At 71.5% G+C, this 113,911-nt stretch carries 104 protein-coding genes and 3 pseudogenes (2 of these 107 running past the window's edge); 52 read left to right on the plus strand and 55 right to left on the minus strand.

What is annotated here, in order from left to right; genetic code table 11:
- Positions 1-29: the 3' end of a hypothetical protein gene (locus tag ACFWYW_RS11150; protein WP_379621984.1), read on the plus strand. The gene continues 1,159 nt to the left of window position 1, outside the view; only the last 29 of its 1,188 coding nucleotides appear in the window; its start codon lies off the left edge, out of view; the stop codon is at positions 27-29.
- A gap of 16 nt (positions 30-45) precedes the next feature.
- Here the strand turns inward: ACFWYW_RS11150 and ACFWYW_RS11155 are convergent, their stop codons facing one another.
- Positions 46-444, minus strand: a complete 399-nt coding sequence (locus tag ACFWYW_RS11155; RefSeq protein WP_379621982.1) for a VOC family protein — start codon at positions 442-444, stop codon at positions 46-48.
- A gap of 91 nt (positions 445-535) precedes the next feature.
- Here ACFWYW_RS11155 and ACFWYW_RS11160 point away from each other — a divergent pair, with 91 nt between their 5' ends.
- Positions 536-1,525: a helix-turn-helix transcriptional regulator gene (locus tag ACFWYW_RS11160; RefSeq protein WP_379621980.1), complete on the plus strand. Its 990-nt coding sequence runs from the start codon at positions 536-538 to the stop codon at positions 1,523-1,525.
- Positions 1,526-1,528: 3 nt separating this feature from the next.
- Here the strand turns inward: ACFWYW_RS11160 and ACFWYW_RS11165 are convergent, their stop codons facing one another.
- Entirely contained in the window at positions 1,529-1,987 is a 459-nt protein-coding gene (locus tag ACFWYW_RS11165) for a MarR family winged helix-turn-helix transcriptional regulator (RefSeq protein ID WP_379621978.1), read from the minus strand.
- Positions 1,988-2,052: 65 nt separating this feature from the next.
- Between ACFWYW_RS11165 and ACFWYW_RS11170 the strand changes: the two genes are divergently transcribed.
- Both ACFWYW_RS11170 and ACFWYW_RS11175 read left to right on the plus strand, forming a co-directional pair.
- The gene (locus ACFWYW_RS11170) at positions 2,053-2,421 is read left to right on the plus strand and encodes a VOC family protein (RefSeq protein WP_379621976.1); all 369 of its coding nucleotides are present in this window, start codon (positions 2,053-2,055) and stop codon (positions 2,419-2,421) included.
- 169 nt (positions 2,422-2,590) lie between these two features.
- Positions 2,591-3,265: a phosphotransferase gene (locus ACFWYW_RS11175; RefSeq protein ID WP_379621974.1), complete on the plus strand. Its 675-nt coding sequence runs from the start codon at positions 2,591-2,593 to the stop codon at positions 3,263-3,265.
- A 133-nt stretch (positions 3,266-3,398) separates the two neighbouring features.
- On the opposite strand, the gene ACFWYW_RS11180 is transcribed toward ACFWYW_RS11175, so the two are convergent.
- From ACFWYW_RS11180 to ACFWYW_RS11215, 8 genes are all read right to left on the minus strand, one after another.
- Positions 3,399-3,728, minus strand: a complete 330-nt coding sequence (locus ACFWYW_RS11180; RefSeq protein WP_379621972.1) for a DUF397 domain-containing protein — start codon at positions 3,726-3,728, stop codon at positions 3,399-3,401.
- A gap of 163 nt (positions 3,729-3,891) precedes the next feature.
- Entirely contained in the window at positions 3,892-4,488 is a 597-nt protein-coding gene (locus ACFWYW_RS11185; protein ID WP_379621970.1) for an SMI1/KNR4 family protein, read from the minus strand.
- Positions 4,489-5,363: 875 nt separating this feature from the next.
- Positions 5,364-5,738, minus strand: a complete 375-nt coding sequence (locus ACFWYW_RS11190; protein WP_379621968.1) for a Fur family transcriptional regulator — start codon at positions 5,736-5,738, stop codon at positions 5,364-5,366.
- A complete protein-coding gene (locus ACFWYW_RS11195; RefSeq protein ID WP_379621966.1) occupies positions 5,735-6,568 on the minus strand; it encodes a metal ABC transporter permease in 834 nt (277 codons plus the stop codon). The genes ACFWYW_RS11190 and ACFWYW_RS11195 overlap by 4 nt, the downstream gene beginning before the upstream one ends.
- 33 nt (positions 6,569-6,601) lie before the next feature.
- The gene (locus ACFWYW_RS11200) at positions 6,602-7,357 is read right to left on the minus strand and encodes a metal ABC transporter ATP-binding protein (RefSeq protein WP_379622116.1); all 756 of its coding nucleotides are present in this window, start codon (positions 7,355-7,357) and stop codon (positions 6,602-6,604) included.
- Between the two features lie 14 nt (positions 7,358-7,371).
- Positions 7,372-8,298 (minus strand): metal ABC transporter substrate-binding protein, encoded by a 927-nt coding sequence (locus ACFWYW_RS11205; protein WP_379640964.1) that lies wholly within the window; start codon positions 8,296-8,298, stop codon positions 7,372-7,374.
- A 39-nt stretch (positions 8,299-8,337) separates the two neighbouring features.
- Entirely contained in the window at positions 8,338-11,991 is a 3,654-nt protein-coding gene (locus ACFWYW_RS11210; protein ID WP_379640966.1) for a helix-turn-helix domain-containing protein, read from the minus strand.
- Between the two features lie 51 nt (positions 11,992-12,042).
- Positions 12,043-12,603, minus strand: a complete 561-nt coding sequence (locus ACFWYW_RS11215; protein ID WP_379616733.1) for a DinB family protein — start codon at positions 12,601-12,603, stop codon at positions 12,043-12,045.
- Between the two features lie 48 nt (positions 12,604-12,651).
- Here ACFWYW_RS11215 and ACFWYW_RS11220 point away from each other — a divergent pair, with 48 nt between their 5' ends.
- Complete coding sequence (locus ACFWYW_RS11220) at positions 12,652-14,967, plus strand: GH1 family beta-glucosidase (RefSeq protein ID WP_379616731.1); 2,316 nt, start codon at positions 12,652-12,654, stop codon at positions 14,965-14,967.
- Here ACFWYW_RS11220 and ACFWYW_RS11225 read toward each other — a convergent pair.
- Positions 14,951-16,111 carry a hypothetical protein gene (locus ACFWYW_RS11225; RefSeq protein WP_379616729.1) on the minus strand — a complete coding sequence of 387 codons (1,161 nt, stop codon included), beginning with the start codon at positions 16,109-16,111 and terminating at the stop codon, positions 14,951-14,953. The genes ACFWYW_RS11220 and ACFWYW_RS11225 overlap by 17 nt on opposite strands.
- A gap of 57 nt (positions 16,112-16,168) precedes the next feature.
- Between ACFWYW_RS11225 and ACFWYW_RS11230 the strand changes: the two genes are divergently transcribed.
- On the plus strand, positions 16,169-17,116 hold the full coding sequence (locus ACFWYW_RS11230; RefSeq protein WP_379616727.1) for an isopenicillin N synthase family dioxygenase: 948 nt from the start codon (positions 16,169-16,171) through the stop codon (positions 17,114-17,116).
- On the opposite strand, the gene ACFWYW_RS11235 is transcribed toward ACFWYW_RS11230, so the two are convergent.
- On the minus strand, positions 17,113-17,817 hold the full coding sequence (locus ACFWYW_RS11235) for a hypothetical protein (RefSeq protein WP_379616725.1): 705 nt from the start codon (positions 17,815-17,817) through the stop codon (positions 17,113-17,115). The two genes, ACFWYW_RS11230 and ACFWYW_RS11235, sit on opposite strands and share 4 nt — an antisense overlap.
- On the minus strand, positions 17,814-18,581 hold the full coding sequence (locus tag ACFWYW_RS11240; RefSeq protein ID WP_379616723.1) for a hypothetical protein: 768 nt from the start codon (positions 18,579-18,581) through the stop codon (positions 17,814-17,816). Before ACFWYW_RS11240 ends, ACFWYW_RS11235 begins: the two co-directional genes overlap by 4 nt.
- Before the next feature lie 180 nt (positions 18,582-18,761).
- Here ACFWYW_RS11240 and ACFWYW_RS11245 point away from each other — a divergent pair, with 180 nt between their 5' ends.
- From ACFWYW_RS11245 to rocD, 3 genes are all read left to right on the plus strand, one after another.
- Positions 18,762-19,235 (plus strand): Lrp/AsnC family transcriptional regulator, encoded by a 474-nt coding sequence (locus ACFWYW_RS11245; RefSeq protein WP_184966517.1) that lies wholly within the window; start codon positions 18,762-18,764, stop codon positions 19,233-19,235.
- Between the two features lie 138 nt (positions 19,236-19,373).
- A complete protein-coding gene (gene ddaH, locus ACFWYW_RS11250) occupies positions 19,374-20,165 on the plus strand; it encodes a dimethylargininase (protein ID WP_379616720.1) in 792 nt (263 codons plus the stop codon).
- 38 nt (positions 20,166-20,203) lie between these two features.
- A complete protein-coding gene (rocD, locus tag ACFWYW_RS11255; protein ID WP_379616718.1) occupies positions 20,204-21,415 on the plus strand; it encodes an ornithine--oxo-acid transaminase in 1,212 nt (403 codons plus the stop codon).
- A 233-nt stretch (positions 21,416-21,648) separates the two neighbouring features.
- Here the strand turns inward: rocD and ACFWYW_RS11260 are convergent, their stop codons facing one another.
- From ACFWYW_RS11260 to ACFWYW_RS11275, 4 genes are all read right to left on the minus strand, one after another.
- Positions 21,649-22,755 carry a hypothetical protein gene (locus tag ACFWYW_RS11260; protein ID WP_379616716.1) on the minus strand — a complete coding sequence of 369 codons (1,107 nt, stop codon included), beginning with the start codon at positions 22,753-22,755 and terminating at the stop codon, positions 21,649-21,651.
- Positions 22,748-23,335 (minus strand): RNA polymerase sigma factor, encoded by a 588-nt coding sequence (locus ACFWYW_RS11265; protein ID WP_379616714.1) that lies wholly within the window; start codon positions 23,333-23,335, stop codon positions 22,748-22,750. The genes ACFWYW_RS11260 and ACFWYW_RS11265 overlap by 8 nt, the downstream gene beginning before the upstream one ends.
- Before the next feature lie 239 nt (positions 23,336-23,574).
- Complete coding sequence (locus ACFWYW_RS11270; protein WP_379616712.1) at positions 23,575-24,288, minus strand: methyltransferase domain-containing protein; 714 nt, start codon at positions 24,286-24,288, stop codon at positions 23,575-23,577.
- A 22-nt stretch (positions 24,289-24,310) separates the two neighbouring features.
- The gene (locus ACFWYW_RS11275) at positions 24,311-25,852 is read right to left on the minus strand and encodes an alkaline phosphatase D family protein (protein ID WP_379616710.1); all 1,542 of its coding nucleotides are present in this window, start codon (positions 25,850-25,852) and stop codon (positions 24,311-24,313) included.
- A gap of 243 nt (positions 25,853-26,095) precedes the next feature.
- Between ACFWYW_RS11275 and ACFWYW_RS11280 the strand changes: the two genes are divergently transcribed.
- The 3 genes from ACFWYW_RS11280 to ACFWYW_RS11290 all read left to right on the plus strand — a co-directional run bounded on the left by ACFWYW_RS11280 (position 26,096) and on the right by ACFWYW_RS11290 (position 28,133).
- Positions 26,096-27,373 carry a Glu/Leu/Phe/Val dehydrogenase gene (locus ACFWYW_RS11280; RefSeq protein WP_379616708.1) on the plus strand — a complete coding sequence of 426 codons (1,278 nt, stop codon included), beginning with the start codon at positions 26,096-26,098 and terminating at the stop codon, positions 27,371-27,373.
- A gap of 75 nt (positions 27,374-27,448) precedes the next feature.
- Positions 27,449-27,637, plus strand: coding sequence for a hypothetical protein (locus tag ACFWYW_RS11285; RefSeq protein WP_379616706.1), 189 nt, complete (start codon positions 27,449-27,451; stop codon positions 27,635-27,637).
- A 16-nt stretch (positions 27,638-27,653) separates the two neighbouring features.
- Positions 27,654-28,133, plus strand: a complete 480-nt coding sequence (locus tag ACFWYW_RS11290; RefSeq protein WP_379616704.1) for a cupin domain-containing protein — start codon at positions 27,654-27,656, stop codon at positions 28,131-28,133.
- Positions 28,134-28,136: 3 nt separating this feature from the next.
- On the opposite strand, the gene ACFWYW_RS11295 is transcribed toward ACFWYW_RS11290, so the two are convergent.
- Positions 28,137-28,508, minus strand: a complete 372-nt coding sequence (locus ACFWYW_RS11295; RefSeq protein ID WP_379616702.1) for a VOC family protein — start codon at positions 28,506-28,508, stop codon at positions 28,137-28,139.
- Between the two features lie 170 nt (positions 28,509-28,678).
- On the opposite strand from ACFWYW_RS11295, the gene ACFWYW_RS11300 reads away from it, so the two are divergent.
- Genes ACFWYW_RS11300 through ACFWYW_RS11310 form a run of 3 tightly spaced genes read left to right on the plus strand, consistent with a single transcriptional unit; the run spans position 28,679 to position 31,907 of the window.
- On the plus strand, positions 28,679-30,058 hold the full coding sequence (locus tag ACFWYW_RS11300) for an APC family permease (RefSeq protein WP_379616700.1): 1,380 nt from the start codon (positions 28,679-28,681) through the stop codon (positions 30,056-30,058).
- Entirely contained in the window at positions 30,055-31,065 is a 1,011-nt protein-coding gene (locus ACFWYW_RS11305; RefSeq protein ID WP_379616698.1) for an acetamidase/formamidase family protein, read from the plus strand. The genes ACFWYW_RS11300 and ACFWYW_RS11305 overlap by 4 nt, the downstream gene beginning before the upstream one ends.
- A 53-nt stretch (positions 31,066-31,118) precedes the next feature.
- Positions 31,119-31,907 carry a trypsin-like serine peptidase gene (locus ACFWYW_RS11310; protein ID WP_379616696.1) on the plus strand — a complete coding sequence of 263 codons (789 nt, stop codon included), beginning with the start codon at positions 31,119-31,121 and terminating at the stop codon, positions 31,905-31,907.
- On the opposite strand, the gene ACFWYW_RS11315 is transcribed toward ACFWYW_RS11310, so the two are convergent.
- The 3 genes from ACFWYW_RS11315 to ACFWYW_RS11325 are packed head-to-tail and all read right to left on the minus strand — an operon-like array spanning position 31,891 to position 34,018.
- Entirely contained in the window at positions 31,891-32,781 is an 891-nt protein-coding gene (locus tag ACFWYW_RS11315; protein WP_379616694.1) for a Gfo/Idh/MocA family protein, read from the minus strand. The genes ACFWYW_RS11310 and ACFWYW_RS11315 overlap by 17 nt on opposite strands.
- The gene (locus ACFWYW_RS11320; RefSeq protein WP_379616692.1) at positions 32,778-33,689 is read right to left on the minus strand and encodes an NAD-dependent epimerase/dehydratase family protein; all 912 of its coding nucleotides are present in this window, start codon (positions 33,687-33,689) and stop codon (positions 32,778-32,780) included. The genes ACFWYW_RS11315 and ACFWYW_RS11320 overlap by 4 nt, the downstream gene beginning before the upstream one ends.
- 2 nt (positions 33,690-33,691) lie before the next feature.
- On the minus strand, positions 33,692-34,018 hold the full coding sequence (locus tag ACFWYW_RS11325) for a YrdB family protein (RefSeq protein ID WP_379616690.1): 327 nt from the start codon (positions 34,016-34,018) through the stop codon (positions 33,692-33,694).
- A 139-nt stretch (positions 34,019-34,157) separates the two neighbouring features.
- On the opposite strand from ACFWYW_RS11325, the gene ACFWYW_RS11330 reads away from it, so the two are divergent.
- Complete coding sequence (locus ACFWYW_RS11330) at positions 34,158-34,871, plus strand: TetR/AcrR family transcriptional regulator (RefSeq protein WP_379616688.1); 714 nt, start codon at positions 34,158-34,160, stop codon at positions 34,869-34,871.
- Here the strand turns inward: ACFWYW_RS11330 and ACFWYW_RS11335 are convergent.
- The 5 genes from ACFWYW_RS11335 to ddaH (ACFWYW_RS11355) form a co-directional block, all read right to left on the minus strand.
- Entirely contained in the window at positions 34,837-35,433 is a 597-nt protein-coding gene (locus ACFWYW_RS11335; RefSeq protein ID WP_379616686.1) for a TetR/AcrR family transcriptional regulator, read from the minus strand. The genes ACFWYW_RS11330 and ACFWYW_RS11335 overlap by 35 nt on opposite strands.
- A gap of 9 nt (positions 35,434-35,442) precedes the next feature.
- Positions 35,443-37,716, minus strand: coding sequence for a PEP/pyruvate-binding domain-containing protein (locus tag ACFWYW_RS11340; protein WP_379616684.1), 2,274 nt, complete (start codon positions 37,714-37,716; stop codon positions 35,443-35,445).
- Positions 37,713-39,065 carry an MFS transporter gene (locus ACFWYW_RS11345; protein WP_379616682.1) on the minus strand — a complete coding sequence of 451 codons (1,353 nt, stop codon included), beginning with the start codon at positions 39,063-39,065 and terminating at the stop codon, positions 37,713-37,715. Before ACFWYW_RS11345 ends, ACFWYW_RS11340 begins: the two co-directional genes overlap by 4 nt.
- 136 nt (positions 39,066-39,201) lie before the next feature.
- The gene (leuA, locus tag ACFWYW_RS11350; protein ID WP_379616680.1) at positions 39,202-40,908 is read right to left on the minus strand and encodes a 2-isopropylmalate synthase; all 1,707 of its coding nucleotides are present in this window, start codon (positions 40,906-40,908) and stop codon (positions 39,202-39,204) included.
- A gap of 162 nt (positions 40,909-41,070) precedes the next feature.
- The gene (gene ddaH, locus ACFWYW_RS11355) at positions 41,071-41,814 is read right to left on the minus strand and encodes a dimethylargininase (RefSeq protein ID WP_379616678.1); all 744 of its coding nucleotides are present in this window, start codon (positions 41,812-41,814) and stop codon (positions 41,071-41,073) included.
- Between the two features lie 38 nt (positions 41,815-41,852).
- On the opposite strand from ddaH (ACFWYW_RS11355), the gene ACFWYW_RS11360 reads away from it, so the two are divergent.
- The 5 genes from ACFWYW_RS11360 to ACFWYW_RS11380 all read left to right on the plus strand — a co-directional run bounded on the left by ACFWYW_RS11360 (position 41,853) and on the right by ACFWYW_RS11380 (position 46,551).
- Positions 41,853-42,098 (plus strand): DUF2630 family protein, encoded by a 246-nt coding sequence (locus ACFWYW_RS11360; protein WP_379616676.1) that lies wholly within the window; start codon positions 41,853-41,855, stop codon positions 42,096-42,098.
- Between the two features lie 24 nt (positions 42,099-42,122).
- The gene (locus tag ACFWYW_RS11365) at positions 42,123-43,106 is read left to right on the plus strand and encodes a GNAT family N-acetyltransferase (protein ID WP_379616674.1); all 984 of its coding nucleotides are present in this window, start codon (positions 42,123-42,125) and stop codon (positions 43,104-43,106) included.
- Between the two features lie 109 nt (positions 43,107-43,215).
- Positions 43,216-44,532 carry an MFS transporter gene (locus ACFWYW_RS11370; protein ID WP_379616672.1) on the plus strand — a complete coding sequence of 439 codons (1,317 nt, stop codon included), beginning with the start codon at positions 43,216-43,218 and terminating at the stop codon, positions 44,530-44,532.
- 10 nt (positions 44,533-44,542) lie between these two features.
- Positions 44,543-45,208, plus strand: coding sequence for a response regulator transcription factor (locus tag ACFWYW_RS11375; protein WP_379616670.1), 666 nt, complete (start codon positions 44,543-44,545; stop codon positions 45,206-45,208).
- Positions 45,205-46,551, plus strand: coding sequence for a sensor histidine kinase (locus tag ACFWYW_RS11380; RefSeq protein ID WP_379616668.1), 1,347 nt, complete (start codon positions 45,205-45,207; stop codon positions 46,549-46,551). Before ACFWYW_RS11375 ends, ACFWYW_RS11380 begins: the two co-directional genes overlap by 4 nt.
- Here the strand turns inward: ACFWYW_RS11380 and ACFWYW_RS11385 are convergent.
- Complete coding sequence (locus tag ACFWYW_RS11385) at positions 46,530-48,071, minus strand: carboxylesterase/lipase family protein (protein WP_379616666.1); 1,542 nt, start codon at positions 48,069-48,071, stop codon at positions 46,530-46,532. The two genes, ACFWYW_RS11380 and ACFWYW_RS11385, sit on opposite strands and share 22 nt — an antisense overlap.
- Positions 48,068-48,277, minus strand: coding sequence for a hypothetical protein (locus tag ACFWYW_RS11390; RefSeq protein ID WP_379616664.1), 210 nt, complete (start codon positions 48,275-48,277; stop codon positions 48,068-48,070). The genes ACFWYW_RS11385 and ACFWYW_RS11390 overlap by 4 nt, the downstream gene beginning before the upstream one ends.
- A gap of 102 nt (positions 48,278-48,379) precedes the next feature.
- Between ACFWYW_RS11390 and ACFWYW_RS11395 the strand changes: the two genes are divergently transcribed.
- A complete protein-coding gene (locus ACFWYW_RS11395) occupies positions 48,380-48,976 on the plus strand; it encodes a TetR/AcrR family transcriptional regulator (protein WP_379616662.1) in 597 nt (198 codons plus the stop codon).
- Here ACFWYW_RS11395 and ACFWYW_RS11400 read toward each other — a convergent pair.
- A complete protein-coding gene (locus ACFWYW_RS11400; RefSeq protein WP_379616660.1) occupies positions 48,973-49,878 on the minus strand; it encodes a TAXI family TRAP transporter solute-binding subunit in 906 nt (301 codons plus the stop codon). The genes ACFWYW_RS11395 and ACFWYW_RS11400 overlap by 4 nt on opposite strands.
- Positions 49,879-49,904: 26 nt before the next feature.
- Here ACFWYW_RS11400 and ACFWYW_RS11405 point away from each other — a divergent pair, with 26 nt between their 5' ends.
- Positions 49,905-50,699, plus strand: coding sequence for a Mut7-C RNAse domain-containing protein (locus ACFWYW_RS11405; RefSeq protein WP_379616658.1), 795 nt, complete (start codon positions 49,905-49,907; stop codon positions 50,697-50,699).
- Here ACFWYW_RS11405 and ACFWYW_RS11410 read toward each other — a convergent pair.
- Positions 50,655-54,170: a protein kinase gene (locus ACFWYW_RS11410; RefSeq protein WP_379616656.1), complete on the minus strand. Its 3,516-nt coding sequence runs from the start codon at positions 54,168-54,170 to the stop codon at positions 50,655-50,657. The two genes, ACFWYW_RS11405 and ACFWYW_RS11410, sit on opposite strands and share 45 nt — an antisense overlap.
- Positions 54,171-54,228: 58 nt before the next feature.
- Here ACFWYW_RS11410 and ACFWYW_RS11415 point away from each other — a divergent pair, with 58 nt between their 5' ends.
- Entirely contained in the window at positions 54,229-56,778 is a 2,550-nt protein-coding gene (locus ACFWYW_RS11415; RefSeq protein ID WP_379616654.1) for a BTAD domain-containing putative transcriptional regulator, read from the plus strand.
- 89 nt (positions 56,779-56,867) lie between these two features.
- Positions 56,868-58,412 carry an endonuclease/exonuclease/phosphatase family protein gene (locus tag ACFWYW_RS11420; RefSeq protein ID WP_379616652.1) on the plus strand — a complete coding sequence of 515 codons (1,545 nt, stop codon included), beginning with the start codon at positions 56,868-56,870 and terminating at the stop codon, positions 58,410-58,412.
- A gap of 40 nt (positions 58,413-58,452) precedes the next feature.
- On the opposite strand, the gene ACFWYW_RS11425 is transcribed toward ACFWYW_RS11420, so the two are convergent.
- The 11 genes and pseudogenes from ACFWYW_RS11425 to ACFWYW_RS11475 form a co-directional block, all read right to left on the minus strand.
- A complete protein-coding gene (locus ACFWYW_RS11425) occupies positions 58,453-58,938 on the minus strand; it encodes a hypothetical protein (protein ID WP_379616650.1) in 486 nt (161 codons plus the stop codon).
- A gap of 51 nt (positions 58,939-58,989) precedes the next feature.
- Entirely contained in the window at positions 58,990-59,898 is a 909-nt protein-coding gene (gene era / locus ACFWYW_RS11430; RefSeq protein WP_379616648.1) for a GTPase Era, read from the minus strand.
- An 18-nt stretch (positions 59,899-59,916) separates the two neighbouring features.
- The gene (locus ACFWYW_RS11435) at positions 59,917-60,396 is read right to left on the minus strand and encodes an NUDIX domain-containing protein (protein WP_379616646.1); all 480 of its coding nucleotides are present in this window, start codon (positions 60,394-60,396) and stop codon (positions 59,917-59,919) included.
- 1 nt (position 60,397) lies between these two features.
- On the minus strand, positions 60,398-60,715 hold the full coding sequence (locus tag ACFWYW_RS11440) for a cytidine deaminase (protein ID WP_379616644.1): 318 nt from the start codon (positions 60,713-60,715) through the stop codon (positions 60,398-60,400).
- A gap of 11 nt (positions 60,716-60,726) precedes the next feature.
- A complete protein-coding gene (locus tag ACFWYW_RS11445) occupies positions 60,727-61,359 on the minus strand; it encodes a hypothetical protein (RefSeq protein WP_379616642.1) in 633 nt (210 codons plus the stop codon).
- Between the two features lie 586 nt (positions 61,360-61,945).
- A complete protein-coding gene (locus ACFWYW_RS11450) occupies positions 61,946-63,235 on the minus strand; it encodes a hemolysin family protein (protein ID WP_379616640.1) in 1,290 nt (429 codons plus the stop codon).
- Complete coding sequence (gene ybeY / locus ACFWYW_RS11455; protein ID WP_379616637.1) at positions 63,232-63,708, minus strand: rRNA maturation RNase YbeY; 477 nt, start codon at positions 63,706-63,708, stop codon at positions 63,232-63,234. The genes ACFWYW_RS11450 and ybeY overlap by 4 nt, the downstream gene beginning before the upstream one ends.
- 46 nt (positions 63,709-63,754) lie before the next feature.
- Positions 63,755-64,090 (minus strand): annotated as a pseudogene (locus ACFWYW_RS11460) (PhoH family protein); the annotation flags it as partial.
- A gap of 261 nt (positions 64,091-64,351) precedes the next feature.
- A pseudogene (locus ACFWYW_RS11465) lies at positions 64,352-65,179 on the minus strand (LAGLIDADG family homing endonuclease); the annotation flags it as partial.
- Positions 65,168-65,872, minus strand: a pseudogene (locus ACFWYW_RS11470) (PhoH family protein); the annotation flags it as partial. The pseudogenes ACFWYW_RS11465 and ACFWYW_RS11470, both read right to left, overlap by 12 nt.
- A 97-nt stretch (positions 65,873-65,969) precedes the next feature.
- The gene (locus tag ACFWYW_RS11475; RefSeq protein ID WP_379616635.1) at positions 65,970-66,314 is read right to left on the minus strand and encodes a histidine triad nucleotide-binding protein; all 345 of its coding nucleotides are present in this window, start codon (positions 66,312-66,314) and stop codon (positions 65,970-65,972) included.
- A gap of 230 nt (positions 66,315-66,544) precedes the next feature.
- On the opposite strand from ACFWYW_RS11475, the gene ACFWYW_RS11480 reads away from it, so the two are divergent.
- Positions 66,545-67,090: a SigE family RNA polymerase sigma factor gene (locus ACFWYW_RS11480; RefSeq protein ID WP_184967323.1), complete on the plus strand. Its 546-nt coding sequence runs from the start codon at positions 66,545-66,547 to the stop codon at positions 67,088-67,090.
- Positions 67,087-67,731 carry a hypothetical protein gene (locus ACFWYW_RS11485; RefSeq protein ID WP_379616633.1) on the plus strand — a complete coding sequence of 215 codons (645 nt, stop codon included), beginning with the start codon at positions 67,087-67,089 and terminating at the stop codon, positions 67,729-67,731. The genes ACFWYW_RS11480 and ACFWYW_RS11485 overlap by 4 nt, the downstream gene beginning before the upstream one ends.
- Before the next feature lie 4 nt (positions 67,732-67,735).
- Here the strand turns inward: ACFWYW_RS11485 and ACFWYW_RS11490 are convergent, their stop codons facing one another.
- From ACFWYW_RS11490 to hrcA, 3 genes are read right to left on the minus strand one after another with little or no spacing between them, the layout of a single operon-like run.
- Positions 67,736-68,467: a 16S rRNA (uracil(1498)-N(3))-methyltransferase gene (locus ACFWYW_RS11490; protein ID WP_379616631.1), complete on the minus strand. Its 732-nt coding sequence runs from the start codon at positions 68,465-68,467 to the stop codon at positions 67,736-67,738.
- Between the two features lie 28 nt (positions 68,468-68,495).
- Entirely contained in the window at positions 68,496-69,635 is a 1,140-nt protein-coding gene (gene dnaJ, locus ACFWYW_RS11495) for a molecular chaperone DnaJ (RefSeq protein WP_379616629.1), read from the minus strand.
- Positions 69,636-69,646: 11 nt separating this feature from the next.
- The gene (hrcA, locus tag ACFWYW_RS11500; protein ID WP_379616627.1) at positions 69,647-70,660 is read right to left on the minus strand and encodes a heat-inducible transcriptional repressor HrcA; all 1,014 of its coding nucleotides are present in this window, start codon (positions 70,658-70,660) and stop codon (positions 69,647-69,649) included.
- A gap of 143 nt (positions 70,661-70,803) precedes the next feature.
- Between hrcA and ACFWYW_RS11505 the strand changes: the two genes are divergently transcribed.
- The 5 genes from ACFWYW_RS11505 to ACFWYW_RS11525 all read left to right on the plus strand — a co-directional run bounded on the left by ACFWYW_RS11505 (position 70,804) and on the right by ACFWYW_RS11525 (position 75,325).
- Positions 70,804-71,724 carry a hypothetical protein gene (locus ACFWYW_RS11505; protein WP_379616625.1) on the plus strand — a complete coding sequence of 307 codons (921 nt, stop codon included), beginning with the start codon at positions 70,804-70,806 and terminating at the stop codon, positions 71,722-71,724.
- Positions 71,725-71,741: 17 nt separating this feature from the next.
- Positions 71,742-72,566 (plus strand): DUF3097 domain-containing protein, encoded by an 825-nt coding sequence (locus ACFWYW_RS11510; protein ID WP_379616623.1) that lies wholly within the window; start codon positions 71,742-71,744, stop codon positions 72,564-72,566.
- Entirely contained in the window at positions 72,563-73,255 is a 693-nt protein-coding gene (locus ACFWYW_RS11515; RefSeq protein WP_379616621.1) for a DUF4870 domain-containing protein, read from the plus strand. Before ACFWYW_RS11510 ends, ACFWYW_RS11515 begins: the two co-directional genes overlap by 4 nt.
- Positions 73,256-73,337: 82 nt before the next feature.
- A complete protein-coding gene (locus ACFWYW_RS11520; RefSeq protein ID WP_379616619.1) occupies positions 73,338-74,945 on the plus strand; it encodes a hypothetical protein in 1,608 nt (535 codons plus the stop codon).
- Positions 74,942-75,325 (plus strand): hypothetical protein, encoded by a 384-nt coding sequence (locus ACFWYW_RS11525; protein ID WP_379616617.1) that lies wholly within the window; start codon positions 74,942-74,944, stop codon positions 75,323-75,325. The genes ACFWYW_RS11520 and ACFWYW_RS11525 overlap by 4 nt, the downstream gene beginning before the upstream one ends.
- A gap of 21 nt (positions 75,326-75,346) precedes the next feature.
- Here ACFWYW_RS11525 and hemW read toward each other — a convergent pair whose 3' ends face one another.
- The gene (gene hemW / locus ACFWYW_RS11530; protein WP_379616615.1) at positions 75,347-76,567 is read right to left on the minus strand and encodes a radical SAM family heme chaperone HemW; all 1,221 of its coding nucleotides are present in this window, start codon (positions 76,565-76,567) and stop codon (positions 75,347-75,349) included.
- Between the two features lie 97 nt (positions 76,568-76,664).
- Here hemW and ACFWYW_RS11535 point away from each other — a divergent pair, with 97 nt between their 5' ends.
- Positions 76,665-77,921, plus strand: a complete 1,257-nt coding sequence (locus ACFWYW_RS11535; RefSeq protein WP_379616613.1) for a glycoside hydrolase family 18 protein — start codon at positions 76,665-76,667, stop codon at positions 77,919-77,921.
- Between the two features lie 67 nt (positions 77,922-77,988).
- Here the strand turns inward: ACFWYW_RS11535 and ACFWYW_RS11540 are convergent, their stop codons facing one another.
- Positions 77,989-78,612, minus strand: a complete 624-nt coding sequence (locus ACFWYW_RS11540; protein ID WP_379616611.1) for an MOSC domain-containing protein — start codon at positions 78,610-78,612, stop codon at positions 77,989-77,991.
- A 43-nt stretch (positions 78,613-78,655) separates the two neighbouring features.
- On the minus strand, positions 78,656-78,928 hold the full coding sequence (locus ACFWYW_RS11545) for a hypothetical protein (RefSeq protein ID WP_379616609.1): 273 nt from the start codon (positions 78,926-78,928) through the stop codon (positions 78,656-78,658).
- A 102-nt stretch (positions 78,929-79,030) separates the two neighbouring features.
- Here ACFWYW_RS11545 and ccmA point away from each other — a divergent pair, with 102 nt between their 5' ends.
- Genes ccmA through ACFWYW_RS11565 form a run of 4 tightly spaced genes read left to right on the plus strand, consistent with a single transcriptional unit; the run spans position 79,031 to position 81,812 of the window.
- Entirely contained in the window at positions 79,031-79,645 is a 615-nt protein-coding gene (ccmA, locus tag ACFWYW_RS11550) for a heme ABC exporter ATP-binding protein CcmA (protein WP_379616607.1), read from the plus strand.
- Positions 79,642-81,069 carry a DUF6297 family protein gene (locus ACFWYW_RS11555; protein WP_379616605.1) on the plus strand — a complete coding sequence of 476 codons (1,428 nt, stop codon included), beginning with the start codon at positions 79,642-79,644 and terminating at the stop codon, positions 81,067-81,069. Before ccmA ends, ACFWYW_RS11555 begins: the two co-directional genes overlap by 4 nt.
- 33 nt (positions 81,070-81,102) lie before the next feature.
- Positions 81,103-81,399, plus strand: coding sequence for a hypothetical protein (locus tag ACFWYW_RS11560; protein WP_379616603.1), 297 nt, complete (start codon positions 81,103-81,105; stop codon positions 81,397-81,399).
- Positions 81,396-81,812 carry an acyl-CoA thioesterase gene (locus ACFWYW_RS11565; protein WP_379616601.1) on the plus strand — a complete coding sequence of 139 codons (417 nt, stop codon included), beginning with the start codon at positions 81,396-81,398 and terminating at the stop codon, positions 81,810-81,812. The genes ACFWYW_RS11560 and ACFWYW_RS11565 overlap by 4 nt, the downstream gene beginning before the upstream one ends.
- A 6-nt stretch (positions 81,813-81,818) precedes the next feature.
- Here the strand turns inward: ACFWYW_RS11565 and lepA are convergent, their stop codons facing one another.
- Positions 81,819-83,651: a translation elongation factor 4 gene (gene lepA, locus ACFWYW_RS11570; RefSeq protein ID WP_379616599.1), complete on the minus strand. Its 1,833-nt coding sequence runs from the start codon at positions 83,649-83,651 to the stop codon at positions 81,819-81,821.
- Positions 83,652-83,706: 55 nt separating this feature from the next.
- Between lepA and ACFWYW_RS11575 the strand changes: the two genes are divergently transcribed.
- Together ACFWYW_RS11575 and rpsT are read left to right on the plus strand one after the other, a co-directional pair.
- A complete protein-coding gene (locus tag ACFWYW_RS11575) occupies positions 83,707-84,711 on the plus strand; it encodes a hypothetical protein (protein WP_379616596.1) in 1,005 nt (334 codons plus the stop codon).
- A gap of 102 nt (positions 84,712-84,813) precedes the next feature.
- Positions 84,814-85,083 (plus strand): 30S ribosomal protein S20, encoded by a 270-nt coding sequence (gene rpsT / locus ACFWYW_RS11580; RefSeq protein ID WP_184966628.1) that lies wholly within the window; start codon positions 84,814-84,816, stop codon positions 85,081-85,083.
- A gap of 342 nt (positions 85,084-85,425) precedes the next feature.
- On the opposite strand, the gene ACFWYW_RS11585 is transcribed toward rpsT, so the two are convergent.
- Both ACFWYW_RS11585 and ACFWYW_RS11590 read right to left on the minus strand, forming a co-directional pair.
- Positions 85,426-85,917: an NUDIX domain-containing protein gene (locus tag ACFWYW_RS11585; RefSeq protein WP_379616594.1), complete on the minus strand. Its 492-nt coding sequence runs from the start codon at positions 85,915-85,917 to the stop codon at positions 85,426-85,428.
- Complete coding sequence (locus ACFWYW_RS11590) at positions 85,914-86,678, minus strand: XRE family transcriptional regulator (protein ID WP_379616592.1); 765 nt, start codon at positions 86,676-86,678, stop codon at positions 85,914-85,916. The genes ACFWYW_RS11585 and ACFWYW_RS11590 overlap by 4 nt, the downstream gene beginning before the upstream one ends.
- 255 nt (positions 86,679-86,933) lie before the next feature.
- On the opposite strand from ACFWYW_RS11590, the gene ACFWYW_RS11595 reads away from it, so the two are divergent.
- Complete coding sequence (locus ACFWYW_RS11595; RefSeq protein WP_379616590.1) at positions 86,934-87,854, plus strand: radical SAM/SPASM domain-containing protein; 921 nt, start codon at positions 86,934-86,936, stop codon at positions 87,852-87,854.
- A 9-nt stretch (positions 87,855-87,863) separates the two neighbouring features.
- Entirely contained in the window at positions 87,864-89,066 is a 1,203-nt protein-coding gene (locus tag ACFWYW_RS11600) for a methyltransferase domain-containing protein (RefSeq protein ID WP_379616588.1), read from the plus strand.
- A gap of 133 nt (positions 89,067-89,199) precedes the next feature.
- On the opposite strand, the gene ACFWYW_RS11605 is transcribed toward ACFWYW_RS11600, so the two are convergent.
- Positions 89,200-90,564, minus strand: coding sequence for an ankyrin repeat domain-containing protein (locus ACFWYW_RS11605; protein ID WP_379616586.1), 1,365 nt, complete (start codon positions 90,562-90,564; stop codon positions 89,200-89,202).
- 272 nt (positions 90,565-90,836) lie between these two features.
- Here ACFWYW_RS11605 and ACFWYW_RS11610 point away from each other — a divergent pair, with 272 nt between their 5' ends.
- Entirely contained in the window at positions 90,837-91,397 is a 561-nt protein-coding gene (locus ACFWYW_RS11610) for a GNAT family N-acetyltransferase (protein ID WP_379616584.1), read from the plus strand.
- Here the strand turns inward: ACFWYW_RS11610 and ACFWYW_RS11615 are convergent.
- Positions 91,364-91,987, minus strand: coding sequence for a hypothetical protein (locus tag ACFWYW_RS11615; protein WP_379616582.1), 624 nt, complete (start codon positions 91,985-91,987; stop codon positions 91,364-91,366). The genes ACFWYW_RS11610 and ACFWYW_RS11615 overlap by 34 nt on opposite strands.
- 145 nt (positions 91,988-92,132) lie before the next feature.
- On the opposite strand from ACFWYW_RS11615, the gene ACFWYW_RS11620 reads away from it, so the two are divergent.
- The 6 genes from ACFWYW_RS11620 to ACFWYW_RS11645 all read left to right on the plus strand — a co-directional run bounded on the left by ACFWYW_RS11620 (position 92,133) and on the right by ACFWYW_RS11645 (position 105,431).
- Positions 92,133-95,288 (plus strand): FtsX-like permease family protein, encoded by a 3,156-nt coding sequence (locus ACFWYW_RS11620; RefSeq protein WP_379616580.1) that lies wholly within the window; start codon positions 92,133-92,135, stop codon positions 95,286-95,288.
- Positions 95,285-97,852 carry an FtsX-like permease family protein gene (locus ACFWYW_RS11625; protein WP_379616578.1) on the plus strand — a complete coding sequence of 856 codons (2,568 nt, stop codon included), beginning with the start codon at positions 95,285-95,287 and terminating at the stop codon, positions 97,850-97,852. The genes ACFWYW_RS11620 and ACFWYW_RS11625 overlap by 4 nt, the downstream gene beginning before the upstream one ends.
- A 149-nt stretch (positions 97,853-98,001) precedes the next feature.
- Positions 98,002-101,178, plus strand: coding sequence for an ABC transporter permease (locus tag ACFWYW_RS11630; protein WP_379616576.1), 3,177 nt, complete (start codon positions 98,002-98,004; stop codon positions 101,176-101,178).
- Positions 101,175-103,817: a hypothetical protein gene (locus ACFWYW_RS11635; RefSeq protein ID WP_379616574.1), complete on the plus strand. Its 2,643-nt coding sequence runs from the start codon at positions 101,175-101,177 to the stop codon at positions 103,815-103,817. The genes ACFWYW_RS11630 and ACFWYW_RS11635 overlap by 4 nt, the downstream gene beginning before the upstream one ends.
- Before the next feature lie 2 nt (positions 103,818-103,819).
- Complete coding sequence (locus ACFWYW_RS11640) at positions 103,820-104,740, plus strand: ABC transporter ATP-binding protein (RefSeq protein WP_379616572.1); 921 nt, start codon at positions 103,820-103,822, stop codon at positions 104,738-104,740.
- Positions 104,733-105,431, plus strand: a complete 699-nt coding sequence (locus ACFWYW_RS11645) for an ABC transporter ATP-binding protein (protein WP_379616570.1) — start codon at positions 104,733-104,735, stop codon at positions 105,429-105,431. The genes ACFWYW_RS11640 and ACFWYW_RS11645 overlap by 8 nt, the downstream gene beginning before the upstream one ends.
- Here ACFWYW_RS11645 and ACFWYW_RS11650 read toward each other — a convergent pair.
- Positions 105,385-106,566 (minus strand): MFS transporter, encoded by a 1,182-nt coding sequence (locus ACFWYW_RS11650; RefSeq protein ID WP_379616568.1) that lies wholly within the window; start codon positions 106,564-106,566, stop codon positions 105,385-105,387. The two genes, ACFWYW_RS11645 and ACFWYW_RS11650, sit on opposite strands and share 47 nt — an antisense overlap.
- 67 nt (positions 106,567-106,633) lie before the next feature.
- Between ACFWYW_RS11650 and ACFWYW_RS11655 the strand changes: the two genes are divergently transcribed.
- From ACFWYW_RS11655 to holA, 4 genes are all read left to right on the plus strand, one after another.
- Positions 106,634-107,119 carry a MarR family winged helix-turn-helix transcriptional regulator gene (locus tag ACFWYW_RS11655; RefSeq protein WP_379616566.1) on the plus strand — a complete coding sequence of 162 codons (486 nt, stop codon included), beginning with the start codon at positions 106,634-106,636 and terminating at the stop codon, positions 107,117-107,119.
- A 445-nt stretch (positions 107,120-107,564) separates the two neighbouring features.
- Positions 107,565-108,257, plus strand: coding sequence for a helix-hairpin-helix domain-containing protein (locus ACFWYW_RS11660; RefSeq protein WP_379616564.1), 693 nt, complete (start codon positions 107,565-107,567; stop codon positions 108,255-108,257).
- Entirely contained in the window at positions 108,226-110,919 is a 2,694-nt protein-coding gene (locus tag ACFWYW_RS11665; RefSeq protein ID WP_379616561.1) for a ComEC/Rec2 family competence protein, read from the plus strand. The genes ACFWYW_RS11660 and ACFWYW_RS11665 overlap by 32 nt, the downstream gene beginning before the upstream one ends.
- A 383-nt stretch (positions 110,920-111,302) precedes the next feature.
- Positions 111,303-112,286: a DNA polymerase III subunit delta gene (gene holA, locus ACFWYW_RS11670; RefSeq protein WP_379616559.1), complete on the plus strand. Its 984-nt coding sequence runs from the start codon at positions 111,303-111,305 to the stop codon at positions 112,284-112,286.
- A 450-nt stretch (positions 112,287-112,736) separates the two neighbouring features.
- On the opposite strand, the gene ACFWYW_RS11675 is transcribed toward holA, so the two are convergent.
- On the minus strand, positions 112,737-113,543 hold the full coding sequence (locus ACFWYW_RS11675) for a DegV family protein (RefSeq protein WP_379616557.1): 807 nt from the start codon (positions 113,541-113,543) through the stop codon (positions 112,737-112,739).
- Positions 113,544-113,556: 13 nt separating this feature from the next.
- A protein-coding gene (hutI, locus tag ACFWYW_RS11680) for an imidazolonepropionase (RefSeq protein WP_379616555.1) crosses the window boundary here: on the minus strand, positions 113,557-113,911 show its final stretch. The gene runs 854 nt beyond the window's last position; the window shows 355 of its 1,209 coding nt (coding positions 855-1,209); its start codon lies beyond the right edge, outside the window; the stop codon is at positions 113,557-113,559.

Raw genomic sequence — 113,911 nt, forward strand, 5'->3', positions numbered from 1 at the left:
CGCCGTCCTCCGCGGCGGACCCCATGTGAGCCGCTGTGCGTGGCGTCAGCGTGCGAACTTCTCGATGGCCGCCGTGGTGACGGGGGTGAAGAAGTTGACGAGGTTGCCGTCGGGGTCACGGAACAGCAGGGACCGGTTGCCCCAGGGCATCGTGGTGGGCTCGGTGACGAAGTCGGTGACGAACCCGGTCAGGTTCCGGTGGACACGGTCCACGTCGTCGACGAGGAACTCGGTGATCACGCTGTGGTTGTCGGCCGGGCGGGCCGAACCGGGTGCGAACAGCGGGACGGTGCGGGTGCCGGCGATCGCGAGGGTGGCGGACGCGGTCCTGAGTTCGGCGAAGTCCTCGGTGGCCCACGTCGCCCGTACTCCTGTGGCTCGCTCGTAGAACTCGACGAGGCGGGCGACGTCGCCGGTGATGATGCGGATCGAGACGAATTCCATGGTGATCTCCTTGGCTGTGCAGGACGTGCGCCTCGCAGGCTAGGAGCAATAGTGGACAGAATCGGTCCAGTATTCGGGCTAGGCTGCGAACATGTCTCGCCCCACCGGCCGCGTGCTGACGCTCCTGGAACTGCTGCAGTCGGGCGGCACCCGGACGGTGGCCGAACTCGCCGACCGGCTCGGCGTCGAGGGGCGCACCGTGCGGCGGTACGTGGACCATCTGATCGACCTGGACGTGCCCGTGGAATCGGTGCGCGGCCGCTACGGCGGGTACCGGCTCGCCCCCGGCTACCGCCTGCCTCCGCTCATGCTCAGCGACGACGAGGCGCTGGCCGTGCTGCTCGGCCTGGTCGCCGGCCGCCGGGCAGGGCTGACGACGACGCAGCACACGGCAGGTGAGACGGCATCGGCGAAGATCCGGCGGGTACTGCCCAAGCACCTCGCCCGCCGGCTGGACACGCTCCTGGAAGCTCTCGCCTTCACCGATCAGCCCGGCGAGTTCGCCGCCCCGGACGCCGGGGTCCTGCTCACCATCGCCGACGCGGTGCGCCACCGCCGGCCGTTCTCGATCCGCTACACCGACCGCGACGGACGGCACAGCGAACGCACGCTGCACGCCTACGGCATCGTCGCCCATGCGGGCCGGTGGTACGTCACGGGCAAGGACCCCGCCATCGGCGAGGACCGCACCTTCCGGCTCGACCGCGTCGCGGACGCGAGAGCCCTGCCCGGCTCCTTCGAGGCGCCCGTGGGTCCCGATCCGGCGCGGCGCCTGTTGTCAGGGTTCGCCACGGCCGAGTACCGGCACGAGGTGACCTTGCGGATCCACGGGACGGTTGACCAGATCCGCGCCCACCTTCCCGCCGGCGTCGCGAACCTGGAGGAGTACGCGCCCACGCCAGACCGGGACCGGGCGGCCGAGCGCTGGCTGCGCGTCGAACTACGGGCGGAGCGGCTCGACTGGTTGCCTCCGGTACTCGCCGCACTCGACCGGCCGTTCGTCATCGAGCGCCCCGGCGAACTACGCGACCTCGTCACCGCGCTCGCCGATCGCCTCGCGTCCCACGCCCGCCAAGCCTGACACCTATACACCGTCGTTGCCCTCGCGGAGGGCATGGATCATGCTCTTCAGGGTCCGGAACGCGGCTGACTGCTCGGTCTCGGTCATGCCAGCCAGCATTCTGACCTCGACGGACCGGACCGCCACGGTCGCCTTCTCCAGGCTCCGCCGGCCGCGAGGCGTGAGCCGCGTGGGAAGGACCTTCCCGACGGGCGCCGCCGCGGGCCTGGTCACGTAGCCCTCTCGTTCCAGGTTCTGGAGCAGTACGTTCATCGTCTGCCGTGTCACGAACGCGCCCCGCGCGAGCTCGGAGTTCGACAGGCCCGGTCGTTGAGCCAGCAGTTCGAGGCAGGAGTAGTGCGTCACGCTCATCCCGAGCGGCCGCAGCACCTCCTCCATGGCCGCGCGCAGCGCGCTCGACGCCTCTTTCAGCAGGTAGCCCAGTGACGTCTCCAGGTCGACGCCGACACCGTGTTGACTCATGTCAGTATTCTGACATAGATTGGCTCGTGTCAGAAAACTGACATGCATTCAGGAGGAGCATCATCATGCCCGTCACCGGCCCCGACTTCATCTCGCTCCAGGCGCGCGACCTCGGCGCTTCGCAGGCGTTCTACAAGCAGTACCTCGGCCTCGTCCGCTCGCCGGCCGGACCTCCGCACGCCGTCGTCTTCGAGACCAAGCCGATCGCGTTCGCACTCCGCGACATCGTTCCCGGCACCGACCTCGCGTCCGTCGCCCAGCCCGGCATCGGTGCCGCGATCTGGCTCCACGCCACAGACGTCCAGGCCATCCACGACGCTCTCGCCGCCGACGGTCACACCATCGTCTCCGCACCGATCGACGGCCCCTTCGGCCGGACCTTCACCTTCGCCGACCCCGACGGCTACCAGATCACCCTCCACGACCGCACCTGACACGCCAGACCGAGGCCGACACGGCGCTGATGCGATCGGCCGGCTGGGCAGCCACACTGGAGCGGTGCGGCGCGACGAAGAACAGTCATTGACCGGCGGGAATGTGCACGACGGCGTCGTCCGGGTGGGAGACACAGTCCGTCGCCCCACAGGACCGTGGACTCCCGCGGTGCACGCACTCCTCACCCACCTGCACGAAGTGGGGTTTCACGCGGCTCCACGCCCCCTGGGCATCGACGATCAAGGCCGAGAGGTATTGACCTTCGCCCCCGGCAAGGTCGTCTGGCCCGACTCGTTCACCCTGGTCGAGCCACCACGGAAACTGGCCCACGTGGCGCGGCTCATCCGAGACTTCCACGACGCCGTGGAAAGCTTCACCCCTCCGGCCGACGCCCAGTGGCAGACGCTGATCCCGGCAGATGAAGACGACATCATCGCCCATCACGACCTGGCACCGTGGAACCTCGTGATCGACGACGCGGGCGAATGCGTCTTCATCGACTGGGATACGGCCGGGCCAGGCTCCCGGCTGTGGGACGTCGCCTACGCCATCCACGGCTTCGTCCCCATGTCCGCGCACCCGGACTGGCAGAACCGCGACATGGCCGCCCGCCTGCGGACCTTCGCCGACGCCTACGGCCTGCGGGAGACCGATCGTCGCCGGCTGGTCCCGCTGCTGAGCCGCCGCACCCGCTCCATGCACGACTTCCTCCGCGAGCAGTCCACGCTCGGAACACAGCCCTGGGCGACGTTGTGGGCCGAAGGCCACGGCGCCGCCTGGCTGAACGATGCCGCGTACATCGAACAACGCGAAGACCAGTGGGCACGCGCCTTGCTCACCTAACCAAAGGTCCGCACGCAGCTTTGACCTTCGGCGACAACGGCCGGTGGCGGCGAAAAGCTTGCGGACATGCCCTAGATGCCCGCGCCATCCATCAGACTGCCCGTCACGACCTTCAACACGATGAACGCCTGTTTCAGAGGTCGAACTCGTGCTTGGCGACGCCGTCCCGGAATGCCGCCCACTCGCCGTCGGTGAAGGTCAGCGCGGAGCCGTCAGGGGTTCCGCTCTTGCGCAGGGAGACGATGCCGGCGAGGTCGGTGGCGACGCTCATGCCCGGCCCCTCGCCGTCGAGGAACCCCGCCCACTCCTCGTCAGTGAAGATCAGCGCGGGGCCTTCGGGGTCCTTGCTATCGCGGACTGCGACGATGCCAGGGAGATTGGTGGCGACTTCCACGCACTGCCCGTTGTCGCCGCTGGCGGTGGCCTTTGTCCATGCGGCGTTGTCGAGGTTCACCCGGTCCATTTTCTGATCGCATCCTCTATTGCCTCATGAGTGACGCTTTTCGGTTGCGCGTCGGCTCTGATGCTGTCATGTCTCTGTTTGATGCGGGCCACGGCATCGTGCAGGGCAGGTCCACGTATCCCTGCTCTTTATGAGCACGCGTGGGCCATGGTGACGCGCTGCACTAAAATCCCCTGCTCCGGAAGGAGTGCTCTATCATGTGCCAGAACGACCGGAAGCGGATGGCATCGAGCCCGTACAAGGAGTCAAGATACCACGCTTCCCATTCATTGCCCGATGTGACAATGTACGGGTTGAGCAGATAAACACTGCCCTCGACGTTCTCGGAGATGCACAACGTGTGCGGCAGATAGTCTCCGACCTCAAAGAAATCCCGATCCTGAGGCGCGTCGTAGTCGAAGAAGTAGTCGTCGGGCAATTCCGGAATCGGGGAGTCGGCCGGAGGACCCCATGTGGCCGCGAGGTGTGGATCCACGTCACGTGTCCAGCCAACCTCGGCGATGGGGAGAAGGTGAACACTGGTGAAGGAGTTCACGTCCCACCCGTTGCTTACCCGGAGGAACTCTCGGTAGCTCGGTGGCAAGCGGTGGCCGAGACGCTCTTCATGGCGGAGGAGCTCGACTTCACCAACGGGAGCTGCGCCCAGCCACTCGGTTGGGTACAACGAAGACTCGTTGCCACTGTGGAGATCGTGTTCTGTGCCGCTCACGTCCTGGAGGCGTTCAGCCCATGCGTAGCGGGGAGTGTCCGGGCCGTTCATGGGGCGCATTCTACGGCAAGTTGTGATCTAGATACCGGCGCAAGCCGCGGAATGGTGAGGGCTGGATCGAAACCCAGAGTTCGTTGCCACCGCCGACTAGAAGAATCGCAACACATGGCCTTGGTCGAGATTCTGCTGTGATTTTCGGCGCGAACCGAGAAGCGCCCCTTGGCGTGCAATGCCGCTGGATGCTACAAACCAACGAATTATTGAGCCCTTGAGGCGACTCGACTCCCTTGAGCCAGACCTGGGAGGCTAAGGTTCCGGAGTCCGGATGCAGGTCGCTAGAATACTTCCGGCACTTTCGAAGACGGCAGACGGCGTGTCTCGGGAAATGACGGGTCGTAACTCGGATAAGTCGGTGATTTCCGGCAGCGACCACGGCGGTTCAGCTCCTGCAAGAGGCACCCGAGGTGAGCCAATGGCGAAGCGCGACGCTACAGCGTGGCGCCCAGCCTCTGACCCTTGGCCAGATGGCTGATGCCTTCCCTGAGTGGGACATCCTGGACTCTGCCGGTGGCGGTTGGTGCGCGATCCGGGCGGAGGCTGATACCCCCTCGGAGCGGACTGTCGAACGTCCGATGCGGTGCGACCCTGGAAGAGCTCGAAAGCCACCTGGAGTCCGAGGCCCGCGTTCACGCGATTCCACGGCCGCTGAAGCCAACCGGGCAAACCTGGGCGTCAGCCCCCTATGAGGAAAACGCGCGGAGCGAAGCGGAGCACCTTTTTGGCCAGGGCGGGATCCAACCGCTCAACCACTTATCTGGGCAACGGGCGGGCCTCAAGAGGGCGGTCCGAGCGCAGCGAGGCCCCACAGGGGTCGGGGCTCGCACCGACTGGAAGAACGCGCGGAGCGAAGCGAAGCACCTTGCTTTTCAGGTCGAGCACACAGCACAGGTCCCGAACACCTCGACGGTGTGGGTGATCTCTGTGAAGCCGTGCTCGCTGCCCACCGCCTCCGCCCACCGCTCCACCGCGGGCCCTGCCACCTCGACCGTCCGCCCGCATCGCCGGCACACCAGGTGGTGGTGATGGTCGTCGGTCGCGCAGGCCCGGTATACGGACTCCCCGTCGTCCGTACGCAGCACATCGACCTTGCCCCCATCGGCCAAGGCCTGAAGCGCGCGGTAAACAGTAGTGAGGCCGATCTTGGCCCCATCCTGCCGCATCTCGGCGTAGACGTCCTGCGCGCTGCGGAACCCCTCGCTGCGCCGCAGCGTGTCGTGGACGGCATCGCGTCTGGTCGTCATGTGATCTCCTGTGGTCGGCCTCGCCGTACGAACTTACCGACCCCGAGGGCCAGCACGAAGCCGGCGAGCGCGAGTAGGACGATCGAGGCTCCCGGCGGCACCTTCGGCGAGACGGTGGACACGAGCAGACCGCCGACCGCCGCCACCATCCCGAACACCGTCGCCAGCCCCATCGTCGCCTTGAACCCCCTGGTCAGCTGCTGGCTCGTGGCGACCGGGATCACCATGAGCGCGCTGACGAGCAGCAGCCCCACCACCCGCATGGCGATGACCACGGTCAGTGCCGCGGTCACGGCGATCAGCAGGCTGAGGAAGCGCACCGGCAGCCCGCTCGCCTTCGCCACCTCCTCATCCTGGCAGAGCACGAACAACTCTCTCCCGAAGAACCCCACGACCGCCAGCACCGCGACCGCGAGCCCGCCGATGATCCAGATGTCCTGGCGGGTGACGCTGGCGATGGCGCCGAACAGGAAGGAGTTGAGTTTGGCGTTGCTGCCGCCGGGCGCGATGGCCATGAGCATGACGCCGCCGGCGATGCCGCCGTAGAACAGCAGGGCGAGGGCGACGTCTCCGCTGGTACGCCCGCGCGCCCGTACCAGCTCGATGGCGATGGCGCCGGCGACGGAGACGAGCACGGCGGTGAGCACCGGCGCCGTGTCGGTCAGGAACCCGAGGGCGACGCCGGTCAGCGCCACGTGGCCGATGCCGTCGCCGAGCAGGGCGAGGCGGCGCTGCACGATGAACGTGCCGACGGCGGGCGCGCACAGGCCCACCAGCAGGGCGGCGATGAGGGCGAGCTGGAAGAACTCCCTCTGGAGAAGGTCGCTCACGGGTGCACTTGCCAATCGGTCGGGGGTGGGCGGCTACGGTTTGACGCGGAGGTCGGTCAGCGGGCCGGTGACGGGTTCCTCGGCGTGCGGGTGGACGTGCTCGTGTCCGGGTTTGGCGCATTCTCCTTCCGGCTGCGGCGGCCGTCCGTCGTGCTCGATGAGCCCGGCGCGGACCACGACGCCGCGTGAGATGACGGGTTCGAGCGGGCCGAGCTCGTGGGCGACGAGCACGACGGTGCGTCCTTCGCGGACGAGCGTGGCGAGCGTCCCGGCCAGCAGTTGCTGGCTGTCGGCGTCGACGCCGGCGGTGGGCTCGTCCATGACGAACGTGTCCGGCTCGCCGGCCAGCGCCCGCGCGATGAGCACGCGCTGTTGCTGCCCGCCGGACAACGACTGCACGGGGTCGCCGGCCCGCTCGGACAGGTCGACCGCCGCGAGCGCGCGCGCCACCGCCGCGTGGTCTTCCTTGCTGGTACGGCGGAGCCTGCTCTGCCTGGCGATGCGCCCGGAGGCGACGATCTCCCTGACGGTCGCGGGCACGCCGCCGCCGACGGCCAGGCGCTGGGGAACGTAGCCGATGCGCCGCCAGTCGCGGAATCTGCCGGGCGGCACGCCGTACAGGAGAGTCTGCCCGCCCGACAGCGGCGTGAGGCCGAGCAGGGCGCGCACGAGCGTGGACTTGCCGGAGCCGTTGGCGCCCATGATGGCGACGACCTCGCCGGGGCAGACGGTGAGGTCGACGCCGCGCAGGATCGGGCGGCGGTCGAGGGTGACCTGGCCGCCGGTCATCTGGAAGACGGTGTTCACGCGCAGCCCAGGGCGGTCTGGAGTGTTTTGAGGTTCTGCCGCATCTGGGAAAGGTAGTCGCCGTTGGCCGGCTTGCCCTCCAGCGGGTCGAGTACCGCGGTCTTGGCGTGGACCTCCTGGGCCAGTACTTCGGCGACCTTCGGGCTGACCAGGGCCTCGGTGAAGATGGTGGTCACCTTCTCGGCGTTGGCGAGCTTGGCGACCTCGGCGATGCGGGCGGGCGACGGCTCGGTCTCGGGGTCGAGGGTGATGCCGATCTGCTTGAGCTTGTAGCGGTCGGCGAGGTAGCCGAACGCCTCGTGGCTGGTCACCATGGTCTTGCTGGTGCAGTTGGTCAGGCCCTTGGCCATCTCCTGGTCGAGCGCGGTGAGGTCGGCGGCCGTCCTGGCGGCGCGGTCCTGGTACGCCTGCGCGTGCGCCGGATCGGCCTGGGCCATGCGCTCGCCCAGTTTCCCGGCGACGGTGGCGAGCCTGGACGGGTCGAGCCACAGGTGCGGGTCGTAGGAGACCTCGTGTTCGTGCGCCTCTTCTTCTTCGCCGGCGTGTGCGGGGGCGGGCAGCGTCTTCACGGCGGTCGCCGCGTCGAAGGCCCGCTCGCCCCGCGGCGCGAGCGCGTCGTCCACGGCCGGCTGGACGCCCTTGATGTAGACGGACAGGGTGGCGTCCTCCAGGTCGGCGATCTGCTGGGCGCCCAGTTCGAGGTCGTGCGGCTCGACGCCGGGGGCGGTGAGCACGGACACGTCGATGTCAGCGCCGCCGACGCGCTCGGCCAGCCACTGCAGCGGGTAGAAGGCCGTGACCACGCGGGGCTTGTCACCGGCGGTGGCGGTCTCGGCGGCGCCCGAACCGCAGGCGGCGGTGGCGAGGAGTCCGGCACCCGCGAGCAAACCCACAGCGCGCACCCGGAAATGTCCTGACATCATGGGAGTCATTATGCGGCAAAATGAAAATGGTTGTCAAAATCAGGCGTGATCTCCGCAGGGCGGCTCGAAGGCCAGACCGGGGAAGTGGCGCTGCCACTCGGCGGCGGTGATCCGCGGCGTCGCCAGCGCGCAGAGCCGCCGCGCCACACGTTCCGGGTCCATGTCCCACAACCTGGCCGTGCTGTCGCTGCTGCCCGTGACCAGGGTCGCGCCGCCGGGGCCGAACGCGACGGAGTTCACCCGGTCGGTGTGGCCCACCAGCGGCACCGGCGGGCCGGGGCTGCGGGGGCGCGTGATGTCCCAGACGCGGGCCGTACCGTCGAAGCCCGCCGTGACGAGCGTGCGGCCGTCGGGGCCGAAGGCGAGCCCGTTGACGCTGTTGCTGTGTCCCGCCAGGACCGACAGCGGCCGCGGGCCGCGCGGGTCGGACAGGTCCCAGAGGCGGGCGGTGTGGTCGTAGCCCGCGCTGGCCAGCACGTCGCCGGAGGGGGCGAACGCGACGGCGGCCACGCTGTTGGCGTGCGCGCTGATCGTCGACAGCGCGGCCGGGCGCCGCGGATCGGACAGCTCCCACAACCGCACCGTGCGGTCGGCGCCCGCGCTGGCCAGCACCCGCCCGTCCGGCCTGAAGGCCAGGCCCAGCACCCGATCGGTGTGCGCGCGCAGGACGCGGGTCTCGACGGGCCTGCGCGGGTCGGACAGGTCCCACACGCGCACGACGCCGCCGTCCTCGCCCACCGCCAGCACCCGGGCGTCGGGGCGCAGCGCCAGCGTGAACGTGTTGGCCGGCGCGCTCACCATGCCCAGCCGCACCGGGCGGAGGGGGTCGCGCACGTCCCACAGGCGGGCGGTGCGGTCGAGGGAGACGGTGACCAGCCGGCCGCCGTCGGGGGTGAAGGCGGCGGCCAGGACGTTGTCGGTGTGTTCCTTCAGCGTCGCCAGCGCCGCGGGCCGGCCAGGGTCGGACAGGTCCCACAGGTGCGCGCGCCGGTAGCTGTTGGCCACGAGCAGCCGCCCGCCCGCGCCGGGCACCGCGGAGTGGATCGGGCCGCTGTGGCCGTACAGGACCGGGCCCTTGACCTCCCACAGCCGGGCCGTGGTGTCGCGACCGCCGCTGGCCAGGGTGCGGCCGTCGGGGCTGAAGGCGACCGCGTAGACGGTGTCGGTGTGCCCGGTCAGCGTGAGGGGGACGGCGGCGAAGCGTGGCTCGGCGATGTCCCACAGGCGCACGGTCAGGTCGTAGCTGCCCGTCGCGACGGTACGCCCGTCGGGGCTGAAGGCCACCGCGACGATGCCGTTGACGTGCCCGTCGAGGGCCGCCAGCGCGACCGGCCGCGCGGGGTCGCGCACGTCCCACAGCCGCAGCGTGTTGTCGAAGCCCCCGGTCGCCAGCGTGCGGCCGTCCGGGCTGTAGGCGGCGGCCAGGACCCGGTCGGTGTGCCGGACCTTGGCCACCTGCCGCGGTTCGCGCGGGTCGGCGACGTCCCACAGGCGCACGGTCGCGTCCCCGCTGGTGGTGGCGAGCGTACGCCCACCGGGGGCGAACACCGCCGCCGAGACGCCGTCGCCGTGCCCGCCCAGCACCGACAACTGCCTGGCCTGGGCCGGCGTCGTGACGTCCCAGAGCCGGACGGTGCGGTCGGCGCCGGCCGAGGCCAGCGTCCGCCCGTCGGGGCTGAACGCCACCCTCCGGATCTCGCCCGCGTGCCCCATGAGCGTGGCCGCGGCGGCCGGGCGGGCGGGGTCGGCGAGATCCCACAGCCGCGCGGCGCCGTCCTGCCCCGCGGTGGCCAGCAGCCGCCCGTCGCCGCGGATCGCCGCCCCGAGCAGGCCGCCCGAGCCCGGCAGCACGGCCAGCGGCCGTGGCGCGTGCCGCGCGCCGACGTCCCACAACCGGACCGTGCCGTCCGTGCCGGTGGTGACGAGCCGCCGCCCGTCCGGGGTGAACTCGGCCGCGTAGACCGCCCCGGTGTGCCCGGTGATCCGCGTCGAGTACGGCGTCGCGAACGTGCTGAGCAATGCCCCTCTGGCCTCCGCCGTCGGCGCCAGCCGGTAGGCGGCCAGGCCGATCTGCGCGGCCAGCGCCGGGTTGGTGCCGCGCAGGGCGACCGCCTCGTTGGCCGCCTTGCCGGACAACGCCTGGTTGCGCTGGTCGCTGACGGCCTCCAGGCTGCGTACGCTGACCACGGTCGCCACCACGGTGAGCAGCAGCATCCCCGCCAGTCCCGCGACGAGCTGGTAGAGCCGCCGGGTCCGGCGGCGGGCGGCGGCCAGCTCACCGGCCTCGCGGGCGAGCGAGGCGTCCAGGAACGCGCGGTCGGCCGGCTGGGTCGTGGCCAGCTCGCGGGCGGCGGCCAGCCGGGCGCCCCGGTAGAGCAGCGCGGGGTCGCGGTGTTCACGTTCCCAGGCGGCCGCCGCGTCGGCGAGCTGCCGGCGGATCACCAGCCCGGCCCGGTCCTCCTCCAGCCACTGCCGCAGCAGCGGCCAGGCCGTCAGCAGCGCCTCGTGGCTGATCTCCACCGAGTCGGTGTCGGCGGTGATCAGCCGTTGCGCCACGAACCGGTCGAGTACCTCCTCGGGCAACCGCTCGGTCGCGACCCGCCGCCGGGTGTCTGCGGTGTCGGCGGCCACGTGCACCAGATCGACGAACAGCCGCCTGGCCTGCTCCCGCTGCGGCCCGCTGAGCGAGGTGTAGACCTGGGTGGCGCTGGCCGCGACCGCGCCCTCGATGCCGCCCACCGCCCGGTAGTCGGCGATGGTCAGGCGCCGTCCGCCGCCCTGCCGCCAGGTGGCGTACAGGGCGTGCGACAGCAGCGGCAGCACCCCCGCCTCGTGGGCGCCCGCGCGCGGGGCGACCTCGCGCAGCAGGAGGTCGACCAGCCCCTCCCCCAGTTCGACGCGGGCCTTGCGCGCCGGTTCGACGATGGCCTCGCGCAGTTCCGACTCGCTCATCGGGCCCACCGCGAACTGGCCGTCCCTGGCCGCGGCCAGCAGCGACGGGTGGCGCAGGGCGTGGGCGTAGAAGTCGGCGCGCAGGCCCAGGACCACCGTCGCGCCGTCGTTCGCCGCCTCGGCCAGCTCCGCGATGAGCGCCTCGCCGGGCGAGCTGGTGGTGAAGACCTCCTCGAACTGGTCCACGACCACGAGCCCGGACAGCTCGCCGGGCGGGCGCGTGCTCGGCGTGAACAGCAGCGCGGGCCGCTCGCCCAGCGCGGGGATGAGCCCGGCGCGCAGCAGCGAGGACTTGCCCGAGCCCGACGCCCCGACCACCAGGTGCGGGCCGCGGCCGCGGGTGACGCGCTCCACCAGCTCCTCGGTCAGCGCCCGGCGGCCGAAGAACCACTCGGCGTCCTCGACCTGGAATCCGGCCAGTCCGCGGTACGGTTCCGGTCCGGCCGGCCTGGGGCCGGGGGCGCGGCGTACCCGCCGCCAGGCTTCCACCCACCGCTCCAGCTCGGCGGGGTCGTCGACCCCGCACGCCCGCAGGACGCGGTCGAGCAGGTCGCGCGAGCCCGTCGCGGGCAGCCCGCGGCCGGCGAACCAGTCGCCGACCGTGCTGTGCGCGCCGCGCACCCCCGTCGCCGCGGCGACCTGGCGGACGGTGAGGCCGGCGCGCTCGCGCGACGCGGTCAGCTCGCGGGCGAAGTCCTGGCGGGTGTGGATCAGGTCGATCGCGTGCGAGCTGCCGGACATTCGAGTCTCGATTCGACACGTGGCGACGGCGGGTCACCGCGATCGTACGTGTCAGCCCGACTTCGGCCGCCAGCCGGGCGGGGGATCCTCGCCGACCCGCCCGTCGATGGACTCGCGCAGCAGGTCGGCGTGCCCGGTGTGCCTGCCGTACTCCTCGATGAGGTCGCAGACCAGCCTGCGCAGGCTGGCGTGGTTGCCGTCGGGGTCGCTGATGTGCGCGAGCTGGTCGAGGCCGCCGTCGGCCAGGGCCGCCCCGAGCCGCGCGCGGGAGCGTTCCACCGCGCCGTCCCACAGGGCGTAGAGCTGCTCGGGGGTGTGACCGGTGGTGGCGAACTGCCATTCGCCGCCGCTCCGGTCGATGGTGTCCCACGGCGGGCCGACGGGCTCGCCCCGCATCTTGGCCGTGAACATGTGGTCCTCCACGAGGGCCAGATGCTTGAGCAGACCGCCGATGGTCAGGTCGGAGGCGCCGATCCGGGTCCGCAGCTGCCCCGCGTCGAGGTCGTCGGCCTTCCACCGGAACGTCGCGCGCAGCCGGTCGAGCGCGCCGATCAGGTGCTCGGTCTCGGTGCCGGCGAGGGGTGGCTCCCAAGGGGTGTCGCTGTCGCTCATGGCCGACACCGTAGCCGCCGCCTCCGACAGTCTCGGCACAATGAGGGCATGCGATTTCCCGATGGCTTCGTGTGGGGCGTCTCCTCCTCGGCCTATCAGATCGAGGGCGCGGCGGCCGAGGACGGCAGGGGGCCGTCGATCTGGGACACCTTCTCCCACGCTCCCGGCCGGATCGCCGACGGGAGCACCGGCGACGAGGCGTGCGACCACTACCACCGCCACGCCGAGGACGTCGGGCTGATGAAGGGGCTCGGGCTGCGCGCGTACCGGTTCTCGGTGAGCTGGTCCAGGGTGCTGCCGGACGGGGCGGGAAAGGTCAACGCGGCCGGGCTCGACTTCTACGAACGGCTGACCGACGACCTGCTCGGCCAGGGAATCGCCCCGTACGCCACCCTCTACCACTGGGACCTGCCCCAGGCGCTGGAGGACCGGGGCGGCTGGCCGAGCCGCGACACCGCCGAGCGGTTCGCCGGCTACGCGGCGGCCGTACACGAGAGGCTGGGTGACCGGGTCGACACCTGGTTCACGATCAACGAGCCGTGGGTGGCGTCCTTCCTCGGCTACGCGGCCGGCACGCACGCGCCGGGGCGGCGCTCGGCGGCCGAGGCGTTCAGGAGCGCGCACCACATGCTGCTGGCCCACGGGCTGGCCGCCGGGGTGCTGCGGGAGGCGGGTGCGCGGCGGATCGGCGTGGCGCTCAACCTGTCGCCCGTGCTCACGCCTGGCCAGCTCGGCGACCAGGACCAGGAGCTGACGCCCGAGGACGCCGGGGCGGTGTCCAGGATCGACGCGCTGCTCAACCGCCAGTTCCTGGACCCGATGCTGCGCGGCTCCTACCCGCCGGAACTGCTGGAGGTGGTGGAGCGGCACGCCGGGCTCGATCACGTGCGCGACGGCGACCTCGATCTCATCGCGCGGCCGATCGACGTGCTCGGCGTCAACTACTACGCGCCGCACGTCGTCCAGGCGCAGCCCAGCCGGCCGGGCGAGCCCGCCTTCCCCGGCAGCGAGGGCGTGCTGTTCGCCGCCACGCCGGGCCCGGCCACGGCGATGGGCTGGCCGATCGTGCCGAGCGGGCTGACCGTCCTGCTGCGCAGGCTGGCCGCCGACCATCCCGGGCTCGACCTCATGGTCACCGAGAACGGCGCCGACTTCGGCGACGGGTCGCGCGACGCCGACCGGGTCGCGTTCATCGAGGCGCACGTGCGCGCCGCCCACGCCGCGATCTCCGACGGGGTACGGCTGCGCGGCTTCCTCGCCTGGACGCTCATGGACAACTTCGAGTGGGCCGACGGCTACCGGCGCAAGTTCGGCCTGGTCCACGTCGACTTCGCCACCCAGCGGCGCACGGAGAGGGACAGCGCGCGCTGGTTCCGCGAGGTGATCGCGCGCAACGGCCTGCCCGCCGCGCCCCGGCCGACGCTGGAGACCGTGGCGGCGCGCGCCGGGGTCTCCAGGGCGACGGTCTCGCGCGTGGTGAACGGCGAGGCGTCCGTCCGCCCGGAGGTCAGGGCCAGGGTCCAGGCGGCGGTCGAGGAGCTCGGCTACGTGCCGAACCAGGCGGCCCGCAGCCTGGTCACGCGGCGCACCGGCACGGTGGCGCTGGTGCTGTCCGGGCCGCGCCACGACAACGCCGCCCTGGTCTCTGCGGTCGTCCAGTACGTGACCAGCGTCCTGGAGGCGAGCGGCCGCCAGGTGCGGCTCATGCTGGCCGACTCCGAGCGGAGCCACCGCCGCGTCCTGGCGCAGGCGGAGGGACGGCACGTGGACGGCATGATCCTGCTGCCGCCCGACCATCCGGACCCGCTGGCGGAGCGATTGGCCGCGACGGACGTGCCACTGGTGCTGCTCGGCGGCCCCGTGGTGGCCGTCGACGAGGCGGGGGGTGGCGCGGCGGTGGGCCGCCACCTGCGCGAGCTCGGCCGTGCCCGCCCCGCTGTCCTGACCGGTCCCGGCGCGGCGGCCGGGGAGCGGGTGCGCGGCTTCCTGGAGGTGTTCCCAGAGGCGGAGGTCTCCGGCGACGCCGGGCGGCTGCTGGCCGGACGCCTCAACCCGATGCGCCTCAACCCGATGCGCCCCGACGCGGTCTTCGCCGTGACCGACGCGCTGGCGCTGGAGGTGCTCGGGATCGCGCGGGAGGTGGGCCTGCGGGTTCCCGAGGACCTCGCGGTGGCCGGGTTCGGGGACGGCGAGGCCGGGCGGCACACGCTGCCCGCGCTCACCACGGTCGCCGTCCCGGTGACCGACCTGGCGCTGGCCCTCGCCAGGTCGCTGCTGTCCGCGCTGGACGGGCAACCCGTGGCGCCGAGCGTCCTGCCCGTCCGTCTGGAGGTCAGGGGGAGCACGGTCAGCGGCGGGCGATGATGCGCTCGGCCCAGCTGGCCGCCTCCGGGTCCTTCAGGCCCTCCACCACGCCGCCCAGGTAGGCCGTGGCCAGGCTGTGGAAGCCGTTGTCGAGCTGGCGGACGCGTCCGGCCCGCCGCCGGTCGGCGCCCTGGAGGTGCTGGCCGATGCTCTCGGCGTACCCGGCGTCGTGCTGGTAGGCGGCCTGGGCCCGCGCGCAGGCGGCGGCGTCGTGGTCGCGCTTGGCACGCAGTTCGCGCAGCCGCCGGTCGTTCGGGTTGTGCATGCGGCGGCCGAGGTCGGCGGCGATGAGCGCGGTGGCGATCAGGAGCGCGAGCAAAAGCACCATCGTGGGCAGTTCGCCGACGCCCTGGGAGGTGGGGCCGATCTCCTGGCCGTCCACGACCAGCGGCTTGACCAGGGCGTCGCGGCGCAGGACGGCCACGGCGACGATCAGGCCGAGCCACACCAGCGCCACGGCGGCCAGCAGCCAGCGTCCGCGGGCCGGGCTGCCGTTCTCCTGCCAGGCGCGGAACGCCCTGCCGTACATGTGCGGCGCGACCAGCATGATCAACGCGGCGCCGGTGGCGAGCAGGGCGGTCATGGCGACGCTGTCACCCCAGTTCAGGATGACCTGGTAGAGGATGGGCACCTCGACGATCAGCAGGAGCAGCAGCAGGAGCGCGCCGGGCAGCCAGCGCCGGATCGCCGGCCAGCGGCTGCCGGACAGCGCGATCGAGCTGGGCCGCCCGTCGCCGGGGCGCCTGCTGGGCTGCTCCAGCTCGGCGACGTGGCGCTGGGAGTCGTCGAGCGTCTTGCGCAGGTCGGAGAAGGTGCGCTGCGACTCGGCCAGCCTGATCTTCTGCGCCTCGAACTCGGCCCTGGCCTGCTGCGCCTCGCGCTCGGCGCACTCCTCGACGCGGGCCAGCTCGGCCAGCCGTTCGTCCTCCAGCTCGTGGAAGCGCGGGACGCTGCCGGTCTCCAGCGTGAGCGTGTCGATCTGCCCTTCGGCGGCGTGGCCGCGGCCCAGCTCGCGTTCCTCGGCGCGGCGGCGGCGCCAGTCGGGCAGGTGGTACAGGTCCCCGTCATAGGCGATCGCGGGGGTGATCCGTGCGACCTGCGCGGGCTCGTCGGGAAGGTCCTTGTGCCGTTTGCGTAAACGCATCGCCCCTCCAGCTTCTGCTTCGATGCTAATCGCCGAAATTCACGGAGAATGGCTGTCGTGAGCGAATTGCCGGTTATCGATATCGCGCCCCTCCTCTCCGGTACGGCCGGCGACGTCCCCGACCAGATCGGGGCGGCCTGCCGTACCAGCGGCTTCTTCTACGTCACGGGGCACGGCGTGCCACCCGCGCTGATCGAGCGGCTGGACGCGGCGGCGCGCGCGTTCTTCGAGCTGCCGGACGAGGCCAAGAACGAGATCTCCATGGAGCGCGGCGGGCGGGCCTGGCGCGGCTTCTTCCCGGTCGGCGGCGAGCTCACCTCGGGCCGCCCCGACCTCAAGGAGGGCATCTACTTCGGCGCCGAGCGCCCGCCCGGCGGCACGCCCCTGCACGGGCCGAACCTGTTCCCCGCACAGGTCCCGGAGCTGCGCGCGGCGGTGCTCGCCTACATCGAGGCGATGACCGGGCTCGGCCAGGCCGTCATGCGCGGCATCGCGCTCAGCCTGGGCCTGCCCGGCGACTACTTCAGCGCCGGGTACACCGCCGACCCGACCGTCCTGTTCCGCGTCTTCCACTATCCGCCGTCGGAGCCGGACGCGGACGGATGGGGCGTCGGCGAGCACACCGACTACGGGCTGCTCACGCTGCTGCTCCAGGACGCCAACGGCGGGCTCCAGGTCCACACGCCCGGCGGCTGGATCTCCGCGCCGCCGGTCCCGGGCACGTTCGTGTGCAACATCGGGGACATGCTCGACAAGCTCACCGGCGGCCTGTACCGCTCGACGCCGCACCGGGTGCGCAACCTGAGCGGGAACGAGCGGCTCAGCTTCCCCTTCTTCTTCGATCCCGGGTGGGACAGCGAGGTGCCGCCGCTGCCGTACACCGAGGGCGGGCGGGCCCGGTGGGACGGGCAGGATCTGCGGGCCTTCACCGGGACCTACGGCGAGTACCTGCTCGGCAAGGTCTCCAAGGTCTTCCCCCAGTTGCGCGCGGACGTCCTGGACTAGAGCAGGTCGGAGGAGACGGCGCCGGAGGCCTCGAACGCCTCCCGCCAGAAGGTCTCCAGCAGCGGGAAGCGGTCAGGGTTCGAGGTCTTGGCGCGCAGGAAGCCGTGCACCACCACCTCATACCCGGTCAGGTCCGGCAGCAGGCGGGCCTGGCGCAGCTCCTCGATCTTGCGTTTCCTGCCGGCGTCGCTCAGGTCGAGCTTGTTGACGTCGAGGTCGCCGCGGTTGTTGATGAGGTCGCTGAAGACGGCGATCCGGTGCGCGCTGTCCGGCCGGCGCTGGGCGTTCATCTGCTTGACCAGGTAGCGCAGCGCGCCGATCACGTCCGAGCCCTTGCCCTCCGCCGGGCAGTCGAACAGTTTGAGCGCCTTCGGCAGCACCTGGCCCAGGCGGTGCTTCCTGATGCGCTCGTCGACCACCGGGTTGTCGTTCGGGTTCTCCCGCGGCGACGCGGCGATCTTGACCGGGGTCTCGCGGCACGTGCTGCTCTCCGAGGCGCCGGTGACGGCGGCGAAGCCCATCCAGTCGCAGCCGCCGGTGAACTCCGGCAGCTTGGCCGACACATCGCTCCTGGACGTGGCCGGCTCGGCGTACGAGGTGGAGTCCACGATCGTCCCGCACAGGGCGCGCGCGTCCGTCCCGCACCCGCTCACACCCGCGCCGGCCAGCACGACGACCATGACCCCCGCCAGCCGCCTCACGCGTCCCCCTTCTCGTCAGGTGCGGCCTCTTCGAGTTGCGGGGGCTGGGAGGTGGTCAGCTCGCGCCGCCCGTTCACCTCGGCCTGCCAGAGCTCGACCCGCCGCTCCACCTCCTCCAGCAGCCCGCCCATCTCCTCGCTCCCGGCGACCGGGGCGGCGGTGTCCATGGCGATCACCTCGCCCTTCCACAGCGGCGGGATCTCCTCACGCCGTGGATGGGCCCGCATCACCCCGCTCCGGTAGGCCGCGATCATCCGCTGGGCCCACGCGTGCACCTGCTCCACGTCGTGGTTGCGCCGCAGCACCGCGCCGTCCCACTCGCGCGCCAGCCGTTCCACCTGGGCCCGCGCGCCGAACACCCGCTCGGCGGAGTCCCTGGCCTCGGCCGCCCGCCGCCGTTCCTCCCGCCGCCGCCTGGCCTCGGCGATGGAGATGAACTCGTCCTCCCCCCGGCCGTTGGCGGCGTGCGTCCCGTTCGGCGACGCGGGCCGGGCGAAGTCGACCGTCATCCGCAGTACGGCCTGCCGCGCCTCGCCCGCCTCCCGTAACAGGGCGGTCCTGACCTCGGCCAGTTCGCGGTCCAGCCGGGCGATCCGCTCGCGCGCCATGGCCCGTACCTCGCCCAGGTAGGCGGGCCGGCAGTCGGGGTCGGTGAACTCGTGCAGCGCGTGCCGGCGGGCGTCGCGTACACCTTGCTGGTGAGCGTCCTCCCGCTCCTGGTCCAGCCCTGTGCTCCGCTTGAACAGCCGCGCCAAGAACGCCATCCGCGTCTCCCGAGTGTCCCTGGAATCTCCACACTAATCGCCCAACCCATCCCGAAAGCGCCTTCTCCCCCGAAACGACTTCGTGATCACGAGGGTCGTGGAAGAAAGGAGGTGGGAGCGTTCCTGGAATGCGGGGGTGCGGGCGGGTCCGGGCGGGTGGCGAGGCTGTATACAGGTCGCGTGGAACTGGATCGGCTGGACCGCGACATCATCGGGGCGCTCATGGAGGACGCTCGGGCGACATACGCGGAAATAGGCCAGCAAGTGGGTCTGTCGGCGTCGGCGGTGAAGCGGCGCGTGGATCGGTTGCGTGAGGCGGGGACGATCACGGGGTTCAGCGCCGTGGTGGCCCCGCAGGCCCTGGGGTGGACGACCGAGGCGTACGTGGAGCTCTTCTGCCAGGGCAAGACGAAACCCTCCGACATCGCGCTGGCGGTGGCGCGGTTTCCCGAGGTGGTGGCGGCGGCGACGATCACCGGCGAGGCCGACGCCCTCCTGCACATCCGGGCGACCGACGTGGGCCATGTGGAGCGGGTCATCGAGCGCATCGCGGCCATGCCGTTCGTGGTGCGGACCAAGAGTTCGATCGTGCTGTCGAGGCTGGTCGACACCGCCGTGCCGACCGCACGCAACGGATCGCCCATCACCGGGTAAGACTCGCAACAGACCCGCGCCAACGCGCAATATCAGCCGCTTGGCCTGCATAATCATGCATTCCTAGGCTGTCTCCGTCCCCCGAGATACCCCTGATGGCCCGGAGGGGATCCCCCGACGACGATGACGGAGACCCGTATGCCCAAGCACTTCCTGATGTGCCGCCCCGAGCACTTCACGGTGGAGTACGCGATCAACCCCTGGATGGACCCCGAGGCGGGCGCCGATCGCGAAGTCGCCGTACGGCAGTGGGAAGGGCTGAAGGCCGCCTATGAGAGCCTCGGCCACCAGGTCAGCCTGATCGACCCGATCGAGGGCCTGCCGGACATGGTGTTCGCCGCCAACGGCGCCACGGTGGTCGGCGGTCGCGTGTACGGCGCGCGGTTCGCCTTCCCCGAGCGCGGCCCGGAGGGCCCGGCCTACCTGCGCTGGTTCGAGGAGCGCGGCTACCAGGTGAAGAACCCCGAGCACGTGAACGAGGGCGAGGGCGACTTCCTGACGCTCGACGAGTTCGTCCTCGCGGGCACCGGCTTTCGCACCGACGTACGGGCGCACCAGGAGGCCCAGGAGTTCCTCGGCCGCCCGGTGATCTCGTTGTCGCTGGTCGACCCGCGTTTCTACCACCTCGACACGGCGCTATTCTCACTCGACGGACGCAATGTCGCCTACTACCCCGGCGCCTTCTCCGAGGGCAGCCAGGAGGTGCTGAAGCGGCTGTTTCCCGAAGCGGTCCTGGCCACGGCGGCCGATGCCGAGGTTCTCGGTCTCAACGCGGTCAGCGACGGCGAGCACATCGTCATCAACTCCGAGGCGGGCGAGCTCCAGCTGGAGCTCAAGCGGCGCGGCTACGAAGTGATCCCCGTCGAGCTGGCCGAACTGCGTAAGGCCGGTGGCGGGCCGAAGTGCTGCACGCTCGAAATCCGGGCATAACAGAAAATCCCGGACATAACATGTAATAGGGGGAGATAATGACCAGCACCACACAAGAGCTGATTGAGATCAGCGAGCGGCGCAGCGCGCACAACTACCACCCGCTTCCCATCGTGATCCACGAGGCGCACGGCGCCTGGGTGACCGATGTCGAGGGCAAGCGCTACCTGGACTTCCTGGCCGGATACTCCAGCCTGAACTTCGGCCACGGCAACCCGAAGATCATCGAGGCGGCTCAGGCCCAGCTGCAGAACCTCACGCTCACCAGCCGCGCCTTCTACCACGACCAGTTCGCCGCGTTCTGCACCGGACTGGGCGACCTGACCGGCAAGGACATGATCCTTCCGATGAACACCGGCGCCGAGGCGGTCGAGACCGCGATCAAGGTCTCCCGCAAGTGGGGCTACGAGGTCAAGGGCGTCGCACCGGAGCAGGCCAACATCATCGTGATGGAGGACAACTTCCACGGGCGTACCACCACGATCATCAGCTTCTCCACCGACCCCGACGCGCGCGAGAACTTCGGCCCGTACACACCCGGCTTCAAGATCGTGAAGTACGGCTCCGCCGAGGCCGTCCGCGAGGCCATCGACGCCAACACCGTCGCGGTCCTGGTCGAGCCCATCCAGGGCGAGGCCGGAGTCCTGGTGCCGCCGGACGGCTACCTCACCCACATCCGCGAGATCTGCACCGAGAACAACGTTCTCATGATCGCCGACGAGATCCAGTCCGGCCTCGGCCGTACCGGCAGGACGTTCGCCTGCGACCACGAAGGCGTCGTGCCCGACATCTACATCATGGGCAAGGCCCTCGGCGGCGGCGTCGTCCCGGTCAGCGCCATCGCGGCCGACGAGGACGTGCTCGGCGTCATCAAGCCGGGCCAGCACGGCTCCACGTTCGGCGGCAACCCGCTGGCCTGCGCCGTCGGCAACGCCGTCATCGAGATCCTCAACACCGGCGAGTACCAGGCCAGGGCCACCCAGCTCGGCGAGGTCCTCCACGCCCGCCTGAACGAACTGATCGGCAAGGGCGTCGTCACGGTACGCGGACGCGGGCTGTGGGCAGGCGTGGACATCGACCCGTCGCTGGCCACGGGCCGCGAGGTCTCCAAGGCCCTGATGGCCCGCGGCGTCCTGGCCAAGGACACGCACGGGTCGACGATCCGGCTGGCTCCGCCGATCGTCATCTCCGAGGAGGACCTCCTCTGGGCCGTCGACCAGCTCGCCGACGCCATCGCCTCCTTCCAGTAACCCCGATACGGGCCTCCCGGACGACCACCGCGCGTCCGTCCGGGAGATCGGCCCTGCCCGCAGGCGGCGCTCACCGGAGGGGGTGCGCCCGCCGAGGGCGGCCGGGGAGGTCAGACCTGCCCGGACGGCCCTGTGGGGCGCCCCTCATCAGAGGCGCCCCGGTTTCGGGAGGCGGCTCGCCAGGAGTGATCCTCCGGGTGAGCCGCCTTCCGCGCGTCCGGGGGCGGCGGCGATCAGTTTTCCTCCGGGATCGGAGTCGGCTCCCGGCTCGCCTGTTCGGCGGACGTGGGGGTGGGCGTGGCGACCGGTGGGGTGGCATCGACCGGCGGCGGGGCGGAGGTGGCCACGTTCGCGGGCGTGGCATCGGCCGGCGGGGTCGGGCTAGCCGAAGCCGTGGGCTTGTCCTGTGGGCAGGGCGTGATCTCCCGGCCGTCCACCTCGGGCAACGAGTCGACCACCCGCATGCCGAGCTGAGCCGTCAGCGCCAGGACGCTGCCCTCGGGCGCCTGCGCCTCCTTCGCGTCCACGACCGTGCTGCGCAGGCCCATGTACTGGCTGGTCACGGGGTCGAAGATGAGCTGATTGAGGGCTCCGCCGTACACGAGCCCGATCCCGATCCCCGTGCGGCCGGTCTCGTCCGCGACCCCGTCGGCCACGCGCACGCCGGGGATCGCCTTCAGCTCCGCGATCAGCGTGTCCAGCTGCTCCTTGGTCAGGTACCGCTCGACGATCATCTCCCGTGCCCGGTCGAACGCGGCGGCGGCCGGGTCCCGGTTCGAGGCGCCGTCCGGGTTGGCGAGCTGTGCCCGCACCGCCGCCGGGTCGGGGGCCACGATGGGCAGCCACTCGGGGCACTCGGCCAGCCGCAGCCATCTGGTGCGCGGCATCGCGGGCGCGGGCGTCGCCTGCCCCGGCGAGGACGGGGACGGCGGCGTCTCGATGCGGACGTACACCGCCTCGGTCCCCGACGACGTCAGCCACACCTGCCGTTTGGCCTGCCTCATGACGCGTCCCTCCGGGCCGAACCAGGCCTGCACCAGGCCGCCCTCGGTCCCCTGCGTCTCGATCACGATGTACTGGCCGGGCTGAGGATCGAGCCCGCCCGGCGAGGCCACCATCCCCGTCTCCTCGCGGGCCAGCGCCCCCGCCACTCCCCCGACCAGCAACACGGTCACCCCGAACGCCGCCACCGACTGCCAGCCCAGCCGCGGGAGCCTGAACCCGCCCCGCCCCCCGCGCGCCGCACGTACCAGCTCCTCCCGCGCCCGCGATCGAGCCTCTTCCGGGTACGGCGGAGCCGCCGGCCGGCCTTCTGCGAAGATCCTGATCTCGTCATCCACGGTGGGCCTCCTCGGCAGCGAACGGATCGGCACCGCCGAGAGCCCTGCGCACCTTCACCCGCAGCCGATGCAGCCGCGAACGCACGGTGCCGACCGGGACGCCCAGTGCCAGGGCCGCGTCCTCGTAGGTGAGGTCGGCCCAGGCGACCAGGAGCAGCAGGTCGCGTTCGGCCGCGGTCAGCTTGGTGAGCGCCCGCGCCAGCCTGGGCTGGAGCAGTTCGGCGCTGACCCGGTCGGCGCTGCGCTCGTCGAAGCCGTCCGGGCGCTCGGCGCTCACCTTGGCCATGGCCTGGTTGCGGCGGCGTTCCGCCCTGCGGTGCTGGGCCACGACGTTGGTGGCGATGCCGTACAGCCAGGGTCTGGCGTCGGGGCGGGCCAGGTCGTAGCGGGCGCGGGCACGGAAGGCGACGAGGAACACCTCGCCGGTCACGTCCTCGGCGAGCTCGGCGCCCAGCCTGCGGGCGGCGTAGCGGTGGATCTCCTCGGCGTGCCGGTCGAACAGCGCGGCGAAGCTCTCGGGGTCGCCCAGTGAGCGCCCGATCAGCGCCGCGTCGTCCAGCCGTTCTTGAACACCCACCACGTTCCGGTCCTCTCGTGTGCGGTCACCCTGTTGTTGACCGCACCCGGAACCCCGGTTCCACCTTTCTTCTCCCACCCTCGTGGGGACCGGACGCGAACACCAGAACAGAACCCCCGAAAGCCCTACCGGGGAGCCGCGGAGGCCAAGCCCGAAGAGCCGCGGAGCCCGAGCCCGGGATGTCACCGGTGGTGGGAAGGGAACGGGACGGGAATCCGCGAGGCGGGGCCCCGAAGGGGTGGTTAGGGGTGGTGCCAGGTGAGGAGGCCGGCGGGGGCGGTGCCGGGGGTGAAGCCGGCCGCCGTGAGCTCGGCGGTCAGCTCCTCCAGGGAGGGCCGGTAGCCGTCGCTCTCCACGGTGTCCTCGCTGATGACGACCCCCCGCTGCAGTACCCGGTAGGAGAAGCGCGAGGTGGCCATCTCGGGCGTCGCCGACACGACCTGCCCGAGGATCTCGTAGGTGTGCCGCCCCACCCGGTACGACCCCATGACCTCCGGCGGCCCGGGCACGCCCACGGGCCGCTGCCGCCAGTTGAAGATCAGGCGGCCTCCGGGCCGGAGCTGCCTGGCCAGCGTCTCCCACAGTTTCGGGCGCTCCGGGGGCGCGAAGCCGTACAGGACGGAGATCATCACGGCGGCCTCGACGGGTTCGTCGAGGTCGGCGTCGAGCGCGCCGCAGGGCAGGACGGTCACCCGCGCGCGCAGGGAGGGCCGGTCGGACAGGCGGGAGAGCAGGATGGCGCGCATGCCGAGCGACGGTTCGACCGCGAAGATCTCGCCGGGCACGGTGTCGCCGATGACCTGGGTGATGAGGCCGGTTCCGGCGCCGATCTCCAGGACGCCGCCGGTGACGCCGTCGAGGAGGGGCGGCAGGAGCTTCCTGATCTCGGGGACGTGGCCGTCCTCGTGCCACAGGTCGTAGAAGGGTGCGGTGCGGGTGTAGGCGTCCAGAGTCACAAGACTCGAACGATAATGGTTTTCATGTTAGATGTACAGTGTCGATGGGTTTGACCGTGTTGTCGGTGGCCTCGTACCAGGTGACCGCGTTCGGAAAGGTCAGTACGGCCAGCGCGTTCTGGAACCACGGCCCGTGCGTCACCCGCCACCGGATCGGCGGGCGCGGGATTCGGGCGAGCTTGGCCAGCGTCCCCCCGATCAACGTGGCGATGCCGAACTGCGTGAACACGTTGGCCAGCCGCAGCAGCCTGCTGAGCGGGTTGCGGATGGGCGAGCAGACCAACTGGGTGATGTTGCGGGACTTGGCGACGTAGGAGTAGTGGACGTCACCGGACAGGATCATCACCGGCACGCCCGTCTTCAGCAGGAGCGTGGCCAGCGAGTCGAACGACCGCCGGAACGCCGCCCAATGCTCCAGGTCGAACGCCTGCCGGAACATCTCCGAGAGCCGCGCGACCGGCTTGCCCCACTTGCCGTCGCACAGCGCCTCGTTCCAGTTCTGCACCGAATGCACGCCCTCGGGCAGCATGAACGGGATCGACGAGCCGATGATCAGCCGCTCGGCCGGCAGCGCGACCTGCTCCTCCAGCCAGGCCCACTCGACCGCGTCGAGCATGCGCCGGTCGCCCGGCGTGAGCTGGCGGGCGCAGCGGGTGTCGACGACGAGCAGCCTCGTGTGGCCGAGGTCGCGGGCGTAGCTCCACCGGTTGCTGCTCGGCTCGGCGTCGGCCTGCTCGGCGAAGGCGTCGAGGCGCTCGGAGCCCCCGCCCTTCAGGAGGTCCTGCAGCAGCGGATCGGAGGCCCGCTCGGCCGGCGAGAGGTTGCCCAGGTGCTGGTAGACCCAGTACGCGCCGAGCCCGGAGATCACCCGGTGCTTCCACCAGGGCACGCGGGCCATGGTCTCGCGCCAGGTCTGGGAGGTGTTCCAGTCGTCGCGGACGTCGTGGTCATCGAAGATCATGGCGGTCGGCACGGTGGACAGCAGCCAGCGCAGCTCCGGTTCGGTCCAGGCCAGCCGGTAGAGCTCGGCGTACTCCTCGAAGTCGGCGATCTCGTCCTGCGGCTCGGAGGCGCGCCGGGCGTGGATGAAGTCGAGCATCTCGGGCGAGGGGTTGTCGGCGTAGACCTGGTCGCCGAGCAGCAGCAGCAGGTCGGGCCAGTCGGGGTCGTCGGCGGTCTCGAGGTGGTCGCCGTAGGCGCGCAGCACGTCGGGGCCGTGCGTGCGCACGTGCGCCGCGTCATGGGGCACGCTGGTACGGCAGGAGCCGAACGCCAGCCGGCGCGGCCCCTCGGGCGGGATCAACCGGATCCGGCTGGGCGCGCGGCCCTCCAGCGGCCAGACGGAGGTTCCGTCCAGCTCGACCCGGTACTCCGGCACGTCCCGTGTCAGCTCGGTGAGATCGACGATGGCGTAGTGGTGGCCGTGCACGGTGAACGTCGGCGAGGAGTGCTCCCCGTCGCGTGTCGAGACCGTGACCTGGCATGGCTCGTCGGTTTCCACCCATATGGACGCGCTGGTCTCATCGACGTAGCGCAGCATGGGACCGATCACCAACCCGGGCATCCCACCCCCTCATGTGACAGTTCGGCGAAGAGCTTCTACCCAGCCTGCCAGTGTGGCACGTTCCCTGAGTGACGATCACGCGCTTGGATTTGTCTACAACGGATCGGCTGCGAATCTGGACAGAATCCCTACACAATTCGAAACCACTCGATATAGGCTGATCACGACAAGAACGTCCAAATGGATCGAGCAACGGCGCTTAATCCACTGATTTGGGCGTACATAACAGGAGGATTTTCTCCCATGAGCATCATGGTGCCGTCAAAGACGCCGGCCCTGATCACCCCTGGACAACAGGCCCTCGACTCCGCTCTCCACCAGCTCGGCCACGCGGCCGAGCACCTCGGTCTCGACGACGGGCTGCGCACGATGCTGGCCACGCCACGCCGTTCGCTGACCGTCTCCGTGCCGGTCCGCCGCGAGGACGGCCGCATGGACGTGGTCCAGGGCTTCCGTGTCCAGCACAACGTATCGCGCGGCCCCGCCAAGGGCGGCATCCGCTTTCATCCCAGCACCGACATCCACGAGGTCACCGCGCTGGCGATGTGGATGACGTGGAAGTGCGCGCTGGTCGGCATCCCCTACGGCGGCGCCAAGGGCGGCGTCTCCGTGGACCCGGCCGCGCTGACCACCCGCGAACTGGAGCGGCTCACCCGCCGCTACGTCAACGAGATTTTGCCGCTCATCGGCCCGGAGAAGGACATCCCCGCCCCCGACGTCGGCACCGACGAGCAGACCATGGCGTGGATCATGGACACCTACAGCGTCAACGCCGGCTACTCGGTGCCCGGCGTCGTCACCGGCAAGCCGATGACGCTCGGCGGCTCCCTGGGCCGTGCCGGGGCGACCTCGCGCGGCGTGCAGATCGCGGCCCTGGCCGCGCTCGGCCGCTCACCCGATGGCGTGACCGTGGCCGTGCAGGGCTTCGGCAAGGTGGGCGCACTGGCCGCGCAGTACCTCGCCGACGTGGGCTGCAAGGTCGTGGCCGTCTCCGACGTACGCGGCGCGATCTACTCGCCGACCGGCCTGGACATCGCCGACCTGCGCGCCCACAGCGCCGAGACCGGCGGCGTGTACGGCTACCGCCACGCCGACGCCATGAGCCACGCCGACCTGTTCGAGCTGGACGTGGACCTGCTGGTCCCGGCGGCGCTGGAAGGCGTGATCACCGAGGAGAACGCTCCGAGGGTCCGCGCCCGCCTCATCGTCGAGGGCGCCAACGGCCCGACCACCCCGGAGGCCGACGAGATCCTCGCCGCCTCCGGCACCACCGTCGTGCCGGACATCCTGGCCAACGCGGGCGGCGTGATCGTGTCGTACCTGGAGTGGGTGCAGAACATGCAGGCCTTCTCCTGGAGCGCCGCCGAGGTCGAGATGAAGCTGCGCGACCTGATGCAGAGCGCGTACGGCGAGGTGAAGTCGCTGGCCGCGGAGAAGGGCCTGACGCTGCGCCAGGCCGCCCACGTCATCGGCGTGGGCCGGGTGGCCGAGGCGCACCAGATGCGCGGCCTCTACCCGTGAGCGCGACTTAAGTAGGTGGCGCGACCGCCCTGGGACCGATGTTCCGGTCCCGGGGCGGCTGCGAGGCTGAGCCCCATGAGAGCAATCGTGGGGGTCATCCTCCTCATCCAAGGGGTGGCCGGCTTCGTCGGCCTCACGTTCTTCGACTCCAAGTGGGGCCTGCTGCACCGCGTCGCCGAGGTCCCGAACTGGGGCTACCTGGGCATCGCGCTGGTGGGGGCCGGTCTGGTCATGTGGGGCGAGTCGGCCAAGAAGAAGACCTAGCCCGTACGCTCTGACCATGACCTATCCCGATCCGATCTACCACGGCGACCAGGGCGAGAAGAGCGCCTTGCACCGGCCGGCGGGCCACGCGCCCGAACTCGTCTACCCCAACGGCAACGAGGTCCACTACATCGCCACCGGCGCCTCGACCGGCGGCCTGTTCGGCCTCTACCGCTGGGTCATGGGACCGACGCCCAGCGGGCCCGGCCCTCATTTCCACAAGACGATCACGGAGTCGTTCTACGTGCTGCGCGGCACGATCCGCATCTTCAACGGCGACCAGTGGCTGGAGACCGAGCCGGGCGACTGGGTCCACGTCCCGGCCGGGGGCATCCACGGCTTCAGGAACGAGTCCGGCGAGCCCGCCGAGATGCTCCTGCACTTCTCCCCGGGCGCGCCCCGCGAGGGGTACTTCGAGGGCCTGGTGGAGTCCGGGGACATGACCGACGAGGAGCGTGCCGCGTTCTACCTGCGCCATGACAACTACTGGCTGTAGGGGTCAGGCGTACGGCGCGGTGATGACCTCCATGTTGTGGCCGTCGGGGTCGTCGAAGTAGACGCCGCGCCCGCCGTACAGGTGGTTGATCTCGCCGGGGGTGTGGTGGCCCGGGTCGGCCCAGAACTCCACGCCCGCCTCCTCGATCCGCGCGAAGATCGCGTCGAACTCCGGCTCGCTGACGATGAAGCAGTAGTGGTTCGGCTGGATCGACGTGGCTTCCATGTAGTCGAGCGTGACGCCGTTGGAGGTCTCCAGCGGCGTGAACGGCCCCCAGTCCTTGCCCACCGGGAGGCCGAGGATCCCGCCCAGGAACTCGGCGGAAGCACGCTTGTTCCGGCTCTGCACAATCGTGTGGTTCAAGTCGACTGCCATACCAGCCAAGCTATGCCCGGCCCGGCCCCGATGCCAGGCGGCCGGGCGTCGTGGCGCGTCGACCCAAGAGCCCCATAAGTCCAGAATTGCCCCTTTCGCGTGGGCGCACCGCCGGTAGATACTCGCGATCATCAAGCCCCTACAGGGGCTCCATGAGAGGACCCGGCAACATGCCCACACCCCCCACCACCGTGGAGCAGTTCGGCTACCGCCAAGAGCTCCAGCGATCCCTGGGCTTCGCGGATCTGATGATCTACGGGCTCATCTTCATGGTGCCGATCGCGCCGTTCGGCATCTTCGGCAGCGTCTTCGCCGCCTCCGGCGGCATGGTCGCCCTGGCCTACGTCGTCGGCATGGTCGCGATGGCGTTCACGGCGCTGTCATACGCCCAGATGGCGCGGGCCTTCCCGATGGCCGGATCGGTCTACACCTACGCCGGCCGCGGCATCGGCGCCCCCGTCGGGTTCATCGCCGGATGGGCGATCCTGCTCGACTACCTGCTGGTGCCCGGCCTGCTGTACCTGGTCGCCGGCGTGGCCATGAACTCCTTCGTGCCCGTCATCCCGGTATGGGGATGGGTGGTGGTCTTCGTGGTGCTCAACACCGTGGTCAACTACCTGGGCATCCAGATGACCGTGCGCATCACCCGGATCATGCTGGTCGCCGAGCTGATCGTGCTCGCGATCTTCCTCGTGGTCGGCGTGGTCGCGCTGGCCCAGGGCAAGGCGCAGACGGGCGCGCTGACCCCGCTCTTCGACTCCTCGACGTTCACGCTGCCGCTGGTGTTCGGGGCCGCCTCGGTGGCGGTGCTGTCCTTCCTCGGCTTCGACGGCATCTCGACGCTGGCCGAGGAGAGCCGCGAGGACGCCAGGCGGCTGGGCCGTTCCATGGTGGCCGCGCTCGCGCTGGCGGCCGTGCTGTTCGTGGCGCAGACCTGGGTGGCGGCGCTGCTCACGCCCAACCGGGCCACGCTGCTGGAGAAGGGCGACCCGGCCGGCAGCGCCTTCTACGACACCGCGGCCTTCGCCGGCGGCCCCTGGCTGGCCACGCTCACCGCCGTCGCCACCGCGATCGCCTGGGGCTTCGCCAACTCGCTCGTCGCCCAGGCGGCCACGTCCCGGTTGCTGTTCGCGATGGCCCGCGACCGCCAGTTGCCCGCGTTCCTGTCGCGCGTCCACCCCCGCCACAAGGTCCCGGTCAACGCCACGCTCGCGGTCGCCGCGCTCTCGCTCGCGCTGGGCGTCTACATGAGCACCCGCGAGGACGGCATCCCGCTGATGAGCTCGCTGGTCAACTTCGGCGCGATGACCGCCTTCCTGCTGCTGCACGTCGCCGTCGTGGTCCACTATCTGCTACGGCAGCGCAGCTCCAACCTGATCGCCCACCTCCTGGTCCCGTTGCTGGGATTCGCGATCCTGGTCTTCGTCGTCGTCAACGCGAACGTGGCCGCGCAGCGGCTGGGCTTCGCCTGGCTCGGGCTGGGCCTGGTGGTCCTGGCCGTCACCTACCTCGTGGGCCGCCGCCCACGCCTGCCGAAAGAGGTCGTGTGAACATCCACCCCTACCGCCCCGGGCCGGACGAGCTGAGCTACACCTTCGGCGGCCGTGCCCCGGTCGGCGAGGTACGGCCCGGCACGATCCTGGAGCTCTACACCGAGGACTGCTTCGGCGGCCGGGTGCGGACCGTGGACGACCTGCCGTCACAGGTGTGCGAGTTCCCCTACCTCAACCCGGTGACCGGCCCCTTCCACGTGACGGGCGCCGAGCCGGGCGACACGATCGCGCTGCACTTCGTCTCGATCACCCCGGCCCGCGACTGGGCGATGTCCACGACGTTCCCGCACTTCGGAGCATTGACTGCCACCCACACGACCGCGATGCTGCATCCGGCGCTGGAGGAGCGGGTCTGGCGCTACGACCTGGACCTGGAACGCGGCGTGGCCGTCTACCGGGCCAGGAAGAGCGACTTCACCGTCGAGCTGCCCCTGGACCCCATGCACGGCACCGTCGGCGTCGCCCCGGCGGCCGGCGAGGTCAAGATGACGATCACGCCCGACGCTCACGGCGGCAACATGGACACCCCGGAGCTGCGCGCCGGCGTCACCGTCTACCTGGGCGTCAACGTCGCGGGCGGGCTGTTCGCCATCGGCGACGGGCACGGCCGCCAGGGCCACGGCGAGGTGTGCGGCACCGCGCTGGAGACCGCGATGAACACCGTCGTCGCGGTGGACCTGATCAAGGGCGTGGGCACGCCGTGGCCGCGCATGGAGGACGACCTGCACCTGATGTCGACGGGCTCGGCCCGCCCGCTGGAGGACGCCTACCGCGTCAGCCAGCACGACCTGGTCACCTGGTCGGCCGAGCTGACCGGGCTGGAGACGCTCGACGCCTACCAGCTCATCAGCCAGGCGGGCCAGGCGCCGGTCGGCAACGTGTGCGACACGAACTACACGATGGTCGCCAAGGTCGCCAAGGCCCACCTGAAGGATCCGGCCGCCTACGGCTCCGCCCACGCCCGGCTGCGCGCCCTCGGCGCGGAGTATCTTTCTTCCCGCTGAAAGGCGAGTGTCGCAGGTCAGGGTAATGATCACCTTCGCTCTACAGTGGAGGCGTGCTCCGGCTGCTGCTGTCCATGACCCTGCTCAACCCGACGGCCGAGCCACCCCTCGACGCCGTTCCCGCCGCCCACGTGCTCACCCCCGGCGGCGACCGGCTGGGGTACGCCCCGGCCGGTCGCGCCCGGCCCGACACCGGTGTGCTGATCGGCCACGACCCGGTGGCGGGGACGGCCGTGATGTGCGGCGGCGCCGTCCTGAGGTCGCGGAGCAGGAGCCTGGTCCTGACCGCGGCGCACTGCCTCTACCACCGGGGCAGGCGGCTGCGCGGACTGGTGTTCATGCCCGGTTACGACGGGGGGCGGGCGCCCATGGGCGTCTGGCCCGCCGTACGCACCTGGGTGCCCTCGGGGTGGCGCGACCGGCCGGACTCCCCCGCCCGGCTGCCCTACGACCTCGCGCTGGTCGGCGTCGCCGGGAAGGGGCGCTCGTCCCTGGAGTCGGTGGCCGGGCGCGGGCTGCGGCCGGTGGCGCGCGGGACGCTGTCGCGGCGCCGGGCCCTGGACCTGCTCGGGTATCCGGCCGGGCGGCGCTATCCGGGCACGCGGCTCTACCACTGCCTGGGGCAGGCGGCGCCGTACCGGGGAGTGCTCGTCACGCACAACTGTCACGCGTCCGGCGGCGGGAGCGGCGGCCCGGCCCTGTACGGCGGGGCCGTGGCGGGCGTGGTCTCCTCCTCAAGCCCGCTGTCGGACCCGGCCGGGTTCACGGTGCTGGCACCGCTGGACTCGCGGCCCTTCGCCCGCATGCTGACCAGGGCCGACCGCGTCATGCGGCGTGGCTGACGATCTCCTCGCAGATCGCGTGGCTGACCAGCGCGTCACCGGCGTCCAGGACGCGGCCCTCGCGCACGGCGGCGAGGAAGTCCAGCGTGATCTGCTCGATGCCGCGCTGCCGCGCGACCGGCACCCAGTCGGGACGGCGGCGCAGGACCTCGCCGGACCCGGTGTAGTCGACGACGTCACCGAGGTTGACCACGCGGCGCTTGACGCCGTCGCCCATGACCTCGCAGCTCTCCTCTGAGGCGCCGCTGAGCCGGTTCATGACGCCGATGGCGGTGAAGCCGTCGCCGGACAGCTCCAGCGTCACGTGCTCGACCTGGCCGGCGCGGACCCGGGTGCGGACGCGGGTGTCACTCACCTCGCCGGGGACCAGGAAGCGCAGGGTGTCCACGACGTGGATGAAGTCGTCGAACATGACCGGGCGGGGCGCGTCGGGGTGTTTCTCGCGGTTCTTCTCCATGATCACCAGGTGCCTGGGCAGTTCGGCCAGGCCGGTGTAGCCGGGGGCGTAGCGGCGGTTGAAGCCGACCATCAGCGAGCGTCCGGCCTCGCGCGCCAGGCTCACCAGCCGCTCGCACTCGGCGAGGTTGTCGGCGATCGGCTTGTCCACGTAGACGTGGACGCCCGCGCGCAGGAGGGTGTCCACGATCTTGGGGTGGGCGCCGGTGGCGGCGTGGACGAACGCCGCGTCGATCCCCTCCTCGACCACCTGCTCGACCGTGGTGAAGCGGTTGGCGATCCGGTGCGCCGCGCCCAGGCGGTCGAGGGTTCCGGTGTTGCGGGTGCACAGGTGGAGGTCGAGGCCGGGCTGGGTGGCCAGCACGGGGAGGTAGGCCTTCTCCGCGATGTCGCCCAGGCCGATCATGGCAATCTTCATCCGGCCAGGCTAGCCTTCAGCGCCTCGTCGACCGGCGTGGGCGCGACGTCGAAGGTGCGCTGGAAGGCGCTGGAGTCGAGCACGAAGGGCGCGACGAACTGGTAGCGGATGTGGCGGAACTCGCCGATCAACGGGTTGAACAGCCCGGCGACCCGCAGGACCGGCCACGGCAGCACGCTCATCTTGGGCGCGGGGCGGCCGAGGACGGCGGCCATGCCCGCGCCGATCTGCCGGAAGGTCATCGGCTCGTTCGTGGGCACGTGCCAGGCCCTGCCCCAGGCCCGCTCCTCGGCGGCGGCGGTGATGAGTGCGTCGGCGACGTCGGGCAGGTAGGTCCAGCTGTGCGGCACGTCGGCCGGCCAGACGAGCTGGATGGTCTTGCCCGCCTTGAGCGGGTCGATGAAGCGCCCGCCCAGGTACGACTGGTCGCTGGCGCCGGGGCCGAAGAAGTCGGAGGCGCGTACCTCGGTCACCCGGATGCGGCCGGCCTCGTGCAGGGCCAGCGCGTCCTGCCACATCTTCGCCCTGACCATGGCCTTGGGGCTGCGCGAGGCCAGCGGGAGGTCCTCGGTCATGGGGCCGTCGACGGGGCCGTAGGGGTAGAGGTTGCCGAGGATGGCCAGCACGGCGCCGGTGGACTCGGCGGCGGCCAGGAACGCCGCGGACATCGGCGGCCAGTCGGTGAGCCAGCGGTGGTACTTCGGGTTGACGCAGTTGTAGAGGGCGTCGGCGCCCTTGGCCGCCTCGGTCAGCCGCGCGGCGTCGGCCACGTCCGCGGCCACCTTGACGACGCCTTCCGGGCCGCTGCCCGACCGGGTGACGACCGTGACGTCCTGGCCGAGGTCGCGGAGCTTGACGGCGAGGTGGGTCCCGACCTGGCCGGAACCGACGATGACGTGCTTACCCATGATCAGGCCTGCTTCCAGATGAGGCGGAGAGTCGCGTTGACGGCGAAGAGGATCGCGAAGACGGCGGCCGGAGTGGCGGCGCCCGCGGCGTAGAGTGCGGCGGCCCCGCCGCCGAACCAGAGGATCTCCAGGACGCCCCGCCAGATCCCGGTGGCCGGGAAGGTGGCGTTGACCCCGCCACCGGCGCCGAACAGCGCCCAGGCGGTGATGAAGAGGGCCGGCGCGCCGAGCCCGGCGAGCGTGTTGATGATCCAGTTCGAGCTTACGGTGAATCCCCAGTATCCGACGGCGGCGATGACGCCGAGTTCCAGGAGGAACATCAGCAGCATATTCGCGTTCTTCATCATCTCGGGGACTCCAACCTTCGTGACTGCCGTTCGCTTACGAGAGCAATGCTCTCTCAAAAGAGCACTTTTCGTCAAGAGCAGTGCTCTCGTTTATTGCCACCGCTCTGGTAGCGTGCTGAGTATGACAGCAAGCAGGACCGCGAGAGAACGTGTCAGAGCCGAGCTCACCAAGGAGATCGCCGACATCGCCCGGCGCCAGCTCGCCACGGAAGGGGCGGGCGGGCTGTCGTTGCGCGCCGTGGCCCGCGAGATGGGCATGGTCTCCTCGGCCATCTACCGCTACTTCCCCAGCCGGGACGACCTGCTGACCACCCTGATCATCGACGGCTACAACGCGATCGGGGAGTGCGTGGAGCGGGCCGACGCCGCCGTCGATCGCGGCGACCACCTGGGCCGCTGGCTGGCGGTCTGCCACGCCGTACGCGACTGGGCGCTGACCAACCCCCACGAGTACGCCCTGCTGTACGGCTCGCCCGTACCCGGCTACCAGGCGCCGATGGACACCGTGGAGGCGGCGGTCCGCGACACGGTCGTCTTCGGCCGCATCCTGTCGGACGCCCATGAGGCGGGCGTCCTCGACCCCCCCGGCATCGCGCCCGCTCCCCCGCCCTCGCTGGCCGAGGACGCCGCGCTCGTCCGGGCCGTCATGCCGGGGATCTCCGACCTGGTCGTCTTCCGCGCGATCAACGCCTGGACCGGCCTGTTCGGCTGGGTCAGCTTCGAGTTGTTCGGCCAGTTCAACAACACGCTGGACAACCGCAGGACCGCCTTCGAGCACGCCATGCTCAACAACGCCGCCCTTATGGGGCTGGGCATCCCAGAAGCGGCACGATGATCTCGTCGACCACCTCGACGATGAGCGCGTCGGGGATCGGCGTCCCGTTGAACAGGAAGTACTGCCTGATCATCGCCTGACCCACGTCCAGCCGGCGGGGAGTGACCGCGCCGGCCTCGACCTCGCCGCGCTCGACCGCGCGGCGGACCACCTCGTGCATCATCCTGCGCCCCGCGCCCTGGGAGTTCTCGCGCAGCGCGGCGCCCCGGCCGCGGTCGCCGAGCGCCTCGCTCAGCAGCCCGCGCATGGCCTCGCCGGGGGCGCCGTCCAGCGCGGCCGCTGTGTGGCGGAGCAGGGCCAGCAGGTCGCCGCGCAGGCTGCCGGTGTCGGCCACGTCGGAGGGGTCGGGCAGGACGGAGTAGACCGCCGCCATCACCAGCTCCAGCCGGGTCGGCCAGCGGCGATACAGCGAGGCCTTGCCGGTCCTGGCCCGCTCGGCGACCCGTTCCATGGTCAGCTTGGCGTAGCCGACCTCGGCCAGCTCGTCGAGCGTGGCCCGGAAGATGGCGGCGTGCAGCGCCTCGCCCCGGCGGCGGGGCTGTTTGCGGTGGTCGGTGACCATGGATGCATCCTATGGAGCCTTGCCGACCGTGCCGGTGTCCCCGTCCACGACGACCATGAGCCCGTCGGTCAGCACCGAGGTGCCCTCGCCGGTGCCCATGACCGCCGGGATGCCGTACTCCCTGGCCACGATCGCCGCGTGCGAGCCGGTGCCGCCGGTGTCCACGACGACCGCGGCGGCCCGCTGGAACAACGGCGTCCACGACGGGTTCGTGTACGGGCAGACCAGCACGTCCCCCGCGGCCAGCCGGCCGAACTCGGCGGGCTCGCGGATCACCCTGACCGGCCCCGTCACCGTGCCGCCGCTGGCCGGGGTGCCGGCGACCAGCGCGTCACCGGCCTTGGGCGCGGGGAAGACCGCCCGGGGGTCGATGAGCCGCACACCCCGCAGTTCCTCCCGCTTGGCCGCCCTGGCGAGGATCGTGGCGCGCAGCCTTTCCCGGTACGGCCCGGCCGCCGGATCCTCGATGCCTTCCAGCTCCTCCAGCCGCAGGTGGAAGACGTCCTCCGGGTCGGGCAGCCCGAGCCGCCTGCCCATCTCCACGAGTGACCGGCGCAGGATGGGCTGGGGCATCGTGAAGGAGAAGTGGCTGTCCTCGCGGAAGGCGAGCCCGGCCCGCGCCGCCCGGACCAGCCGCTCGACCCGCCGCCTGCGCCGCGGCGAGCGCAGCCGGGGATGGCTCAGCAGCCGCTCCAGCGGATCGGGGCCGTGCTCTCGCGCGGCGGGGCCGCTCGCGAGCAGCTTGACCATGTCGAGCACGGTGCCGGGGGCGTCGCTCCAGGTGGGCGGCGTGACGAGGATGGGGCTGGCGGTCTCCCGGTGCCCGTACTCAGCCAGGAAGGCCTGAAATCTCCGGTCGAAGCCGGGTTCGTGGAGATGGGCGGCCAGCTCCTCCAGCCCCCGGTTGGCGTCCTCCGTCCGGCTGCCGCCACCCGTGATCACCGTCCCGAAGTGCCTGCCCAGCCGGTACATCTTCAACGTCACCAGCAGGCGCGCCAGCGCCAGCCCGGTCCCCGGCAGGTAGTCGATGCGCAGCTCCGCCACCGGCCCCACCAGGTCGAGCGCCCGCCGGGGCATCGCCCGCAGCTCCGGCCACGGCAGCGCCGCCAGGTCGATCGCCGCCAGCTCCCGCTCACGCTCCAGGAAGGCGAGGTAGCGCGGGTCGCGCGTCCAGGCGGCAGGGTCGTACCGGCGGGCCTTGCGCAGCACGCGGAACGGCAGCCCCAGCAGCCGCGGGCTGGGCCGGGGCCTGGGCGGGACCATCCGGTAGACGACGCCGTCCTCCTCCCTGAGGAAGCCGTCGAACGCGCCCCGGATGCCGAAGTCGGCGGCCACCCGGGCCATCAGCCCGGCGGGGCCGTGCGGGAGCCAGGTCGTCATGTCGATCGGGTAGGGGCGCACCGGCAGGTACTCCAGCAGGATCCCGGCGATGCGGCGCTCGACGGGGTTGAGCCTGCGGCCCAGCGGAGGCGGCGGCAGCGCTGTCATCGGGCGGGCCTGCAGCAGGCTGACGCGGCCGTCCGCGAAGGCCCATTCGAGGTCCATGGGGCGGCCGAAGTGGCCGGCCACCCGGACGCCGAGTTCGGCCAGCTCGCGCAGGGCCGTCTCGGGCAGGCGTTCGGCCGGGCCTTCCTCGCGGGTCTCGGTGGTGCCGCCGCCGGCCGTACCTCTGATGACGACCTCGCGGCGGCCCGCGCGGAAGGCGGTGAGACGGCCCGCGCGGTCGAGCACGTAGTGGTCGGGGGTGACGCGGCCGGAGACGACGGCCTCGCCGAGACCGCTGCTGGCGTCCACGACCAGCGTGGCGCGCTCACCGGTGACGGGGTCGGCGGTGAACATGACGCCCGCCGACTCCGCCTCCACCATGTTCTGCACGACGACCGCGATGCGCACGTCGGCGTCGGGGATGCCGAGCCTGGCGCGGTAGGCGACGGCGCGCTCGGTGAACAGCGAGGCCCAGCAGCGGCGGACCGCGTCCAGGAGCGGGTCCTCGCCGATGACGTTGAGAAAGGTGTCCTGCTGGCCGGCGAACGCGGCGCCGGGCAGGTCCTCGGCGGTGGCGCTGGAGCGTACGGCCACCGGCCCGCCGCCGAGCGCGGCGTAGGCGGCGGCGATCTCCCGCCGGAGGCCGCCGGTCATCTCGGCGCCCGCGGCGGTCGTGACGACGAACCCGTCCGGGACCGGCAGCCCGAGCCGGACCAGTTCCCCCAGGTTGGCGCCCTTGCCGCCGGCCCGATCGAGGTCGGCGCGGCCGAAGTCGCGCAGGGGTGCGACGCGTGTCATACCTCCTCCTCCACATAGGCTCGCTCCTCCACATGGGCCCGGGTACGCAGCGGACGTACAGGCAGCGCGAGCGCCAGCAGGAACGCCACCCCGAGCAGCGGCGCCATCATGGCGAAGACCGGCGGCACGGCCTCGGCGAACCCAGCTCCGGACAGCCGCAGCGTGATCAGGGCTCCGACCACCGCCACCCCCGCCGAGGCCCCGATCTGCCGCAGGAACGTCACCGCCGAGGTGGCCGTCCCGAGATCGGCGTGGGCGACGGTGTTCTGCGCGACGAGCACCATGACCTGCATGACGAGCCCGACGCCGAGCCCGGTCAGCAGCATCACGGCGGCGATCCCCACCGCGCCCTCGGCCACGGCCAGCAGCCCGAGGCCGAGCGCGGCCACGAGCGCGCCCACCACGGGGTACGGCTTGTAGCGCCCGGTCCTGGTGATCAGGCGGCCGGAGACGATCGTGGTGGCCAGCACGCCGCCCATGAGCGCGGTGACCAGCAGCCCGGCCTGGGTGGCGGTGGAGCCGAGCGCGATCTGCAGATAGGCGGGCATGTAGGTGATCGTGCCGAACAGCGCGAACCCGATCAGAAAGCTGATCGCCACCGGTACGGCGAAGCCCCGGTCGCGAAAGAGCCGCAGGGGCAGGATGGGATCGGCCGCCCGCCGCGCCGTGAGCAGCCACGCGCCGGCGCCGGCGGCCGCGACCGCGAGGTAGACCGGCTCCCCCGTCTGCCCGAGCAGCACCATCCCGACCACCGCCACGGCCAGCGTGAGCGCGCCCGCCACGTCCAGCGGGGTCCGCGCGCCCGGCCTGGGCAGGTGGAGCGTACGGCTGAGCACCACCAGCGCGAGCAGCCCGAGCGGCGGGTAGATCGCGAAGATCCACCGCCAGCCCACGGTGTCGATGAACAGCCCGCCGGCCAGCGGGCCGCCGACGGCGGCCACGATGTAGGCGGCGCCGATGAGGCCGAGGTAGCGGCCGCGTTCGCGGGGGCTGACGATCTCGCCGATGATGGCCTGGGCGCCGATCATGAGCCCGCCGCCGCCGATGCCCTGGAGCGCGCGGAAGGCCACGAACTGGGGCATCGACCCGGCGACCGAGCACAGGACGGCACCGGTCACGAAGATCACGATGGCGGCCTGCATGAGGGGCTTGCGGCCGTAGCGGTCGCCCAGCTTGCCGTACACGGGCATCACGACCGTGGCGGCGACCAGGTACGCGGTGACGACGGCCGGCATCTGGTCCAGCCCGCCGAGGGTCGCGGCCACGGCGGGCAGGGCGGGCGCCATGATCGTCTGGTCGAGCGCGCCCAGCAGCATCGCCAGCATGAGCCCGGTCAGCGTGAGCCGCACGCCACACCTCCTTAGAGAACGTGTCGTTCTCTAAGGAGAGTAGATGAATTCCCCGTGAATGAAAAGAGCGCTCCGCCGGCGGCCGGCGGAGCGCTGGGTGAGGGGATCGCGCGGAGGGACGGCCGCCGCGCGAGTCCTAGCGGGAGGCGCGGTTGACCGCGGAGATGATCGCCTTGAGCGAGGCGGTCGTGGTGTTGGCGTCGATGCCCACGCCCCACAGGATCCGGCCGTCCACCTCGCACTCCAGGTAGGAGGCGGCCTTGGCGTCCGTGCCCGCGCTCATCGCGTGCTCCACGTAGTCGAGCACCCGTACCTGGATGCCGATTCCGGCGATCGCGTCGATGAAGGCCGAGATGGGGCCGTTGCCGTTGCCCTCGATCTCGCGGATCTCCCCGTCGAGGCGGATGTCGGCGCCGATGCGGTCCTGGTCGTCCACGGTCGACTCGTGACGGTGGGCCATGAGGCTGAGCCGGCCCCAGCGGTTGCCGGGCGTCGGCAGGTACTCGTCCTGGAAGATCTCGAACATCTCGCCCGGCGTGACCTCGCCGCCCTGCGCGTCGGTGCGGGCCTGCACGACCTTGGAGAACTCGATCTGCAGGCGGCGCGGCAGGTCGAGCTGATGGTCGGCCTTCATGATGAAGGCGACGCCGCCCTTGCCGGACTGGCTGTTGACGCGGATGACCGCCTCGTAGCTGCGCCCGATGTCCTTGGGGTCGATCGGCAGGTACGGCACCGCCCACGTGAAGGAGTCGACCGGCACGCCCGCCGCGGCGGCGTCGGCGGCCAGGTGCTCGAAGCCCTTCTTGATGGCGTCCTGGTGGGAGCCGGAGAAGGCGGTGTAGACCAGCTCGCCGCCCCACGGGTGGCGCGGGTGCACGGGCAGCTGGTTGCAGTACTCGGTGACGCGGCGGATCTCGTCGATGTCACTGAAGTCGATCTCGGGGTCGACGCCCTGCGAGAACAGGTTCATGCCCAGGGTCACCAGGCAGACGTTGCCGGTGCGCTCGCCGTTGCCGAACAGGCAGCCCTCGATGCGGTCGGCGCCGGCCATGTAGCCCAGCTCGGCGGCGGCCACCGCGGTGCCGCGGTCGTTGTGGGGGTGCAGCGACAGGACGATCGAGTCGCGCCTGCTCAGGTTGCGGTGCATCCACTCGATCTGGTCGGCGTAGACGTTGGGCGTGGCCATCTCGACGGTGGCGGGCAGGTTGATGATGACCTTGCGGTCGGGGGCGGGCTGCCACACCTCGGTGACCGCGTCGCACACCTCGACGGCGTAGTCCAGCTCGGTCCCGGTGAACGACTCGGGCGAGTACTGGTAGAAGACGTCGACGTCGCTCGCCTCGGCGAGCTTGCGGACGAGCTTGGCGCCCTCGACGGCGATGGCGGTGATGCCCTCGCGGTCCTGGCCGAACACGACGCGGCGCTGGAGCGTGGAGGTGGAGTTGTACAGGTGGACGATGGCCTGCCTGGCGCCCTGGATGGACTCGAAGGTGCGCTCGATCAGCTCGGGCCTGGCCTGGGTCAGCACCTGGATCACCACGTCGTCCGGGATGCGCCCCTCGTCGATGATCTGGCGGACGAAGTCGAAGTCGGTCTGGCTGGCGGCGGGGAAGCCGACCTCGATCTCCTTGTAGCCCATCTTGACCAGCAGGTCGAACATCTGGAGCTTGCGGTGGGAGTCCATCGGGTCGATCAGCGCCTGGTTGCCGTCACGCAGGTCTACCGCGCACCATCGGGGCGCCTTGGTGATCATCTTGCCGGGCCAGGTGCGGTCGGCGAGCCGGACGGGCTCGAACGCCTGGTAACGCTGGACGGGCATGGAGGTGGGCTGCTGAGCGGTCATCTGAGGTGTCCTCAAAGTCGGTCCGAACGGCCGACGCGCATGGCTCGCTCCGCGACGAGGGAGCCGGCCTGCTTCAGAGGCCCTCGCCGCGGCAGCTAAGAAGCAGCCCGCGCAGCATGCGTTTCACGTTAGCAGACGTCTCGCCGTGCGCCCTCCCTGATCTCACCTGATGAGAACCGAAAGACAGGTCACACAGCCCTCCAGCTTCTCAAACTCCGAAATATCCACGCTCAGGACCTTGAGCCCCCTATTTCGCAGCATGTGTGCTGTTTCCGGGGCGGAGGCCGCCATCAGCACGGTCTCCTCGTCCAGCACGACCACGTGCGAGCCCGCCTCCTCCGGGGGCTCCAGCAGGCCCGGCAGATCGACCAGCGACGGGTCTCCGATCAGCGTGCCGTCCGGCAGCGCGGTCACGGCCGACTTCAGATGCAGCACCCCGCGCAACTCCACCGGGACCACGCTCCGGTCGGGCAGGTGCCCGGCGAGCTGGGCGATGCCCTCGTCGTTGGTGCGGGCCGAGCGTCCGGCGTACACGGTCGCGCCGACCTGAAGGACGTCGCCGCCGTCGAGCGTGCCGGGCGCCTCGACGGCCACGGCGCGCAACCCCTGGCCCCGCACGGCCTCGGCGACCGCCGCCACCTCGGGCCGCCGTTCCGGCGCCCCCGGACGCGTGAGTACGGCCAGCCGCCCGCACACCACCACGGTGTCCTCCACGAACACCGCGTCCGGCAGGTCGTCGGCCCGCGGCACGTGGACCGGGTCCCAGCCCGCCTCCCCCAGCGCGCCGACGTAGGCCGCGTGCTGCTCCAGGGCGAGCGCGTAGTCGACCGCCCGCCGTTCGAGATGGGTGACGATGCCCTCGGCCAGGCGCCGGCCAGGTTCCCTTACCACCGCGATACCCCGCATAGGGCGTGTTCTATCACGCGCCGGTTAGAGTCAGGATCATGCAGGATAACGAGATTCTCACCAGGATCAGCGCCCTCGTCGCGGAGGAGCACGAGCTGCGCGACCGCCTGTCGACGGGCGAAGTGACCTCGGAGGAGGAGAACGCGCGGGTCAAGGAGCTGGAGGTCGCGCTCGACCAGTGCTGGGACCTGCTCAGGCAGCGCCGGGCCCGCCGGGGCATCGGGGAGAACCCCGACGAGGCGGCCGCCCGCCCGGCCAGCGAGGTCGAGAGCTACCAGCAGTAAAACCGGTGGCGGGAAGAGGCGCGCGTGCGTTTGCCTGACGGCATGACGATCCAGCAAGTAGATCTCGACGGCCCCCTGGACGAGGTGTACGCCGCCTACCGCGCGGCCACCGGCCACCGGCCGGGCCCGGTCATGTCGCAGCGTCACTACGAGTGGCTGATGCGCCGGGGCGACGCCGGCTCCCGGGTCGAGGCGTGGGCCGCGGTCGAGGACGGCCGGATCGTCGGCGGTCTCGGCCTGCAGTACCCGCTGCTCGACAACACGCATCTCGTCGTGGTGTTCGAGGCGTTCGTCGTGCCCGGCCACCGGCGGCGTGGCATCGGCAGGGCCCTGTACGAGCACACGAAGGAACGGGTCAGGGCCGAGGGCAGAAGGCTGCTGGTCGGCGAGACCGAGAAGACGGGCAGCGGGGCCGCGTTCATCGCCGCGATGGGCGGCCAGGTCGTGCTGCCCGAGGCCCGCCGTACGCTGGACCTGCGCAAGGCCGACTGGCCGGCGATCAGGGCGATGCTGCCGCGGGCCGAGGGCTACCACGTGGAGCGCTTCACCGGCCCCGCGCCCGAGAAACTGCTGGCCGATCTCGCGCACCTCATCGGCGGCATGAACGACGCGCCGCGCGGCGCGGACATCGAGGAGATGCGCTTCGACACCGACCGGATGCGCGCGTTCGAGGCGTCGATCGTGCCCAGCGGCGGCGACTCCTACGCCATGATCGCCCGCCGTACCTCCGACGGCGCCCCCGCGGGTTACACGCGCATCTACATCGAGGCCGACCGCTCCGACGGCTGGGCCCGCCAGGCCGACACCACCGTGCTCGCCGCCCATCGCGGCCGCAGGCTCGGGCTTCTGCTGAAGGTCGCCAACCTGCTGTGGCTGCGTGAATGCGAGCCGCAGGTGGAGCAGGTCGTCACCTGGAACGCCACCTCCAACCGGCACATGCTGGCGATCAACGAGGCGATGGGCTTCGAACTGCTCGACGAGTGGAACACCTGGCAAACGGACGTCTGACGTTTCGCCGATGTTAAGCGCAGGTTAGATATGCGCCCGCTCCCCTTGGCAGAAGAACCTTCGGCGGAGAGGCTCTGGCCAGCACAGACGCCCCCCTGGAGGTATCCCGTTGAGCAAGGCACGCATGCCGTGGAAGAACGTCATCGGCGGTTCCGTCGGCAACCTCGTCGAGTGGTATGACTGGTTCGTCTACGCGAGCTTCGCCACCTACTTCGCGGCGTCCTTCTTCCCCAAGGGCGATTCCACCGCCCAGTTGCTGAACACCTTCGGCATCTTCGCCGTCGGCTTCTTCATGCGCCCGATCGGCGGCTGGCTGCTCGGGCGCTACGCCGACCGCAAGGGCCGCAAGGCCGCCATGACCATGACGGTCACGCTGATGTCGGCCAGCGCCCTGCTGATCGCGATCGCGCCCACGTACGACACGATCGGCGGCGCCGCCGCGGTGGTCCTGCTCGTGGCCCGGCTGCTGCAGGGCATCTCGGTCGGCGGCGAGTACGCGGCCAGCGCCACCTTCCTGACCGAGGCCACCCCGCCCGGCCGGCGCGGCTTCGCCTCCAGCTTCCAGTACGTCTCGATGACCGCCGGCCAGCTCGTCGGCCTCGGCCTGCAGATCATCCTGCAGAACTCCATGACCGAGGAGGCCCTGAAGTCCTGGGGCTGGCGCATCCCGTTCATCATCGGCGCCCTGGCCGCCGCGGTCGTGTTCTACCTGCGGCGCAGCCTGATGGAGACGGAGGCCTACGGCGAGGAGTCCGCCGGCGCGCACGACGCCAAGGACCGCGGCACGCTCAAGGCGCTCTTCACCCACAAGAAGGAGTTTCTGCTGGTCATCGCCCTGACCATGGGCGGCACCGTCGCGTACTACACCTACACGACCTACCTGACCACGTACCTGTCGAACACCGCCGGGCTGTCGAAGGCGACCGCCTCGACCGTGAGCTTCTGCGCGCTGTTCATCTTCATGTGCGTCCAGCCCGCGGCCGGAGCGCTGTCGGACCGGATCGGACGGCGCCCGCTGCTGATCACCTTCGGCGTCGGCTCGACACTCGGCACCGTGCCGCTCATGTACGCGCTGTCGTCGGTCAGCGGCTTCTGGAGCGCGCTGCTGCTCTCGCTCGTCGGCCTGCTCATCATCACCGGCTACACCTCGATCAACGCGGTGGTGAAGGCCGAGCTGTTCCCGACCAACATCCGGGCGCTCGGGGTGGCGCTGCCGTACGCGATCGCCAACGCCCTGTTCGGCGGCACCGCCCAGTACGTGGCGCTGTGGTTCAAGGGCGCGGGCATGGAGCCCGGCTTCTACTGGTACGTGGCCGGGTGCGCCGCCGTCTCCCTCGTCGTGTACTTCAGCATGCGCGAGACCCGCGACGCCGCCCTGACACGCAGTGAGCGCGGCGTGGCCGAGGCGGTTCCCGAGCGCGTCTAACCTGGTCGGCATGCGAGTTCTCCTGGTCGAGGACGACGACCGGCTCGCGGCGGCACTCACCACGGCACTGTCGCGGCACGGGCACGAGGTCGTCCGTGCCGCGCTGGCCGTGGACGCCCTCCGCCTGGCGGGGGGCGTCGACTTCGTCCTGCTGGACCTCACGCTGCCCGACATGGACGGGCTCGACGTGCTGCGCCGGTTGCGCCGCAGCTCCGCCGTACCGCTGATCGTGGTGACGGCGCGGGTCGAGGAGCGCGAGGTGCTGCGCGGGCTGCGCTCCGGCGCCGACGACTACCTCGTCAAGCCGTTCCGCACGGCGGAGCTGATGGCGCGCATGGAGGCCGTGCTGCGCCGCGGCACCCGCCCGCTGCCGGTGCGCGACGAGGTCGTGACCGTCGGGGACGTGCGGATCGACCTGGACGCCCGGCAGGTGCACGTGGCAGGCGCGCAGATCACGCTGACCCGGCGCGAGTTCGACGTGCTGGCGCTGCTGGCCCGCAGTCCCGGCGTTGTGCGCAGCCGCGAGGAGATCCTCGACGAGGTCTGGGGCGACCCGCTGCTGTCGGCCTCCCGCTCGCTCGACGTGCACGTGGCGGGCCTGCGCGCCAAGACGGGCCGGCCCGGCCTGGTCGAGACCCTGCGCGGCACCGGCTACCGCCTGGGTTCGACGGCGTGAACTCCCGGCTGGTGGTGACCTTCACCACGCTGATCGTCTTTCTCATCGCGGCGCTGGCCGTACCGCTGGGGCTCTTCTACTCCTCGCACCGCACCAACCGGCTGCTGCTCGACCGCCGCGCGGACGCCACCCGCTTCGCCGAGCTGGCCGACCAGTCGGCGCGCGACGCCGACCACTCCGCGCTGAGCGCGGAGATCGAGCGTTACAGCGAGCTGTACGGCGCGGCCGTCCGCGTGCTCGGCCGCGACAGGAAGGTGCTGGCCGAGGCCGGGCGGATGACCGCCGACACCGGCGCGGCGACCAGGCTGGCCCTGTCCGGCCGCACCACCGAGGAACTGCCGGCCATCGGCCCGCTCGGCCCGCGGACGGTGCTGCTGGCCGAGCCGGCGGGCCGCGACGCCCAGTTGTCCGGCGTGGTGCTCCTGCAGGCCCGCACCGACAACGCCCGCACGGACGTCACGCTCGTCTGGGGCGCTCTGGCGGCCGGCGCCCTGATCGCGCTGGCCTACTCGGTGCTGGCGGCGCGCCGCCTCGCCCGCTGGATCCTGCGCCCGGTCACCGAGCTCGACCGCACCACGCGGGCGATCGCCGAGGGCCAGCTCGACGCCCGCGCCCACCCGGGCAACGGCCCGTCGGAGCTGCGCCGCCTGGAGGAGCGCTTCAACGCCATGGCCGACGCCGTCTCCGGCGCGCTGGAGCGCCAGCGGGCGTTCGTGGCCGACGCCTCGCACGAGCTGCGTACCCCGCTGACCGTGCTGTCGCTGCGGCTGGAGAACCTGGAGCCGCACCTGCGTGAGGAGGGCTCGGCCGAGTACGAGGAGACGCTGGCCGAGCTCGACCGCCTGGCGCTGCTGGTCGAGGACCTGCTGGCGCTGGCCAAGGTCGAGGCGGGCGCGGTCACGGCCACCGCGCAGACCGCCCTCGCGCCGCGCCTGGCGGGCTGGCGCGAGGTCTACACCGCGCGCGGCCTGACCCTGGAGGTCACGATCCCGGCGGAGGCGGAGGTTCCCGAGCCGGTGGCCCGCATCGCCGACATCGCGCTGGACAACGCCCAGAAGTTCGTCCCCTCCGGCGGCAAGGTCGAGGTGACCCTCGGCGACGGCGTGCTCCGGGTCGCCGACGACGGCCCCGGGCTCGGCGAGGACGAGCGGGCCGAGGCGCAGGGCCGGTTCTGGCGCTCCGGCTCCCACGCCAACGTGCCGGGCAGCGGCCTGGGCCTGGCCATCGCCGCCGAACTGGCCAGGGCGTGCGGGGCGGCGCTCAGCCTGCTGCCCGCCTGCCCGCACGGCCTGGTCGTCGAGATTCGCCTGGGCTCGGGCGCTCAGAACCAGAGCCCGCAGTGATGCCCGCCCTTCATGTCGTACGGCCGCGCCGCGCCCTGCGTCAGCTCCAGCGCCCGATCCGTCCCGTCGAGACGCGGCCAGCGCGGGCTGCCGCCCCCGTTCGGATCCCCGGTGCGGACGAACCGCGTCCAATAGCCCACCACCCGCTCGGCCAGCGCCCGCTGCCCGGCGTTCTTGCCCGGCGCGTCCACGAAGTCGAACAGGGCGAACGTCTCGGCCCCGTGCGCGGTGACCTCGCCCATGTGCGGGGGCAGCGGTCCGGCGACCGCGGGCGCGGTGGGGTCGGTGAACAGGTAGGCGTAGGTGGGGGCCTTGCGCGCGTGCAGGCGCCCTGACTTCCAGGTGGGGCAGATCCAGTCGCGGTCGCTGAACACCCTGCTCACCGCCGCGGCGGCGGAGGGGTGGTCACTTCGTGGGTAGCGCCGCCCGACGCGGGCGGCGTCCGCGCCGAAGGCCTTCTTCAGCATGGCCGGGTAGTCGCGCTCGCCGATGCCGTCCGGGTAGGCCCAGAGCGTGAACTCGGCGTGCTCGTCGCGCGTGTTGCCCTGCAGGAGCGGGACGTCCGCCTCCTTCCCGGCGGCGAAGACCTTGGCGGGCTCGCGCGGGACGAACGGCGTGCCGTACGACAGGAGCGGGAAGCCGCCTGTGTGGGGCAGCAGTTCGCCCGCCTTCTTGCCGCGCAGGCAGGCCACGTCCGCGCAGGACATCCGCTCGGCCAGCGCGCGCCCGTTCCGCTGGACGGTGCCGAGCGGGTGCCAGGAGGACGTCTGCCCCAGGCCAGGCCCGAGCGCGCCGGCCGGATGGCTCATAAGGCATGATCCGCTCTCGACGACGGCCTGCCTGAACAGGCCCCTGGCGGGCGGTGAGGTCATGAGCGTGCAGACGCTCATCGCCCCGGCCGAGGCTCCGGCGAGCGTCACCTTGCCCGGATCGCCGCCGAAGCGGGAGATGTTGGCCTTCACCCAGTTCAGGGCGGCCACCTGGTCCTGCAGGCCGAAGTTGGTCTCGCGGCCGAGCTCGGGGTGGGCGAAGAAGCCGAAGACGCCCAGGCGGTAGTTGACGGTGACGACCACGATGTCGCCGGTCCTGACCAGGCGGGTGGGGTCGTAGATGGAGCCCGCGCCGCTGAGGAAGCCCCCGCCGGGCACCCATACCATGACCGGGCGGTTCGCGCCCGGCCGCGCGGGGGTGGTCACCTCGACGGTCAGGCAGTCCTCGCTGGTCGGCGTGCCCTTGGGCATGTCGGGCGCCTCCAGCTGCATGCAGGCGGGGCCCGGCCTGGTCGCGTCGCGCACGCCCTTCCACGCCGGTGCCGGCTGAGGCGCCCGCCAGCGCCGGTCGCCGACGGGCGGGGCGGCGTAGGGCAGGTCGCGGAACCTGCGGACGCCGCCGTCCTCGGCCCCGCGCACCTCGCCCTGGGCCGTCCGCACGACCGGCCCCTTCACCCCGGCGGCGGGTACGGCCGCGCCGCATCCCGTCAGCGCTGCCGCCACGACCAGGACGGACAGGATCTTCCTCACTTGCCCTTCCCCTTCCGCGCGGCCCACGCCGCCGAGAGCCCGCCGGCGACGACGGCGATCGCGTAGCAGAACATCCACGGACCGAACCCGCCGGGCAGCCACTGCAGGAACCCGCCGTCGGCGTGGTCGGCCAGCAGCCTGATGGCTCCCTGCGCGCCCACGACCAGCAGGAGGACCCCGATCACCTGAACTGCCGTGTACTTCACTGCGAAACCTCCGAATTTTTGTGGTTCGATCGCACCATAATCCGTTTTGGTACGATCGCACCACAAACCAAAGTCGAAGCTCGCCCTACCAAGGACGGACGCATGCCCCGCCACGCCGACCACGACCAGCGCCGCCGCCAGATCGCCGAGGCCGTGTGGCGGCTGGCCGTCAAGGGCGGGCTGGAGCACGTCACCCTGCGGCAGGTCGCCGGCGAGGCCGGGGTGTCGGCCCGGCTTCTGCAGTACTACTTCGGCACCCGCGACCAGCTCCTGCTCGGCGCGCTGGAGATCCTCAACACGGTCTCCGGCGAGAGCGCGCGGCGGCGGCTGGAGCGGATCAGCGAGAAGCCCGACCCGCGCACGATCGTGCGCGGGGTGCTCATGGAGTTGCTGCCGCTGGACGCCGAACGCCGGGAGCGGCACCTGGTGTTCGTCGCGTACTTCGTGCACATGCTCGTCGACCCGGCCCTGGCCGCGACGGTCCGCGAGACGCCGCCGGGTCTGCAGCGGCTGCTCGTCGACATGCTCGGCCAGGGGCGCGAGCAGGGGCAGGTGGGGCCGGAGGTGGACATCCCGGCGGAGGCCGCGTTCCTGCTGGCCGGGGCCGAGGGGCTCCAGGCCGGTGTGCTGCTCGGCCAGCACACGCCCGAACAGGCCGTGGCCCTGATCGACCACCAGCTCGGGCGGATCTTCAGCTAGCCGTACACCGAGCGGTAGTAGCGGGCGGCGCCGGGGTGGAGGGGGACGGCGCCGGTGCCGATGGCGTAGCGGCGGTCGAGGCGGCCGCCCGGGGCGTCGGGTGCCTGGAGGCGGTCGCGGCTGGCGAACAGGGTCGCGGTCAGCTCCCTGGCCAGCTCCACGTCCAGGTCGCGGCGGCAGACCAGGTAGCTGGGCGTGCCGACCGTGGCCACCGGCTCGGCGGCGCCGTACACGCCGGCCGGGAACGCGGCGTGCTCGTACAGCGGGCCGTGCGCGCGGCGCAGGATCGGCACCAGCGTGTCCAGCGCGAGCAGCCGCACGTCGTCGAGCACGGCCAGCGCGGGCGTGGGCACGCCGCCCGACCAGAAGAAGGCGTCGACCCTGCCGTCGCGCAGCGCCTTGATCGACGCGTCCAGCCCGAGCTTGAGCGGGCGGGTGCCGGTCAGCCCCGCCGCCCGCAGCACCCGCTCGGCGGTGACGGCGGTGCCCGACCCCTCGGCGCCGAGCGAGACCGACCGTCCGGCCAGGTCCCTCGGCGCCATGACCGCCGAGCCCGCGCGCACGACCAGGTGCACGTAGTTCATGTACATGCGGGCCAGCGCGGCCACCGGCTGCCGGCGCACGCGCACCGCGTGGTCGGCGCTGTCGGCCAGCGCGAACGCGGCGTCGGCCCGGCCGTCGCTGAGCATCTCCAGGTTCTCGACGCTGGCGGCGGTCTTGAGCACGCCGACCTCGAAGCCGACCCGCCGCAGTTCCGCCGCGAACCGATCCCCCAGTTGCTCGTACGGCCCGCCCGCCGACCCCGTGGCCAGCCGGATCCGCCCGCCCTCCCACTCCCCCGCGGCGCAGCCCGCCAACGCGAGCCCGGCGAGGGCGAGGAGGGAACGGCGCGGCAGACTCACCCCACCAAGGTATCCGCACCGCCGAAATGGGGGTGATCCCCCGACGGCCCGCGTGGCATCCTGACCGTGTGGACGAGACGGACATACGCCTGCGCATCGCCCCCGAACTGCGGCTCTTCCTGCCCGCGAGCCGCCGCCAGGAGTGGCAGCGGGCACAGGCGGACCGCACGTCCACGCTCGGCCACGTGGTGGAGTCCCTGGGCATCCCGCTGACCGAAGTGGGCCCGATGACGGTGGCCGGCACCGGCGTGGGCCCCGCCTACCAGCCGTGCGGCGGCGACGTCGTGGACGTGGCCCCGGTCCCCAGGCCCCAGCCGTTGTCGGCGGAGCCGCGCTTCCTCCTGGACGTCCACCTGGGCACGCTGGCCAGGCGGCTGCGGCTGCTCGGCATCGACACCGCGTACCACAACGACATGGACGACCCCGCGCTGGTGGTCCAGGCCAACGCCGAGCGCCGGGTGCTGCTCACCCAGGACCGCGGCCTGCTGCGCCGCCGGGCGCTGTGGCTGGGCGCGTACGTGCGGGGCGCCAAGGCCGACCTCCAGCTCGGCGACCTCCTGGACCGCTTCGCCCCGACGCTGCGCCCCTGGACGCGGTGCACCGCCTGCAACGGCGTGCTGGCCGAGGTGCCGAAGAGCGAGGTGGCGAACACGCTGCGCGATGGCACCCGGCGCAGCTACGACGCGTACGGCCGGTGCCGCGAGTGCGGCCAGGTGTACTGGCGCGGCGCCCACAGCGACCACCTGGAGAAGATCGTCACACGTGCGCAGGACGCCCTAACCGGCATCGGCGCACACGCGGAACGGTTCCGCCTCCGGTAGGTAGTGGCTCCATTCCTGGCTGGTGAGCGGTCTTCCCGCGGCCTGGCAGGCGGCCCGTGCGAGGCGTACCGGATCGAGCGGGTGGGTGCGCAGCACTCCTTCGGGCGTCGCGCTGAGGAGCGTCCTGCCGTCCTCGGCGAAGGCGATCGCCGCGCCCTCCATGAATCCGTACTCTGTCATGCCGTCGAACACGGTCCCGAGTGCCTGCCGCGTCCGGATGTCCCACAGCCTGATCTGGTCGCCGAAGCCGTAGGCGGCGAGCATCGTGCCGTCGCGCGACCAGGCCAGCCCCGTGGCCTCGAACCCCGGCGGCACGGGCAGGTCGTCGATCCTGGCCGTCAGCCGGGCGTCCCAGAGCACGAGGCGGCCCGTCGTCCAGACGGCCAGGTACCGGCCATCCGGGCTGAAGGCGTAGACCTGCAGCGACGTGCCGAGCATTCTGGGACGGGCCAGCCGCGTCCCCTTGAGCGGGTCGATCAGTGCCGTGGCGGTCATCAGGACGCGCCCGTCGGGACGCCAGGCGGTCACGCCGCCGCTCTCGACGTCCGTGGCGAGCGACGCGCCGGTTCGGAGGTCGCGCAGTTCGAGAGGCAGCGCCCCGTCGATCCCGCCGGTGGCGATGGCGAGGGTCCGGCCGTCGGGGCTGAACTCCAGGCCGTCGACCGAGCTCGCCTTGGGATTCGCGGGCCGGAAGGAGGTGAGCCCCGTCCCCGTGCCCGTGTCGATCAGCATCACGCCGTCGTCCGTGCCCACGGCCAGCCGGCGGCCCGTGGGGTCGAAGGCCAGCTTGCCCTGCAGTGTGGGATCGCCCCAGGCGATGGGGACGCCCACCGGGCGTGCGCGTGCCACGTCCCACAGCCGCACCTCGCCGCGCGCGAAGGTGGCGAGCAGGCGGCCGCCCGGGGCGAACTCGGCGGTGCCCAGCGAGTCTCCGCCGACGACGGGCTTGTCGAGGAGGGTGGCCAGGCTGACCGTGTGGATCACACCACCGCTCATCACCAGGCGGATGGCCCGGTCGCCCGGGTCGAGCCGGACGGACTGCAGGTCGGCGGAGGTCTCCATGCGCAGGATCTGCTGATTGTCCGAGCGCCGCTGCACCATGATGTCGCCCAGAAGATCCCAGTGGGCGATCAGCTCGTCGCCGAACCCGAAGGTGAGGGCACGCGCCACCTCGCCGGGGAACACGCTGCGGCGCGTGGCGCCCGACTCGACGTCCCGCACCTTGAGCCAGCGCTCTTCACCCTTCGACGCCTCCTCCGCGTACGCGAGCGAGCGCCCGTCCTTGCTGATCTCGACGGTTTCGACACCACGCGTCCGCGGCAGTCCCGGCAGGTCGATCCGCCGGTTCGCGCGCAGGTCCCAGAGCTCGACCCGGCCACGCCTCGGTGTCACCACCCCGCGGGCGCCCTGGTCGTCGACGGCGGACAGGTCCGCCCGCAGCGCCTTCCTGTCCTTCACCGTCCACCAGCGCCGCCCGCCGTCGGCGTCGGGGACGGCCAGCAGCCGCTCGCCGGCCTCGAAGGCCAGCTCGCCGGGGTCGGTGGCCTCCAGGCCCGTCGCGAACGCGCCGCCGATCGGCCGGCCGGACGCGAGATCCAACAGCCGCACCGCACGATCGTCCTGGAGCGCCAGGATCTTCCCGTCGGCCGTGACCGCGGCCCGCCCCGCCGCCCCGACGCCGGTGAACTGCCTGAGCTGACGGTGCGCCCGCACGTCCCACAACCGCGCCTGCCCGTTCTGCACCGCGACGAGCAGACGCCCGTCGCGGCTCGTGGCGTACACCACGTCGGAGGCGGCGTCGGGGTCGGTGAAGGTGTCGGTGAACCGCTGCGAGCGCGAGTCGATCAGCGCGGCCCTGGTCTCCGGGATGCCGGGATCCAGCCGGTACGCCGCCACGCTCAGCAGCACGGCCAGCTTCGGGTCGTTCACCCGCAGCCCGGCGGCGCGCAGGGCCAGCGCGCGGGCGGTGGCGGCGTCGCGCTGGGCCGCGACCTCCGTCCTGCGGTACTCGGCCAGGGCCAGCCCGCCCAGGGCCAGCACGAGGAGGACGGCCATCGCGCCGGCCAGCATCGCGCGCAGCCGTACCTGGCGGCGGGAGCGGGCGGTGGCGGCGTCCAGGAACTCGCGTTCCAGCCGCACCAGCGTGAGGTCCCTGCGCTCGGCCGCCGCCCAGCGCAGGGTGCGGTCCAGGTGGGAGCCGTGCAGGAGGTCGGCGGGTTTCCTGCCGTGGTCGTCCCAGAAGCGCGCCGCCTCGGCCAGCCGGCGCTGCACGGGCAGGCCGTCGCGGTTGTCGGCCACCCATTCCCGCAGTCTGGGCCAGGCCTGCACCAGGCCGGGCCTGGCCAGCGCGTACGTGCCCTCGCCTGGCACGGACACCAGCCCGGACGCGGTGAACAGCGCCAGCAGCCCGTCGACCGCCTCCTCCTCGGGCAGTTCGGCGCGGGTGACCTCCCTGACGCTCTCGCCGTCGGCCATGCGCAGGAACACCTCGGGGGCGGCGGCGCGTTCGCGTTCCGACAGCTCGCCGTAAAGCTCCTCGGCGACCGCGCCGAGGCCGGGCTCGGCGGCGGGCCCGCCGAGCGTGGCGGCGAGCGCGCCCCCACGGGCGAGCGGCGCGTCCGCGTCACCCCCGCCCGCATCACCCCCGTCCGTGTCGCCCTCGCCCGTGTCACCCTCGCCCGGGTCGCTTTCGTCCGGCAGTCCCAGCAGTGCCAGCAGTACGGCCCGCGCCCGCGGCCGCCGCCCCGGTTCCTGGGCCAGCGCCGCGGCCACCAGCGGCCCGAGCGGCTCAGGCAGCCCTTCCACGTCGGCCCGGAACCCGAGCACCTCCGACACCACCGCGACCGGATCGCCCGTCTCGATCGCGTCCACCCCGCGCGCCGCGAACAGCACGACCAGCCCCCACGACCACAGATCGGCCGCCGTGCCCGCCCCCCGCCCGGTGAACAGCTCGGGCGCCATGTAGGTCGGCGTCCCCATCACCGGCCCGGTCGTGGTGGGCCCGTCCTCCCGCGCCACCCCGAAGTCGATCACCCGCGGCCCGTCCGGCCCCAGGATGATGTTGTCCGGCTTGAGGTCGCGGTGCACGACGCCGGCCCGGTGGATGGCGGCCAGCGCGGTCGCCACGCCGACGGCCAGCCGGTGCAGCCCCTCCCCCTCGTACGGCCCGGCCTCCGCGACCACCTCCCGCAAGGTCCGCCCCGGCACGAACTCGCTGACGATGTACGGCACGCCGAGATCCACCTCGACCACCCGGGCGGTGCAGAAGGCCGCCACCCGCCGCGCCGCGTCCGCCTCCTTGCCCAGCCGCCGCCGGGACTCGGGCGAGTCGGCGCGCGGTACCTTGATGGCGACCCGCTCCCCGCCGGGCCCATAGGCGTCGTAGACCACCCCCTGCCCGCCCGCGCCGAGCCGGCCCGCCAGCCAGTAGCCGCCGAGACGGTGTGGGTCAGAAGGAGTAAGCGCCGCCATCAGATATGAAATTCTGTGCCCATAAAAGATCACAGACGCCTGGATTGCGGGAAATAGCGTGGAATTTCGGATCATGGGGCCGCTGGAGGTGCGCCACGGCGGGGAGGACCGCACCCCCACCGCGCCCAAGCACCGCGACCTGCTGACCATGTTCGTGCTGAACGCCCGCCGCCCGCTGAGCGTCGGACGGCTGCGCGAGCTGTTATGGCCACGCGAGGGCGGCGACCGCTCCGACTCGCTGGTCCGCGGCTACATCGGCCACCTGCGCCAGCTCCTCGGCAAGGACGTGATCACCACGGTCTCCGGCACCTACACGCTCGCCGTCGAGGAGGAGCAGCTCGACGTCAACCGGTTCAGGAGCCTGGTCGAGCAGGGCGGCTACGACGAGGCGCTGACGCTGTGGCGCGGCCCGGCGCTGGAGGACGTCGACCCCGACGGCTCGCGCTGGCTGGAGACCGGCCGGCTGCGCGCGGAACTGGAGGAGCTGCGCCTGCTGGCCATCGAGCGCAGGAACCAGCGGGCCCTCGACGCCGGCCGGCACCGCGACGTCCTGGCCGAACTGCGTGGCCTGGTCGCCAGGCACCCGCTCTGGCAGCGATTTCGCGGGCAGTACATGCTGGCCCTCTACCGCAGCGGCCGGCGCGTGGACGCCCTGGCCGCCTACGCCGCGCTGCGCGAGGAGCTCGACGGCGGCCACGCCATCGAGCCCGACCCCGATCTGCAACTGCTCTACCACCGCATGCTCCACGACGACGTCTCCCTGCACGTCTCCGCCGGGCCGCCGGTGCTGCTGCCGCGCGACGTGGCCGACTTCACCGGCCGGGGCGAACTGCTGGAAGAGGTGGTCGGGGACCAGGTGGTCGTCCATGGCCAGGCGGGGACGGGCAAGTCGGCGCTGGCCGTACACGCGGCATGGCAGCAGCGCGCGAGCTTCCCCGACGGCATCCTCTACGCCGACCTGCGCGAGAACGGCGACCCCGCCGCGGTGCTCGAGGACTTCCTGCGCTGGCTCGGCTGCCCCGCCCAGGCCGTCCCCGACTCGCGGGAAGGCCGCGAGCGGCTGCTGCGCGCCTACGCGGCCGGCCGCCGCCTGCTGGTCCTGCTCGACAACGCCGCCGACGAGGAGCAGGTACGCCCGCTGCTGACCTCCTCCCCCACGGTCATCACCAGCCGGTCGGCCCTCGCCGGTCTGCCCGGCGCCAGGCGGCTGCCGGTCGGCGTGCTCGGCCCCGAGGAGTCGCTGGAACTGCTGAGCAGGAGCTCGGGCCGCGAGCCCGGCGAGGCGCTGGTCCGCCTGGCCCGGTTCTGCGGCGGCCTGCCGATCGCGCTGCGCGTGGCCGGCTCACGGCTGGCCGCCCGACCGGCCTGGACCGCCGACTACCTGGTCGGCCTGCTGGAGAACGAGCACCGGCGGCTCGACGGCCTGCACGCCGGCGACCAGACCGTGCGCAGCGCGTTCGCCATCGGCTACGACGGCCTGCCGGAGGCGGCCGGGCGCACGCTGCGCGGGCTCGGCGCGCTGTCGGCGCCCGACGTGGGCGACTGGGTGACCGAGGTCTTCGGCGGCCAGGCCGAGGCGCTGGTCGAGGCGGGCCTGCTGGAGGCGTACACAGTGGACGTGGCCGGGCAGGTCCGCTACCGCACGCACGAGCTGGTCCGGTTGTTCGCCCGCGAGCAACCAGACCCGCCGGGGCTGTCCGCGCTGGTCACGCTGGTGCTGGCCCGGGTGCGGGTCTCCCGCTTCCCCCTGGTCTCCGGCGATCCCGCCGCCGCCTTCGCCACCCGCGAGATCAAGGAGTCGGTGCAGTGGCTGGCCGCCGAGCGCGGCTTCCTCGTCGCCCTGACCGGCGACCTGTGGCGGGCCGGGCTCGACGCTGACTGCTGGCGGCTCGCGCACCTGCTGACGCCGTTCCTGGAGCGCCACCGCCACCTCGACGACTGGCGTACCGTCCTGGCCCACGCCCTGCCCGCCGCCCAGGCGACCGGCGAACCCCGGGCCGAGGCCCTGATCCTGCGCGACGAGGGCGACCTGCTCCTCGCCGAACACCGCTGGCAGGAGGCGCACGAACGCCTGCGCCTGGCCCTGGGCCTGTTCCACCGCGCGGGCTCCGTGCGCGACGCCCACCACACCCGCCGCCGCCTGGGCCGCGCCCACCTGGAGCTGGGCCGCCCGCAGGACGCGGAACGCCTGCTGACCACCTGCCTGGAGGCGGCCACGGGCGAGCGCGAGCGCGCCGACACCCTGCTCGTCCTCGGCGAGGTGCTGCGCCGCGCGGGCCGCCCGGAGGAGGCCGACGCACACCTGAGCGCCGCCGCCGAACACCTCACCGCCCTCGGCGACCGCCACCGCCACACCGACGCCCTGCTCGCCCTGTCCTCGGTACGGCTGGCGCGACACGACGTCCCGTCCGCCCGCGACGCCGCCGAACAGGCCAGGAGCATCGCCCTGCGGCTCGGCGACCGCCTGCTCGACGCCGCGGCGCTGACGGCCCTGGCCGAGGTCAACACCGCCGAGGGCGCCACCGGCCGCGCGGCCGAGCTGACCGCCCAGGCCCGCGACATACTCAAGGAGCTTGTCCAGACAGGTGCTCCACTTGTCCACCCTTGACCAGGGTGGATACTAGTCAGACTGCGTACATCTGGGCTTTACTTTGCCAGTGGATGCTCTCTTCGGACAGCCAGCCACTAGGAGCCCCGATGCGTCTACTCCCCCTGTTAGCCGCCGCCCTCCTCGCCATGACCGCCGTGACCGTTCCCGCCCGCGCCGCCGCCCCCGACGGCACACTCGCCCTCGAATCGAGCGCCGTGCGGGCCGGCGACCCGATCAGGCTCTCCTACTCCACGCCGCGCCCGCACGCCCAGAACTGGGTCGGCCTCTACACCGAACCCGGCAACGGCCCCGTCGCCGAGCAGTTCGTGGGCCCGTCGCTCAAGTGGGTCTACACCCCCGACGCCAACGGCACCGCCTCCCTGCCCACACAGGGGCTGGAGCCCGGCGACTACGTCGTCTACTACCTCGCCCAGGACGGCTACGCCTGGCTGGCCCAGCCCGCCCGGCTCAAGCTCGTCAGCTCCGCCGCCCTGCACTTCGTCACCTCGCCCTTCACGCTGCGCAACGGGCGGGCCGGCACGCCGTACGGTGCGAGCGTCACAGGACTGGTGAAAGGCGACACGAGCGGACTGACCTTCACCAAGAAGGCGGGCGCGGCGTGGATCGCCGTCGCCGCCGACGGCCGCGTCAGCGGCACCCCCGCCGCGGCCGGAACCTCCGCGCTCACCGTCGAGGCGCGCAACGCGGCGGGACAGACGAGCACCGCCTCGGTCTCGATCCGGGTACGCGGCGCGAGCGAGACGCTGGTGCCCCGGCTGAAGGCGATGAGCTGGAACCTGTGGCACGGCGGCAGCCAGGTCTCCGGCGGCCGGGAGAAGCAGCTGCGCTTCCTGCTGGACCGCGACGTTGACGTGGTCGGCCTGCAGGAGACGTCCTCGACCTCGGCGCGGGAGCTCGCCCAGGCGCTCGGCTGGGACCACTTCCAGGCCGGCGCCGACCTGGGCATCATCAGCCGCTACCCGATCACCGCGCGCGGCCCGCTGCCCTCGCAGTCCGGGCTGGCCGGCATCTACGCGCGCGTCCGCCTCGACGAGCGCACCGGCCGCGAGCTGGTCCTGTGGAACGCCCACCTCGGCTACACCCCCTACGGCCCCTACGACGCCTGCTTCTCCAACCGCACCACCCAGCAGTTGCTCACCCGGGAGGCGGACTCCGGCCGCACCGGCCAGATCCAGGCGATCATCCAGGCCATGGGCGGCCACCTGCAGGCCGCCGGGACCCACCCCGTGCTCCTGACCGGCGACTTCAACGCCCCCTCGCACCTCGACTACACCGCCGCGGCGGCGCCGTCCCACTGCGGGCGCTCCGGCATCCCGTGGCCGACCTCGAAGCTCCCCGAGCAGGCGGGACTCAAGGACTCCTACCGCGTCGCCCGCCCCAACCCGGTCACCGCGCCCGGCAACACGTGGTCGCCCGTCTACAAGACCTTCACCGGCGGGTACGGCTACGACCACCGCATCGGCGACCCCGAGCCGCAGGACCGCATCGACTTCGTCCACTACGCCGGCGGGCTGAGCGTCGAGTCCTCCGACGCGGTCGTCGCCGGGACCCCGGCCCCCCACCCCGGCCACGGCGGCAACGAGTGGACCTCCGACCACGCCGCCGTCCTGACCACGTTCACGCTCACCTGACCGACGGGGGACGGCGGGCAACCCCGCCGTCCCACCCCGCTCAGCCGCGACGTGGGAGCAGGGAGAGCACGGCGAAGACCACGACGGCCAGCGCGCTGCCCAGGGCGGCGAACCACCCGTACTGCAGCACCGGCTCGATCGCCAGGAATCCGCCCAGGTCAACCGAGATCCGGTCCCCCGCGTCCCGCGGGCCGGCCACGAAGAGCACGAGGACGGCCGCCGCCACCCCGCCGGGGATCGCCGCCAGCCCGGCCCACGGCCGGCGTCCCGTCATCAGCCCGGCCAGGCCGAACGCGCCCGCGACCAGCCCGGCGATCAGGGTGTAGACGCCGAAGCCGTCGTCGATGCCGCGCACGGTCCTGACGACGCCCGCGCCGATCAGGTCGCTGCGCGCCGAGAGCCCAGCCCAGGGCAGGATCGCGCAGACCACCAGCAACGCCCCGGCCGCGACGACGGCGAGCGCGTAGCCCCTGCGTGCCTTGCGTTCCGGCCTGCCCGACACCCGCGGCGAAAGGTAGTCGCCCACCCGATCACCATAAGCCCGCCCGGCGTCGCGCACCACAACCCCGCCGGTGGCTCAGTCGAAGAAGCCCAGCCTGCGCAGCTGCTTCGGGTCGCGCTGCCAGTCCTTGGCGACGCTGATGCGCAGGTCGAGGTAGACGCGGGTGCCGAGCAGCGCCTCGATCTGCTTGCGGGCCCTGGTGCCCACGTCGCGCAGCCGTTCCCCCTTGTGCCCGATGATGATGGCCTTCTGCGAGGGACGCTCGACGAACAGGTGCGCGTAGATGTCGAGCAGGTCGTCGCGGCCCTCGCGGGGCAGCATCTCGTCGACCACGACGGCGATCGAGTGGGGCAGCTCGTCGCGTACCCCTTCCAGCGCCGCCTCCCTGATCAGCTCCCCGACCAGGACCTGCTCGGGCTCGTCGGTGAGGCGGCCGTCCTCGTACAGGGGCGGCGACTCGGGCATGTGCCGGACGAGCACGTCGGCCAGCGCGCCGAGGTTGTCGCCGGAGGTCGCGGAGACCGGGACGATGTCGGCGAACTCCCCCAGCTCCGAGACGGCCAGCAACTGCTCGGCGATCTGCTCCTTGGAGGCCAGGTCGCACTTGGTGACCACGGCCACGACGGGCGTCTTCTTCACCGCGGCGAGCTTCTCGGCGATGAAGCGGTCGCCCTTGCCGATCGCGTCACCGGCGGGCACGCAGAAGCCGATGACGTCCACCTCGGTCAGCGTGGACAGCACCAGGCTGTCGAGGCGCTCGCCGAGCAGGGTGCGCGGGCGGTGCAGGCCCGGCGTGTCGACGATGATCAACTGGGCGTCGGGCCGGTGGACGATGCCCCGGATGACGCGCCGGGTGGTCTGCGGCTTGGACGAGGTGATGGCCACCTTGGTACCGACCAGGGCGTTCATCAGCGTGGACTTGCCGACGTTCGGCCTCCCCACGAAGCAGGCGAAACCGGCGCGATGGTTGTCTGGCGAAGTCACATACTCGATTGTGGCCCATCAGCCACCGTGCTGCCGCCACCAGGCGTACACGTCGGGCAGCACGTGCGGCGACCACGAGGTCATGTCGAGCGCGGCGAGATCCCCGGGAAGGGCCCAGGTGAAGTCGTTGATCTCCTCGCCGTCGGGGGTGGGCGTGGCGGCTCCGGTGAGCACGCAGGCGTAGGCGGCGATGACGTAGGCGACCTCGTGGCCGTTGGGGTAGTGGGTGCGGAAGTCCGGCCCGCCGTACACGCCGATCAGGCCGCGCACCGAGGCCTCCACGGACAGTTCCTCGCGCAGCTCGCGCACGACGGCGTCCTGCGGCCGCTCGTCGGGGTCGATGCCGCCGCCGGGCGTCGCCCACTTCCCGACGTCGCCGTGCCGCGCGAGCAGCAGCCGCCCCTCCGCGTCGAACACACACGCCGTCACCGAGGGCAGCACCAGCAAGCGCCCGCCCACCGCGGCCCTGAGCTCGGCCAGGAACGGCGACATCGCCATGTCAGTCCCTCAACCGGCCGTCGGGACCGGCCACGAGCAGCCTGCCGCCCAGCTCGCCGACCACCGCGGCGTCCGCCTCGCTAGGGCCCTCGCCCTCGGTGACCAGCGCGGCGGCCTCCAGGGTCCGCGCGCCGCTGGAGATCGCCATGGCCGCGGCGACCTGCACGGCGGAGAGCGTGAGCGCGTCGAGCGCGACGTTGGTGGCCGAGTAGGTGCGTCCGGTCTCATCGCGTACGGCGGCGCCTTCCCGCGAGCCGTTGCGCGCCCTGGCCGACCGGGCCAGCGTGATGATCTTGCTGTCTTCGGGATCGAGAGTCACGGAAGACTAGGTTAGGCCCTGGCCATCCCGAGCACCGACTGCGCCAGTTGCTCCGTGCGTTTAGGATCGACCCGCTTGAGCCCGGTGTGCACCAGCGACACCAGCGTGTCCCCCTCACGCACGAGCAACACGTTCAGCGCGTACGGATACCCGTTGAGCCGCCCCGCCAGCTCCGCCGCCACCGCCTCGTCACCCACGCCGCCGACCGGCAGCGTACGCAGCCGCAGGTCGGTCCCGGCACCGGCGTTGACCGCGTGGCACTCCCGCAGCGCCTTGCCGAGGTCGTCGATGTGCCACTCGGCCTCCGCCCCCGCGTACCGTGCCAGCGCCACCCCGGCCGTCTCCCCAAGCGCGTTGCCGGGATAGCTGGCCGCCGCCTGCGCGGTGAGCGCCCGCCGCGGCGCCTTCCCCGCCACCGGATCGAGTACGGCACGGCAGTTCCGGTCACGGGCGGCGAACGGCACCTTCCACGCCTCCTGCGGCCGTGGCGAGAATCCGTCGGGCAGCTTGGGATCCTTTATCAGGATCTCCTTGAGCCGCTCCTGCGCCCGCATGTCGAGATGCGCGTCGACGGCGCCGCCCCCGCACGCGGTCAGCCCCGCCATCAGCAGCGCGCCGACGATGATCCACACTCCGCGTTCCATGTTCCCCCCGGAGGGCGATCTCCCCAGAACGCGAAAGCGGCAATCCACCGGAGAAGCCAACAACCAGTCAGATGCCTATGGAAACGCTTAAGGGTGCTCTCGCCCGTTTTATCGGACGAGAACACCCTTTACGCCGAGCAACGTCGCGATCTGCTGACCGAGACGTTGCCGTCCCCCCAGGGGCTACCTCGCGCCGCGAACCCCACCCGGCGTCCGGATCGCCCCTCTTCGACACCCACCGCACTGGGCGTCTGTGACTAGATTGCGCTACCTCGCTTGCATTTCGCTTGTAGAACACTTAATACGACTTTGTACGACTCCTCATGGCCCCCCACCTGCGGAAACGCACCGGACCCGCACCACCACCGAGACGGCAACCCCGACCCTGTCCCGGGCAAACCCCTGCCGCGCCGAGCCGCCACAGCGTCAAAGGCAGCGGCCCCCGAAGGCGGCCCACACACCCGGCAGGCCCACCCCGCCGGGCAGGCGCCGCCAGGGCGAGCGCTGCCAAGGCGAGCGTTCCCGAGGCGGGCGCTGCCCAGGGCGCAGACGGGCGGGCTCGACGGCAGTGCTTGAGAGGGCGGGGTCAGTCCTGTTCGGCGGAGGCGGGGATGGGTTCGTCGGAGTCGGGGCGGGTGCGGCGTACCACCACCGTGCTGATGCGGTTGCGGCGCCCGGCCAGGCTCTCGGCGGTCAGCTCCAGCCCCGCCACCCGCGCGTGCGACCCCGCGATGGGAACCCGCCCCAGCGCGTGCGCCAGCAGTCCGCCCACCGTCTCGACGTCGTCCACCTCGATCTCGGTGTCGAACAGCTCGCCCAGCTCGTCCACCGGCATCCGCGCCGTCACCCGCATCGCGCCGTCGGGCATGGCCTCGACCCTGGGCGCCTCCTGGTCGTACTCGTCGGTGATCTCGCCGACGATCTCCTCCAGGACGTCCTCGATGGTGACCAGCCCGGCGGTCCCGCCGTACTCGTCGATGACGATGGCCAGGTGGATCTGGCGCGCCTGCATCTCACGGAGCAGCTGGTCGATCGGCTTGCTCTCCGGCACGTACGTGGCCGGCCGCATGATGGACTCGACCTTCTCCGTGCCCTCGCCGCTCTCGTGCACGCGCCGGGTGATGTCCTTGAGGTACGCGATGCCGATCACGTCGTCCTCGTTCTCCCCCACGACCGGGATGCGCGAGAACCCGCTGCGCAGGTGGAGCGAGAGCGCCTGGTCGAGCGTCTTGCCGCGTTCGATGAACACCATGTCGGTACGCGGCACCATGACCTCGCGCACCAGCGTGTCACCCAGCTCGAAGACCGAGTGGATCATCTCCCGCTCGTCCGGCTCGATGACCCGCCGCTCCTCGGCCAGGTCGACCAGGTCGCGCAGCTCCGCCTCGGAGGTGAACGGGCCCTCGCGGAAACCCTTGCCGGGCGTGAGCGCGTTGCCGAGCAGGATGAGCAGCTTGGGCAGCGGACCGAAGATCTTGGTGAGGCCGTAGACGACGGGAGCACTGGCCAGCGCGATCGGCTCCGCGTGCTGACGGCCCAGCGTACGGGGAGAGACTCCGACGATCACGTAGCTGACCACGATCATGACGGCGGCGGCGCTCACGTACGCCCAGCCCTGATCGCCCTGAACGTCGATGAACAGCAACGTCACGATCACCGTGGCGACCAGCTCGCAGCTCAGCCTGAGCAGGAGCAGCAGGTTGAGCGAGCCGGACGGGTCGGTGACGATGTCCTGCAGGCGCTTGGAGCCTCTCCTGCCCTCGCGCACGAACTCCTCCGCCCGCACCCGGGAGATGCGGGTCAGCGCCGTCTCCGCACTGGCGATCAGGCCGGCGATCACCACGAGGAGGATGGCCAGAGGCAACCAGGCGTTCACCGCGGGGAGCGCACCTCTTTCCACGACGCGAGAAGCTGGGCCTGCAGCCCGAACATCTCCTTGTGCTCCTCAGGCTCGGCGTGGTCGTAGCCGAGCAGGTGGAGGATGCCGTGGGTGCACAGCAGCTCCAGCTCGTCGGCGGCGCTGTGGCCGGCCTCGGCGGCCTGCCTGGCCGCGACGGGCGGGCACAGCACGACGTCGCCGAGCAGGCCGGGCTCCGCCGGGCCCTCGGAGTCGCCGCGGGCGCCGCCGCCCGGACGCAGTTCGTCCATCGGGAAGGCGAGCACGTCGGTGGGACCCGGCTCGCCCATCCACTTCTCGTGGAGGTCGGCCATGGTGTTCTCGTCGACGATGAGCAGGGACAGCTCGGCGAGCGGGTGGATGCCCATCTCGCCGAGCACGTGGGTGGCGAGGGCGACGAGCGTCTCCTCGGCGACCTCGTCACCCGACTCGTTGTTGATCTCGATGCTCACGCGCCCTCCTTCGCCGGGCGCGCGAGCGCGAGATCCGGTAGCTCTCTCATCGCCTGGGCCCCCGCTGCTGCTGCTTGACCGACTTCAGCTCCTGCTGCTTCAGCACGTCGTAGCGGCCGTAGGCGTCGACGATGTCGCTGACGAGCCGGTGGCGCACCACGTCGACGCTGGTCAGCGTCGCGAAGTGGATGTCGCGGATGTCCGAGAGGATGCCCTGCACGACGCGCAGGCCGCTCTCGGTGCCGGAGGGGAGGTCGACCTGCGTGACGTCGCCCGTCACCACGATCTTGGAGCCGAAGCCCAGCCGGGTGAGGAACATCTTCATCTGCTCGGGCGAGGTGTTCTGCGCCTCGTCGAGGATGATGAAGGCGTCATTGAGCGTGTTGTGCGTCAGGAGGAAGTCCTCGGTGACGTACAGGGAGTCCTCCGCCGCCACCTGGATGCACACGCACTCCGCGGTGCCCGCCGGTTCGATGCGGTCCACGAACCTCATCGGCCGCCCGCCTCCGGCGGCGGCGTAGGCGTCGGCCTTCCTGCTGAGCCGGAAAGGCTCAACGCCTTCCGGCAACCGCAGGTCGAGCACGTAGGTGTCGCTGCGGTGACGCACCTCCCGCCCTCTGGCGTGACCCGGAGCACGCCCCTGCGCAGGACGCTCCCGCCAGTAGGCGACGCCGCCGAGCGACTGCGCGAGGAAGACCAGGTTGTCCCGCAGCCGCGGCGATGTCGTGCTGAACTGGATGCGGCACGACCCGCCCCGCTGCAGAACCGGCCCGCCGTCGGAATCGAGCAGGCCTTGAAGCACGGCCAGCCTTACCTCCGCGGAGTTGTACAGGTACGGATCGGGCACGAACTTCGTGCCGGAACGCGTGCCCGCCAAGCCCAGACTCCGCATGACGGCGGTGACCGGATTGGCCGTGGTCACCCGATCGCCCGCCGTCGCGACCCGGTTGAGAACGTAGTCGGGCCCGCTCTTCCGCCGTACGACCACGCCGGGCAAGGCGCCTTCCAGCGCCTGTGCGAGTTCAGCGTCGGCGGTCGAGAAGGACGGCGTCGTGGAGCCCGTGACGCATCCGTCGCCCAAGATCAGGCCCAGGGCATACGGATCCATGGGCACCGGCTGCTCGGGGAAGCTGACCGGCGCACCCAGCATGGGCAGTTCCCACTTGCGGTGGTGAGCCGTCCGGAGGTCGCCGACCATCTCCTTGGTCTCCAGCACCCTGTACGGCTTGCCGCGCCGGGCGTCGTCGCGCGTGCGGACGGCCCAGAGATGGTCTTCCGAGGCCAGGACGGAAGCCCCGTCCTGGCTGAAGAGGCGGTAGATCCGCTTCTCGCCCTGTGGATAGACGCCGAGCACGGGCGTCGGCTCGCCGTTGGAGCCGATGACCAGATCCCCGACCTGGAGATCCCCGATGGCGCGGAACCCCTCGGGCGTCAGGACGCCGGAGTCGACCGGTTGCGCCCGGCCGCGCATGTACGCCAGCGGCGCGACCTCGATCGTGCCCGCGGCCATGAGCTTGGGGATCGTCTCGGGGTCGAGCATGTCGTGCAGCGCGTCGTAGAGCGGCCGGAGATAGGGGTCGATCTTCTCGTAGAGCGTGCCGGGCAGGAAGCCCAGCCGCTCCCCCGCCTCGACCGCCGGCCGGGTGAGGATGATCCGGTTGACCTTCTTCTCCTGAAGCGCGCGGACCGCCTTGGCCATGGCCAGGTAGGTCTTGCCGGTGCCGGCGGGGCCGATGCCGAACACGACCGTGTGCTTGTCGATGGCGTCGACGTAGCGCTTCTGGTTGGCCGTCTTGGGGCGGATGGTCCGCCCCCTGGAGGACAGGATGTCGAGCGACAGCACCTCTGCGGGCCGCTCGGAGGTCATCTTCATCATCGCGATGCTCCGCTCGACGGCGTCGGGCGAGAGCTCGCCGCCGTTGCGCAGCACCTCGACCAGCTCCTCGAACAGGCGCACGACGGCGCCGCTCTCGTCGGGGGTCCCGGTGATGGTGATCTCGTTGCCCCGGACGTGGATGTCGGCCCGGAAGGCGCCCTCGATGACGCGCAGCAACTCGTCACGGGAGCCCAGGAGGCTGACCATCGGGTATTCGTCCGGGATCAGCACCTTGGCCTGAGTGCGCGAGGGAGGTGCCGTGCGTCGGGATTCGTGTAGTTCGGACATGGGTCAGGCCCTCGGGCCTGATGCCTCCCGGTCTTAATTCGGGTGTACTTCTCTGGCCCCATCGTAGCCGGGAGTGGCCCGCGCGCTCGCGTCAATATCAGCCGGGAGGCCAGGTCAGGTTGCGCCCCCCGAGAACATGCGCGTGCACGTGGAAGACGGTCTGCCCCGCACCGGCCCCGGTATTGAACACCACGCGGTACCCGGTTTCGGCCACCCCTTCCTGTACGGCGACCGCGTGGGCGGCCTTCAGCACGTCGTCGGCCAGCCCGTCGTCGGCCACGGCCAGCGCCGCGGCGTCGGAGTGGTGCTCCTTGGGAATCACGAGCACGTGCGTGGGCGCCTGCGGGTTGATGTCACGGAAGGCGAGCGTACGGTCACTCTCGTGGACGACGTCGGCCGGGATCTCCTTGGCCACGATCTTGCAGAAGAGGCAGTCGGTCACGGGAGTAGCCTAGCGAGGCGACCCGTTGCCAATCGGTAATCCTGCGTACCGTGCGCCGGAAGATCCACGCGGTTAGGGTGTGTGTGCGACACTTCAGCACAAAAGACGATTCAGGCTCGGGCGAGGCCACCTGGCGAGGACACGACTGGGTAATGCACCCCAAGGAACCGGGAAAACCTCAAGAACCGGAAGAGCGTAAACCCGCAGGGAAGGCCGAGCGTCCCATTGATGTGACCACCGAAACCCTTCTGGCCGACAGGTCGCTGGGGGCGGTGCCGGTCGGATGGGACGCCGACGTGGCCGTTACCGCGCTGTACAGTGCGCACTTCCGGTCATTGGTTCGTCTCGCCGTGTTGCTCGTGCGCGACATAGCAACAGCGGAGGAAGTCGTGCAGGACGCGTTCGTCGCCATCCATGGCGCCTGGCGCAGACTGCGTGACCCCGACAAGGCACTCGCCTACCTGCGGCAGTCTGTCGTCAACCGGTCCCGTTCCGTTCTGCGTCACCGAGCCGTCGTGGAGAAGTACGCACCCAAGGGCCTGCCAGACGCCCCGAGCGCCGAGAACGGCGCCATCGGCGAGCTGGAGCGCTCCGCGGTCATCGAGGCATTACGCGCGCTGCCGACCCGGCAGAGAGAGGCCCTTGTCCTTCGTTACTACGGGGATCTGTCCGAGGCTGAGATCGCCCATGCCATGGGCATCAGCAAGGGCGCGGTCAAGAGCCACACCGCCCGTGGCATGGCCGCCTTGCGATCCGTCCTGGAGAAGATGTCATGACCCAGCCGCCCGACGAGTACGGCGACATTCTGCGCCGCGTGCTCCGCGCGGAGGCGGACGCGGTCGTGCCGTCTCCGGAAGGTCTGGAGATCATCCGCGGCCGCATCGAGCGGCGGGGCGTGCGCAGCGTGTTGTGGTGGCGCATCGGCGCCGCCACGGTCAGTGCCGTACTGGTCGCGGGCACCGTCGTCATGGTGGTTCCCTCACTGCGGGACAGGGTCATCACGCCCACGGAGGTCGAGCACGTCCGCGAGACCGACGCCCCGCCGGACAACTCCTCCACCAACCGCCCTCAGGACAAGCCCAGCCCGAGCAGGTCGGAGCCGGCGATCCTGCCTGCCGACCCGACGCCCACGCCGACGTCGCCCGGGCAGGCCACCGAGTCGGCCAAGTCGACGGCGAAGCCGTCCCCGAGCGGCAGCGTCACCCCGACGCCGACGCCCTGCCCGTCCACTCCGGAGGAGGAGACCGCCGCGCGCGAGGACTGCCCCACGGCGTCCGCCAGTCCCACCCCCTCCGGCCCCACCGACACGCCCATCCCGTCCGGCAGTTGCCCGCCGGAGGAGTGCCCGCCGGACGACCAGCCGCCCGCGCCGCCCACCGACCTGACGACGCCGCTGACCTCCAACCAGGTGAGCTGAGGTCTCACCAGCGCCCGGTGCGCGCCATCAGCACCGCCGCCGCGGCCACTCCCGCGGTCGAGGTCCGCAGCACCGTAGACCCCATCAGCGCCGGTACGGCTCCCGCCGCGACGAACCCGGCCAGCTCGCCTTCCGAGATCCCGCCCTCGGGCCCGACCACGAGCACGATCTCCCCGTCGGCGGGCAGGCTCACCCGCGACAACGGCCGCGCCGCCTCCTCGTGCAGCACGAGCGCCAGCGCCGCCCGTCCGAGCAACGCCTCCACCTGAGCGGTGGAGGCCAGATCGGCCACCTCGGCCCCGTGGAAGCGCCGCGCCTGCTTGCCCGCCTCCCGCGCGGTGGCGCGCCACTTGCCGAGCGCCTTGGCGACCTTGTCGCCCTTCCACTGGGTGATGCTGCGCGCGGCCGCCCAGGGCACGATGCGGTCGACACCGGCCTCGGTCATCATCTCGACGGCCAGCTCGCCCCTGTCGCCCTTGGGCAGCCCCTGGACGACGACCACGCGCGGCGCCGGAGCCGGGACCTCGTAACGCTTGAGCACGTCGAGCAGCAGCCGGTCCTTGAGCGCCTCGCGCACGACGCACTCGGCCACCGCGCCGGCGCCGTCGGTGAGGTCGACCCGCTCACCCGCCCGCAGCCGCCTGACGGCCGCCGCGTGGCGGCCCTCCGGGCCGTCGAGCACCGCCTCATCGCCGCCGAACGTCTCGCGCCCGGCCAGGAACACCGGCACGCTCATGGCCGCCCCCGCTCGCCGTACAAGGAGGTCAGCGGCCGTTGAAGGCGTCTCGCAGGCGGGAGAAGAAGCCCTGCTGGCCCGGCGCGAACTTGCCGGGCGGGCGCTCCTCCCCGCGCAGCTTCGACAGCTCGCGCAGCAGTTCCTCCTGGGCCGGGTCGAGGCGGCCCGGCGTCTCCACGTTGACGTGGATGAGCAGGTCGCCGCGGCCGGAGTCGTTGAGGCGCTGCACGCCGCGGCCGTACATGGAGATCACCTGGCCGGACTGCGTGCCGGGGCGGACGTCGACCTCCTCGGCGCCGTCGAGCGTCTCCACCGTCAGCACGGTGCCGAGCGCGGCGGCGGTCATCGGGATCTGGACGGTGCAGTGGAGGTCGTCACCGCGCCGCTCGAAGATCTCGTGCGGCCGCTCGACGATCTCCAGGAAGAGGTCTCCGGGCGGGCCGCCGCCGGGGCCGACCTCGCCCTCACCGGCCAGCTGGATGTGGGTGCCGTCCTCGACGCCCGCGGGGATGCGGACCTTGATGGTACGGCGGGTGCGCACCCGGCCGTCGCCCGCGCACTCCTGGCAGGGGTTGCGGATGATGGAGCCGAATCCCTGGCACTGGGGGCACGGCCGCGAGGTCATGACCTGGCCCAGGAAGGACCGGGTGACCTGGGAGACCTCGCCCCGGCCGCCGCACATGTCACAGGTGTCGGGGTGGGTGCCCGGCGCGGCGCCCGCGCCCTGGCAGACCTCACAGACGACGGCGGTGTCGACGACCAGTTCGCGCGTGGTGCCGAACGCCGTCTCGCGCAGGTCCAGCTCGACGCGGATGGTGGCGTTGCGGCCCCTCCTGGCCCGCGAGCGGGGGCCGCGCCCGCCGCCCGCCGTACCGAAGAAGGCGTCCATGATGTCGCTGAAGGGGAAACCCGCGCCGAAACCGGCCGCTCCGGCCCCTGCGCCGGCGGCGGCGAAGGGGTCGGCGCCAAGGTCGTACATCTGGCGCTTCTGCGGGTCCGACAGCACCTCGTACGCCTGCGTGATCTCCTTGAAACGCTCCTGCGTCGCGGGATCGGGGTTCACGTCCGGGTGCAGCTCACGGGCCAGCCGGCGATAGGCCTTCTTGACCTCGTCCTGACTGGCGTCACGGCGCACCCCGAGGGTGCTGTAGTAGTCGCTGTTTGCCACTTATCGACCTCTTAAGAAGCAGCCAGGATCTGGCTGACGTAGCGTGCCACTGCGCGCACGGCGCCCATGGTCACCGGGTAGTCCATCCTCGTGGGGCCGAGGACGCCCAGCCGGGCCAGTTGGTTGTCGCCAGAACCGTATCCGGTGGCGACGATGGACGTGCCGTGGAGATAGGGGTTTTCCGCTCCGATGCGCACGGTGAGCGCGGTCGGGGTGTCCGTTGTCGTCTCGCCGAGCAGGCGCATGAGCACGACCTGCTCTTCCAGCGCTTCGAGGACGTCGCGCAGACCGATGGTGAAGTCGGCGCCGGCCAGGTTGGCCGCACCGGCGAAAACGATCTTCTCGTCGTGCCGTTCGACGAGCGTCTCCAGCAGGACCGACAGAATCGTCGCGACAACCGGCCGGTCCTCCACCGGAAGCCGTTCCGGCAGGTCGGCCACCAGGTCGGGCACCTCGGCCAGCCCGCACCCGTCGAGACAGGCGTTGAGCACGGCGCGCAGGTGGGCGATCCGGGGGTCCTCGATGACCTCGGGCAGCTCGACGACGCGCTGCTCGACCCGGCCCGTGTTGGTGATCAGCACGAGCATGATCCGCCGCTCGCTCAGCGGCACGAGCTCGACGTGACGCACGCTGGAGCGCGTCAGCGTCGGATACTGCACCACCGCGACCTGCCTGGTCAGCTGCGCCAGCAGCCGTACCGTGCGGGTCACCACGTCGTCGAGGTCGACCGCGCCGGCCAGGAAGGTCTCGATGGCCCTGCGCTCGGCCGTGGACAGCGGCTTGATCTGCGAGAGCCGGTCGACGAAGAGCCGGTAGCCCTTGTCCGTCGGCACCCGGCCCGCGCTGGTGTGCGGCTGGGTGATGTACCCCTCCTCCTCCAGCGCGGCCATGTCGTTGCGTACCGTGGCCGGGGAGACCTTGAGGTTGTGGCGCTCGGCCAGCGCCTTGGAGCCCACCGGTTCGTTGGTGGACACGTAGTCCTCGACAATCGCGCGGAGGACCGCGAGTTTCCTGTCGTCGAGCACGTGTGCACCTCCTACCTCTTCCCTTGGGAAACGCCAGGTCTGGCACTCGGTGTTCCCGAGTGCCAAGTGTACGGCTCTCACCCACAAGGTGCGATAACCCACGTGCTAGCGGACGGCAACCCGATACGTCCACACTTGCAGCTATGAGTGAAGATTTCCGGCAGGGTGGAGGATGGCAGCCTCCTCAGCAGCCTCCGTACGAGCCTCCGCCGCAGGGCGGACCCCCGTACGGCCCCCCGCCGCAGAGCGGCCCCCAGTACGGGCCTGCGGGCGGCCCGCCGTACGGCCAGCCGCCGTCGGGCCCCCCGCAGGGCCAGCCGCCCTCAGGCCCGCAGTACGGCCAGCCGCCCTCAGGTCCCCAGTACGGCCAGCCGCCGTCGGGCCCCCAGTACGGCCAGCAACCCCAGTACGGCCAGCCGCCCCTCGGCCAGCAACCCTTCGGTCAGCAGCCCCAGTTCGGCCAGCAGCAGTTCGGCCAGCCCCCGTACGGCGCCCCCCAGTTCCCCCCTCCGGTGGACGGCAAGCGGCTGCGCCCGCCCCTGTGGCAGATCGCCGTGGCCTGGGGCGTGGCCGTCGTGTTCGTGATCGCCGGCATCGCGCTGTTCGCGGGCGGCGTGACCAGTGGCGTGAGCGGCGCCGCCCCGGGCAAGACGTTCCAGCCCGGCCAGCCCGCCACGGTCACCATCGACCCGGCCGACCGGCCCGCGCTCTACCTGTCGCGCGGCACCCAGGTCAGCTGGGAGTGCCAGATCAACGGCAACGCCAAGCTCGTCACCACGCCCGTGAACCAGACCGTCGAGCTCAACGGCACGAGCTGGGAGCTGATCGCGCTGGTCAACGCCCCGGCCGCGGGTGACTACCAGATCAGCTGCACGATCGAGCCCGACGCGCAGACCCGCTTCGGCGTCGGCAAGGACCTGACCGCCGCGGCCGGCGGCATCATGGGCGGCGTGGCCGCGCTGTTCATCCTGCCCGCGGTCGGCGTGCTCATCGCGGTGGTGTGGACGGTCGTCGTGCTGGTGCGCCGCAGCGGCCACCGCAAGCGCCTCGCGATGGGCGGGTGATTTGCTACGGTCCCCGTGTGTACGACGGTGATGTGCTCGCGGGGAACTGGCGGCGTCCGGGCAAGGGCAAGATCCCTCAGGTCCCGGCGGATCTCGACCTGGTCGTGGAGGACGCCGATAGCGGCTTCTGCGGCGCCGTGGTGGCCTGCGACAAGGAGGCCGTCACGCTGGAGGACCGATTCGGCAAGCGCCGCCTGTTCCCGCTCGCGCCGGCGGCGTTCCTGCTGGAGGGCAGGCCGGTGACGCTGGTGCGGCCGGTCGCCCCGGCGGCGGGCGGGACCCCGGCGGGCGGGAAGAGGCGCAGCGCGTCGGGCTCGATCGCCGTCGAGGGCCTGCGCGCCCGGGTGGCCCGCGAGAGCCGCATCTACGTCGAGGGCGTGCACGACGCCGCCCTCGTGGAGAAGATCTGGGGCCACGACCTGCGGGTCGAGGGCGTGGTCGTGGAGTACCTGGAGGGCGTGGACGACCTGCCCGCCATCGTCGCGGAGTTCGGCCCGTCCGCCGGCAGGCGGCTCGGGGTCCTGGTGGACCACCTGGTGCCCGGTTCCAAGGAGAGCCGGATCGCCGCCCAGGTCAGCTCGCCCGACGTGCTGATCGTCGGGCACCCGTACATCGACATCTGGCAGGCGGTGAAGCCGTCCGTCCTGCGGATCCCCGGCTGGCCGGACGTGCCGCGCGGGGTGCCGTGGAAGGAGGGCGTGATCGCCGCCCTGGGCTGGCGCATGGAGCCCGCCGCGGCGTGGCGGCGCATCCTGGGCTCCGTCTCGACCTTTTCCGACCTCGAGCCCGAGCTTCTCGGCCGGGTCGAGGAGCTGATCGACTTCGTCACGGAGGCATCATGAGCCAGGACCACCCCCAGCCTGACGACGACTCCACCCGCCGCGTGGAGCGCTCCGACATTCCCGGCCACGGCCAGCCGCCCTCGGGAGGCTACGGTCAACAGCCCCCGAGCGGGTACGGCCAGCAGCCCCCAAGCGGATACGGTCAACAGCCGCCGAGCGGGTACGGCCAGCCGGGCGCGTACCCGGGAGGCTACGGCCAGCAGCCGTCAGGCGGGTACACCCAGCAGCCGCCCTCCGCCGACTACCCCTACGGGCAGCAGCCGTCGGGCCCCCAGGGCTACGGTCACCCGCAGCAGCCCCCGCCCGGCTACGGCTACGGCTACCCGGCGGCCCCCCAGCCCCACACCCCCGGCATGTACGGCCCGCGCCCCGGCACCGACGACACCACGATGGCCATGCTGTCCCACCTGCTGGGCCTGCTGGTCTCCTGGATCGGCCCGCTCATCATCTACCTGATGAAGAAGGACGAGTCCCCCTACGTCCGCGACCAGGCGGCCGAGGCGCTGAACTTCCAGATCACCATGTTCATCGGCTACATCGTCTCCTTCATCCTGACGATCGTCATCATCGGCTTCCTGCTGCTGCCGGTGGTCTGGATCGTCTCGCTGATCTTCCACATCCAGGCGGCCATCGCCACCAACAAGGGCGAGAACTACCGCTACCCGATCAGCATCCGCATGATCAAGTAATACGGAGAATCACGGTTCGATCACTCTCCGGAATGATCCCAGCTCCCCGGGTGACGATGGACGGGTCACTCACGGGGAGGTCATGGTGCACGAGCGCCTGCGCAACACCACCAGATACCTGGCAGCGGCCGCCTACCTGGATCCCGGCTTCCGCGACCGGGCGCTGTACGCGCTGATCGCGCGCCGCCACCACGCGGTGGCGCCGTCGGTCGGCGGGTTCGACCTGGGCCCGGTGCTGCGGCACTGCCTCTACTCGCGGTCGCTGCTGACCGTCAGGGAGGCCGCGGTCACGGTGATGCTGCTGCTCGCCCTGCTGTTCAACTTTCAGGCCACGATGCCGTGGCTCACGGTCCTGGGCGCGCTGGCGGCCTTCGCCTCCGGCGGGTTCGGCAGCCTGGGGCAGCGCAGGCGGCTGAGTCCTGTCCTCGTGGCCGGTCTGGTGATCGGCTTCTTCGCCCTGGTGGTCGTGCCCGCGCTGCTGCTGACCAGGTATCTCGGCGCGAGCGGCTCGGAGTTCGAGGAGGACAGCGGCTCCGGCTGGATGGCGCCCCTGATGCTCGTGGCCGCCATCGCCACCGTGCTGGCCTACCGGGTGCGCGTCTACCGGATCCTGTCGGAGCGGCTGCGGCCGGGCGCGGGCCGTACCGGAGCGGAGGCGGGCCCGCGGATGACGGAGGTCAAGCTCGCGCAGCACGGCAACCTGACGCTCTACTCCGGCGAGAACCCGTTCGTCGGCGCGGGCGATCTCGTGCGGGCCTGGACGATCGCGGCCGAGCTCGACCGGCGCACCGGCGACGCGGGCCGGGCGCCGGCCATGGTGGACGCGGTGGACCTGCACGAGTTCGTGGGCGAGCGGCTCAGCCAGATGCGCACGGCCGCCGAGCCCGCCATGCCCGTCCACCTGGACATCCTCGACCACGTGATCGCGCAGGGCCGCCTCAACCAGCTCCACGGTGAGCATCCGCTGCTGCACGGCACCCGGCCCCGCTACCAGCTCAGCGACCGGGAGCTCCAGGCGGTGATCCGCAACCCGCAGTCGGGCGCCCGCCACTACCGGTGGATCGTGGTCGGCACCAGCGGCGAGGCCGTCACCGACGTCGACGGCGACGAGGTGCTGCCCGCCGAGGACCGCGACACCACCGTGTCGATCTTCATCCATCTGGCCGTCGAGGGCCGGATGCTCTACACCGAGTTCATCGTGACCGCGCTGCCGCCCGTGCGCGCCGCCTACCGGGTGGTGGACGAGCTGCCCAGGGAGGCCGGCGCGGCGCTCGTGCTGGCGGCGCTCAGCCGCGCCCCGCTCGCGCTGGCCCGCGACGTCGTCGGCGCGCCCGCCCGGCTGCTGCGGCGGATCTTCATGGCGATGCGGCTGCCCGAGGACCCGGACAAGTACGTGGTCTACGACTACGGAGCCAGGATCAGCCTGCGTGAGGCGGGGGCCGAGCCGCGCATCAACACCTTCCTCGAAGGGCTGGACGCGTTCAAATACGCCAAGCTCGTGGAGGAGCGGCTGAACAACGCGGTGCTGGACTTCCTGGAGCAGCGCGGCGTGGACACCGCGGCGTACCGGCAGCAGATCGCCGCCGTCATCAACAACGGCACGGTGGTCAACGGCGGCACGTTCAACGGGACCAACATCGGCGGCCAGGGCGCCCAGTTCGCCGCGCCCGCCGGCAAGGGGGCCGCATGAGCACGCCCGACCCGTCGGCGCCCAACTACGGGACCGTCGTCAGCGGCGGCACGTTCACCGGCAGCAACATCGGCGGCCAGGGCTCGATCTTCCAGCCCGGCCAGGAACGCTCCGTCCCGCGGGAGGAGCTGGAGCGGCTGCGGAGTCAGGTGGTGGCGCTCCTGGCCCTCGTGGAGGCGCACGCGGCCGAGCTGCCCCAGGCCCGGCAGGCCCGCCGTGACCTGGAGGAGGTGCTGGCCGAGGCCGAGACCGAACCCGGGGAGCGCGACCCGGCCCGGGTCACCGCCGCCCTCGACCGCCTCGGCACCCGCCTGGCGCCCGTCACGGCCCTCGCCGCAGCACTGGGCCCGATCGCCGACCTGATCGCCACCTTCCTGTGACGGCGCCTCGTGTAACGTCGGTCAGAGTGTGAGGTCGCGGATGAGGGCGTCGGCGAGCAGGCGGCCTCGCAGGGTCAGCACCATGCGGCCCGCCTTGAACGCCTCCTGCTCCAGCAGCCCGTCCCCCACGGCCCTGGCCACGGCGAGCTTCGCGCCGGGCGCCACGTCGGCCAGCGGATAGCCGGTGATCAGCCGCAGCTCCAGCATCAGCCGCTCCACTTCACGGTCGGCGTCCTCGAGCACCTCCCTGGCGTGCGCAGGGGAGACGCCCTGGGCCAGCCGCTGCGCGTACGCGGCGGGGTGCTTGACGTTCCACCAGCGGGTGCCGCCCACGTGGCTGTGCGCCCCCGGCCCGACGGCCCACCAGTCGCCACCGGTCCAGTAGAGCAGGTTGTGCCGGCACCGGCCGGCCTCGGAACTGGCCCAGTTCGACACCTCGTACCAGGAGTACCCGGCCTTCGCCAGCAGTTCGTCGGCGATCAGGTAGCGGTCGGCGGCCACGTCGTCGTCGGGCATCGGCAGCTCGCCGCGCCTGATGCGGGCCGCCAGCCGCGTGCCCTCCTCGACGATGAGCGAGTACGCGGAGACGTGGTCGGGCCCGGCGGCGATCGCCGCCTCCAGCGACGCCCGCCAGTCGTCGTCGCTCTCTCCCGGGGTGCTGTAGATGAGGTCGAGGTTGACGTGGGCGAACCCGGCCTGCCGAGCCTCCCGTACGGCTTGCGCCGCCCGCCCCGGCGTGTGGTGCCGGTCGAGCACCTTCAGCACGTGCTCCTTGGCCGACTGCATGCCGAAGCTGATCCGGTTGAAGCCGCCCGCGCGCAGCTCGGCCAGATAACCGGGGTCGACGGACTCGGGGTTGGCCTCGGTCGTGACCTCCGCGCCGGGGCGCAGGCCGAACTCCTCGTCGATCGCGGCCAGGATGCGGGCCAGGTCGCCGGCGGGCAGCAGGGTGGGCGTGCCGCCGCCGAAGAACACCGTCTCGACGGGCAGGTCGGCCGTGCCGAGCACGCGGCGCGCGAGCCGTACCTCGTCGATGGCGGTGTCGGCGTAGTCCCGGTGCGAAGCGCCGGGGCCCAGCTCGGCGGCGGTGTAGGTGTTGAAGTCGCAGTAGCCGCAGCGCGTCACGCAGAACGGGACGTGCACGTAGAAGCCGAACGGGCGCTCGCCGAGGCCGCGCAGGGCACTCTCGGGCAGCTCTCCGGACGGGGGCGCGGGATCGCCGTCGGGCAGGGTGGATGGCACCCCTCCAGTCTGCCTTCTGCCATTGACTGCCCGATCACACCGTCCTACTGTCAGGGCATCTTAAAGGAAAGTTTCCTATCAATTCAGGAGACGCCGCGTGAAGAAAGTCCTGCTCGCTCTCACCCTCTTACTCGGTATGACGGTGGTGTCGGCCCCGGCAGAGGCCAACCACGGATCCGGCTACAAGAGAGTCGCCTACTTCGTCCAGTGGGGCGTCTACGGTCGCAACTACCACGTCAAGGACATGGAGACCAGCGGGGCCGCCCGCAAACTCACCCACATCAACTACGCCTTCGGGTTCGTGAACCAGCAGGCCGAGTGCTACTCCGCCGACGCCTGGGCCGACTGGCAGCGTCCCGTGCCCGCCGAGCAGAGCGTGGACGGCGTGGCCGACGCGCCCGGCCAGGCACTCAACGGCAACCTCAACCAGCTCAAGAAGCTCAAGGCCAAGCACCCCAAGCTCAAGGTCCTGATCTCGCTGGGCGGCTGGACCGGCTCCAAGTACTTCTCCGACGCCGTCCTCACCGCCGAATCGCGTAGCAAGCTCGCCAAGTCCTGCATCGACCTGTGGCTGCGCGGCAACCTGCCCGGCCTGGCCGACGGCACGGGCGCCGGCGTCTTCGACGGCATCGACCTCGACTGGGAGTGGCCCGGCTACCCCGGAGCCCCCGGCAACGTCGTGCGTCCCGAGGACAAGCAGAACTTCACCGCCTTCGTCGCCGAGCTCAGGTCGCAGATGAACGCTTACAAGCGTTCCGCCCTGATCACGGCGTTCCTGCCCGCGGCCACCCGCGTCATCGACGCCGGCCTCGAGGTGCGCAAGGTCTTCCGCAACCTGGACTACGCCACCATCCAGGGCTACGACCTGCACGGCCCGTGGGACAAGATCACCGGTCACCACTCCAACCTCTTCAACGACCGCCGCGACCCCAACGAGATCCGCGAGAGCCTCGACCAGACGATCAACTACTACCTGGAGCGCGGCGCGCCGATCCGCAAGCTCGTCGCCGGTGTGCCCGCCTATGGCAAGGGCTGGACCGGCGTGCCGGCGGGCCCGGCCGGAGACGGCGTCTACCAGCCCGCCACCGGCGCCGCCCCCGGCAAGTGGGAGGCGGGCTCCGAGGACTACAAGGACATCCTCGCCAAGCCCGGCAAGCGCTACCGCGACGTCAGGACCGGCGCCGTGTGGCTGTACGACGGCACCGAGTTCTGGACCTACGACGACCCGATCGTGATGCTGCAGAAGGCCGCCTACATCCGGCACAAGGGCCTGGGCGGCTACATGATGTGGTCCATCGACGGTGACGACGCCAAGGCCTCGCTCACCTCCGCCCTGTACAGGGTTCTGCGCTAGAAGTCGGACGGCGCACGGGCCGCACCAGCGGGGGGCTGCCCGTGCGCCGCTCCCCGCTCGCGGACCTTCAGCGCAGGAGGCGTTCGGCGCGGCGGTCCCAGTAGGAGCCGTGGCCGGGGAAGGCCAGGATGCGGGCCATGACGTCCTTGTCGCCGTGGTAGGCGAGCACGGATTCGGCGATCGTGACGCTCTCCTCCGGGCGGGCCACGATCTCGACCGGGTCGCCGACGCCCAGTTCGCCCGTCTCCACCACGCTCAGGTACGCGCCCACCCGGCCGGCGTCGGTGAAGCGCTTGAGCCAGCCCGGCTCGTCCATCCAGTTGCGGAACACCACGCACGGAATGCGCGGCCCGCTCACCTCCAGCAACGCCGTGCCGACCCGCCAGCGCTCGCCCAGCACCGCCCCCGACACGTCCACCCCGGACGTGGTGAGGTTCTCGCCGAACTGGCCGTCGCGTAGCTCCCGCCCCAGCTCCCCCTCCCACCAGTCATAGTCCTCGCGGGCATAGGAATAGACGGCCTGCGTGGGCGCGCCGTGGTTGGGCTGGTCGGCCCGCTCGTCGCCCTCCAGCCCGTTCTGCCGCACGCCGACGCGGCGCGTGACCGCCTTCTTGTCGATGGCGGTGCGCCCCAGCTTGCCCGCCCACTCCGCGTCGACCGCCCGCCCCACGTTCACTGAGATCAGCCGCATGGCTCCGACGGTAACCGACCCCGCGCGGCGGGGGCACACGCGGTCACCGGCTGAGCCTCAGGTCGGCCAGCTGTAACAACGTCGACAGCGCCGCCTCCCGCGCCGCCTCACCGTCGCCCTCCTCACCGAAGCACTCCGCGGCAACGTCGAGCACCGCCCGGACCACCGCCGCGTCCGGATAGGGCACCTCCACCCCCACCGTGCCGTCGGGGGCCACCTCGGCCGGGCGCAGATGCAGGCGGAGCAGCCGCCGCGTCTCCTCCGCTATCGCGACACCCAGCAGGGCCGCCCTCTCATACCGCTCAGCAGCGATCACAACACTCCTCCTATCGCACTCATGTTCGAGATTCGAAAGGCTAGAGTGCGGCACCGACAAAAATGCCGCGCCGGGTAGGGTCGAACGGTGTGCGATCCCCTCGTGACCACTGTCCGCCTGACCGTCGAACTCGGCGGCAATCCCATCCTCACCGGCCACGACCTGGTCGTACGACCAGGTGAGCTGGTCGCGGTCGTGGGCGAGAACGGGTCCGGCAAGTCCACGCTGCTGCGCTGCCTGGCCGGTCTCCAGCCGCCGACGAGCGGAGAGGTCACGGTCTTCGGTGCGCCTCCGGCCGACGTGGCGGCGTTCTGGCGGCGGGTGGCGGTGACGGGGGACGAACCGGCCTGGTATCCGGGTCTCACCGCGCGGGAGCACCTTGAGCTGGTGCTGGCCGTACACGATGGGCCGCGCATGAGCGTGGAGCGGGCGCTGGAGCTGTTCGACCTCGGTCCGCGCGCGGACGCCGTCCCGCTCAAGCTCTCCACGGGCCAGCGCCAGCGTCTCGCCCTGGCCGCGGCCCTGGTACGGCCCAGCAGCCTCCTTCTCCTCGACGAGCCGGAACGCGGCCTCGACACCGCCTTCCGCGAGCGCCTGGGCACCCTGCTGCTGGAGTACACGGCCGGCGGCGGCACCGTCATCATGGCCACCCACGACCCCGCCCTCGCCGCCCGCGCCCGCCATGTGTCCCTCGCGACCCGGGTGAGCGGACGATGACCGCGGTGCGCGAGATCAGGGCGCTCGTCCGGACCCGGTCCGGGCGGCAGCGGAGCCTGAGCGACCGGTACGCGACGCTGTTCGGGCTGGCGATGGGCGGCGCGATGCTGGCCCAGCCCGTCTCGGCCGCGTTCGAGTCCATGGCGGCGCCGCCTCCGCCGGAGCAGGTGGGCGCCGGGCTGGCGCTGGTGACGCTCGTGCTCGCGGGCTTCCTGTGGGCGGCGCGCGCGATCGGTCCCGTCGTGGTGTCGGCGGCTGACGCGGCCTGGCTGCTGCTGTCCCCGCTGGACCGGCGCGACGTGCTGGCACGCTCCGCGCGGACGCTGCTGCTGGTCAGCCTCGTGGTCGGCGCCGGTCTCGGGCTGGCGGCCCTGGCGGTGACCGGCGCGCCCGACCACCTCGTCTGGCGGCTGGTCGGCGCGCTCCTGGCGGGCGTCTCGGTGAGCGCGGGCGGGGTGGCGATGGCCGTGCTGGCCCAGACGTCCGATCCGTGGGACCTCGCGCTGCGCGCGGTGATCGCCGCGCTGGTGCTGGCCGCGGTCGTCCTGATGCTGGTGGGGGGCCGCCACGTGCCCGCGCCCGTCTGGTCGGCTGTTCCGGCTCTGGTCTCCGCCTTCCTGGTACGGCATGCCTGGTCGGCCTTTGCCCGTATCCCGGCCCGCCGCCTGCTGTCGTCGTCGGCCAGGGCCGGGCACCTGGCCAACGCCACCGTGAGCCTGGATCCGAGCCTGCTGAGCTGGCTCGCCGAGGACAACCACTGGCGTGGCGCCCGCCTGCGCAGCCGGTCGTGGCCCGGCCTGCCCGCGGTTTTCGCGCCCGCGTGGCAGGAGGTGCTGCGGCTGGTGCGGCGGCCGGGGCGGCTGGCCGTACTGGCGGGCTCGACGGCGGCGCCCGCGCTGATGGCCCAGGCGACTGCCGACACGGGAGCGCTGGTGGCGGTGCTCGTCCTGGGCGGTGGGCTGGCCGCGGCGGCGTCCGCGGTGTCAGGGGCGCGGTGGGACGCCGACAACCCGGCGCTGGCCCGCCTGCTGGCGCTGCCGAGGCGTGGGCTGATGGCGGCACGGGCCGTGCTGCCCGCGCTGCTGGCGGCCGTGTGGATGGGGGCGGCGCTGGTGCTGTTGCCCGGGGCTGCGGGGTCGCTGTTGTGGTTCGTGCCGCTCGCGGCGCCCGCACTGGCCGCCGCCGCGTTGCGGATGGCGAGGCGGGCTCCGGTGAACCACGCGATGCCGATCCTCGACATGGGGGCGGGCGCGATTCCGACCGGGCCGCTGTTCTGGGGGCTGACCGGGCTCGATCTGGCGGTCATCGGCTGCTTTCCGATGGCGATCGCCCTGGTGACGGGGTTTTCCGGCGGGTTGCTTGTCCTGCAGGCCGTCCTGGGCGCGGCGGTGCTCGCGGGGTATCTGAGCCGACAGCATCGCTAGGCAATCGCTAGCGATCGCAGTACGATTGCGGGCATGGACGTCCCACGGGCGCAGGCCGCGCTCCGGCAGATCGCCAAAGGGTTCGAGGAGCTCGCCACCGCCCTGGGCGGTCCAGAGGAGCCCGACGAGCCGGAGCGAACCGCGCGTGTCATCGCCGAGTGGGGGCGCAGGGGACTGACGAAGCAGGAGGCGTCGGCGCTGTTCAGAAAGCACGGCTTCGCCCCGCAGACCACCGGCGGCTGGGCCCGCGGCGACTGGATCGCGATCGGCGAGGACGGCCTGCGCTACCTCACCGGGCGATCGCACGACTGGCTGGAGGAACGGTCATGAGCTTCGCGGTACGCATCGCCGTACGCGGATATGAACTCGACACGCAGGGCCACGTGAACGGCGCGGTCTACCACCAGTACGGCGACCACGCGCGATGGGAGTGCCTGCGCGCGGCCGGGATCACCGTCGAGGACCTGCTCGCGTCGGGCGTGGGCCCGATCACGCTCGAGAACACCATCCGCTACCACCGCGAACTGCGCGGCGGCGACGAGGTCGAGGTGAGCTGCGGGTTCGAGTGGGGCGCGGGCAAGACGTTCAGGATCGTACAGGAGTACCGGCACCGGGACGGCGGTCTGGCGGCCGAGCTGACCAGCGTCGGCGGGCTCCTCGACCTGCGGGAGCGCCGCCTCGTGCCGGACCCGGCCGCGCACTGGCGGGCGCTGGCGTCAGAGCCCGCGCTGCTAGGGCTCTGAGCGCCGCTACTTCTTCGCCTTGTCCGCGGCGCTGGAGTCGGTCGACAGCGCGGCCACGAACGCCTCCTGCGGCACCTCGACCCGGCCGACCATCTTCATCCGCTTCTTGCCTTCCTTCTGCTTCTCCAGCAGCTTGCGCTTACGGCTGATGTCACCGCCGTAGCACTTGGCGAGGACGTCCTTGCGGATCGCGCGGATGTTCTCGCGGGCGATCACCCGGGCGCCGATGGCCGCCTGGATCGGCACCTCGAACTGCTGCCTCGGGATGAGCTCGCGCAGCTTCTTGGCCATGTCGACGCCGTAGGCGTAGGCCTTGTCCTTGTGCACGATAGCGCTGAAGGCGTCGACCGGCTCACCCTGCAGCAGGATGTCGACCTTGACCAGCTCCGCCTCCTGCTCGCCCGCGGGCTCGTAGTCGAGCGAGGCGTAGCCGCGGGTGCGGGACTTCAGCTGGTCGAAGAAGTCGAAGATGATCTCGCCGAGCGGCAGCGTGTAGCGGATCTCGACGCGGTCCTCCGACAGATAGTCCATGCCCAGCAGGTTGCCGCGCCGTCCCTGGCAGATCTCCATGATCGCGCCGATGAACTCGGCCGGGGCCAGGATCGTCGACTTCGTCACCGGCTCGAAGACCTTGTCGATCTTGCCGCCGGTCGGGAACTCCGACGGGTTGGTGACGGTCAGCTCCTTGCCGTCCTCCATCTCCACCCGGTAGACGACGTTGGGCGCCGTGGAGATCAGCGACAGGCCGAACTCGCGCTCCAGCCGCTCGCGGATGATCTCCATGTGGAGCAGGCCGAGGAAGCCGACACGGAAGCCGAAGCCCAGCGCGGCCGAGGTCTCCGGCTCGTAGATCAGGGAGGCGTCGTTGAGCTGCAGCTTGTCGAGCGCCTCGCGCAGTTCCGGGTACTCGTCGCCGTCGATCGGGTAGAGGCCGGAGAACACCATGGGCCGCGGGTGGTCGTAGCCGGCCAGCATCTCCTTCGCGCCGTGCACGGCCGAGGTGACGGTGTCGCCGACCCGTGACTGGCGCACGTCCTTCACGCCGGTGATCAGGTAGCCGACCTCGCCGACGCCGAGGCCCTTGTCGGCGACCTTCGGCTCGGGGGAGATGACGCCGATCTCCAGCGTCTCGTGGGTGGCCTGCGTGGACATCATGGTGATGCGCTCGCGCTTGCCGAGGTGGCCGTCGAAGACGCGTACGTAGGTGACGACGCCCCGGTAGGTGTCGTACACCGAGTCGAAGATCAGCGCGCGGGCGGGCGCGTCGGCGGCGCCCACGGGCGGCGGGACCGTCGCGACGACGTGGTCGAGCAGTTCGCGCACGCCCTCGCCGGTCTTGCCGGAGACCCGCAGCACGTCCGACGGGTCGCAGCCGATCAGGCCCGCGATCTCCTCGGCGAACTTCTCCGGCTGGGCGGCCGGAAGGTCGATCTTGTTGAGGACCGGGATGATGTCGAGGTCGTTGTTCATCGCGAGGTAGAGGTTCGCGAGCGTCTGCGCCTCGATGCCCTGAGCGGCGTCGACCAGCAGGATCGCGCCCTCGCACGCCTGCAGCGACCGGGACACCTCATACGTGAAGTCGACGTGGCCGGGCGTGTCGATCATGTTGAGCACGTGCCCGTCCCACGGCAGCCGCACCGCCTGGGACTTGATCGTGATGCCGCGCTCGCGCTCGATGTCCATCCTGTCGAGGTACTGAGCACGCATCGAACGGTCGTCGACCACACCGGTGATCTGCAGCATGCGATCGGCAAGCGTGGACTTGCCGTGGTCGATATGCGCGATGATGCAGAAGTTGCGGATCAACGCGGGGTCGGTCTGGCCAGGCTGATTGCGCACCGAAGTCCGTTTCGACAGGGTTGAGGTCAAGCGTCTTTCATGGTGACATGCCCGGGTGATTGCCCGAACCGTCATCCGCCGCGGCCTGCGCGTGCTCGCGCTTGCCTTGGCCATCGTGGTCGTGCTGGTCGGCGTGGTCGCCGCAGCGTTCCGAGTCCAGTTTACCGGCGAGCCCGCGGACTGGGCCAAGAGCACCGGTAACGACGCTCTGTGGATGGGCCACATGTGGGTGGACGGCCGCCGCACGGAGCAAGACGTCAAGAATCTGGCGGTACGGCTGCGCAGTACCGGCATCAAGGACCTTTACGTCCACAGCGGCCCCTTCAAACGCGACGGAACCCTCGACATGAGCGCCATCTCCACCGCCGAGAGCTTCGTGGCCTGGGCGCACGAACATCTGCCCGACGTCCGGGTCTCGGCCTGGCTCGGCCAGAAGGTGGACGGTTTCCTCGACCTCGACTCCCCCGCCACCAGGCAGAACATCCTCACCAGCGTCACCGCCATCATGGCGCTCGGCTACGACGGCATCCACTACAACTTCGAGCCCATCGGCTCCGACGACGGCGACTTCCTCGACCTGCTCGACCGGACCCGGCCGCTGACCGAACTCCTGTCGACGTCCACGCCGCAGATCGAGCCCTACCCCCTCATGCGGCCGGTGACCAGGGTCTTCCTGGACCACGACAAGTATTGGTCACAGGGTTACTTCGGCGAGGTGGCCCGGCGGGTCGACCAGGTGGCCGTCATGGCCTACGACTCGGGCATGCCCCTCACCTCCCTGTACGGCGGGCATGCCGTACGGCAGGCCAAGCTCGCACTCGACCTCGTACCCGAGACCAGGACCGTGCTGCTCGGCGCGCCCGCCTACCACGACCACGGCATACCCTGGGGCGACTCCGCCGAGAGCGTGGCCGACGCGGCGCTGGCCGCCCGCCTGGCCATCACCGACCGGGGACCGCGCGAACGATACGGGCTGGCCATGTATGTAGACTTCGCGGCGACGGAGGAGGACTGGCGCGAGTACACCACGGAGTGGCTACGCTCGGAGTCGTTGATTTGAGCGGCGACCTGAGTTATTGGTAGCCTGTTCAACTGCGTGTGGCGCGCCCTCTCTCGAGCCCGCGCGCCCCATCCATCACCAGATTCTCACCGAGGCTTCTTCGTGGCGAACATCAAGTCCCAGATCAAGCGCAACAAGCAGAACGAGAAGGCTCGTCTGCGCAACAAGGCCGTCAAGTCGTCCCTGAAGACCGCGGTTCGCAAGTTCCGCGAGGCCGCCGAGCAGGGCAACGTCGAGGAGGCCGCGGCAGCTCAGCGTGTGGCTTCCCGTCAGCTCGACAAGGCAGTGAGCAAGGGCGTCATCCACAAGAACCAGGCCGCGAACCGCAAGTCGGCGATCGCCAAGCAGGCCGCCGCGCTGGCCGCCAAGTAGCCTGACGCTTTCCTGGACGCCGTGCCCCCGGGTAGGGGTGCGGCGTTTCCGTATACCCAAAAGCATCGTCTTTCACTTTTGCGGGCTTCGCGCGTCCGGGATTCCAGGCGTTCTTCCAGTCGAGCCACGGGCTCGACCCCTGGTCGGCCTCGCTTCGCTCGGGCTGCCTTTCTGAAGACCCACCCCTTACCCAGCCAAGTGGTCAGCCAGCTGGATCCCACCCTCGCTTCGCCCCCGGAAAGCAACTGGGCCAGGCTGTTGGTTCGGCAGGGGGCCATCCAACCCAGGTCCTCAACGCGAGCTAAGTGCCCTGTGCGCCACGACAGATGATCGACAGCCGGTTCAGCCGATGTGCGGAGATCCGCCGGTAAGCCCGCAGTCGATCCGCAGGCGGATCGCGGGATGGATGTTGTACCCGGCGAGCCTCTCCGGCGTCACCCATCGCACCTCCTGCGCCTCCGCCGGCTCCGGCCGGATCTCCCCTCCGACGACATGGGCCCGCAGGCACACATTGATCGGCTGACGCACCTCGTCAACCTTGCCGCCCTTCAAGTAGGCGATCACATGATCCGGCGTGGAGAACACGCCGACCAGACCGACGATCTCGATGTCGGGGCCCGTCTCTTCCCTGCACTCGCGAACGCCCGCCTCCGCGACCGTCTCCCCCTTCTTCACCCCGCCGGTGGGGATCGTCCACAGGCCGTTGTCCGTGCGACGGAGCATGAGCACCCGCCCCTGATCGTCCTTGACGAACACGCTCGCGGACGCCTTGCGACTGGTCGGCTTCGGCGCTTCGGGATCCTGCCAGTAGTCGATGCGTCTGATCTCTTTCACAGCACAGTTCCCCTGTCCCAGGGCCGGGCTGACGCCCACACCCGCTCAAAGGACTCCAGATAGGTGTTGAACCATGCCCCGTCCACCCGGCGCAGACGCAGGGTTGGCGTGAAAGCAGCCAGCAAGCCGTACACGTGGACGTTGACCAACATTTCATCATCAAAGCGATAGATGGAGTTGTAGAGCGGGGTGTCGTGCAACCGGATCTGCACGGTAGGCGGCATCCGCTGCCCGTAGTAGGCCAGCACCGCGGCGACCCGGCCGGCGACCCCGCCTCCAATCTGATGCTCGGCATCCCGTGCGGCGAGCTGCCGGCCGTCGGGATCGCCAAAGAGCAGGCGTACGCGCACGCCGGCCTCCGCCTTGGCCGCCAGCGTGGGGATCCAGTCAGGATGTTCCTCGGCCAGGAACAGACCGGCGGACGCGATGAGGTCGACGTTCCGCTTGGCCCCTCGCAGGATCTCCGTCCAGAGGTGCCGGGGGACGTCGTTGCGGCGCGGGTAACCGGCGACGAGTTCGGCTCCGGCGAGCCCGGTTCTGTCGATGGCATCCGGCCAGAGGTAGGACTCATCCTCCTGGAGGATGGCGGCGACCCGGTAGCGGGTCTTGGGATACGGCACGGACGTGCCGTGCAACCAGCGTTCCACGGTTTTGACACATACCTCGGCGCGCGCTGCCAGCCCCTCCGGGTCGATACCGGCGTGGAGCATCGTCCGGCGGAGCCGTTCGTTCACCATGACGGCAATCCTGTCGAAGGACATCGTTCATGATCTGGCTGACTCAGAGATGTCCTCAGATGTCTGGCGGTGTCGGAGCGCTGTCTAGTCTCCGCATCGCATGATGCCGTCATGACCCCAGGCCCAGGCGGACAAGCCGGCCGGCCTACGGACCGCGTTCCCTGCGTGGACGTTCTCACGCGGGTTGGAGGAGCAGCGGCGGTACGCAGTTGGAACGCATGGTTTCCCATGGGCTGGGTCTCACCCGGCCCACACAGCCCCGTCTTGTCAGGAGGACCCGTGAGCACGGCACCACCCGCCCTCGACTTCTTCTGGGCAGAGATCACCGGCAAATGTCAGCTTGCCTGCACCCACTGCTACGCCGGCTCCGGACCGGACGGCACCCACGGCGCCATGACCGCGACCGAATGGGCCGCCGCCATCACGCAGGCCCGCGCGCTCGGCGCCCGCATGGTGCAGTTCATCGGAGGCGAACCCACCCTGCACCCCGACCTGCCCACGCTCATCGCGCACGCGCTGGGTGACGGCCTACAGGTTGAGGTGTACACGAACCTCGTCCACGTCACCCCATCGTTGTGGGACGTCTTTGCACAGCCCAAGGTCATGCTCGCGACCTCCTACTACACCGACGACCCCGACCAGCACCAGCAGATCACCCAACGCAGGACCCACCACCGCACCCACACCAACATCGGCCGCGCCATCGCCCTGGGCATCCCCATCCGCGCCGGCATCATCGACATCCACGACGGCCAGCACGTCGAGCAGGCCAAGCAGCAGCTCGCGCGACTCGGCGTCACCGACATCAGCGTCGATCGGATGCGGCTCCTCGGCCGGCCCGCGCGGCAATCGTGCGACGTCTCCCAGCTATGCGGCCGATGTGGCGACGGCATCGCCGCGATCCTGCCCGACGGCACCGTCACCCCGTGCCCGCTCTCGCGCTGGCTTTCCGCTGGCAACATCCGCGAGACCGGTCTAACGTCCCTGGTAGGAGCCGCGTACCAGCTCTCACACGAGCAGATCCTGCCCGCGGTCACCGCCGCCGGAGCGTGGCCGTGCGAACCGAACTGCAACCCGGGCTGCGCTCCCGGCATGCAGAAGCCGGACAACTGCCACCCGAAGGGCAGCTGCAACCCCACCAAGCCACCCGACCCCCAGTGCACCCCCACGTTCAAATGCGCGCCTACGAAGAAGAAATAGGAGCGGCCCGTGCCCAGAAACATCATGCACGCCACCCACGCGCAGGCGCTCTCCCGCTACCTCCTGGACGCCGGTGTCCTCAGCCTGGCCGACCATGGCGACAAAGCGTGGCTCCACGCGGTAGAGCAGTTGCCTCGCTGTGCGTTCGTGCCCGACCGGGCCTGGGCCACACCTCAAGATGACCGCCCCGAGCACCTCATCGACCAGCAGGCGGACCCAGACGCCTGGTGGGAGGCCGTCTACACCAACACCGCCATCATCACCCAGCGCGGCGACGGAAACGCGGAGATCAGCGACACCAGCGCCCCGCCGACGTCCTCGCTGTCGAGCCCGCACGTGGCGGTCGAGTTTCTCCGGCTGCTCGACCTCGCCTCCCATCATCGGGTACTGGAGATCGGTACCGGCACCGGCTGGACGGCCGCGATGCTCGCCGCCCGGGTCGGCGACCATCACGTCACCACCATCGAGGTCGACCAGACGGTGGCCGCCGTCGCCAGTGCCAACCTCGACGAGGCCGGCCACGCGCCCTTCGTCCTCGTCGGCGACGGTGCGCTCGGCTGCACCGACCGAGCCCCCTATGACCGCGTCCACGTCACCTGCGGCGTCCGCGAGGTTCCCTACGCCTGGGTGGAGCAGACCCGGCCGGGCGGCGGCATCGTCCTCCCCTGGATGCCACCGTCCGGGATCTGGGGTCACCAGCTGTATCTCGACGTTGTCGATGACGGCACCGCCCTCGGCACGCTGGGTGTCGAGGCGTCGTACATGCTCATGCGAGATCAGGTACGGCATGGCGCACCCGCCGTACGCCCGATCGATGTGACAGTGGCGTCGAGCCGCCTTGACCCCGCGGCCGTCGTCGACGCCCTGTCCAGGGGGTTCCAGATCTACCTGGCCGGCGCGGCACCTGAGCTGACCGTGCACGGTCAAGGGTGGGATCATCCCGGCGGCGATGGCGCCTCCACGTTCACCGCCCACGCCGAAACCCTGGAGGGCGAGAGCTGGGCCACGGCCGTGGCGACCTACAGTGAGGCGGACGTCGAGGTCAGGCAGGCAGGCGCGCGGCGCGTCTGGGACGAGGTGGAGCGTGCCTACATGGGATGGCTTCGGGCCGGACGCCCGGCGCCGAACAGGTTCGGCATCACCGTGACCCCGGCTGGTCAGCACATGTGGATCGACGACCCCTGGCAGATCGTCGAACCGGTCGGCCTTTGAGAGGCAGCGGTCACTTCCGCCGGGAAACGCTCCGCCGGCTCGTGCGACGGTACCCGGAAGCCGCGAGACGGGCGCTCGACCAGCAGGGGCTCTAGGCGGCCCGCCCCCCGCCGGTCTGCGGGGGGCGGGGTGCTCAGTGTGGGGCGGATCCGATCAGGTCGTGGAGGTGCTGAGCTTCGGGGTCGTGTGGGCGGGCGGCGAAAGCTATGCGCAGCCAGCCGTCGGCGTCGAACTGGAGGAGGTCGTCGCGGATGGACGGGTCGGCGCCGCGTTCCAGGAGCAGGCGGATCACGGGGAGCCGGGCGCCTGGGATGGCCCAGTGGAGGCCGGTGCGTCCGAGGTAGGGTGCCACGTCCGGATGGACGCCGTGGTCGAGGAACCAGCGTACGACCTCGATCCGGCCGTGCTGGCAGGCGTGGACGAACGCCTCTCCCACGATCTCCTCCGGATCATCGGTCGGCGGCAGGCGGGAGGGGAAGCCGGCGCCGGTGTCGGCGAGGTCAGGGCGTGCCGGCGCGGCGTGCGGGCGGAGCATGCCGTCCGGGTCGAAGCAGGTCCGTACCAGGTCCAGCCTGCCGCAGGCGGCGTACATCCAGAGCGCCTGCGGGGCGATCGTGTGTACGGCGAGCAGGTCGGCTACCTCCGTGTTGCCGTGGTAGACGGCGTTCTCCAGTGGGGTGACGCCCAGGGTCCGGGTGCCTGGGTCGGCGCCGGCTTCGAGCAGCAGGCGTACGTAGCCGACCCGGTTGAAGCGGGCGGCCCAGGTGAGCGGGCGGTCCAGGTCGGTGGCCTTGCCGAGCAGGACGGCGACCGCGGCGCGGGGTACACCGAGCTCTTTGCCTGGCCGGACACCGGGGGTCGGCTCGGGGCCCGCGAGCATGTGCAACAGGGTGTCGGCCTGCTCGGCGGTCAGGTGGGCCAGCCGGGTGGTGTCGCCGGCCAGCAGGGCTTCGGCCTCGCGGTGCAGCCGCTGCCGTCGGCGGCGGTGTTCGCCGAGGTCGTGCCGGGACTTCTCGGTGAACGACAGGAGTTCCTGCCAGGTCGGGAAGCCGAGCTCCCGCGCGATGATCAGCCGCGCGTCACGGAGCCCGGCGGTCGCGGCGGAGGTGGCGGTGGCGTGGCGGGGCACGTAGGCCCGTAGTCGTCGCAGGGCGGCGGGAGTGTCGCGGCGCAACTCCGTGAGAAGGGTGTCGGCCATCGAGGCGTAGATCCCGGGACTTACTCCCATGAGGCGGGAGACCGGCCGTTCTTCTGTGGTGGCGCGGCTTTCGACGTGGGCGCGGAATTCGGGCCAGGTCCGGAAGCCGTGTTCCTGGGCGAGTACGAACTGGGCGTCGCTGAGCAGGAACCGTTCTTCGGCTCGATCGCCCAGCACCTCGGCGACCCGGGCTCCGGCCGCCGCATCGCCCGCGGCGTACGCGTGATGCAGGTGTTTGGCCTGTTTGCGGTAGTACTCGGCGTTTGGATGAGCCGGCAGCTCGAAATGTCGATCAGACATCGCAACCTCCATCGTCGCCGAGGTCCGCTTGCCCGGCCGGAAAGAGGTTGGTCGTGTCCAGTGCGTTGACGTGCTGTTCGAGGTGGGAAAATCCCTGCCCGCGGACTGGCGGCGCCCTCGCACGCTCGCTTCAGGGTAGTTACCGGCTCCGCGCGGAGGCAACCGCCGAAAACCGTTTGTTCTCGCCTGCGGCATTCCGCACAATCAGGTCGTGATCTTTCAAGGCCGTACCCCGCCGGATTTCCTGCTGCCTGCCGTTAAGGATCACTGCCTTGAACCACATTCTCCGTGACTACGCCCGCGCCGACGAGTCCTCCTGGCTGCGCTGCCGGGTTCTGGCCTTTCTGCGCACCGCCTACTTCGACGACGTCGCCCCGGCCAAACCCGCGATCGCGGCCCCGGGCTTCGAATTGGTCGCCGCCGACCGGCACGGCACCGTCCTGGGCCTGATGGACGTCGCCGTCCGGGGCGAGCTGGCGACCATCGAGACCGTCGCGGTCCACCCTGACCACCAGCACGCCGGCATCGGCCGCGCGCTGCTCGAACAGGCCATGACCCGCGTCCGCACCATGCCCACGGTGACCGCCCTCGACGCCTGGACCCGAGACGACCCGGACGCCCTGCGCTGGTACCGGGCGATGGGTTTCCGCGAGAGCGACCACTACCTGCACGTCTACGCGACGGCCGGCGAGCCGGAACGCGCGCTCACCGGCGCCCGGCCGGGCCTGTTCCCGGTGTCGGTGTTCCTCCACGCCGGCCTCGCCGAGGAGGAGCGGCTGCGTCGCGAGTTCGCCCGGGTTCACGTCTGCCGGCGCTTCTCCATCACACTCTGACCCGCTTCCAGTTCCGCCGCCCGGCGGAGGTCCTTGGGGCGGCCGATGGCGCGGCGCATCCGGATCAGGTCCTCTCGGCAGGCGTAGTGAACCTCCAGCCCGCCCGGGTCGGCCGCGGTGATCGCGCGGTCGAGGAACTCCGCCACGCGAAGACCGCCCCAGGGCAGCGCCGGCGTGCAGCAGTCGCCACCCGCTCCGGGCGAGGTGAACTCCACCTTGGGACGGAGAAAGGACTCCGGGCGAAGGGGTACGGAGTCGTCCGTCAGCCGGGCGTGGACGGCGGTGAAGGCGGCGGCCAAAGCGGGGGCGTGCGCCGGTAGGCCGTCCCAGAGCAGGTCCAGGTCGCCGGTCAGTTCGGTGGATCCGTGCATGATGCCGGCGACCTGCCCGATCACCACGGCCCGGACGCCGTGGTGGTGAAGGGCTTCGAGCAGCGGGAACGGGTCGAAGCCGAGGGCGCCGTCCGTGCCGATCGTGCCGACGTCGTCGTCGGCGTCCTGGTGGCCCAGGCCGGTGCCCGCCCGGTTCAGGGCCAGTTCACGGGTACGCCGGGCGGCGGCGCGAAGACGCTCCAAGGGCTCGTTGATCATTCGGGCATCCAACACCTGGCCCCACTCACGACGCACGCGAATTTCAGTGAATGTCACGATTTCCGCATCACATGGGAATCTCGGCTGGATCACCATTGAGCCCGCCGCCATTGCCCGCCCACAACGCTCCCCTGATGGTGGACCCATGCGGGGGCTGTTTGTCATCAGGCGGGCGTTCAGCGAGCCTCTGCTGTTGCTTGCGGCCTTCTTCTCCATCCTCCTGGCCACCGCGACCCTGGTGGCCCTGACGATGTACGCCTCCACGATCACCGAGGCGGGCGTGCGCCGCACCATGGCCACCGCCGCGATCCCGGACAAGGCGGCGGTCCTGTCCGCGCCGGTGACGAAGGAGAACTTCCGCCAGATCGACGCCATGGTGCGCGACCAGGTCAAGCGTGCCTACCAGGGCCTGCCCGCAGCGGTCACGGCCACGGCCAGATCGGCCACGTACGTGGCGCCGGGGCAGCTCGGCCGCAAGACGCCGGAGCTGTTCACCTTCGGCCTGTACGAGGATCTGGGCGAACACGCCAAGCTGGTAGCCGGGTCCTGGCCACGGCGGGGGAACGTGGTGGAGGCGGCGCTCTCGCAGCCGGTCGCGACCGCGCTCGGACTGGCTCCCGGCCGGACGTTCACCACCCGGGGGCGGGTGGACAAGGCGCCGGCCACCGTCCGCGTCTCCGGGATCTTCCAGCTCGACGACCCGTTCGGGGAGCGGTGGTTCGCCGAGCCGCTGCTGGTGCGCGGGGCCGAGGTGGGCAACTACACCACGTACGGCCCGCTGGTGGTGGCACCCGAGACGTTCCTGGAGCGATTCGCCGACCATGTCACCGTCACCTGGCTGGCGGTGCCGGACCTGCGCGAGCTCCAGCCGGACCGGCTCGCCGCGTTCGCGGCCGACGTGGCCGGGACGAAGGAACGCCTGGCCCAGGCGGGCTGCGTCAACTGCGGCGCCACCTCCCGCCTGCCCGAGGTCATCGCCCAGCTCGACACCGCCGCGCTGGTGGCGCGTTCGACCATGCTGATCCCGGTGCTCCAGCTCGTCCTGCTGGCGGGTTACGCGCTGATGCTGACCGCCCGGCTGCTGGCCGACCACCGGCGCATGGAGGCGGCGCTGCTGCGGGCGCGGGGCGCGGGCAGCGTGCGGCTGGCGGTGCTCACGGGCGCGGAGGCGTTGCTGGTGGCGGTCCCGTGCGCGGGGGCGGCGCCGTTCCTCGCGCCGATACTCCTCGAAGCGGCGAACGCGGGGGCGGGGGCGTCGGAGGTTCGCGCAGGGCTGGGGGCCTTCGTGGTGGCGGCGCTCGTCGCGGGCGCCTGTGCGGTACTGCTGGCGCTGCCCGCCCTGGCCGGGGCCCGCCGTACCTATGTCGAGACGCAGACCGCGCGCGCCCGCAGGGGGCTGGTGCAGCGGGCCGGGGCCGACCTGGTGCTGGTGGGGGTGGCGGCGCTGGCGATCTGGCAGCTCCGGCACTACGGGGCGCCGGTGACGGCCACCGCGGCGGGCGGGCTGGGGGTCGATCCGCTGATCGTCTCCGGCCCGGCGCTGGCGTTGCTGACCGGAGGGCTGGTGAGCCTGCGGCTGGTGCCGCTGGTCTCCGGGCTCGCGGAACGGCTCGCCACCAGACAGACGGGCCTGGCCCCCGCCCTGGGCGCGATGCAGGTGAGCAGGCGGCCGCTGCGGTACGCGGGCCCGGCCCTGCTGCTGACCATGGCCGTGGCGATCGGCGGCCTGTCGCTGGCCACCGCGGCCACCTGGCGAACCTCCCAGAACGACCAGGCCGCCCACCAGACCGGCGCGGACCTGCGCGTCTCCGACCCGCCCGAGAACCACGAGCTCGGCGTCCTCGGCCGCGGCGGCACGTTCGCCGCGCTGCCGGGCGTGCAAGCGATCAGCCCGGTCTACCGGGGCAGCGCGGACATCGGCGGCACGGACGTCACGATGCTCGGCGTGGACGCGGCCAAGATCGGCGGCATCATGCGGCTGCGCGCCGACCTGTCGGCCGACCGGGTGCCGGACATGGCGAAACGGCTGCTCGCCGGACGTCCCGGCATCCCGGTGATCCCGTTGACGGGTGACCGGCTCCGGCTCGGTGTCCGGCTGGAGGCGCGGGAGCCGGTACCGGTCAAGGTCAGCGTCGTGGACGGGCTCGGCGTCTGGCGGGAGCTCGCCCTCGGGCCGCTGGAGCCGGGCGCGCGCACGCTGGAGGTCGACCTGCGCCCGCTCTACGGCCGCACGGGCACGGCAGGCCCCTTGTTCCTGCGCGGACTGACGTTCGATCTGCCGGTCCCGGCCAGGGGCACGGCGACCAGGATCACCGTAACCGGCCTGAACGCCCCAAAAGGCGCCCCGTGGACCCACGCCATCCAGCGCCCCGGCCGCCTGCACGGCGGCGAGCTCACGCCGACCCCCGGCGGCTTCACCATCGAGGTGCCGGCCCCCGAACCCGCCGAAGCCCCCGCGGACCCACAGCCACTGGTCGTCACCCTGGGCAGGGGCCACCTGATGGCCTCGCCGAGCGATCGGCGCCACCCGCTGCCCGTGGTCGTCTCGCGAGACCTGGCCGCCATCATGAAGGCGCGCGTCGGCCAGGTCACCGCGGTGGCGATCGAGGGCCGCAACACCGCGGTGCGCGTGGCGGGCATCGTGGACGCGCTGCCTTCGACGGCCGCCGGGCGGCCCGCCGTACTCCTGGATCTGCCCACGGCGCAGGCCCGTGACCAGGCGTGGGCGCTGCCGCCGAAGCCCGTCACCGAGTGGTGGGCCGCGGCGCGCGGCGGCGACACCGCGCCCGCGGTGGAGAGGTTACGGCGCACGCCCGCGTGGGGCGCGAGCGTGGTGGATCTGCCGTCGCAGGCGGCGAAGCTGCGTGACGACCCGCTGGCGGCGGGGCTGGAGGGGGCGCTGACGCTCGGGTTCGCGGCGGCGCTGGCGTTCGCGGTGCTCGGGTTCCTGGTGAGCGCGGCGGTGGCGGCGCGCGAGCGGGCCGGTGAGCTGGCGATTCTGCGGGCGCTGGGGATGAGCGGGCGGCAGATGTTCTGGTTGCTGGCGGTGGAGCAGGCGTTCGTGATCGGGCTGGCGATGGGGGCGGGGATCGGGCTGGCGGTGGTGGTGGGGTATCTGGTGGTGCCGCACATCGTGCTGACCGGGCAGGCGGCGGCCGTGGTGCCCGCCGTGGCGCCGGTCTTCCCGTGGGCGGCCACGCTGGTGATGGCGCTGGCGGTCTGCGTGGTGTTGTTCGGCGTGGTCGCGGGGCTGGCGGGCAGCCTGCGCCGCCGGGCGCCGCTGGTCAGGGAGGACCTGTGAACCCGCTGCGCCTGGCCAGGACGCACGCCGGGGCGCTGGCCGTGCTCGCCGCCCTGGTGGCCGCGGCGGCGCTGCTGGTGGCGGCGCTGCCGAAGACGATGGAGGCGGCCTACGACCGGGCGTTCGCGCACTCGGTGGGCTCCGCGTCCGCCGACCGGACCGACCTGACGGTCGAGTACACCACCCAGGACGACCCGCCCGAGCACCGCACCGCCGCGGACTTCGCGCGCCGCGACGCGCGGCTGCGCGAGATCCTGCCGCCGGTCCTGCGCCGGACGGTGGGCCCCGGGCATCAGCGTGCCTCCACGTTCAACCTGCCCGTGATGAAGGGGCCGGCGGCGGACGGCCCGCTGTTCGTGGACCCGACCTGGGTCTCCGGCGTCGAGCAGCGCGTCCGCTACGTGGCGGGGAGGCCTCCGGGCCCGTCGGACGGCAGGCGCTTCGAGCTGGCGATCGTCAGGCCGGCCGCCGAGGCGATGAACATCCGGGTCGGCACCCGGCTCCAGCTCGGCACCGTCGGCGTCATCGACGCGACCGTCACCGGCCTGTTCGACGTCGTGGACCCCGGCGACCGCTTCTGGGACCACAACCGGGCCGTGCGCGCGGTCAACCGCGTGCCGATCCCCGGCTCCGACATCTACGAACTGCACGTCGACGCGCTCATCTCACCGGAGAGCCTGCCGGCGCTCGGCGGCGGGCAGCGGCAGATCCACTACTCCTGGGTGATCCCCGTCGACACCGCCAAGGTCACCGCACGTGAGGCGCCCGCGCTGCCCGCGGCGATCGCCGAGTACGACCGGCTGGCCGGCGTCGAGGCCGCCGACCCGTGGAACCGCTTCGTCCTCATCACCCGGCTGCCGGAACTGCTCGGCAGGTTCCTGGGCGAGCTGGCCACCGCGCAGACCGTGATGACCGTGGTGCTGGGCGGGCTGCTGGCGGTCTCGCTGTGCGTGGTGCTGCTGGCCGTACAGCTGATGGTGGAGCGGACGGACCGGGCGCTGGCGCTCGCGCGGGCGCGCGGCGGGTCGCTGCGGCAGGTCGCTGGCGCGGGGACAGGCCTGGTGGCGCTGGCCGCGCTGCCCGCCGCACTGGCCGGATACGGGCTGTCCTACGCCGTGCCGGGCCCGCTCACTCCGATCGTGCACGCCGGTCCCGCGCTGATCGCCGCCGCCGTGGTGGCGGGCGCGGCGGCGCTGCTCGCGGTCCGGCACCGCGCGCCCCTGCACGAGCGGCGCGCCGACGTCGTGGCGGCCCGGCTGTCACCGGCGCGGATCACCGTGGAGGCCGCGGTGGTGGCCCTGGCGCTCGGCGGCGCGTTCCTGCTGCGCCTGCGCGGGCTGGCGGTCGGGGACCCGTTCCTGGTGCTGGTGCCGTTCGGGCTGACGGTGGCGGTCGCGGTGATCACCGTGCGCTGCTATCCCTTCCCCCTCCGCCTCCTGGTACGGCTGGCCGCGCGCCGTCGCCGGGCGGTGCCGTTCCTGGGCCTGACGCTGGCGGCCAGGGCGCGCTCGTTCTCGGTGCTGCCGGTGCTGGTGCTGCTGCCCGCGCTGGCCGTGTCGGTCTTCTCCGCGGTGGTCGCCTCGGGCATCTCGACGGCACAGGAGCACGTGGCGTGGAACGAGGTCGGCGCCCACGCCCGCCTGCAGGCCTCCGGCGTGTTCTCCCCGGAGGCGGTCGAGCGGGTGCGCCGGGTCCCGGGGGTGAAGCGGGTGGTTCCCGCGCAGATCGCCACCGTACGGATCGCCGAGCGCCATCCCACCCTGGTGGCCATCGACCTGGAGGCCTACCGCGCGATCGTGGCCGGCACGCCGCTCAGGCCGCCGGGCCCGCTGCGCGACGGTCCGGGGATTCCCGCCCTGGTGCCGCCCGACCAGGTGGGCGCCGAGCTCACGGTGACGTGGAACCAGCAGGTGAAGCTGCGGCCCCAGGGCTCGGTGACCTCGTTTCCCGGGCTGGGCGACCTGCGGGAGTTCGTGGTGACGCCGCTGGACGTGCGGGCGCGGATGGGCCGCGAGGTGGAGATCACGACGTTGTTCGTGGAGGGCGACGGCGTGGCGGCGGCGGATCTGGCGCAGGCGGCGGGCGCGGGCGTGCGGGTGCGCACCTTCGGCGACGCGCTGCGGGCGATCGAGGACGAGCCGCTGACGGCGACGGTCCAGGTGGTCTTCCGCGTGGTGACGCTGGCGCTGGGCGGCTACGCGCTGGCGGCGGTGGTGCTGGCGCTGGTGGTGGGCGCGCGGGAGCGGGCGCGGGCGCTGTCGTTCCTGCGTACGCTCGGGTTGTCGGCGGGGCAGGCGCGGCGGCTGACGGTGCTGGAGGTCACGCCGATGATCCTGCTGACGGCGCTGGCCGGTCTGGGGCTGGGTCTCGGGCTGGAGCCCGCGCTGGGTTCGGCGATCGACCTGTCGGCGTACGCGGGCGGGGCCGCGGTGGCGGGGACCGAGGTGTGGTGGCCGCTGTTACTGGCGGCGACCCTGGCCCCGGTGTCGGTTTTGGGCGTTTACGTCCATATTTGGCTTGGCCGCCGGGCAGCCGTGGGCGCGATACTTCGCGTGAATGAGTAATAGAGTCCAGGTCCTGTGCGATTTGTGTCACAGTTTCGATATCACATGCGCATCGCCGCAGCGTATCGGGTGCGCATCCCTTACGAAGATCACCTTGCCCTCGACTCCGCCGATCCTCAAAAGTTCACTAAACGGGTGAAGGGGGTCATATGCGGGGGCCGTTGATCGTCAAGCGGGCGTTCAGTGAACCGCTCCTTCTCCTCGCCGCCCTCGGCTCCATCCTGCTGGCCACCACCACGCTCGTGGCCCTGACCATGTACGCCTCCTCCATCGCCGACGTCGGCGTCCGGCGCACCATGGAGACGGCCTCCTTCGGCAACACCGCCGTCACGGTGACCGTTCCGGTCAAGGGCGAGACCTTCCCGAAGCTGGACCAGGTCATCCGCGAGCAGGTGGGCAAGCTCTTCACCGGGGTGCCGACGGCGATCGGCGCCAGCTTCCACTCCGACTCCTTCGCCATGCCCGGCCAGGAGCGCAAGGAGCGCCCGGAACTGCTCAGGTTCGGCAGCTACGACGGCCTCGACCGGCAGGCCAAGCTCGTCTCCGGCGTCTGGCCGCGCGACGGCGCGCAGCCGCTGGAGGCCGTCGTCTCGCAGCCCGCCGCCTCGGCCACCTCGTTCAAGGTCGGCCAGGTCATCACCACCCAGGGCCGCGTGGACAAGAAGACCCGCCAGGTGAAGATCGTCGGCATCTTCCAGCTCGACGACCCCTTCGGCGACCGCTGGAGCGGCGAACCCCTGCTCAGCCGCGGCGTCGAGACCGGCTCCTACACCACCTACGGCCCGCTCATGGTCGGCCGGGACACCTTCCTCACCCACTTCGCCACCACCGTCAGCACCACCTGGACCGCGCTGCCCGACCTGCGCCAGGTCTCCCCCGAGCAACTGCGCCCGCTGGCCGACGGCGTCAGCGGCCTGCGCGAACGGCTCCGCTCGAACGGCTGCTCCGAGTGCACCGCCATCAGCCGGCTCAACGGCGTGCTCACCCAGCTCGACACCGCCGCCCTGGTATCGCGCTCGACCATGCTCATCCCGGTCCTGCAACTGCTGCTCCTGGCCGCGTACGCGCTCATGCTCACCGCCCGCCTGCTGGCCGACCACCGGCGTATGGAGGTCGCGCTCCTGCGCTCGCGCGGCGCCGGCACCTGGCGCCTGGCCTCCCTGGCCGGCGGCGAGGCGCTGCTGGTGGCCGTCCCGTGCGCGGTCATCGCGCCGTTCCTCGGCCCGCCGCTGCTGGCCGCGGTCAACACGCTGCCGTGGATCCAGGCCTCGGGTGTACGGCTGGCGCCCGTCGCCGACCTCGGCACCTTCCTGGTCTCCACCTCGGTGGCGCTCGTGTCGGCGGTGCTCCTGGCGCTGCCCGCCCTCGCCGGGGCCCGCCGTACCTATGTGGAGGAACAGTCGGCACGCGGCCGCAGCGGCGCGCGCGGCCTGATCGAGCGCGCGGGCGCGGACCTGGCGCTGCTGGTCGTGGCCGGGCTGGCGATCTGGCAGCTGCAGCACTACGGCGCGCCGGTGACCTCGACCACCACCGGCGAACTGGGCATCGACCCGCTGATCATCTCCGGCCCCGCCCTGGCGTTGCTCACCGGCGGCATGCTCGGCCTGCGCCTGGTCCCCCGCATCTCCAAGATCGCCGAACGGTTCACCACCAAGCGGGCCAGTCTCGCGCCGGCGCTGGGCGCCTGGCAGGTGGCCAGGCGGCCGCTGCGCTACTCGGGACCGGCGCTGCTGCTGACCATGGCGATCGCCATCGGCATCGTCTCGATGGCCACCGCCTCCACCTGGCGCGCCTCGCAGAGCGACCAGGCCCGCCACCAGGCGGGCGCGGACCTGCGGCTGACCGGCCCGCCGGACGGCGGTGAGCTCGGCACCCTCGGCAGGGGCACCGCCTTCAGCACGCTGCCCGGCGTACGGGCCGCCGCCCCCGCCTACCGGGGACGCGCCGACGTCGACAACGCGTTCGTCAGCCTGATCGCCATCGACGCCGCCAAGCTCGGCCAGGTCTTCCAGCTGCGCTCCGACCTGTCCGCCCAGACGGTCGCCGAGCTCGGCGCCGGGCTGACCGCCGGCCGGCCCAAGACCGCTCCGGTCACGCTGCCCGGCACCCCGCGCACACTGACCGTGGACGTACAGGCGCCCTTCGGAGCCGTCCCCTTGCAGGTCGTGCTCTCCGACGCGCTCGGCGTACGCCACGCGCTGCCCGTCGAGGCGGTCGCCAAGACCGTACGGCAGGCCACCCTCGACCTCACCGCCCTGACCGGCCGCGGTGGGAAGGTCAGCTACCCGCTGGCCGTCGAGGGCTTCATCTCCGGAGTCAGCGAGACCGACCGCGAGGCCCGCGTGCTCGCGCTGCGCGCCGACGGCCGGGAGGTGAACGTGCCCGGCGGCCTGCGCTGGGCGGGGGCGGACCCGGCCGGCCGGGAAGGGCTGTTCACCATCGAGTCCGGCCGCGAGGGCGCGGTCGTGATGCCGGCGCCCCCGGGCGTGGACCCGGACAAGATGCTGCTGCCTCCGCGCGCGGCCGGCGCCACGGTCAACGCGCCGCTGCCCGTCGTGCTCACCGCGGACCTGGCCGCCGCGCTCAAGCTGAACGTCGGCCAAGTCGCGCCGATCACCTTCGAGCGGCAGGTCATCGAGGTCAAGCTGACCGGCGTGGTGGAGCGCATGCCCACGACCACGCCGGAGCAGCCGGCCGTACTCGTGGATCTGAAGACGCTGCAGGACCGCACGCTCAGCGCGGGCGAGATCCCGCTGCCGGCGACCGAATGGTGGCTGAACACCGGCGGCTCGTCCACCGCCGCGTACGAGAAGATCAGGACCAACCCCGTCTGGAACGTCACCGCGCTCGACCAGCGGCGGCTGGCGACGGAGCTGCGTGACGACCCGCTGGGCAGCGGCCTGCAGGGGGCGCTGATCCTCGGCTTCCTGGCGGCGCTGGTCTTCGCGGCGCTCGGCTTCCTGGTCAACGCGGCGGTGGCGGCGCGCGAGCGGATGTCGGAGTTCACCATCCTGCGGGCGCTCGGCGTGAGCTTCCGTCAGGTGTTCGGGCTGCTGGCCATCGAGCAGACGTTCGTCATCGGGCTGTCGCTGGCGGCGGGGACCGGGCTGGCGGTCGCCGTCGGATACCTGGTGGTGCCGCACATCGTGCTCACCGGCCAGGCCGCGGCGGTCACGCCGGACGTGCGGCTCGACATCCCGTGGCCGGCCACGGCGGCCATGCTCGTGGTGGTGGCCGTGGTGTTGTTCGCCATCGTCGCCGGGCTGGCCCGCAGCATGCGGCGGCAGGGTCTCGGTCAAGTGCTGCGCATCGGGGAGGACCAATGAAGACCCTGCGGCTGGCTCGGGTGCATCCCGGCGCCCTCGCCATGCTCGCCGTCCTCACCCTGAGCGCCTGCCTGCTCATCGCGGGCATGCCGCGCATGATGCAGGGGGCCTTCAACCGGGCGATGGCGCAGGATCTCGACGCCGCCCCCGCGCAGCAGGCCGACCTGACCGCGCTCGCCTCCTCCAACGGGATCCGGCAGGACATCGGCTCCGTCGAGCAGTTCGAGCGCTGGGACGTGGAGCTGCGCGAGCTGGTCCCGGCCGGGCTGCGGACCGTCGTGCGCCCTCTCGGCGCGGGCACCTCGCACATGAGCGCCAAGACCTCGCGCACCCCGGTGCACAACACCGGCGGCATGAGGTACATCAACCTGGCCTGGCTGTCCGACGCCGACCGGCGCGTGCGGTGGACCGAGGGACGGGCGCCCGGCAAACCCTCGACCACGCGCTTCGAGAACAACGACATCCCCCTGTTCGAGGTCGGCGTCGTCGCCGACGCGGCCAAGAAGATGGGGCTCACGATCGGCGCCCGGCAGATCATCGGCGAGAGCGACTACGCCGCGATCAAGGTGGTCGGCATCTTCGAGGCGGTCGACCCCGGCGACCGCTGGTGGAGCCACAACGGCGACGCGCTCAACGTCAACGAGGTGCAGCCGCCGGGCAAGCTGGACCTCGAGAAGTCCGTCACCGCGCTCATCCCCCCCGCTGCGCTGGCCGTGCTGAGCGGCCAGGCCCGCCAGCTCGACTACCGCTGGGTCCTGTCCGTCGACACCGCCGCCCTCGCCAAACTCGACCCCGTCGCGGTGCAGACCGCCATCAGGGAGTACGACAAGGCGCTCGCGCTCAACGCCAAGGGCGACTTCGCCCACCGCCTCGACACCCAGCTCGCCAACCTCATCGCCGCCTTCCTCACCAAGCTGGCCACCGCGCAGACGATCATGTACCTGGCGCTGGGCGGGCTGCTCATGGTCGCGCTCGGCGTCATCGTGCTCGGCGTACAGCTCGTGCTCGACCGCATCGACCAGGCGCTCGGCCTGATGCGGGCGCGCGGCGGCGCGCTGCGCCAGATCATCGCGACCGCCGGCGGGCTCACCGCCGCAGCCCTGCTGCCGGCCGTCCTCGCCGGGTACGGCCTGGCCTACCTCGTACCGGGACCCGCCGTCGCGCTCGTGCACGTCGGCCCCGCGCTGCTGCTGCTCACCGGCATCGGCTACGCCTGCGCCCGAGCCGCCCTGGAACACCGCGCGCCCCTGAACGAGCGGCGCGGCGACGTGGCCACCGCCAAGCCGACGGCCAAGCGGATCACGCTGGAAGTCCTGGTCATCGGGCTCGCCCTGGTCGGCGCGTACCTGATCCGCACCCGCGGCCTCACCACCGACGTGGCCACGCAGGGGCAGGACCCGTTCCTGCTGTTCGTCCCGATCGCGCTGACGCTGGCCGCCGCGCTGATCACCCTGCGCTGCTATCCCTATCCCCTGCGCCTCATCGTACGGCTGGCGGCACGGGCCCGGCCCGCCGTACCCTTCCTGGGCCTGACCAGGGCGGCCCGCGCCCGCTCCTTCAGCGTGCTGCCGGTCCTGATCCTGCTGCCCGCGCTGGCCGTGTCGGTGTTCGCCTCGCTGATCTCCAGCGGCATCGTCCGCACGCAGGAGGTCGCCGTGTGGCAGAAGGCCGGCGCGCCGATCCGCGTCGAGTACTCCGGCATCTTCACCGACGAGGCCATCGCCCAGATCGGCAGGACACCCGGCGTCGACCAGGTCGTCCCCGCGCAGCTGGGGAAGGTACAGATCGGGTTCACCGCCGAGCGGGCCGACATCCTCGCCGTCGACCTGGCCGCGTGGAGCAAGCTCATCGCCGACACCCCGATCACCCTGCCAGCCCAGCCCGGCGGAGACGGCATCCCCGCGCTCGTCTCGCCCGGCATGAAGGGCCGCGGCACCATCGACGTCGGCTGGCAGAGCCGGATGAAGGTCCGCGAGGCGGGCGTCATCGAGAAGGTGCCCGGGTTCTTCAGCCAGGGCCGTTTCCTGGTCGTGCCACTGGACACCAACCAGCGGGCCGGCACCCGCGTCAACGTCAACACCCTGCTCATCAGCGGCAGCGCCTCCCCGGCCCAGGTGCGGGCTGAGGCCGTCAGAGCCGTCGGCGACAGCGCCAAGCTGATCTCCGTGTCCGGCGCCGCCGAGGCCCGCGCGGCCATCACCGGTGACGCGCTGACCGGCACCGTTCTGGCCATCTTGCGGATCGTGACCGTGGCGCTGGCGGCGTACGCGCTGGTCGCGGTCGTGGTGACCCTCGTGATCAGCGCGGCGGAGCGGGCCGCGGCCCTGTCGTTCCTGCGTACGCTGGGGTTGTCGGCACGCCAGGCACAGGGGCTGACCGTCCTGGAGATCTCCCCGATGATCGTGCTGACCTCGCTGGCCGGGCTCGCGCTCGGCCTCGTCCTGCCCGCCGCGCTCGGCCCCGGCGTCGACCTGTCGGCCTACACCGGCGACCTCGACGTCCAGAGCTACGACCTCGACCTGCTGACTCCTACGCTCCTGGCCGCCGGGCTGACCGGCGTCGCCGTACTGGGCGCCTACGCGCACACCGCCATCAGCCGTCGCCGCAGCCTCGGCTCCGTACTCCGAGTGGGTGAGTGAACGTGAACCCGACCCTGTCCGAGCTGGAAGCCCAGGCGAGCCAGGAGAAGGCCGCCTTCGGCGGTGACGCGCACATCGTCTGTGACAACCTCGTCCGCATCTACAAGACCGAGGGTGTCGAGGTCGTCGCCCTGCAGGGCCTGGACCTGCTGGTGCAGAAGGGCGAGCTGGTCGCCATCGTCGGCGCCTCCGGCTCCGGCAAGTCGACGCTGCTGAACGTGCTGTCCGGCCTCGACGTCCCCACGGCCGGCCTGGCCAAGGTGGCCGGCACCGATCTGCTGTCCATGGCCGCCAAGGACCGGCTGCGCTACCGGCGCGAGGTCGTCGGCTTCATCTGGCAGCAGACGGCGCGCAACCTGCTGCCGTACCTGACCGCACGGGAGAACGTCGAGCTGCCCATGAAGCTGGCCGGCAAGGCACGCAGGGGCCGGGCCGCCGAGCTGCTGACGCTGCTCGGGGTCGACTACTGCGCCGACCGCAGGCCGTCCGAGATGTCCGGCGGCGAGCAGCAGCGCGTCGCCATCGCCGTGGCGCTGGCCAACTCCCCGCAGCTCATCCTCGCCGACGAGCCCACCGGCGAGCTCGACAGCGACACCTCCGAGGAGGTCTTCCACGCGCTGCGCAAGGCCAACCGCGAACTCGGCGTCACCGTCGTCATCGTCACCCACGACCCGCTCGTCTCCGAGCAGGTGGACCGCACGATCGGCATCCGCGACGGCCGCACCTCCAGCGAGACGCTGCGCCGCGAGGGCGCCGAGGGTCAGATCGTCGCCGAGGAGTACGCCGTCCTCGACCGCGTCGGCCGCCTCCAACTGCCCCGCGACTTCATGAACGCCCTGGAGCTGGAGCGGCGCGTACGGCTCGAACTCGAGTCCGACCACATCGGCGTATGGCCCGCGCGAGAGGAGAGCAACGGTGAGTGAACCCCTGGTCGTCGTCGACGGGCTGCGCAAGGTCTACCGGACGGGCCCCAAGGAGGTCGTGGCCCTGCGCGAGGTGTCCTTCCAGGCCTTCCCCGGCGAGCTGATCGCCATCCGCGGCCGCTCGGGCTCCGGCAAGACCACGCTCCTGAACCAGATGGGCGGCCTGGACCGTCCCGACGCCGGCCGGGTCGTCGTGGCGGGCGAGGAGGTCACCGCGATGAGCGAGGACTCCCTGCTGGCGCTGCGGCGCGACACCGTCGGCTTCGTCTTCCAGTCCTTCGGCCTCATCCCGGTGCTGTCGGCCGCCGAGAACGTCGGCGTGCCCATGCGTCTCGCGCGCACGCCCGTGGAAGAGCGCGAGAAGCGGGTACGCATGCTGCTGGCCCTCGTCGGCCTCGAACAACACGTCAACCAGCGCCCCTACGAACTGTCCGGCGGCCAGCGCCAGCGCGTCGCGATCGCGCGTTCCCTGGCCAACCGGCCGAGGCTGCTCATCGCCGACGAGCCGACCGGCCAGCTCGACTCCCAGACCGGCCGCCAGATCATGCAGCTCATCCGGGCGCTGGTACGCAGCGAGGGCGTGACCGCGCTGGTCGCCACCCACGACCCGAGCCTGATCACGCTGGCCGACCGGGTGCTGGAGATCAGCGACGGTGTGGTTCAGGAAGCGGCGCTGCTGCAGGAGTCCTGACCAGGGCGGCGAGGTTGGCCGCCACCACCAGCACCCCCGCCGTCAGCAGCAGCCCCGTGCCGCCGGTCACCCCGGCCAGCGGCACCGCCACGGCCAGCCCGAACGGCCGCGAGGCGAACGAGATCAGCTGGTCGAACGACCGCACCCGCCCCAGCGCCGCCTGCGGGATCTCCCCGGCCACCACCGTCTCCCACAGCGGGCTCAGCAGGCCCAGCCCGAACATCGCCACCAGATAGGCCCCCGCCAGCACCCAGACCGGGGCGGCGAACGCCAGCGCGGCCATCGGCAGCACGTACAGGGCCGCGCTCACCTGGACCACCACCAGCGGGCGGCGGATGGGCAGCCTGGGCGCGGCGAACACGCCCGCGACCAGGCCTACGGTGCCGCACTGCACGATCAGCACCCATCCGGCCTCACCGGCCGTGCCCGTGACGGCCAGCGGGCCCAGGGTCAGGAAGAGGCCAGCGGCGAAGTGCCAGACGCCGTGGCCGAGCACGCTGGTCAGGAACCAGGGGCGCCGCCTGACCTCCTGCCAGCCCTCGCGCAGGTCGGCGCCGAAGGTGCGGCGGTGGGCGGGGTGGGGCGGGCTTGCCGTACGGACTGAGCCGAGGGTGAGTGCCGAGCACGCGAACAGCAGCCCGGTCAGCAGCGCCGCCCAGCCGGGACCCGCCACGAGCACCACCCCGCCCGCGAGCGCGGGCGCGACCACCGCCGACAGGCTCGTCGCCACTCCGATGCGCGCGTTGACGCGCAACCGGTCCCGCTCGGGCACGACCGCCGCCACCAGCCGGGGTACGGCCGGCATCCCGAACGCGATCGCCACCCCCGCCGCGGCCGAGAGGACGGCCAGATCGAGGATCCGGTTCACGCCGAGCAGCAGTTCCACGCCGATGCCGATCTGAGTGAGGCACCGGGCCAGATCCGCGGCCAGCGCCACCCGCTCCGGCCTTATGCGGTCGGCGAGCACCCCGCCGATCGGCAGGAACAGCAGCAGGGGGACGAGTTCGGCGGCCAGCACCAGTCCGAGGTCGGCGCCGGAGCCGGTGGTGCGCAGGACGGCAAGGGTGAGGGTGGTGGGGATCAAGGCGGTGGCGAGGGCGGACAGCGCGCGCCCGGCCAGCAGGCGGTTCGTCATGGCCTCGGATGGTATTTCGCTGGCGAATGTTTCGTCAACAAAATACTTAGTGGCGTATGATCCAATCGTGGAAGACTCCGTCGACCGTCACCTGGCCCGCTGGCGCGGCAAGGCCCCCTACGACGAGCTCGTCGAGGGGGTGGTGACCCGGATGCAGATGCTGGTCAAGCACCTCCACCAGACGAAGGCGGCGGCGCTGGCCGAGGTGGGGATGCAGGACTTCGAGTTCGAGACGCTGCACCGGCTGGCCGCGCACTCGGGGAGCGCCACGCCCTCCGTGCTGGCGGCGGAGCTGCTGCTGTCACCGGCGGGGATGACGGGACGGCTCGACACGCTCGAACGCTCGGGGCTGATCCGGAGGGTGCGGAGCAGTGATGACCGGCGGCGGGTGGATGTGGAGCTGACCGGGCGGGGGCGTGACTTGTGGACCGAGGCGATGGAGATCCGGGCTGAGGTGGAGTCGGGGATGATCTCGGCGCTTTCGCTTGAGGATCGGGTGATGCTGGACGCGCTGCTGAAGCAACTCCTCCACAACGTCGAATCCCCCCACTAACCTCCACCCCCCACGGCCGTTCACCCCCACCAGCCCTCGCGCCCCACGCGTGTTCGCGCCCCCACGGGCCTTCGCCTCCACCTGCCTTCGGCCCTCACCGGCGTTCGCCTCCACCAGCCTTCGGCCCTCACCGGCGTTCGCCTCCCACCGCCCTTCGCCCGCCCGCGCATGCCCGCCCTGCCACGGCACGCGGGGCCCGCGCTCGCCCCCGACCACACCAGCCCATTGGCCCGCCAGCCTCACGGCCTCCTTGGCCCGCAAACCCTCTGGGCCCCTCCCACGGCCCCGAGCCTTGTGGCCCGCATCGCCCCAGCAAGCCCTTAAGGCCCCCTCCTGGCCCGCTAACCCGTGTGGCGGGTTGGCGGGTTGTCCACAGCCCCCGCCTTATCCCCAGAACCCCGTTCGCCCGATCCCCCTCACCCCGCCCCGCCGTACCGTCACTGCCGTGCGCTCCCCCGATCCCACCAGCGAGCAGGCCATAGCCGAGGCGAGGCTGCGATCGATCACCCATCCAGGGACAGGCGAGCGCACCCCCAACCTCCCTCCCACCTTCGAGGCCTTCCGCGCAGCAGTAGCCGCCCAAGCCCCCACCCGCACAGGCGTACGCGTCCTCATAGCCGTAGGCGCCCTGGCGGCAGCGGTAGCCGCGTTCACCTTCTGGCGCTCGGCCCCCACCCCCGCCCCACTCCCACCACCACCCCCAGCGGCGACCACCCCACGCCCGACCGCCTCGGTAACCATCCACGTCACCGGCAAAGTACGCACCCCAGGCGTCTACCGCCTCCCCACCGGCTCCCGCGTCACCGACGCCCTGACCGCCGCCGGAGGCCTGCGAAGAGGCACCGACTCAAGCCCCCTCAACCTCGCCCGCCGCCTGATAGACGGCGAACAGATAGCCGTAGGCACCCCCGAGGCGGCGGCAGCCCTGGCCTCAGACCCCACAACATCGATCGTCGACCTCAACACCGCCACCCCCATCCAACTGGAGCAGTTACCAGGCGTAGGCGAGGTCCTGGCCACCCGCATAGCCGAGTTCCGCGACACACACGGCGGTTTCACCAGCGTCGACCAGCTCAAGGAGGTGACAGGCATAGGCCCGCGCAAGTATGAAGAACTCAAGGACCGAGTCCGCGTATAGCCCCACCGTCTTCCCCGCCCTGGCCGCCTGGGCCACCGCCCTGATCCTCCTGGGCGCTCCGGCAGAGGTCAGCTTCATCTGCGCGGCAGTAGCCGCACTGGCCACCGCAACGCTCTACGCCACACCCCCGTGGCGAGGCACCGCAGTGGCCATAGCCGCCTGCACCGCGGCGGCAGCCGCCACAGTGGCCTTCCACACCCACGCGGTATCCACAGGCCCCATCCCAGACCTGGCCAGAAAAGGCATAACCGCAACAGCCGAGGTAGTCCTCACCAACGACCCTCGAACCCGAAGGAACCCCCGCTTCCCCGGCGAAAGCGTAGTAGCCGAAGCCCGCCTAGAACTCCTGCAAACCCCCACCACCCACCTAACCCTGAGCACCCCGGTAACCCTCTTCGCCACAGGCCCACACTGGCGAACCCTCCTCCCCAGCCAACGCCTGAAGATCACCGCCAAACTGGCCCCCGCCGACCCGTCCGACCTGACCGCCGCCCTCCTACTGGTAAAGGGCACCCCCCAACAACTGGGCACCCCCTCATGGATCCAAACCGCCGCCGGAGCCCTGCGCTCCGGCCTGAGAGCAGCCGCCGACCCCTTCCCCGAAGACCAACGCGGCCTGCTCCCCGCCCTGGTAGTGGGCGACACCTCCCGCATGGACCCCCAGGTAACCGCCGACTTCAAAGAAGCAGGCCTAACCCACCTGACCGCCGTATCCGGCGCCAACCTCGCCATCATCGCCGGCGCGGCCCTGGCCCTGTCCCGCGTAACCGGCCTCCCCCTACCGGTCAGAGCAATCCTGGCCGCAACCGCCATGATCGCCTTTGCGGTAGTGGCCCGCCCCTCCCCCAGCGTCCTAAGAGCCCTGGCAATGGGCCTGGCAGCCGCCCTGGCCCTGGCCACCGGCCGCCCCCGCCACGGCATGGCCGCCCTGTCAATCTCCGTCCTCTTCCTCATCCTCTTCTCCCCAGACCTGGCCCGCTCCTACGGCTTCGCCCTCTCCGTAACCGCCACCGCCGGCATCCTCCTCCTGGCCCCCAAATGGCGCGACCACCTATCCCAACCCCAACCCACCCCACCAAACCCCCACCCCCAGACCCGCCCCAAGCCCACCCCCGCCAATCTCCAGCTCACCCTCACCCCCAGCGAACCCCGCACCACCACAGAGCCTCTGACGACAGGGCCCCTCACCACAGGGCTCCCCGCCACACAACCCCCCACCACAGGACCCGCCGCCACAGAACCAGTCACCACCGCACAACCCCCCACTACAAGGCCAGCCGCCACAGAACCGATCACCACCGCACAACCCCTCACCGCACGTCCGGCCGCGTCCCTCGCCCTCATCACGGAAGCCCCTCGGATCCGAAGCACACGCAAGCGACACCACCCACGCCCAAGATCATCCGTCGCCCAGGCGGCAACCAGCCTCCTCAGGCCGCGGCGGGCCCTGCCCAGGTGGCTGGCGGAGGCGATCGCGGTACCGGCCGCCGCGCAGTTCGCCGTGACACCCGTGCTGGTCCTGATGTCCGGCCAGGTCACCCCGGTGGCGGTGATCGCCAATCTCCTGGCCGGCCCCGCAGTGGCCCCGGCGACGCTCCTGGGGTTCGCCGCATCCGTCGTGGCCCCGATCAGCGTCGAGGCGGCACGTATCCTGCTGATTCCGGCCGGATACGCCGTGGGCTGGATCATCACCGTCGCACAGTGGGCGGCGGGCCTGCCGTTCGCCACCATCCCGTGGCCAGGCGGCCTGCTCGGCTTGGCACTCCTGGCGGTGGCGGTGGCAGTCGCCGTACCCCTGCTCCGTCATCCCCGATGCCGAGCCGTCACCCTGGCTGTGCTGGCGGGCATCTTGATCGCCGCCATGGTCCTCCCACCCGCCCTGTCCCCGTGGCCGCCACGCAGATGGCTCATGGTGATGTGCGACGTAGGTCAGGGCGACGGCATGGCCATCGCCGCAGGCCCAGGCAGAGCAGTCGTAGTAGACACCGGCCCCGACCCAACCCCCATGGATCGCTGCCTACGCGACCTGGGCATCCGCGAGATCCCGTTGATCATCCTGACCCACCCCCACGCCGACCACATCGGCGGCCTGACCGGAGCCCTGAAGAACCGCCGCATAGGCGCCGCCCTACTGACCGACCACCCCGCCACCCCAGCCCCCATCACCCGGACTTTCGCAACCCACCACGTCCCCCAATGGACAGCCACCCCCGGCGCCCAATGGACCTTCGGCCCCTCCGAACTCACCGTCCTGGCCCCACCCGCGACACCCCCGACAGCACACACCGGAACTGAGGGCAGCGAGATCAACAACACCAGCGTCGTACTCCGCGTCCGCTGGCACGCAGGCTCCATCCTCCTGAGCGGCGACATAGAAACCGAAGCCCAATCCGACCTCCTGCGAACCACCTCCCCGGCAGCCGACATCCTGAAGGTCCCCCACCACGGCTCCGCCCGCCAGGACCCCGCCTTCTTTTCCGCGGTCGGCGCCCGAGCAGCCCTGATCAGCGTCGGCTCCGACAACACCTACGGCCACCCCGCACCGGCAACGCTGGCCCTCCTCCACCGCTCCGGCACCCGCGTCTACCGCACCGACCAGTCCGGCGACCTAGCCATAACCGACGACCACAACGCCACCCTGTCCATCACCCCCCGCAACTAGCCCATACCGCCCAGCAAACCCCCCCAACCCGCCCAACCCGCCCACTCCCGCATCCCCACGCCTCTCCAGCACGCACCACCCCACTCTCCGTCGCCCCACTCTCCGTCGCCCCACGCGTTAACCACCTCACCGCCCACCCCTCACTCCTTCCAGCCCGCCTACTTGGCGGTTCGGCTCGGCAGGCAGTTCGTTCATGGACAGCGACTCCACGGCGGTCTCGGACCTCGATCTTCTCTTCCTTGATCATCAGATCGGCCGTTAGTTTTACAGTCCCGGCGGTTTCGGGTGCCGTGGGGGGTGTCCTCGGGCTTGGCTGTGGGTGGGGGTGGCGGGTCGATCTGGTGGGTGGTGGATTGAGTTCCGGGTTGTCGTTGGGACGTGGCATGCTGCTCGACATGGCCGCAACCGATCCACCACTCGTGACCCTGGTCGTAGGCGACGAGGAGCTGCTGGCTGAGCGGGCCGTTGGCGAGGTTGTCGCCATCGCGCGTGCTGCCGATTCCGGCGCGGAGGTGCACGATCTGGTCGGGTCCAAGGTGGCTCAGGGGGAGCTGACGCAGTTGGCCTCACCGTCCTTGTTCGGGGACCGGTCGGTGGTGGTGATCCGGTCGGCGCAGGATCTGGGCAAGGATGTGATCGCCGAGGTTCTGGCCTATGCGGGGCGGCCTTCCGATGACACGGTGCTGGTGCTGATGCATCCGGGTGGGGTCAAGGGGAAGGCACTGGTCGACGGGCTGAAGAAGGCTCGGGTGAACGTTGTCACCGTCAGCAAGCTCACCAAGCCCGCCGAACGGCTCGACTTCATCAAGACCGAGGTGAAACGGGCGAAGCGCGCCATCGCGGCTGATGCCGCGCAGGCGCTCCTCGAAGCCGTAGGTAATGATCTTCGTGAACTGGCTGCCGCGTGTAGTCAACTGGCGTTCGACACGCAGGAGAAGACCATCACCCTGGCGGCGGTCGCGCGCTATCACAAGGGGCGGGCGGAGGTCACGGGGTTCAATGTGGCGGACTCGGCCGTGGAGGGGCGGCTGGGGGACGCGCTGGAGCAGTTGCGCTGGGCGCTGGGCACGGGCGTGGCGCCGGTGTTGCTGGTCAGCGCGATGGCGGGCGGCCTGCGGTCGCTGGCCAAGGTGGGCGGGGCGCCCCGCAACCTTCGCGGTGGTCAGCTGGCCGGTCACCTGGGGATGCCGCCGTGGAAGGTCGATCGGGTACGCCGCCAGCTCAACGGCTGGGGGCCGGAGGGGTTGTCACGGGCGCTCCAGGTGGTGGCGGTGGCCGACGAGCAGGTCAAGGGCGGTGGCGCCGACCCGGGCTACGCACTCGAACGCGCCGTCCAGACCATCGTGGCCAACCGCACGGGACGCTGACACCCCCAGACCCGCCGCCTGTCGCGCAGAGAGGTTGACGCCCAAGAACCCACCGCTGACGCGCAGGGGTGTTGACGCCCAGGAACCAGGCATCCCGATGGAGGGGGATCGCTCTCCTGTCCAGCCACGGGGTGGGCACCAGGGACAGGCGGAGAGCCGAACGCAGGCCGGATCGCCGCTGAAGGGCAGAAGCGCGGCCCACAACGGCACCCGGACAGACGGGCCGCGGGCAAAGGCACTGGGACAGACGGGTCGCGGGCCAGGGGCACCAAGACAGACAGGTCGCGGGCCAGGGCACTGGGGCGATAAACGGGCCGTGGGCGCAGGGGCAGACGGGTCGCGGGCCAGGGCACTGGGATGACAGACGGGTCGCGAGCCAGGGCACCGAGGCGGACACGTTGTGGGCGCCCAGGGTGCTGGGACGGCGGACGGGGCGTGGGGCCAGGGTGGTTAGGCGGGGGTTAGGGTGATGCCGAGCATGCCGGGGCCTACGTGGGCACCCACGACGGCGCCTACCTCTACCAAGGTGAGTTCGCGCAGTCCCGGCAGGCGTTTGCGGAGGCGGTCGGCCAATGCGTGGGCTCGGTCCGGGGCGGACAAGTGTTGGACTGCCAGGTCTACCGGTGACGAGGAGGCAGCCTCCACTGCGAGGTCTTCCATGCGGGCCACCGCCCGGGTAGCCGTGCGGACCTTTTCCAGGGGCTGGATGGTGCCGTCCTTGATGTGGAGCAGGGGTTTGATCATGAGGGCGGAGCCGAACAGGGTGGCGGCGGCGCTGACCCGGCCGCTGCGGTGGAGTTGGTCGAGGGTGTCGACGTAGAAGAACGTACGGGTGGCGGCGGCGCTGGTGCGGGCCGCTTCGGCCACCGTGGCGAGCGGGGCGCCCTGGGCGGCGGCGCGGGCGGCGGCCAGGACCGGGTATCCGAGGCCCATGGCGAGCGACCGGCTGTCCACGACCTCGACCGGTAATCCGGCATTCGAGGCGGCCAGTTCGGCGGCGCCGACGGTTCCGGACAGTTCGGCGGACAGGTGGATGGAGACGATCGCGGTATGGCCGGCCGCCGCGAGTGTGCGGTAGCAGGCGGCGAACCGTGCGGGTGACGGCTGCGAGGTCGTGACCGTGGCGAGGTCGCCGGTGAAGCCGGGTTCGTCGTGGGCCGTTCCGCCGGCGAGTACGGAAAGGGGGACGACCGTGACGCCTTCGACGGCGGGCAGGTAGGCGGTGGAGTCCGTGACAACGGCGACCGAAGGCGGCATACCCCGAGATTAACTACTGAACGGGGGTGCCACCCCGCCAGACGCGGCGCGGCTTGAGTCCGAAGGACCAGGCGAAGGCGCCTTCGTGGTCGGCGTCCCACTGGACGATGTCGGCCAGGCGGCCGGGAGCGAGCACGCCGCGGTCGGGCGCGCCCAGGACGGTGGCGCCACCGAGCGTCGCGGCGCGCAGGGCGTCGTTGACGCTCATGCCGAAGGCGGCGACGGCCATCGCGATGACCTGGGACATCGAGGTGATGCCGCAGTAGCCGGGGTTGTGGTCGCTGCCGAGGGCGACGATCACGCCGTGCTTGATCATCTTGCGCACCGGCGGGAGGTTGCCACGCTGGAGCGCGGTGGCCGGGCAGACG

This window comes from Nonomuraea sp. NPDC059023 (assembly GCF_042740095.1).
In the GTDB taxonomy this organism is placed as follows: domain Bacteria; phylum Actinomycetota; class Actinomycetes; order Streptosporangiales; family Streptosporangiaceae; genus Nonomuraea.

Coding starts and splice junctions, on each gene's coding strand:
- ACFWYW_RS11290 (WP_379616704.1), top strand. CDS start 27,654: ATGACCTATCCCGATCCGATCTACCACGGCGACCAGGGCGAGAAGAGC.
- ACFWYW_RS11200 (WP_379622116.1), bottom strand. CDS start 7,357: ATGACCGGCGGCCAGGTCACCCTCGACCGCCGCCCGATCCTGCGCGGC.
- ACFWYW_RS11320 (WP_379616692.1), bottom strand. CDS start 33,689: ATGGGTAAGCACGTCATCGTCGGTTCCGGCCAGGTCGGGACCCACCTC.
- ACFWYW_RS11170 (WP_379621976.1), top strand. CDS start 2,053: ATGCCCGTCACCGGCCCCGACTTCATCTCGCTCCAGGCGCGCGACCTC.
- ACFWYW_RS11420 (WP_379616652.1), top strand. CDS start 56,868: ATGCGTCTACTCCCCCTGTTAGCCGCCGCCCTCCTCGCCATGACCGCC.
- ACFWYW_RS11330 (WP_379616688.1), top strand. CDS start 34,158: ATGACAGCAAGCAGGACCGCGAGAGAACGTGTCAGAGCCGAGCTCACC.
- ACFWYW_RS11165 (WP_379621978.1), bottom strand. CDS start 1,987: ATGAGTCAACACGGTGTCGGCGTCGACCTGGAGACGTCACTGGGCTAC.
- ACFWYW_RS11395 (WP_379616662.1), top strand. CDS start 48,380: ATGCCCCGCCACGCCGACCACGACCAGCGCCGCCGCCAGATCGCCGAG.
- holA (WP_379616559.1), top strand. CDS start 111,303: ATGCTGCTCGACATGGCCGCAACCGATCCACCACTCGTGACCCTGGTC.
- ACFWYW_RS11410 (WP_379616656.1), bottom strand. CDS start 54,170: ATGGCGGCGCTTACTCCTTCTGACCCACACCGTCTCGGCGGCTACTGG.
- ACFWYW_RS11215 (WP_379616733.1), bottom strand. CDS start 12,603: ATGAGCGACAGCGACACCCCTTGGGAGCCACCCCTCGCCGGCACCGAG.
- ACFWYW_RS11590 (WP_379616592.1), bottom strand. CDS start 86,678: ATGTCCTTCGACAGGATTGCCGTCATGGTGAACGAACGGCTCCGCCGG.
- ACFWYW_RS11565 (WP_379616601.1), top strand. CDS start 81,396: ATGAGCTTCGCGGTACGCATCGCCGTACGCGGATATGAACTCGACACG.
- ACFWYW_RS11485 (WP_379616633.1), top strand. CDS start 67,087: ATGACCCAGCCGCCCGACGAGTACGGCGACATTCTGCGCCGCGTGCTC.
- ACFWYW_RS11360 (WP_379616676.1), top strand. CDS start 41,853: ATGCAGGATAACGAGATTCTCACCAGGATCAGCGCCCTCGTCGCGGAG.
- ACFWYW_RS11210 (WP_379640966.1), bottom strand. CDS start 11,991: ATGTCCGGCAGCTCGCACGCGATCGACCTGATCCACACCCGCCAGGAC.
- ACFWYW_RS11190 (WP_379621968.1), bottom strand. CDS start 5,738: ATGACGACCAGACGCGATGCCGTCCACGACACGCTGCGGCGCAGCGAG.
- ddaH (WP_379616720.1), top strand. CDS start 19,374: ATGCCCAAGCACTTCCTGATGTGCCGCCCCGAGCACTTCACGGTGGAG.
- ACFWYW_RS11560 (WP_379616603.1), top strand. CDS start 81,103: ATGGACGTCCCACGGGCGCAGGCCGCGCTCCGGCAGATCGCCAAAGGG.
- ACFWYW_RS11555 (WP_379616605.1), top strand. CDS start 79,642: ATGACCGCGGTGCGCGAGATCAGGGCGCTCGTCCGGACCCGGTCCGGG.
- ACFWYW_RS11650 (WP_379616568.1), bottom strand. CDS start 106,566: ATGACGAACCGCCTGCTGGCCGGGCGCGCGCTGTCCGCCCTCGCCACC.
- ddaH (WP_379616678.1), bottom strand. CDS start 41,814: ATGCGGGGTATCGCGGTGGTAAGGGAACCTGGCCGGCGCCTGGCCGAG.
- ACFWYW_RS11525 (WP_379616617.1), top strand. CDS start 74,942: ATGAGCACGCCCGACCCGTCGGCGCCCAACTACGGGACCGTCGTCAGC.
- ACFWYW_RS11275 (WP_379616710.1), bottom strand. CDS start 25,852: ATGCCCGGGTTGGTGATCGGTCCCATGCTGCGCTACGTCGATGAGACC.
- rocD (WP_379616718.1), top strand. CDS start 20,204: ATGACCAGCACCACACAAGAGCTGATTGAGATCAGCGAGCGGCGCAGC.
- ACFWYW_RS11620 (WP_379616580.1), top strand. CDS start 92,133: ATGCGGGGGCTGTTTGTCATCAGGCGGGCGTTCAGCGAGCCTCTGCTG.
- ACFWYW_RS11220 (WP_379616731.1), top strand. CDS start 12,652: ATGCGATTTCCCGATGGCTTCGTGTGGGGCGTCTCCTCCTCGGCCTAT.
- ACFWYW_RS11185 (WP_379621970.1), bottom strand. CDS start 4,488: ATGAACGGCCCGGACACTCCCCGCTACGCATGGGCTGAACGCCTCCAG.
- ACFWYW_RS11240 (WP_379616723.1), bottom strand. CDS start 18,581: ATGGCGTTCTTGGCGCGGCTGTTCAAGCGGAGCACAGGGCTGGACCAG.
- ACFWYW_RS11665 (WP_379616561.1), top strand. CDS start 108,226: ATGAAGAACTCAAGGACCGAGTCCGCGTATAGCCCCACCGTCTTCCCC.
- ACFWYW_RS11505 (WP_379616625.1), top strand. CDS start 70,804: ATGAGTGAAGATTTCCGGCAGGGTGGAGGATGGCAGCCTCCTCAGCAG.
- ACFWYW_RS11490 (WP_379616631.1), bottom strand. CDS start 68,467: ATGAGCGTGCCGGTGTTCCTGGCCGGGCGCGAGACGTTCGGCGGCGAT.
- leuA (WP_379616680.1), bottom strand. CDS start 40,908: ATGACCGCTCAGCAGCCCACCTCCATGCCCGTCCAGCGTTACCAGGCG.
- ACFWYW_RS11300 (WP_379616700.1), top strand. CDS start 28,679: ATGCCCACACCCCCCACCACCGTGGAGCAGTTCGGCTACCGCCAAGAG.
- ACFWYW_RS11405 (WP_379616658.1), top strand. CDS start 49,905: ATGGGGGTGATCCCCCGACGGCCCGCGTGGCATCCTGACCGTGTGGAC.
- ACFWYW_RS11335 (WP_379616686.1), bottom strand. CDS start 35,433: ATGGTCACCGACCACCGCAAACAGCCCCGCCGCCGGGGCGAGGCGCTG.
- ACFWYW_RS11155 (WP_379621982.1), bottom strand. CDS start 444: ATGGAATTCGTCTCGATCCGCATCATCACCGGCGACGTCGCCCGCCTC.
- ACFWYW_RS11520 (WP_379616619.1), top strand. CDS start 73,338: ATGGTGCACGAGCGCCTGCGCAACACCACCAGATACCTGGCAGCGGCC.
- ACFWYW_RS11675 (WP_379616557.1), bottom strand. CDS start 113,543: ATGCCGCCTTCGGTCGCCGTTGTCACGGACTCCACCGCCTACCTGCCC.
- ACFWYW_RS11325 (WP_379616690.1), bottom strand. CDS start 34,018: ATGCTGCTGATGTTCCTCCTGGAACTCGGCGTCATCGCCGCCGTCGGA.
- ACFWYW_RS11540 (WP_379616611.1), bottom strand. CDS start 78,612: ATGCGGCTGATCTCAGTGAACGTGGGGCGGGCGGTCGACGCGGAGTGG.
- ACFWYW_RS11315 (WP_379616694.1), bottom strand. CDS start 32,781: ATGAAGATTGCCATGATCGGCCTGGGCGACATCGCGGAGAAGGCCTAC.
- ACFWYW_RS11615 (WP_379616582.1), bottom strand. CDS start 91,987: ATGATCAACGAGCCCTTGGAGCGTCTTCGCGCCGCCGCCCGGCGTACC.
- ACFWYW_RS11340 (WP_379616684.1), bottom strand. CDS start 37,716: ATGACACGCGTCGCACCCCTGCGCGACTTCGGCCGCGCCGACCTCGAT.
- ACFWYW_RS11225 (WP_379616729.1), bottom strand. CDS start 16,111: ATGCGTTTACGCAAACGGCACAAGGACCTTCCCGACGAGCCCGCGCAG.
- ACFWYW_RS11180 (WP_379621972.1), bottom strand. CDS start 3,728: ATGGACCGGGTGAACCTCGACAACGCCGCATGGACAAAGGCCACCGCC.
- ACFWYW_RS11630 (WP_379616576.1), top strand. CDS start 98,002: ATGCGGGGGCCGTTGATCGTCAAGCGGGCGTTCAGTGAACCGCTCCTT.
- ACFWYW_RS11295 (WP_379616702.1), bottom strand. CDS start 28,508: ATGGCAGTCGACTTGAACCACACGATTGTGCAGAGCCGGAACAAGCGT.
- ACFWYW_RS11160 (WP_379621980.1), top strand. CDS start 536: ATGTCTCGCCCCACCGGCCGCGTGCTGACGCTCCTGGAACTGCTGCAG.
- ACFWYW_RS11375 (WP_379616670.1), top strand. CDS start 44,543: ATGCGAGTTCTCCTGGTCGAGGACGACGACCGGCTCGCGGCGGCACTC.
- ACFWYW_RS11435 (WP_379616646.1), bottom strand. CDS start 60,396: ATGGCGATGTCGCCGTTCCTGGCCGAGCTCAGGGCCGCGGTGGGCGGG.
- ACFWYW_RS11605 (WP_379616586.1), bottom strand. CDS start 90,564: ATGTCTGATCGACATTTCGAGCTGCCGGCTCATCCAAACGCCGAGTAC.
- ACFWYW_RS11515 (WP_379616621.1), top strand. CDS start 72,563: ATGAGCCAGGACCACCCCCAGCCTGACGACGACTCCACCCGCCGCGTG.
- ACFWYW_RS11205 (WP_379640964.1), bottom strand. CDS start 8,298: ATGATGTCAGGACATTTCCGGGTGCGCGCTGTGGGTTTGCTCGCGGGT.
- ACFWYW_RS11285 (WP_379616706.1), top strand. CDS start 27,449: ATGAGAGCAATCGTGGGGGTCATCCTCCTCATCCAAGGGGTGGCCGGC.
- ACFWYW_RS11280 (WP_379616708.1), top strand. CDS start 26,096: ATGAGCATCATGGTGCCGTCAAAGACGCCGGCCCTGATCACCCCTGGA.
- ACFWYW_RS11635 (WP_379616574.1), top strand. CDS start 101,175: ATGAAGACCCTGCGGCTGGCTCGGGTGCATCCCGGCGCCCTCGCCATG.
- ACFWYW_RS11445 (WP_379616642.1), bottom strand. CDS start 61,359: ATGGAACGCGGAGTGTGGATCATCGTCGGCGCGCTGCTGATGGCGGGG.